Origin of the sequence: Streptomyces sp. NPDC088254, from assembly GCF_044740925.1 — a bacterium.
GTDB lineage: Bacteria > Actinomycetota > Actinomycetes > Streptomycetales > Streptomycetaceae > Streptomyces.
The window spans coordinates 56,793-167,237 of record NZ_JBIURQ010000003.1 but is presented as its reverse complement, the minus strand read 5'-3'; the positions used below and the strand labels follow the sequence as shown (position 1 = coordinate 167,237).

Below are 110,445 nucleotides of genomic sequence, written 5' to 3'. Positions count from 1 at the left end.
CAGCCTGGCGGCGTTCCTCGCCGTCGCCTCCCTGACGGCGGGCTACCTGGTGCTCAACCGCACGGACAACACCGCGCCGACCGCGTCCTCGGGGGAACAGCAGAGGAACGCGACGACCTCCAAGGAGCCGGAATGGGACGGCAAGACCAAGATCCTGGGGGACGGCTCCACCTCGTACACCGGCCCGCAGAAGGGCGGCCTGAAGGCCGAGCCCCTCAAACCCGGTGAGAAACCGCCCCAGTTCGTCGTCTTCTCCTGGGACGGCGCCCTGGCCGGCGACGACGAGCTCTTCCAGCACTACCGGGAGCTCGCCAAGGAGTACGACGCCCACATGACCTTCTTCCTCACCGGCATCTACCTGTTGCCCAAGAGCAAGAAGGACCTCTACAGCCCGCCGCAGCACCCCAAGGGCTCGGCCGCGATCAGCTTCCCCACCGACGACCACATCCGCACCACGATCGAGCAGCTCGGCAAGGCGTGGGAGGAGGGGAACGAGATCGGCACCCACTTCAACGGCCACTTCTGCGGTGCGAAGGGCGGCGACGACTGGAGCGTCGCGGAATGGCGCAGCGAGATAGACCAGTTCTACGCCTTCGCCGAGAAGTGGAAGACCAACACCGGCTACACCGACATGAAGCCGCTGCCCTTCGACTTCCGGAAGGCCGTCGTCGGCGGCCGCGCCCCCTGCCTGGAGGGCCAGGCCAACCTGCTGAAGGCCGCGAAGAGTTACGGCTGGCGCTACGACGCGAGCTCCAAGGGCGACTTCCAGATCTGGCCGGCGAAGAAGAACGGCGTCTGGGACTTCCCGCTGCAGATGCTCCCCTACGAGGGCGGCAAGTACCAGGGCCTGTCCATGGACTTCAACTTCCTCTACAACCAGTCCGACGGCCAGACCCAGGGCGACCCGGCGAAGTACCCCGAGTGGGAGAAGGAGACCGCCGACACCTACATGGCGGGCTTCAACCGCGTCTACTACGGCAGCCGCGCCCCGCTGTTCATCGGCAACCACTTCGAGGAGTGGAACGGCGGCATCTACATGAAGGCCGTCGACGACACCGTCAAGAAGGTGTGCACCAAGAAGGACGTCAAGTGCGTGTCCTTCAAGGAGTTGGCCGACTGGATGGACGTGCAGAAGCCGGCGACTCTGGAGCGGCTGCGCACCCTCGACCCGGCGCAGAGTCCCAACTGGTCCTCGGTCGTCCAGTAGGCCGTCCGGTGACGCCACGGCCGCGCACTGACACGTGTCGCGGCCGCCCCCATGACAGTCGTATAACTCCCTGGCCCAAGTGCCCTTACCCCTCTTCACAACAGCCACACATGGCGTGCGAAGATTCCGGTCCCGGCATCCCTCCCGCCGGGGCAGAGGGGAAACACCAGTGAAGTCAAGGAAATTGAGCCGTACGCGGCGCAGAGCCGCGATACTCGGAGCTGCCGCCACCTCGGTCGTCGCCGGCGTGGCGCTGCTGCCCAACTGGAGCGCCGGCGCCGCGGTCGTCGACGACCCGACGGTGGACGCGAAGACGAAGGCCACCTTCCAGCGGCTGGCGGACGCGGTCTTCACCGACCGGACCGAGGCCCTGGTCGACGGCAAGAAGGGTGACCGCAAGAAGCCGCTGACCGACGGTTTCTCCGGGAAGGTCAAGCTGTCCTCCGGTCTGGCCCGCACCGAGGACTCCGCGCTGTCCTCGCTCGACCACCGCAAGGACACGCTCGCCAAGCTCGGCGAGAAGTACAGCAGCGGCAGCACGACGGTCACCCTGAACGCCACCAACGTCAAGGGCCGCACGGCCAAGGTCGCGGTCACCGAGACCACCACGCTGACGTACGCGAAGGTCCGCGGCGGCGAGCCGCAGGCCACCGGCTTCCAGGCCCGTCACGAGCTGACGTTCTCCGCCGACAAGCACGGCAACTGGCAGCTCACCGGTATCCGTGACACCGACGAGGGCGTCGCGGTGAACCAGACGGACCGGCCCGCCGTCGCCCCCCGCGTCGGCACCACCGGCAGCACCACGCCGGCGGCGCCCAAGGCGTCCACCACGTACCCGGGCCCGGCCAACCCGAAGAACTTCAGCGCCAGCGGCCTGAACTACAACGCGATGGCCGCGTACGCCAAGCAGTACTGGTCGAACTACAACCCCGCCTACCCCAACTTCAACGGCCACGGCGCGGGCGGCGACTGCACCAACTTCGTCAGCCAGTCGCTGAAGGCGGGCGGCTGGAAGCACGTCCCCGGCTACGTGTACGACTACACCAAGTGGTTCGGCAACAACGAGATCCAGTCGGACTCGTTCGTCGGCGTCAACGAGTGGTCCTGGTTCGCCCAGAACTCCAAGCGGACCACCAGCCTCGCCAACGTCTACCAGCTGGACGTCGGCGACGTGCTCCAGATGGACTTCGACCGTGACGGCTCGAAGGACCACACCATGATCGTCACCTCGAAGAGCCGTGGTGTGCCGTACCTGACGTACCACTCCACCAACACCTACAGCCGGTCGCTGCAGAGCATCCTCGCGTCGTACCCGACCGCGAACTACTACGCGTACCGCACCTGATCGGGGCCCGCGCCTGACCGGCCGTCGTGCCCGTCAGGCCGGGAACTCCTCCCGGCGTTCGCGGTTGCGGTCCCGCTCCTCCGCGAGGTCGGGATGGCGCGCCCGGTAGTAGGGGTTGTCGTGCGGCAGGGCCGATCCGACCCTGCCGTACATCCCGAAGACCAGCAGCAGGATCCCGATCACAAAACTGAGCAGGCAGTTCTGGATCTGGAACGCCAGGAAGTTGTAGTCCGTCTCCAGCAGCCCCATGTTCAGGAAGCCGCTGAGGACGAACAGCACCCCCAGGGTCATGTTCAGCGTGGACGCGAAGTTCCCGCCGATCACCATCCCCACCATCAGCAGCAGTCCGACGGCGACCGACAGCCAGCTGAGCGCGCCGTTGGTGTTCAGCGACCAGACGGTGTCCCCGCCGGTGTCGAAGAAGCCGATCCGGTGCAGGATGCCGAAGATCCCGAACGTGAGCAGCCCGGCGCCCATGAGCCCGGCGCCGACCCGGTAGACCGTGTTCAGCCGGTGGTCGACGGGCAGATGATCGTCCAGCCGGATACGCCGCCGATGCTCCGAACGCACCGTGTGTGTGGCCATCGCCGCCTCCCTGTCTCGCTCGCCGGGCCGGCGGACCCTGGTACGCACCTGGAGAGCGTGCCTGAGTGCGCCGCGTGCCCGAGTGCGCACCCGGAGCGCGTGACTGGAGCGCGCGCCGAAGTGCGCACCTCCCAATATCCGCCCGCCGCGCCGGGGCGGCAACGGCAGCCCGCGTGTCCCCGGCACCGGCTCAGTGGGCCGACGCCGCGCCTCGCTCGCCCCGGATGTGGGCCACCACGTCCGCGACCGTGCGGCGGACCGCCTCCGTCTCGGTGAGGAAGTGCCAGTAGTCGGGGTGGTGGCCGTCCAGCACGGTGATCGCCCGTTCCAGACGGGCCACGGACTCGTCCAGCGGCCGGGCGTGCCGCGGATCGGGCGTGTTGCGGCCGGCCATGGCGAGCCGCTGGGCGTCGCGGATCGCGAACCGGGTCCGCTCTATCTCCTGACGCGGGTCCTTCTGCACGGCGTCGAGTCGGGCCAGACGGTCCCCGGCGGCCGAGACGGCCTCGTCGGTGACGTTCAGCAGCGCCCGCGCCGTCGACAGCAGCGCGGTGGCGTCCGGCCACCGCTGCGCCTCCCGCGCTGCCCGCGCCTCCGCGAGCCTCGCCTCTGCCTGCCGTACGTGCTCCACGGCCTGCTCCGGGACGTGCTGGAGATCCTGCCAGCAGGGCGCGGTGAACCGCCGTCGCAGTTCGCTCAGCACCGGCTCCACCTGCCCGGCGCGGGTCGTCAGCGCCTGCGCGCGGGTCCGCAGCGACACCAGACGGTGGTCGATCTCGGCTGCCTGCTCCGGCAGCCGCTCGGCCTGCGCCCGCACGGCCTCCGCCTCCCGGGAGACCCGCTCGGCCCGCTCCAGGGTCTGCGGCACGCCGTGCTGCCCGGCGCCCTGGTTGAGCCGGGTCAGCTCGGGCCCCAGCGCCGCCAGCCGGGCCGCCAGGTCGTCGGCGCGCAGCCCCGAGCCCCGGGCGGCGTCCAGCGCGTTCGACGCGGCCAGCAGGGCCTGCCGGGCCCGCTCCACGGCGGGCGCGACCCGGGCCAGCTGCGTCTCGGCCTTGCCCAGCAGCGGCCCCAGCCCGTCCGCGAACCGGTCCAGCTCTCCCTTGACCCGCTCCAACTCCTCCTTGGCGCGGGCCAGTTCACCCCGCGCGCGGGCGGCGGCCGAGGCTTCGAGGTCGTCGCGGTCCAGGTCATGAGCGTCGACGGCCTGGATGTACTGGTGGCTGGCCTCGTCGACGCGCCGGCCGATCGCCTCGAAGTCGGCGACGGCACGCCGGGCCGCCGGGGAGTCGTCGACGGCGGTGATGGTCTCGATCGAGATCCGCAGGTCCCGCTGGGCGGTGTCGAGTTCGTAGAACGCGGCGGCCGCGGCGTCCTTCGCGGCCTGCGCCTCGGCCCGCTGCCCCTCCGCGCGCCCGCCGAACCAGCGCCGGGTGCCGCCGCCCGCGAACGCGGCGGGCAGCGCGAGCGCGGCGACGAGCGGCAGCGCGGCGAGGACGAGCGCGTCCCGCAGCCCGGCCGCGCGGCGGCCGGGGGTGCTGGTCGGTGTGCGGCTGGGCCGGCGTGCGCGCGGCTCCGACGGCGAGTGCGGCTGCGCTGGTGTCGCCGTCACGATCCCTCTCCCCGTGGTGTGATCCGCCCGTGCCCGGTGTCATTCTCCCACCGCTTGAGGACGAACACACGAGCCGATCAGTTCGCCTTCCGCACGCGGATGTCGCTTCCGCGCGACGGGATACGGGTTTGCGGGGCAGTGCATGCGGCCATGTAGTCTGTCCACTCGTCCTGGGTGCGTAGCTCAGGGGTAGAGCGCCTGCCTTACAAGCAGGATGTCGGCGGTTCGAAACCGTCCGCGCCCACCAGGTGAGAAGCGAGAGGGCCCCCGGAGAGTTCCGGGGGCCCTCTCGTGTGTCCGGGTGCGTGCGCTACGCCTCCTGTGCGTCCTGCGTGCCGCCGTCGGACGCGTCCTCGGCCGGCGGGGGCGGCGGTGCGTGCTTGAGGCGCGTGCGGGCCTCCACGACGTCCCCGGTGGCGACCTCGGTCCAGAAGCGGTGGCAGGTGACGAACACGGCGAGTTCGTGCTCCCGCTGCCGGAGCTTCTCGACCTCGGCCTGTTCGTCCGCCGACCAGCCGGGGGAGGCGGGGCGCTCCACCTTGCGCCAGCCGCCGTCGTCGCTGAAACCGTCCAACGGCTCGACCGACCAGGGGAGCCGCTTCAGCAGGGCCGACAGCTCGGCCCGCACCTGATGCAGCTCCTCCTGGCCGGCGCGCAGATCGCTGGGGAAGTCAAAGGAACTCGCCACACGGCAATGGTACGCCTGTTCGAATTTAGGTGGCGAGCTCAGTCGAGGGGGTCGTGTGTTCGAAGGAACGGGTGGGACTGTCAGTGCCGTCACTTACGGTGACGTCATGGAGAGCATCGGTGTGGGCGAGGGCGTGGACGAGGGCACGGGCGCGGAGCGGGTACGGCTGGTCCCCTGGGCGGAGGGCGACTTCTGGCTGCTGCGGCGGACCAACAGTCCCGAGATGACGGCCCACCTGGGCGGACCGGAGCCGGAGGACGCACTCGCACAGCGGCACCGGCGGTACGTCGGGCTGGAGGCGGGGTGCATGTACCGGGTCGTGTCGGCGGGCAGCGAGGAGACCGTCGGCTCGATCGGCTACTGGGAGCGCGAGTGGAGGGGCGGGACGGTCTGGGAGACGGGGTGGGCCGTCCTGCCGGAGTTCCAGGGCAGAGGCCTCGCGGTGAGCGCGGCGCGGGCCCTGACCGGGGTCGTGCGCGCCCGCCGTCCGGCCGGCGGCCACGCAGCCCTGCACGCCTTCCCCGACGTCCGGCACGCCGCCTCCGACGCGGTGTGCCGCAAGGCGGGGTTCACGTTGCTCGGGCAGGCCGACTTCGAGTACCCGAAGGGCAACTGGATCACGTCGAACGACTGGTGCGTCGACCTCGACGGCGACGCGCCGACCGGAGCGGGGGGACACTGAGACCATGTGCCGAAGCATCAAGACGCTGCGTCCGCCCGCGCTGCCCGAGGAGGCCACGGACGACGAGATCAGGGCCGCCGCCCTGCAGTACGTGCGCAAGGTGTCGGGCTTCCGGGCGCCGGCCGCGCACAACCGTGAGGTGTTCGACGAAGCGGTGGACACGATCGCGGCAGCGACCGCGAAGCTGCTGGCCGACCTGGAGATCAGGGGCTCGGCCGCGAGGGGAGCGTAGTCACGCCCTCGTCTCCGCACCGGGGGCGCTGGTCCCGGCCCCTCCGGGCGGCGGAAGCCCCCACACCGGGGCGCCGTGTCGGGCAGGTCGGGCGGTGGCCGGCCCTTCCGGCGGCGGCGGTCCCGCGTCGGAGCGCCGTGTCGTCGGGCCGGCTGGCGGCCGCTTCCTCCAGCGGCGGCACCCGCAGGCCGGGGCGTCGCGTCGGTAGGCCGGCTGGCGGCCGGTTCCTGCGGCGGCGGCAGTCCTGCGTCGTGTCGGTCAGGTCGGCGGCGGCCGGTTTTTCCGGCGGCGGCAGCCCACACCCGGGTCGCCGCGTCGGTCAGGTTGGCTGGCGGCCGGTTCCTACGGGTGGCGGCAGCCCCGCGTCGTGTCGGTCAGGCCGGTTGGCGGCGCATGACGTATGCCGCTCCCGCTCCCGCTCCGAACAGTGCCAGCACCGACACCGCCGTGGCCAGCCATGCCGTTCCCAGCCACTGGGTGCCGTAGTACCCGAGCGCCGCGCTGTACGCCGCCCAGGACAGACCCGCCAGCGCCGACCACGGGACGAAGTCACGCGGGCGCCGGTGCGCGGCGCCCGCGACGAAGGAGACGACCGAGCGGCCGGCCGGCGCGAACCGGGCCAGCACGAACAGCGCCCCGCCGCCCCGCGCGAGCGCCCCGCCGAGACGCGCCTGCGCCGTGGTGAGCCGCCGGGAGCGGGAGATGGCGCGGTCCAGACGCGCGCCCCCGCGCCAGGCCAGCCGGTACGCGGCCAGGTCCCCCAGCACGGACGCGGTCGCCGCGGACAGGATCAGGGCCAGGATGTCCGGGACCTGATGCGGCAGCCGTCCGGTCGCCGCCCCCGAGCCCGCGGCGGCAGCCGTCGCCGCGGCGATGACGAGCACCCCGCTCGGCAGCACCGGCAGGAACACGTCGAGCAGCACCGACAGTGCCACCAGCACATAGATCCACGGGGCGCCGATCAACGCCCACGCCCCCACACTTTCGAACACCCCGAACTCCCCGGTCTCCCCCGTAGCGGCCGGCCTCGCCGCGGTGTCGCGGGGGAGCGGCAGGTGCGGCCATGACAGCCATACAGCGTACGCCGATGATGTGACAGAAGGGTCACAGGGTGCGCGTGTGTTCGGCAACGCACAGAGCCGCGAGCCGCCTCAACGACCGTGCGCCGAGCGGCAGAAGGGCCCCGCCGGGGGGTGACAGAAAGCGCCCTCCCCCGTGAACGGAGAGGGCGCCCCGGGTACGCGCCGCGTGGGTAGGGCCGCGACGGGCCGGTCGTCGGCGTCCGGCCGTGACGGGTCAGGCGGAGACGGCCGCCTCGCGCGCCGCCGGCTCCTGCGCCCGCTCCCGCGTCGTGCGACGGCTGAGCAGCCGGTCCAGCCCGAACGCGCCGGAGCCGGTGAAGACCAGCAGCAGGAAGGCCCAGCAGAACATCGCGGACGCCTCGCCGCCGTTCTCCATCGGCCACAGCGCCTCCGGCTGGTGGACCTTGAAGTACGCGTACGCCATGGAACCCGAGGCGATGAACGCGGCGGCGCGGGTGCCCAGGCCGAGCATCACGAGGGTGCCGCCGACCAGTTGGATGACGGCCGCGTACCAGCCGGGCCAGGTGCCGGCGCTGACGGTCCCTCCGTCGGTGCCGACGGCCCCGCCGAGGACGCCGAAGAGCGAGGCGGCGCCGTGGCAGGCGAAGAGCAGGCCTACGACGATGCGGAACAGGCCGAGCGCGTACGGCTGTGCGCTGTCGAGACGAGCGGACATGAGGGGGGTACTCCTTCGGTTTCGGTCAAGACGACCGGTCCTGGGGACGGACCGGCCGGTGGGGGCGGCGGTACCGAACGAGTGACCCACGGTAGGCGGATTCCGGCGATGCTTGCAAGTTCAACATTTGGCCACCGCTTGGATTCCCCTTGGCGCTTTCCTGGTGACAGCGCAGCACGTAGAGCGCTTTCTGTGCTCAGGTGCGCTACCGAGAGCGTGACCGAATCCACACCTACCGCGACCGAATGCGACTAGCTGAGACCGAATTTGCCTCTCGGGCGACCGAATGTGCACCCGTGGCGACCGGATCCCCGCCGCCGGCCCCCTCAGGACCCGCTCAGCCGTGACTCCATGACCGTCTCCAGGCCGGGCCGCCCGCCGTTCCGCGCCGGCCTCACCTGCTCCAGCCGCAACCGGGCCGAACGACCGTGCAGCGTCAGTGTCATGAGCTGGTTGCCGAACCACGGCCCGCCCTTCTTGCGCCAGCTGACGGGCGGTCGGGCGCAGTGCCCGTGCCGGCGGAACCGGCGTCCCAGCGCCCGCGCCACCGCGCTCCACCCGAAGCGGAAACCCACCCGCATCGACAGCGGGACGGAGTTGTGGACGGGCGAGCACGTCAGTTGCAACACCCGCGCGTCCGGCGAGCCGTCCCGCCACCGGGTCTCGGCCATGTACGCGTGGTGCACGTCCCCGGAGAGCACGAGCACCGTCGCCGGGGCCTGCGGGCCGGTGCCGACCTCCGCGAACAGGCCGGTCAGTTCGGCGAACGACGACGGGAACGCCGCCCAGTGCTCCAGGTCCGCCTTGCGCCGCAGCCACTCCCCGAACCGTGCCCAGCGGGCGCCCCGTTCGCCCCGGCACAGGGCCGAGCTCCAGCCCTCGACGTCGTGCACCAGATGAGGCAGCAGCCAGGGCAGGGAGGTGCCGACGAGGAGGTGGTCGTAGGAGCCGGGCTCGTCCAGCACCTGGGCGCGCAGCCACTCGGCCTCGCCCGGGTCGAGCATCGAGCGCTTGCTCTCCTCCAGCACGCGCGCCGCCCGCGAGTCCACCATCACCAGCCGCACCCGGCCGAAGTCCCGCCGGTAACTCCAGCGCGCGGAAGCCGGGTCGGCGTCGGCGCGGCAGGCGAAGTCGCGCAGCGCGTCGGTGCCGTCGGGCGTGGCGCACACGGCCGCGTAGAGCGGGTCGGCGGCCAGCTCGGCGGGGGAGAGGTTGCCCAGGTGCTGGTACACCCAGTACGACATCAGCCCGCTCAGCAGCCGCTCGCGCCACCAGTGGGTGGCCCGCATGTCGGTCAGCCAGGCGGCGGAGGTGTTCCAGTCGTCGATGACGTCGTGATCGTCGAAGATCATGCAACTGGGCACGGTGGACAGCAGCCAGCGGATCTCGGGGTCCTGCCAGGACTCGTAGTAGAGGTGGGTGTACTCCTCGTAGTCCGCGACCCCCGTCCCCGGCGGTTCGTCGGTGTCGCGGCGGGCGGCCAGCCAGCGTTGCGTCGCGTCGGAGGTCTCGTCGGCGTACACCTGGTCGCCGAGCAGCAGCAGGACGTCGGGCCGCTCGCCCTCCGGGTCGGCGGCGATGCGCGCGGCGAGGCTGTCCAGAGCGTCGGGGCCCACGGGGTCGTGCGCGTCGGCGGCGGGCGCCGCCCACCGGCAGGAGCCGAACGCCACGCGCACGTCGTCGCCGCCGGCCGGGGCGCAGATGACCGAGGGCGGAAACGACGAGGGTGCGTCCGGCGCAGGCCACACGCGTGTGCCGTCGAGGAACACTTCGTACGGCGTGCTGGTCCCCGGGGAGAGGCCGGTCACCGGAATCAGGGCGTAGTGGTGTCCCGCCACCTGGAAGGTGCGGGCGGTGCCGCCGGAGCCGTCCGCGCAGCGCACTTCGGCGGCGCACGGACGGCTCGCCTCGACCCATACGGTCGCGGACGTGCTGTCGGCGTATCTCAGCAGGGGTCCCAGCCGCAGTCCGGCCATGTGATCGCCTCCTCCGTCGCCCCGTACGGTACGGAACGACGGGGCGTGGTGGGGAGATCCCGGCGGCGAACCGTGTGCGGTCGTAGGATCAGCAGCTCACCAGCTGGTTCGTGAGCGCGCTCTTCTCGGCGGAGTCGACCGACAGGCCGTAGTAGTACTTCACCTGCACCCAGGCGCGGACGTAGGTGCAGCGGTAGGACGAGACCGACGGCATCCACTCGGCCGGGTCCTGGTCGCCCTTGGCCTGGTTGACGTTGTCGGTGACGGCGATGAGCTGCGGTCGCGTCAGGTCGTTGGCGAAGTTCTGGCGCTTGGCGCTGGTCCAGCCGTCGGCGCCGGAGTCCCAGGCCTCGGCGAGCGGCACGACGTGGTCGATGTCCAGGTCGGCGGCGGCGGTCCAGGTGGCTCCGTCGTAGGGGGAGTACCAGCTGCCGCCGGTGGCGGTGCAGGCGGAGTTGACGACCACGTTGGACCCGTCGCGCTTGAGGACGGTCTCGCGGGTGTTGCAGGAGCCGCTGATGGTGATCCAGTGGTTGAACAGGTCACGGTCGTAGCCGGTGCGGTCCTCGGCGGCCACCGTGAGCGAGGCGAGGTACGTGCGGGCGGTGGCGGCGCTGACCGGGGTGGGGAGGGCGGCGGAGGCGGTCGGGCCGTTGAACAGTGCGACGGAGGCTGCCAGTCCGGTGAGCGCCGCGAGTATGCTGAGCCGTTGACGCGCGTAGACAGAGGGCCTGGGGGACATGCGAACTCCCTTGAGGGGTGAGGGCGTTGCGGTGCGAGCGGGGGAATGCTCGCGGGGCCGCGTTGCGGGGAGGTGTGCGTGCGGTGAGAAGTTAATGACGTGCGCATGACACGACAAGACGTTCGGTGTGAAGCTTTTCGGCGGCGTGCGGGGATGTGGCGAGCGTCACCGGCGGGCAAGGTCGGTGCAGGTGTCACGTACCATGGACGGCGCAGAAGGGGAGTAGCTCTTCGCCGGACCGTCGACATACTGCTCGGCCCGTCCTCGTGACGGATGCCGGGCCGGCGCCCGGAGGCCGATCCGCACCCGTGTGGATCCGCCAGCGAGACCTTCGGCAAGCAGTGCACGCCCGTGCCGTCCGGCGCGGGCGCCATGTGCGCTGCCGTGCCGAGGCGTCTCCGCAGGGCTGACAGGCCCCCGCGCTCTCGGTGGGGCAGCCCGACCGATTGAGGAACCTTGATCAGCGTTACCGTGACGGCGCTCGTCTTCGGCGTCGTCTTCCTCGCCGAACTGCCCGACAAGACCGCCCTCGCCGGCCTCGTCCTGGGCACCCGCTACCGCGCCTCCTACGTCTTCGCCGGCGTCGCCGCCGCCTTCGCCGTGCACGTCGCGCTCGCCGTCGCGGCGGGCAGCGTGCTGACGCTGCTGCCGCAGCAGATCGTGCACGCGCTGACCGGTGTGCTCTTCCTCGGCGGCGCGGCCGTGCTGCTGAGGAAGAAGGACGACGACGAGGACGAGGTCCGCACGCCCGAGAACCAGTCCTTCTGGAAGGTCTTCGGCGCGGGCTTCATGCTGATCCTCGTCGCCGAGTTCGGCGATCTGACCCAGATCATGACGGCGAACCTCGCCGCCCGCTACGACGATCCGCTCTCCGTCGGGCTCGGCGCGGTGCTGGCGCTGTGGGCCGTGGCCGGGCTCGGCATCGTCGGCGGTAAGGCCCTCATGAAGCGGGTGCCGCTGCGGCTGATCACGCGGATCGCGGCGGCGCTGATGCTGGCCCTGGGGGCGTGGAGCCTGTGGGAGGCGATCGCCGGCTGAGGCGGGCGGCCGGCGCCGCGTGACGGGGGGGCGGGCGAGGCGGGGCGTCGGGTGGGACGGGACGCCGGGTAAGACGGTGCGTCGGGTGGGACGGTGCGTCGGGTGGGACGGGACGCCGGGTGAGACTGTGCGGCTCAAGGGTGGCGTGTACCCCCGAATGTTTTGTACCGTGAGAAAACAAAGTGGCTCCCGCCCGTTTTCCCTGACCGGCGGGCGGGGCCGCCTTGTTCTTCTCCACGCGTCCCCTGCTCCCCGTCCGCGTACGCCGTCCGCCCCCCCCGCGCGTTCCGTCTGCCGGGCCCGCGCCCGACCGTGCTGGAGTCGCCGATGCCGGCCCCCGTGTCCGCCCCCACCGTCCTGACCGCCCGCGCCCTCCTGCTCGACATGGACGGCACCCTGGTGAACTCCGACGCCGTCGTGGAGCGGATCTGGCGGCGCTGGGCCGCCGAACACGGGCTCGACGGCGACGAGGTCATGCGGGTCGTCCACGGCCGCCAGGGCCACGCCTCGATGGCCCTGCTGCTGCCCGACCGCCCGAGGGAGCTCAACCTCGAGGACAACGCGCGGATGCTGGCCGAGGAGACCGCCGACATGGACGGCGTCGTCCCGGTCCCCGGAGCTCCCGAGTTCGTCGCCTCCCTCCGCGGCGTCCCGCACGCCCTGGTCACCTCGGCCGACGCCCCCCTGTCCACGGCGAGGATGGCGGCGGCGGGACTGGACCTGCCGCGGGTGCGCGTCACCGCGGAGTCGGTGGGCGCCTCCAAGCCGGACCCCGAGGGCTTCCTCAAGGGCGCGGCGGAGCTGGGCGTCGCCCCCGAGGAGTGCGTGGTGTTCGAGGACTCCGGCGCGGGCATCGCCGCCGGGCGGGCGGCCGGGATGCGCGTCGTGGGCGTCGGAGCACGCGCGGCGGCGCACGAACCGGACGTCGTCGTGCCCGATCTGCGGCGGGTACGCGTGGAGGCCGTCGCCGGGGGCGTACGCCTGCACGTGGGCTGAGGAGCCCCCGCGGGCGCGGGTCAGCGCCCTGCCGCGTCGGAAGCGCCGGCGGAGACGTCGGAGGCGCCGTGGGGGGTGTCGTCGGAGGCGTCGGCCGTCGGGACGCCGGCCCTTCAAGGCTCGTGCGTCTCCGACTCCAGGCGGGCCCGGGTCAGCTGCCCGTACACGCCGAGTTCCTCGCCCTGGATCCCCCGGGACCGCTGGTAGGTGCGCAGCGCCTCCTCCACCTGGCGGGTGAAGACACCGTCGGGCTTGTCGTCGTAGAGGGACAACTGGCTCAGACGGAGCTCGAGTTCCGTGACCTCGTCCCCCCGGTCGCCCGGCCGCAGGACGCTCGCCCCGGGGCTGGCCGCGCCCGCGTCGGCGGCCCCGTTCCCGGGCTTGACGGGCGGCGCGGTCGTGCTCGGGCCGGCCGACGGACTCGGGGAGGCCGACGGGGATGCCGACGGCGAGGCGCTCGACGGCGACGCGGACGGGGACGGTGACGGGCTCCCGCTCGCGGAAGGCGACGGGGAGGCGCTGGGGGAGTCCGACGGTGACCCGGGCGGGCTCGCCGACGGCGACGCGGAGGCGCCCGCGCTGGGCGAGGTCTCCGGCACGGCCGCCCGGACGTCCTCCGGGGCGCCGTCGCGGGTGGGCTTCTCGTAGGTGAACAGTCCGCCGGCGAACCCCACCGCGGCGACGACGGCCACGGCCCCGGCAGCCGCCGCGATCAGCAGGGGGCGACGGCGCCGGCCGCGCGGCTCCCCGTCGTCGCCGTACGCGTCCGTCGTGTCCGGGCCGTCGCCGGTGCTTAAGGAGCCCGGGCCGGACACGGCGGGGAGCGCCGTCGTGCGCGCGTCCGCACCGGCCGGGCTCACGGCGCGCAGCGGCATGGTGGCGTCGGACGCCGCCGGGGGGACGGCCGGCAGCGGCATGGTCAGGTCGCTCGCGGAGACCCCGTCCGCGGGCGGGGCGTCCGCCGTGCCGGGAGCACCGCCCTCGCCGTCCAGTTCCACGTAGGGCCGGATGCGGAGCGGATCGAAGTCCCCCGCCGCGGCCGCCTCCGCCTCACGCGTGTCGCGCAGGGCCTCGGCCGCGCGCCGCGCGCAGGCGCAGGACGGGGTGTTGTCCGCCGCGCGGAGCGCCCCGCACTCGGGGCACGGAAGCCTGTGCTGTCCCGGTCGTCCCTGCCACGCCGTCGGCTCGTTCACCTGTTCGCCCCTCCCCGTACGAACTCCAGAGACTACCCAGAACCTCCACACGACCGCCCACCAGACACACGTGCGACCCCGGCCGGCCTCGACACGACCGGCGGTCGGGCGCGGAACCAACGGGACTCGAGAGGCCATAACGGGCCACACCGATCACGATGGAGGTGTTCGCGACAGCCCCGGGAGGCATTCATGGCCCTGGACGCACATGCCAGGACGGGGGATCCGCGCCAGGAGCACGTTCCCGGCGGCGTCCTCGTCTCGATCGGCGCCCTGCTGCTCGGCATGCTGCTCGCCGCCCTCGACCAGACGATCGTGTCGACCGCGCTGCCCACCATCGTCAGCGACCTCGGCGGCATGGAGCACCTGTCCTGGGTGGTCACGGCGTACCTGCTGGCGTCGACCGCCGCGACGCCGCTGTGGGGCAAACTCGGCGACCAGTACGGGCGCAAGAAGCTGTTCCAGATCGCGATCGTCATCTTCCTGGTGGGCTCGGCACTGTGCGGCATGGCCCAGGACATGGCCCAGCTCATCGCCTTCAGGGCCGTGCAGGGCCTCGGCGGCGGCGGGCTGATGGTGCTGTCGATGGCGATCGTCGGCGACATCGTCGCGCCCCGTGACCGCGGCCGCTACCAGGGATTGTTCGGCGCGGTCTTCGGCGCCACCAGCGTCCTCGGACCCCTCCTCGGCGGTCTGTTCACCGAACACCTCAGCTGGCGCTGGGTCTTCTACGTCAACCTGCCCGTCGGCGTCGTCGCCCTCGCCGTCATCGCGGCCGTCCTGCGCATCCCGCGCAAGGCGACCCAGCACGTCATCGACTACCTGGGCACCTTCCTCATCGCCGCCGTCGCCACCTGCCTGGTCCTCGTGGCCTCCCTCGGCGGCACCACCTGGGCCTGGGGCTCGCCGCAGATCGTCGGACTCGCCGTGCTGGGCGTCCTGCTCCTCGTCGCGTTCGTGGCCGTGGAGCGCCGCGCCGCCGAACCCGTCCTCCCCCTCAAGCTGTTCCGCCTCCGCACCTTCACCCTGTCCGCGGTCATCAGCTTCATCGTCGGCTTCGCCATGTTCGGCGCGATGACCTACCTGCCGACGTTCCTCCAGGTCGTCCAGGGCGTCTCGCCCACCCTGTCCGGCGTGCACATGCTGCCCATGGTGGTCGGCATGCTCCTGTCGTCCACCGTCTCCGGCCAGATCGTCAGCCGCACCGGCCGCTGGAAGGTGTTCCCGGTCGCCGGCACCGCCGTCACGACCATCGGCCTGCTGCTCCTGCACCGGCTGGACGAGGGCAGCTCCACGGCGGAGATGAGCACCGTGTTCTTCGTCTTCGGCCTCGGGCTCGGCCTGGTGATGCAGGTCCTCGTCCTCATCGTGCAGAACGCCGTCTCCTACGAGGATCTCGGCGTCGCCACCTCCGGCGCGACTTTCTTCCGCTCCATCGGCGCCTCCTTCGGCGTGGCCGTCTTCGGCACGGTGTTCGCCGGCCGCCTCGGCGACGAACTCGCCGACGCCTTCCGGGGCGTCACCCTCCCGCCCGGCGTCTCCGCCGACGCGCTGGAGGCCGACCCGCGGGGCATCGCCGCGCTGCCGGCCGCGCTGCGCCCGCCGGTCCTGCACGCGTACGCGTCCTCCATCACCGACGTCTTCCTGTACGCGGCGCCCGTCGCCCTCGTCGGCTTCGTCCTCGCCTGTTTCCTCAAGGAGGAACCGCTGCGCGGCTCGGTCACCGCGCCGGACGTGACGGAGACCCTCGCCAGCAACCCCGTCGAACGCTCCTCCTACGACGAGGTCTGCCGCGCCCTGTCCCTGCTCGGCACCCGGGAGGGCCGCCGCGAGATCTACCGCACGATCACCGCCCGGGCCGGCTACGACCTCCTCCCGGTCGCCAGCTGGATGCTGCTGCGCATCCGCCGGTACGGCAGCGTCGAACCGTCCCGGCTCGCCGAGCGCAGCACCGTCCCGCTCCCCGTGATCCTGGACGGCACCCGGCAGATCGAGGAACGCGGGCTGGCCCGGCGCGAGGGCCTCGACATGGTCCTCACCGACGAGGGGTGGACGGTGGCCCGCCGGCTGGCCGGGGCCCGCGAGGAGTCCCTCGCCGAACTGCTCGGCGACTGGTGGGGCCCGGACCGTCCCACCGACCTGACCCGCCTGGTCAAGGAGCTGGGCGGCGAACTGTGCGGCTCGGACCGCGAACAGCCGCACGACGAGCGGCCGGTGACACGGCCGGCGTAGGTGTCCGGCGCCTCAGCTCAGGTTCTTCGTGAACCAGTGGTCGGCGTACCGGTCGTCGTTGTGCGGCTCGGTCTCCGCGTACCCGAGCCGCGCGTACAGGGCGCGGGCCTCGACCAGGTCGCCACGGGTGTCCAGGATCATCCGGGTCGCCCCAAGCGCGCGGGCGCTCTCCTCGGCGGCGGCGACCAGCAGCGCCGCGCCGCCCCTGCCCCGGGCCCCGGGCAGCAGGAACACCCGCGTCAGCTCGGCCGTCGCCGCGTCCAGCAGCCGTACGCCCGCGCTCCCGGCCGGCGCGCCCTCGTACCACGCGACCAGCAACAGACCCCGCGGCGGCGCCAGTCGATCCCCTTTCCCGGCGGCGATCTCCCGCTCCAGCTCGGCCGGGTCGGTCCTGCGCCCCTCGTGCAGCAGGTACCAGCGGTCGCTGACCTCCGTGTAGTACTCCCGCCACAACGCGGCGGCGACGGGGGAGTCCACGGGTTCCGGGGCGATGGTCCAGGCGGTCGCGACGCTCATGCCGGTCATTGTCGTGGGCGTCGCGCGGCTTTGCCTGCCGTTTGTACGACGTCTTCCGGGCAACCCGGAATCGTGAACCGGCCCGCGGGGCCGACCACATCGGAAGGCAACCATGTCCACAGGCGTGATCATCGCTCTGATCGTGATCGTGGCGGCCGTCATCGCCGTCGCGGCCGTCCTGGCCGTGCGGTCCCGAGGGCCGCACGGGGGACGCAGCCTGAAGCATCGCTTCGGGCCCGAGTACGACCGTGCCGTGGCCCGGCACGGCGGAAACGTCAAGGCCGCCGAGCGGGAGCTCGGCACACTCGTGGAGCGGCACGGCGGACTGCAGGAGCGTCCGCTGGAGCCCGCCGAGCGCGAGCGGTTCGAGGCCCGCTGGACGGCGGCGCAGGAGCGCTTCGTCGACTCGCCCCGTGAGGCGGTCGCCGAGGCCGACCGGCTGGTCGCGGAGGTGGCGGGCGCCCGGGGCTTCCCGGACGGCGCGCAGTACGACGAGCAGGTCGCCGCGCTCTCCGTGCACCACCCGCGCCACGTCAACGGCTATCGGCACGTGCACCACGTGGCGCGCTTCCACACCGACGGCGGCGCGCGCAACGGCCAGGCCCCCGGCACCGAGGACCTGCGGTCCGCCATGGTCGAGGCCCGCGCCCTCTTCGACGAGCTGGTGAAGGAGGGCCGGCACGGGGCCGGCCGTCACCGGTCGCCGGCCGCGGTGACGCAGGGCCGCGAGACCCACGCGCGGGACGAGCACCGCTCCGGCCTCCACCTGCCGCGAGGCTTCCACCGGCACCAGACGAAGGAGAGCTGAGAGGAATGCCCGACGTGACTTCGAGCGGCGAGGACCGCGACCGGACGACGACCCCGGAGCAGACCGGACGGACCCGGGTGAACCCGGTGACGCCCGTCAGCCCCGTGGACCCCGTCCACAAGGACACGACGGTCCCCGGCGCGGGCGGGGACGACCCGACGACCGGCCGGGAGGCGAGGGATGCACGGGACACCTTCCCGGGCGGGACCCCCGGCGTGACCGGCACTGAGGGGCGCACCGGCGCGGGTGCGGCCGACACGACGACCGGCCGGGAGGCGAGGGATGCACGGGACACCCTTCCGGGCGGGACCCCCGGCGTGACCGGCACCGGCACCGGTACTGGCTCTGAGGAGCGCACCGGCGCGGACGCCGACACGACCCGCACGGACACGCCGCACACGCCGTCGGCGCAGCCCCACTCCGCTGCCGACCGCTCGCACGGCCCGCAGGGCTCCCCGCTGCTGCCGCACGAGGAGTGCGACGAGCTCGCCTCCCGGCTGCACCACGCGGTCGCCGGGTTCGTGGACCGGCCGCGTGACGCCGTCGAGGAGGCCGACCACGTCCTGGAGGAACTGGCCGCCCGCTTCACCGAAGCCGTCAACGACCGCCGCCGCACCCTGCGCGGCTCCTGGCAGCTCGCCGAGGGCGGCGGCGCCCAGGGCGGAAGGAAGGGCGACACCGCCGCGACGGCCGTCGACACCGAGCAGCTCCGCCTGGCCCTGAGGGACTACCGCGAACTGACGGAGCGGCTCCTGCACGTGTGAGTGTTCGCGCCCACAGACGCGTGTCGTGCACGACGCGTCAGCTGTTCTCCGAAGCCGCCTCCCGGCGCTCCCGCCATTGACGTACGACCGCTTCGACGTCGTACGGCTGCATCCCGAGCGGGGGGCCGGGCGGCGGCTTGAACATCATGTCGCGGAGTTTGACGTTGACGTCCGTGATGATCTTCCGGACGAGGCGTTCCGAAGGGGCCGCGTACGCCGCCGCGAGGGCGTCCTCCGCCTCCTTGCGCAGCGCGAGCGCCGGCGGAAGCACCGAGAGCCCCTCGCGCGCCATCTTGCGCTTGATCCACCACAGCTCGTCGTACGCCGTGTCGGCACCGGACTCCAACGGCTTTCCAGCGCCCGGGAGTTGATCGAACTCGCCCCGGAGTTGCGCGTCCCGGATCTGCTTGTCGATCCAGGAGTCGAACGGAACACCGGGTGGCTTTCGCTCGGTCATGCGTCCATTGTGCCGGACGCGGCGGGGCCGGGCGATTTAGTATGCGGCCGCTGTGCAAGGTCACTTGCACGCCACTGTCGGACACAGTCACGAGGAGCGCACGTGCTCGAACTCACCATGGCCACCGTCTCGGGGACGGAAGAGGGTGCCACGGCCGGCATGCTCATGGCCGACGCGCCCAGCGAGCCGGGGGCGGTGCTGCGGGTGGGCCGGGACAAGTCCGTCTGCCGCCTCGTGACCCCCGAGGACTGGCTCTTCGTCTCCCGGGTCCACCTGGAGTTCCTGTGCGGGCCGGAGGGCGTCTGGCAGGTCAGCTGGCTGCGCGGCTCCCAGCCGGACCCGTCCTCCGAGGTCCGGCTGGTCGTCGGCGAGTACGCCCAGACCATCCCCTACGGCGGCACGGTGCAGCTGCCGCGGGGCGGCGTCGGCGAGATCGTCGTCGTCGACCGCACCGGCCCGCGCAGCGTCAACGTCGGTTTCTTCCACGAGGCGTAGCCCCGCGGGGAGCCCGGCGGGGCTACGCCAGTACGCGGGCCAGCGCGAACCCGTCGTAGCCCTTCGCCCCCACCGTCTGGACCGCGGTGCCGCTCAACCGCGGGTGCGAGCCGATGAGTTCGATGGCGGCGCGGGTCCCGCGCACGTCGTCCGCGTCGCTGGCCGCGTCGACGACCCGGCCGCCGCGCACCACGTTGTCCAGGACGATGAGACTGCCCGCCCGGGTCAACTTCAGCGCCCATTCGAGGTAGTGGGGGTTGTTGACCTTGTCCGCGTCGATGAAGACCAGGTCGAACGGGGGCGGGTTCTCGTCGGCGAGCAGCGGCAGTGACTCCAGGGCCGGGCCGACCCGCACCTCGACCTGCTTGTCGAGGCCCGCGCGGGCGATGTTGCGGGCGGCGACCTCGGCGTGCTTCGGGTTGTACTCCAGGGTGATCAGCCGGCCGTCGGCCGGGAGCGCGCGGGCCAGCCAGATCGTGCTGTACCCGCCGAGGGTGCCGATCTCCAGGATCGCGCGGGCCCCCTGGATCTCGGCGAGCAGCTGGAGCAGTTTGCCCTGCGCGGCCGTGACGCTGATCGGCGGCAGCTCGGCGGCGTCGCTGTCGCGCAGGGCCGCGGAGGTGACCTCGTCGTCCGGGGAGAGGTGGTCGGTGAAGTAGGCGTCGACGGCGTCCCAAACCTGCGACTCGCTCATGCGCTGCTCTGCCTCTCGTGTGAACTCGGCACGTGACATCTACTTAGGAACCCTAACGACCCCGTCAACGCCCCGCCCCCGTTTCTCTCCCCGGCGTGGCGCTGGCGCCGCCGGGGGGCTAGATCCGCTGGATGATCGTCCCCGTGGCCAGGCCGCCGCCCGCGCACATGGTGATGAGGGCGAACTCCTTGTCCGTGCGTTCCAGTTCGTGGAGGGCCGTGGTGATCAGGCGGGCGCCCGTCGCTCCGACCGGGTGACCGAGGGCTATCGCGCCGCCGTTGACGTTGACCTTCGACAGGTCCTGGTCGAAGACCTTCGTCCAGGACAGCACCACGGACGCGAAGGCCTCGTTGATCTCGACGAGGTCCATGTCCTTCAGGGACATGCCCGCCTTGCCGAGCACCGCCCGTGTCGCGTCGATGGGGCCGTCCAGGTGGAAGTGGGGGTCCGCACCGACCAGGGCCTGGGCCACGATCCGCGCCCTGGGCTTCAGTTTCAGGGCGCGGGCCATCCGTTTGGACGCCCACATGATCGCCGCCGCGCCGTCGGAGATCTGGGAGGAGTTGCCGGCCGTGTGCACCGCCGTCGGCATGATCGGCTTCAGCCGGGCCAGGGCCTCCGGGGAGGTGTCGCGCAGGCCCTCGTCGTGGTCGACCAGGCGCCACATGCCCTGGCCGGCGGCCTGCTCCTCCTCCGTCGTGGGGACCTGGACCGCGAAGGTCTCCCGCTTGAAGCGCTCCTCCGACCAGGCGTCGGCGGCTCGCGTCTGGCTGAGCAGGCCCAGCGCGTCGACGTCGTCGCGGCTGAGTCCCCGGTGTCGGGCGATGCGTTCCGCCGCCTCGAACTGGTTCGGCAGGTCGACGTTCCACTCGTCGGGGAACGGCTTGCCCGGGCCGTGCTTCGACCCCGAGCCGAGCGGCACGCGCGACATCGCCTCCACCCCGCAGGAGATCCCCACGTCGATGACGCCCGCCGCGATCATGTTGGCGGTCATGTGCGACGCCTGCTGCGAGGAGCCGCACTGGCAGTCGACCGTGGTCGCCGCCGTCTCGTAGGGGAGGCCCATCGTCAGCCAGGCCGTGCGGGCGGGGTTCATGGACTGCTCGCCGGCGTGGGTGACGGTGCCGCCGACGATCTGCTCCACGGCGTCGGCGGGGATGCCGGTGCGGCCGAGGAGTTCGCGGTAGGTCTCGCCGAGGAGGTAGGCGGGGTGAAGATTGGCGAGCGCGCCGCCGCGCTTGCCGATGGGGGTGCGGACGGCTTCCACGATCACGGGTTCGGCAGCCATGGGTGCGGATCCTCCCGGAACTAGTACGTGTTCTAGTTCTGCTCTGTGCAGTCTGCGGACGTGACGTACGTCACCGCAAGGGTCTTGCAAGCTTCAGAGCCCTGAACTACCGTCGCCGCACCCTGTTTCTGATGGACCGTCAGGTGACTGGTCCGACGGCTGGAGCTGCCCATGCACTGTCCAGCGCTTCCCGACGGGTTCGACTTCACCGACCCCGACCTGCTGCAACACCACGTCCCCCTGCCCGAGTTGGCCGAACTGCGGCGGGCCGAACCGGTCCGCTGGATCCCCCAGTCGGGAAACGTGGCCGGGTTCCAGGACGAGGGTTACTGGGCGGTGACCCGTCACGCCGACGTCCGGTACGTCTCCACTCACCCCGAGCTGTTCTCGTCCACCGTCAACACCGCCATCATCCGTTTCAACGAGCACATCCGGCGCGAGTCCATCGACGCGCAGCGGCTGATCCTGCTGAACATGGACCCCCCCGAGCACACCAGGGTGCGGCAGATCGTGCAACGCGGGTTCACGCCACGGTCGATCCGCGCGCTGGAGCAGCGGCTGCGGGACCGGGCGGCCGGCATCGTCGCCGCCGCCCGCGAACTCGACGGCCCCTTCGACTTCGTCACCTCCGTCGCCTGCGAACTGCCCCTCCAGGCCATCGCGGAGCTGATCGGCATCCCCCAGGGAGACCGGACCAAGATCTTCGACTGGTCCAACAAGATGATCGCCTACGACGACCCCGAGTACGCGATCACCGAGGAGGTCGGCGCGCAGTCCGCCGCCGAGCTCATCTCGTACGCCATGACGATGGCCGCCGACCGGAAGCAGTGCCCGGCGCACGACATCGTCAGCACCCTCGTGGCCGCCGAGGACCAGGGCAACCTCAACTCCGACGAGTTCGGCTTCTTCGTGCTGATGCTCGCCGTCGCCGGCAACGAGACCACCCGCAACGCCATCACCCACGGCATGCACGCCTTCCTCACGCACCCCGAGCAGTGGGAGCTCTACAAGCGGGATCGGCCCTCCACCGCCGCCGAGGAGATCGTCCGCTGGGCCACGCCCGTGTTCGCCTTCCAGCGCACCGCCACCCAGGACACCGAACTCGGCGGGCGGACGATCAGGAAGGGCGAGCGGGTCGGACTCTTCTACGCCTCCGCCAACCATGACCCCGAGGTGTTCGACCGGCCCGACGCGTTCGACGTCACCCGCGACCCCAACCCCCACCTGGGATTCGGCGGCGGCGGGCCGCACTTCTGCCTCGGCAAGTCGCTGGCGGTGCTGGAGATCGACCTGATCTTCAACGCCATCGCCGACGCCATGCCGGGCCTGCGGCTGGTCGGCGACCCACGGCGGCTGCGGTCCGCCTGGATCAACGGGGTGAAGGAGTTGCGGGTCGCCGTCGAGTGAGGGGCGTATACGGCGACGTATACTCGCCCCATGGCAGATGCGATGATCCGAGTGCCCGCCGAAGTCCGGGACCGCCTGGCGGTGATAGCGGAGTCGCGGGGGACGTCGATCCGGTCCCTGGTGCAGGACTTCGCGGAGTCCACGCTGACCGAGGAGGAGCGGCGTGAGCGGGCGGAGCGGGCCCGTGCGTATCTGGCGGAGCACTTCGGGGTCGAGGTGACCGACGAAGAGAGCGCCGCGATGGGGCGCAGGCTTCGCGAGGCCTTCGCGCGGCAGCAGGGTGACGCCGCGTGATCCTTCATCACCTGATCCTGGACGCGCCGACGCTGCTGGCGTTGTCCGGCAACCGGCAGGTGTCCGCGCTGGTCCACCGGGCCCACTTCGAGACCGAGTCGCGCTTGTGGGCGCCGACGCTGTCGGTCCTGGAGGCCGATCGCGAGCATCTCGGAATCGCCGAGCACGTCGGCCAGGTGGAGGTCCTGCACACCGTCGACCTCGACTACGCGGCGGCGCTCGCGGTGGCCCGGATGCATCGCGACGGAGTGCCTCTCGGGATCGCGGCGGCGATCCACGCCGCCCGTCATCTGCCTGAGTGGGGCGCGGACGCGCTCGTCGCCACCGTGGATCCGAAGGCGTACGAAGGGCGCGGCGTGCCGGTGCTCGACCTCAACCGCTGAGGCGGTTCAAGCGCGTGAAGGCGACGGCGCGCCCGGCTTCGACTGGTCCCACAAGATGATCGCCTACGACGACCCCGAGTTGCGGGTCAGCCTGGGGTGACGCCCTCAAGGGCTCGGCTCAGTCCCTGCCCGACGCCGTCACCGCGAGCGCGGCCGACGCCAGGGACGCCAGCAGCAGCGGGATGCCCATGCCGTGGTGGAGCACCAGCCACGCGCCCAGCACCGCTCCCGCGAACAGCGCGGACACCGCCGCCGTGCGACGCCGGGTACGGGCGCCGCTGCCGCCGGCGACGTGGGACTCGGCGGCCAGGCCCGTCAGGGTCATCGTCACGACGGTCGTCGTGGTGAGCGCCGGCACGTTCAGCTCGCGCACGGTCGCGTTGCGCAGGCCCATCGCGAAGGCGGTCGTCGCGATGAGCGTGTACGTCGTGGCGGTCGCCCCCTCCGGCGCGGTGAACGCCACGGCCGACGCGGCGCCGAGGAGGACCGCCTCGACGCCCAGCGTCCAGCGCGCGAAGGCGCGGCGGGAGCCGTCTCCCGGGCGCCGGGCGACGCGGCCCCCGCTCACCGCGCCCAGCAGGAAGCAGGCCAGCGAGGTCGCCGAGTGGTGGACCGAGAAGCCGGGGGCGCCGGCGGCGGCGAAGCCGAGGATGACGACGTTGCCCGTCATGTTCGCGGTGAAGACGCGCCCGAGGCCGAGGTAGCTCACCGCGTCGATCAGACCGCTCACCCCGGTGAGCGCCAGCAGCACGACGACCAGGCGCAGGCCGCGATCTTCGGGGCCCTTGTCCGTGGCGGACCGGGGCTGCTCGGTGGTCATCGGTCCAGTGGACCACGGGCGGGTGAGGGCGGGGCGGGAGCGCGCTGCGGAGCCGGCCGGGAAACGCGGAAGGCGGCGGCCCCGGGGGATCAGGGGGCCGCCGCCGGTCAGGGTGCCGCGCGGGGGCGTGCGGGGGGGTGGCGCTTGAGCCGGTCCGTCAGTGCGGCTGTGCCGCAGGCGCGGGACCGGGGCGCGTGCGGCGGTGCCGTGTGCCCAGCGTCCGTTCGTGCGGCGGGCTGCCGCGGCGCCGGGGCGGGGCCGACGCTTGCGCCCGGTCCGCTCGGCGGGTGCCGTCGGTCCGTTCGGGTGGCTCAGTACCAGCCGTTGGCCTGCCAGAAGGACCAGGCGCCGACCGGGCTGCCGTAGCGGGAGTTCATGTAGTCCAGACCCCACTTGATCTGGGTCTCGGCGTTGGTCTTCCAGTCGGAGCCGGCCGTGGCCATCTTGGAGCCGGGGAGGGCCTGGACGAGGCCGTAGGCGCCGGAGGAGGAGTTGGTGGCGTCGACGTCCCAGTTGCTCTCGTGCTCGACGATCTTGCTGAACGCGTCGAACTGTGCGGCGTCCGGGATCATCTTGTGCGCGATCGCCTGGGCCTCGGCGGCGGAGGGCGCGGCGGGGGCCGCCTGGGCCGGCGCCGCGGTCAGGGCCATGCCGGCGGTGGCGGCGGCCACGGCGACGGCGGTGAGGGTCTTCTTCGGGGAGGCGAGGCGGCGGATGACGGAGACGGACACGGAGAACCTTTTCCTTCGGGGACTGACGGCGTCGCGGCCGGCGGCGGACCGTGGGTGAGCGGCGTCCGGCACACGTCGGCGCCGGAGCCTGTGGGGCTCGTCGGCGCCGTGCGACGTCATCCAGAGAAACAGGCCCGGAAGGCGCCCGCAATGACCCCTTTTACTAGTTGTGGCCGCATGTGGGTGCTCCGTCGCCGTCACGGTGAGCCGGTCCCTGTGCAGGTCAGCGGCGGTCTCGGCGTGTGCATGGCATCCGATATGTCCGACTAAAGAGGATCGTAGGTGATCCGCGTCATGTGGGCCGGTTCACCGGCCGACGGTCCTCGAATGTGACCGCGGTCTCGAACGCGGCCCGCCGGGTGGCCCTCCGCAGCGCCCTGAGCACCGCCGGGCCGAGCGTCACGGTCAGCACGACGGTGACGACCGCGCGGCCGAGGTCCCAGCCGACGGACGTCGCCAGGCAGTACGCGGCGAAGGAGGCCAGGTTCTCCGCGACGGAGGCCTCCGGTTCGAACGCGATGGTCGTGGTGCCCGCGCCCAGGAAGGGCCAGCCCTGCATGTTCATCGCCGTGCCGTAGGCGAAGGCCGCCAGGAAGCCGTAGCCGGCGAGCATCGCGAGCTCCCCGCGGCCGCGCAGCCGGTCTGGGCCCGGGAGCAGGCCCGCGCCCATCGTGAACCAGCCCATCGCCAGCATCTGGAACGGCATCCAGGGCCCGACCCCGCCCGTGAGCAGCGCGGACGCGAACATCGTCACCGATCCCAGGACGAAGCCGAAGCCCGGCCCGAGGACCCGGCCGCTCAGCACCATCAGGAAGAACATCGGCTCGATGCCCGCCGTGCCCGCGCCGATGGGACGCAGCGCGGCGCCCGTCGCCGCCAGCACCCCCAGCATCGCGACGGCCTTCGCGCCCAGCCCCGACTCCGAGATCGTCGCCGCGACCACCGCGACCAGCAGCGCCAGCAGCCCCGCGAACAGCCACGGAGCGTCCTGGGCGTGGGCGTTCACCGTGGAGTGCGGCGGGGCCAGGAAGGGCCAGGCGAACGCGACGACGCCGACGGCGCTGACGAGCACCAGCGCCAGAAGGGAACGCGGGCCCAGCCGGACCGCGCGGGCCTGCCGGGTCACCTCAGCGCCTCCCGCACCTGCGCCACCGTGAGCCACGGCTGCGGGGCCAGCACCTTCGTCACCTGCGGGGCGAAGGACGGCGAGGAGACCACCACCTCCGCCGTCGGACCGTCCGCGATCACCTCGCCCTCCGCCAGCAGCACCACCCGGTGCGCCAGCTCGGCGGCGAGCTCCACGTCGTGCGTGGCCAGCACGATCGCGTGACCGGCCGCCGCCGACTCCTTCAGTACGGCGACCAGGCGGGCTTTGGCCGCGTAGTCCAGGCCCCGGGTCGGCTCGTCCAGGAGGAGCAGGGGCGGGCGGGCGGTGAGGACGACCGCGAGGGCGAGAGTGAGGCGCTGCCCCTCGGACAGGTCGCGGGGGTGGGTGTCGTCCGCGATGCCCGGCAGCAACCCGGAGACCAGGGCGCGGCAGGTGCCGGGGGCGGCCTGCGCGTCCCGGTCGGCGGCCGCGCACTCGGCGGCGACCGTCTCGGCGTAGAGGAGGTCGCGCGGCTCCTGCGGGACCAGGCCGACGCGGCGCACCAGGTCGCGGGGCGCGGTGCGGTGCGGGACCGCGCCGCCGGCCCGCACCGTCCCGGCGGACGGCTCGACCAGGCCGACGAGGGCGCTGAGCAACGTGGACTTCCCGGCGCCGTTGCGGCCCATGAGAGCGATGGTCTCGCCGGGGGCGATGGCGAGATCCACGTGCCGGAGCGCCTGCACCCGGCCGCGGCGGACGGCGAGGCCCGCGACCTCGGCGGGCGCGCCCGCGGGCGAGGGAGCGTCGGCGGGCCGGCGCCGGCGCCACCACGGCGGCGTCGAAGGGGCCCGGGGCGCGGGCGGCGCGGGGGTTGTCCTGGTCGCCGTGCCGTCGGGTTCCCGGTCCGCGAGGCGTTCGCGCAGGCCGCAGGCGCGGCGGCGGGCGTCGCGGACCGTCAGGGGGAGCGGGGACCAGTCGGCCAGCCGGCCGAGACCCACCACCGGCGGGAACACCGGGGACACGGCCATGATCTCCGCCGGCGGGCCCAGGACGGGGGCCGCGCCGGGGGCGGGCAGCAGGGCGACCTGGTCGGCGTACTGCAGGACGCGCTCCAGACGGTGTTCCGCCAGCAGCACCGTCGTACCGAGGTCGTGGACGAGGCGCAGGAGGACGGCGAGGACCTCCTCGGCGGCTGCCGGGTCGAGCGCGGAGGTCGGCTCGTCCAGGACGAGGACGCTCGGGTGCGGGGTGAGGACCGAGCCGATCGCGACCCGCTGCCGCTGACCGCCGGAGAGGGTCGCCAGGGGGCGGTCGCGCAGGGCGGCCAGACCGAGCAGGTCGAGGGTCTCCTCGACACGGCGGCGCATCACGGCCGGTGGCAGGCCCAACGACTCCATGCCGTAGGCGAGTTCCTCCTCCACGGTGTCGGTCACGAAGTGGGCGAGCGGATCCTGGCCCACCGTCCCGACCACGTCGGACAGTTCACGCGGCTTGTGGGTGCGGGTGTCGCGGCCGGCGACCGTGACCCGGCCGCTCAGGGTGCCGCCGGTGAAGTGCGGGACCAGACCGCTCACCGTGCCCAGCAGCGTCGACTTGCCGACCCCCGAAGGGCCCGCGAGCAGCACGAGTTCACCCTCGGGGACAGTGAAGTCGACGCCGCTCAGGGCCGGTTCGGGGACGCCTTCGTACGTCACGGAGACGTTCTCGAAGCGGATCACGACGGTTGCTCCTGGCGTGGTGCGGGGGCGAGGAAGGCGGGGAGGAGGCCGACGAGGATCGCCGCAGCAGGCCACAGCGGCAGGGTGGGCGCGGTCAGCGGCACCACGCCCGGACGCAGACCCGCCGGGTCCACGGCGGCGGCCGCGAAGAGGAGCGCGGCGACGGCGATCCCGGACCCGGCGACCAGACACGCGCGCGGGGTCCAGCGGTCGGGGCGGTAGCGCGTGCGGGGGGAACGGCGGCCGCCGAGGCGGAGCCCGGCCAGGGCGGCGACGAGACCGGCGAGCAGGAGAGGGAGGCCGTACACCCCGCCGACGGCCGTCAGCAGACCGTACGTCCCCGCGCACACGCCGAGCAGGCCGCCCAGGGTGAGAGCGGTGGTCGTTCGGCGGACGGCGGCGGGAACCTCGGCGGTACGGCCGTAGCCGCGGGCGTCCATCGCGGCGGCGAGGGCGACGGAACGCTCCAGCGCGCCCTCGAGGACCGGCAGCGCCACCTGCAGCAGCCCGCGCAGCCCGCTGTCCGGCCGGCCGCGCAACCGGCGTGCCGCGCGCAGGCGTTGGACGTCGGCGATGAGATACGGGGCGAAGGTCAGCGCCACGACGGCGGCCACCCCCGCCTCGTACAGCGCGCCGGGCAGGGACTTCAGCAGGCGGGACGGGGCGGCGAGGACGTTCGCCGCGCCCACGCAGACCAGGAGGGCGGCCAGGCGCAGACCGTCGTACAGGGCGAAGAGCACACCCTCCGCGGTCACCTTGCCGCCGAGGCGGATGCCCTGCGCCCAGTCGGGGAGCGGGACTTCGGGCAGCGTGACGATCACGTGCGTGCCCGGCACGGGGGAGCCGAGGGCGACGACGAAGAGGAGCCGGACGAGGAGGACGGCGAGGGCCAGGTGCAGGAAGGCGGAGTAGCCGCGGGCCCAGGGGGTGTGGGGGCGGCAGGTGAGGACGACGTAGGCGGAGGTGGTGAGCAGGAGGGCGAGGAGGAGCGGGTTGGTGGTGCGGGTGGCCGCGGTGCCGAGGGCCAGGGCCCACAACCACCAGGCGCCCGGGTGAAGTCGGCCGGGAGCGCGCTCCCGGTCGGTGGGCTGCGGGGCCGGAGGCCGTTCGGCCCGGCGCAGCGGGGCGTCGCCGCTACGCATGCCCGCGCCGCCGGGACTGCCACACCGCCGCGGCCGCCAGGACGGCTATGAGGGCGCCCCCCGCGTACAGGCCCAGGGAGGGGCCCTCGTCCTCCTCGGGCTTTCCGGCGGGGGTGGGGCCGGTGCTCCGGGCGGTCACCTGCTCCCCGCAGCCGGTCTTCGGGTAGCCGCTGATCGCGCAGAGGAGGGCGTTGGCGTCGTAGCGCAGGGGCTTGGCGACCGCGGCCAGCGCTTCCGCCGTCGAGGCGTCCTCCGGGACGCGGGCGCAGGCCGTCCGGGGGCGCGGCGGGGTTTCCCCGGAGGGGGCGTCCGCCACCGTGCCGAAGTCGATGACCAGTGCCACCCGCTTGCCGCCGTCGCGCGGGGGCGTCGTGGCGCAGATCGCCGTGAAGGACGCCGTACCGCGCGGCCTGGAGGCGTCCGCCGAGTCCGCGCTGACGGCGAAGCGGAAGCCCTGGACGTCGCCGTCGGAGGGGCGGGCGGTGGAGGGGCCCTGGGTGGCGTAGGTCCAGCGGTCGCCGGTGCGCTCCCAGAAGGACCAGTAGCGGTAACCCGCCGCCTGGGCCTGCCCGGGACCGGCCAGGGTCCACAGCAGCGCGGCCAGCGCGAGGGCGGCGCAGCGCCGTATCACGGCCGCTGCTTCCGGCGGCCGCTGATCAGGAAGCCGATGCCGATGCCGGCGACGAGGAAGACGCCGACGGTCCACCACACGCCGTAGCCGTCGTCGGAGTCCTCGCCCTTCGCGTCGTCGGTCTTGTCGCCCGGCTCGTCCGTCGCCGTCTTCCCGTTGTTCCCGGCCGGCTGCGGCGTCGGGCCCGTCGCGTTCAGGGCGGCGACCAGGTCCGTGCCGCCGAAGGCGCGCGGGTCGCTGCCCGTGGCGTGGGCGGCGAAGATCAGCTGGGCGTAGGCGGCGGGGCCGCTCTGCTTCGCCCAGGCGGCGGAGTTCTTCTCGAGCCAGGCGAGAGGCTTCTCCGCCCGCTCCGCGCCTCCCTGGGCGGCGAGGGCGACGACCGCGTCGGCGGTGTTGCCGTAGTCCGGCTGGTTCTCGGCGCCGGGGAGCACGGACATCAGGTGGTTGTCCTTGGCGACGGACTTCGCCAGGTACGCCGCCCCGCTCGCGGCGGCCTGCTGCGGGGTCGCGCGGCCCGTCCCGGCGCACACGGCGTCCGTCTCGCGGCCGGCCCCGGGGGCCATGCCCAGGCCGAGCGCGCCGAGGACGCCGGCGGCCGTCGCGTCCGCGTTGGCGGTCAGCTTGCCCTGCTTGTCGGGCTGGTAGGCGAAGGCGCCGCCCGCGTCGCAGGGGAGCGCCAGCTTCAGCAGGGCGTCGTAGGGGGAGTGGCCGCCCTTGGCGACCCCGGCGGGCTTCTCGCCGGCCGCCGTCAGCGCGCCGATGACGACGGAGGTGGAGTTGGCGTCGCTCGCGCCGCCGGGGGCGTAGCCCCAGCCGCCGTCGGTGTTCTGCACCGACTTCAGCCAGCCGACGGCCTTGTCCACCGCCGCGTCGTGCCCGCCGAGCGCGGCGAGGGCCTGGACGGCGGCGGCCGTGCTGTTGCTGTCGACCATCAGCTTGGCGTCGCACGGCTTGGCGGGGTCGGCGCGGAACGCGGCGAAGGCGCCGGTGGCGCACTGCTGGCCGGTGAGCCAGTCCACGGCCCGGTCCGCGGGCCGCACGCCCACGGTGTCCTGGGCGAGCAGCGCGAGCGACTGCCGCCAGACGCCGTCGTAGGTCGGGTCGGCGTCTCCGTACAGGCCGGACGGGATCACCGGCGTCGGGGACGGGGAGGGGGACGCGGCCATGGCGGGCGTGGCGGCGCAGGTCAGTGCGGTTGCGGCGGCCAGGACCGCGGCGCTGCGGCGGACGTTCATGGTCGGCGGGTTGCCTCTCCCTGTGGGGAGCCGGGCAGCGCGGGACATCCCGGCGGCTCGGCTCCGTGAACCTCGACGGTGCCGCACGCCGGCGGGACGCCGACGCACGCGAGCCTCACTTGCCCGTCCGAGGCGATCCGGCTCACCGGCCCCCTGAGCGCGGGGCGGTTCACGGTTGCGGGGTCAGCGCCGGATTTGCACCGGCTTTCCCCCGTACGGGTGTGATGACGACGCGGCTACTGTACTCGCCCGTAAAGAATGCTCTGCGGGGCGGCTGCCGGACCGGCGTTCTCGGGCCCTCGGCAGCCACCGGGCGGGGGCTCACACCGCCGCGTACGTCACCGGGTCGCTGCCCGTGACGGGTTCCGCGCGGCCCTGTTTCACCAGGCGTCGCAGGTGGGCCTCGGCTTCCGAGACCGCGATGTTGCGCGACCCGTAGGGGATCTGCTCCCAGGGCCGGTTCCACTCCATGCGTTCGGCGAGCTGCCAGGGGGTGAGGGGTTCGGCGAGGAGGGTCAGGAGACCGGTGAGGCGGTCCTCGTGGTGGGCCAGCAGCTCCCTCACGCGGGACGGCGCGTCGGTGAAGGCGTGCTGGTGGGCGGGGAGGATCTCGGCGGGGGCGAGGCGGCCGACGCGTTCCAGGGAGTCGAGGTAGTCGCCGAGGGGGTCGGTGACCGTGGCGTCGTCGGGGTCCTCGTACAGGCCGATGTGCGGGGTGATCTCGGGGAGCAGGTGGTCGCCGGAGAACAGCCGCCCCTTCCCCGGGAGCCGGGCGGGGTGCTCCTCCTCCAGATGGAGGCAGACATGGCCGGGGGTGTGGCCCGGGGTCCAGATCGCGCGCAGGCGGCGACCGGGCAGGTCGAGGAGCTCGCCGGGGACGATCTCCCGGTCGGGCAGGGCGGGACTCAGGCCGGGCAGGGTGCGGCGGGAGGACGTGCGCAGGGGCGCCACATGCTCCTGAGGGGCTCCCGCGGCCTCCAGTTTGTCCGCCATGTAGGTGAACCAGCGCTCCGGGCGCGTGGAGCGGGTGCGGCGCACGATCGAGGCGTCGGCCGCGTGCATCGCCACCCACGCGCCGGACGCTTCCCGCACCCGCCCGGACAGACCGTGGTGGTCGGGGTGGTGGTGGGTGACGACGACCCCGTACAACTCGCCGACGGAGGTGCCGCAGGCGGCCAGCCCGGCGGTGAGGGCGTCCCACGAGGCGGGGTCGTCCCAGCCGGTGTCGACCAGCACCGGACCCCGGTCGGTGTCGACGACGTACACGAGGGTGTGGCCCAAGGGGTTGTCAGGGATGGGCACTTGGAGGGAGCGGACACCCCCGCCGTGATCCCACGTCGACGGCGCCCCCGGATTCCGACCGCCCTGGCTGCTGCGCATCGCACCCTCCGTCCCACGGCCACGGCCCACTATAACTAGAACCGGTTCCAATGGGTGCCCAAGTCGACCGACGTGGTCCTGGGTCGGTGCGCGATCCGGGCTGATGTGCGTGTGGGCCGGGCGCGGCGGCGGTCTCAGAGCTTGGTCATCTTGGTGTACGGGCTCAGAATGCGCCGCTGCTCGGAGCCGAAGTCCACGAGGGCTGCGATGCCGTCCTCGAGGCCGATCACCCGGCCGAGGCCGTGTACGTCGTGGGTGACCTGATCGCCCACGACGAAGTGCTTGGGGGTCGGGATGACCGGGGCCCTGAAGGGGCTGGTGGGCAGGTGACGCTTCGGTGCCGCAGACTTTGTCATGGTTCAGTATGGGCCCGCGCGGCCGCCGCCCGCTGTGGTCTGCGGCACAGATTCGCATCAGGGTGGTCACGGTCCGTCCTCGGCGGGCCCGCGCCCATGATCGTCGGGAAGGCGCTGCTCAGCCCCGTGGACTCCTTCAACCGGAGCTGGTATCAGTTTCTGAAACACCGTCAGAAACGAAGGCAGTCGCCATGGCCGAGTTCCTGGAACACCGACAGCTGTTCATCGGCGGGGAGTTGACCGACCCGCTCGGCGAGGACGTCATCGAGGTGATCTCCCCGCACACGGAGGAGGCCATCGGGCGTGTCCCGCACGCCTCGCGGGCGGACGTGGACCGGGCGGTCGCGGTGGCGCGGCGGGCCTTCGACGAGGGCCCCTGGCCCCGGATGTCCCTCGACGAACGGATCGCGGTCGTCTCCCGCATCAAGGACGGCATCGCCGCCCGCCACGACGAGATCGCCCGCGTGATCTCCTCCGAGAACGGCTCCCCGTACTCCTGGAGCGTGCTCGCCCAGGCGCTCGGCGCGATGATGGTGTGGGACGCGGCGATCACCGTCGCGCGGGACTTCCCCCACGAGGAGCGGCGCGACGGCGTGCTGGGGAAGATCCTCGTGCGCCGGGAGCCGGTGGGCGTCGTCGCCGCCGTCGTCCCCTGGAACGTCCCGCAGTTCGTGGCCGCCGCCAAGCTCGCGCCCGCGCTGCTCGCCGGCTGCACGGCGGTGCTCAAGCCGTCCCCCGAGTCGCCGCTCGACGCCTATCTGCTGGCCGAGATCACCCGGGAGGCGGGCCTGCCGGAGGGCGTGCTGTCGATCCTCCCCGCCGACCGCGAGGTGAGCGAGTACCTCGTCGGGCACCCCGGCGTGGACAAGGTCTCCTTCACCGGGTCGGTGGCGGCAGGCCGGCGTGTGATGGAGGTCGCCGCCCGCAACCTCACCCGCGTCACCCTGGAACTCGGCGGCAAGTCGGCGGCGGTCGTCCTGCCCGACGCGGACCTGGCCACCGCCGTTCCGGGAATCGTCTCCGCGGCCTGGATGAACAACGGCCAGGCCTGTGTCGCCCAGACCCGCATCCTCCTGCCGCGCTCCCGCTACGACGAGTTCGCGGACGCCTTCGCCGCGGCCGCGAGCGCCCTCGTCGTCGGCGACCCTCTCGACCCGGCGACCCAGGTCGGCCCGCTGGTCGCGCGCCGCCAGCAGCAGCGCAACCTCGACTACATCCGCATCGGCCAGGAGGAGGGCGCGAAGGTCCTCACGGGCGGCGGCCGGCCGCCCGGCCTCAACCGCGGCTGGTACGTCGAGCCCACCCTCTTCGGCGACGTCGACAACACGATGCGCATCGCCCGCGAGGAGATCTTCGGCCCGGTCATCTGCCTCCTCCCCTACGGCGACGAGTCCGAGGCCCTGAAGATCGCCAACGACTCCGACTACGGGCTCAGCGGCAGCGTGTGGACGGCCGACGTCGAGCACGGCATCGAGGTCGCGCGCCGGGTCCGTACCGGCACCTACTCGGTGAACACCTTCAGCCTGGACATGCTCGGCCCGTTCGGCGGCTACAAGAACTCCGGGCTGGGGCGGGAGTTCGGGCCCGAGGGGTACGGCGAGTACTTGGAGCACAAGATGATCCACCTGCCGGCCGGCTGGGAGGGCTGAGGCGATGGGCGCACCCGCCGCGCGAGCGGATTCGGGCGTGGGCGCGGGCGACCGCTGGCACGTCGAGGTCGACCGCTCCCTGTGCATCGGCTCCGCCCAGTGCCTCCACCACGCCCCGGGCGGCTTCCGGCTGGACACCGCCCGGCAGTCCCATCCGGTCGACCCGGACCCGGACGCGAACGAACGGGTGCTGGAGGCGGCGGAGAACTGCCCGGTGGAGGCCATCGCGATCACACTGCGGGAGAGCGGGGAGGCGGTGTTCCCGCCCGAAGAGTGAGAAGAAGGGTAAAAAGTCCCTTTCGTGGGGTTTCATTCTCGCTCGGGCGTTATATCCTGTTATTGGCCTACGGGGCGAGTGAGGGAGTCCGACCGGAGTAGCCGACTGCGGCGCGACGCCGAGGCTTTCGCCGAGGCATCCGCTGTGGCCGACATCGACGGTAGGGCTGAGAGGCCGAACGGCAGCAGTCGGGCCGAACGGCGACCCCCAGCACCTGATCCGGACCATACCGGCGAAGGGAACCCGTCTCGTAGGTTTCTCGCGTGCCCGCCCGCGTCCTCGCGCAGACAGGCCCTAGGAGGCCCCGTTCTCCGCGGCCGGGCCCATGACCTCGGGCAGGTCGATGAGCCGGCACACCGTCTCGATGTCGATCCGCACCTGGGCGATGGAGGCCCGGCCCGAGAGCCAGGTGATGAGTGCCGAGTGCCAGGTGTGCTCGATGACGCGGACGGCGGAGAGCTGTTCGGGGGTGGGGCGGTCGAGGCCCATCGCGTCGAGGATGATCGCCGTGGTCTGGCGGGAGACCTGGTCGACCTCGGGGGAGACGCTGCGGTCGGCGAAGGTCAGGGCGCGGACCATCGCATCGGCCAGATGGGGCTCCCGCTGGAGCGCGCGGAAGGCGCGCATCAGGGTCTCCGCGACCCGCTGCGCCGGGGTGTCGCCCCCCGGGGGCTTCTTGCGCAGGGTGCCGTGCATGCGTTCCAGCTGGTCCTGCATGGTGGCGACCAGCAGATGCACCTTGGAGGGGAAGTAGCGGTACAGGGTGCCCAGGGCGACCTGGGAGGACTCCGCGACCTCCCGCATCTGCACCGCGTCGAACCCGCCCCGGCTGGCCAGCTGTGCGCTCGCGTGCAGGATGCGCCGGCGGCGGGCCTCCTGCCGCTCCGTCAGCGGCGGGGAGGGGGGCTCACCCGGGCGAGCGGAGCCGTGGGGGGAGGAGTGGCGCTGGGTGCTGGCTTCCGCTGGCATGGTGCTGGTCCCGTTCCGTGACAGTCGGTGAAGGCTGTGATCACACAGCAGAACCAGGGCCTCCGGTCGTGGCGTGAATCACCTGATCCACTGCCCCCAGTGTCCTTACCTGCCGGTAGATTCAGAGCCTCCCGAACGATCAAGTCTGAAACTTGTTCTAGATTAGCGTCCCGTCGTAGTCTCGCGGGACAGTGCAGGCAGAAGGGGGCCCCGGAGTGACCGCTGAGGCCAGTCAGGCGGGGCCCGCACCGGCCCTCGCCGCGGACGGCGGGCGACCGCTCGACATCGCGCTCCTCACCTACAAGGGAAACCCGTTCTGCGGCGGCCAGGGCGTCTACGTCCGCCACCTCTCGCGCGAACTGGTCCGCCTCGGCCACCGTGTCGAGGTCATCGGCTCCCAGCCCTACCCGGTGCTCGACGCCCTCGACGTCCTCGGCGAGGAGCACGCCGGCCGGCTCTCCCTGACCGAGCTGCCCAGCCTCGACCTCTACCGCCAGCCGGACCCCTTCCGCACCCCCGGACGCGACGAGTACCGCGACTGGATCGACGCGCTGGAGGTCGCCACCATGTGGACCGGCGGCTTCCCCGAGCCGCTGACCTTCTCGCTGCGTGCCCGCCGCCATCTGCGCGCCCGGCGCGGCGAGTTCGACGTCGTGCACGACAACCAGACTCTCGGCTACGGGCTGTTGGGCGACGTCGGCGCACCGCTCGTCACCACGATCCACCACCCCATCACCGTCGACCGGCAGTTGGAGCTCGACGCCGCCGAGGGCCTGCAGCGGCGTCTGTCCGTGCGCCGCTGGTACGCGTTCACCCGGATGCAGAAGCGCGTCGCGCGCAGGCTGCCGTCCGTGCTCACCGTCTCCGGCACCTCACGCCAGGAGATAGCCGACCACCTCGGCGTCCGCGGCGAGCGCATCCACGTCGTCCACATCGGCGCCGACACCGACCTGTTCTCCCCCGACCCGTCCGTGCCCGTCGTCCCCGGCCGGATCGTGACCACCTCCAGCGCGGACGTGCCGCTCAAGGGCCTGGTCTTCCTCGTCGAGGCGCTGGCCAAGGTCCGCGCCGAGCACCCGGACGCCCACCTCGTCGTGGTCGGCAAGCGCCCCGAGGAGGGGCCCGTCGCCCAGGCCGTCGAGCGCTACGGCCTCGAAGGCGCCGTCGAGTTCGTCAAGGGCATCTCCGACGCCGAACTCGTCGACCTGGTCCGCTCTGCCGAGGTCGCCTGCGTGCCGTCCCTGTACGAGGGGTTCTCCCTGCCGGCGGCCGAGGCCATGGCGACCGGCACGCCGCTCGTCGCCACCACCGGCGGAGCGATCCCCGAGGTCGCCGGGCGCGACGGGGAGACCTGCCTGGCGGTCGCGCCGGGCGACTCCGAAGCGCTGGCCGCCGCCCTCAGCCGGCTCCTCGGCGACGCCGCACTGCGGGCCCGCCTCGGCGCGGCCGGCCGCACGCGCGTGCTGGAACGGTTCACCTGGGCGCGGGCCGCCGAGGGGACGGTGGCCCGCTACCGCGAGGCCGTGGAGCGCGCCGCGGGCGGGCGTCCAGCGCGCTCCGCCGCCCCCGACCCGACGGCGGCGGTCCGCGCGGCCGGCGCGGGCCGCGCCACCGCCGCCGAAGCTGTTGACGTTGTATCCGATCGCGAAAGCAGGGCCACGTGCTGACCGTCGACTTCTCCCGGTTCCCGCTCGCCCCGGGCGACCGAGTCCTGGACCTCGGCTGCGGGGCGGGCCGGCACGCCTTCGAGTGCTACCGGCGCGGCGCGCAGGTCGTGGCGCTGGACCAGAACGCCGAGGAGATCCGCGAGGTCGCCAAGTGGTTCGCGGCGATGAAGGAGGCCGGCGAGGCCCCCGAGGGCGCCACCGCCACCGCCATGGAGGGCGACGCGCTCGCGCTGCCCTTCCCCGACGAGTCCTTCGACGTCGTCATCATCTCCGAGGTGATGGAGCACATCCCCGACGACAAGGGCGTGCTCGCCGAGATGGTCCGGGTCCTCAAGCCCGGCGGCCGCATCGCGATCACCGTCCCGCGCTACGGGCCCGAGAAGGTCTGCTGGACGTTGTCCGACGCCTACCACGAGGTCGAGGGCGGCCACATCCGCATCTACAAGGCGGACGAGCTGCTCGCCAAGATCCGCGAGGCGGGACTGAAGCCGTACGGCACCCACCACGCGCACGCGCTGCACTCTCCGTACTGGTGGCTCAAGTGCGCGTTCGGCGTCGACAACGACAAGGCGCTGCCGGTGCGCGCATACCACCAGCTGCTGGTCTGGGACATCATGAAGAAGCCGCTGGCCACCCGGGTCGCCGAGCAGGCACTGAACCCGCTCATCGGCAAGAGCTTCGTGGCATACGCGACCAAGCCCCACCTCCCGGTGGTGGACGCGCAGTGACCACTCCCCGGACGGAACACCTCGTCCTGCCCGGGGTCCTGACCGCCGGGCAGGCCGCCGCGACCGTCCGCGGCATCCTCGCCGAGCAGCGTCAGGACGGTGCGATCCCGTGGTTCCGGGGCCACCACCTCGACCCCTGGGACCACACCGAGGCCGCCATGGCCCTCGACGCGGCCGGCGAGCACGAGGCGGCCGAGCGGGCCTACGACTGGCTCGCCCGGCACCAGAACGAGGACGGCTCCTGGTACGCCGCCTACGCCGACGGCGACTTCGCCGACGTCACCGACCGGGGCCGGGAGAGCAACTTCGTCGCCTACATAGCCGTCGGCGTGTGGCACCACTACCTGTCCACCGGCGACGACACGTTCCTGGACCGCATGTGGCCGGCCGTATACGCAGCCGTCGAGTGGGTGCTGGATCTCCAGCAGCCGGGCGGGCAGATCGGCTGGCGGCGCGACGACGACGGCACGGCGACCGCGGACGCGCTGCTGACCGGGTCGTCCTCCGTGCACCACGCGCTTCGGTGCGCGCTCGCCATCGCCGAGCAGCGTGAAGAGCCGCAGCCCGACTGGGAGTTGGCGGCCGGTGCGCTGCGGCACGCCATCCGGCGGCATCCGGAACGGTTCCTGGACAAGGGCCGCTACTCCATGGACTGGTACTACCCGGTGCTCGGCGGGGCGTTGACCGGTGCAGAGGCCAAGTCCCGTATCGAGGCGGACTGGGAGCGGTTCGTCGTGCCCGGCCTCGGTGTGCGCTGCGTCGTGCCCAACCCGTGGGTGACGGGCGGTGAGTCGGCCGAACTCGCCCTCGCGCTGTGGGCGATGGGCGAGTCCGACCGGGCCCTGGAGATCCTCCAGTCGATCCAGCACCTGCGGGACGCGGAGTCGGGCCTGTACTGGACGGGGTTCGTCTTCGAGGACAGGGCCGTCTGGCCCGAGGAGTTGACCACCTGGACGGCGGGTTCGCTGCTGCTGGCCGTCGCCGCCCTGGGCGGCCACGAGGCCACCTGCGCGGTGTTCGGCGGAGAGCGACTGCCGACGGGCCTGGACCCCGACTGCTGCGGCTAGGGCGTGTTTCGAACACGCCTAGGCCCTCAGTGGCGCTGGACCCGGTTGGCTATGGCGTGGCCCACGAACAGGTACACGACCGCTGCCAGGCCGTAGCCCGCCACCACCCGCGCCCAGGCCTCGTCGAAGGTGAACAGGTCGTGGGACCAGCCGGCCAGCCAGCGGGCCACGTCGTGCACGAACTGCACGAACTCGTTGCCCTGGTTGGCGCCCAGCAGGTACATGAGAATCCACAGGCCCAGGATGAGGGCCATCACGTCGGCCACGACGGCGATGACCGTGCCGGCCTGGTTCGAGCCGTTGCGATATCTGGGAGACATGTACTTCGGTTTGCCGCCCGCCTCCCCGTGAAACCAGGCGCCTACGAGTTGAGTTCGGCCAGCACTCCCAGGGTGTGCGGGTCCGGGGCCACCACCAGCAGGTCCGTCACCGGGCCCTTGCGCCACAACTCCAGCCGCTCGGCGATCCGTTCGCGCGGGCCGACCAGGGAGACCTCGTCGGCGAACGCGTCGGGGACGGCCAGGACGGCCTCCTCGCGCCGCCCCGCCAGGAACAGCTCCTGGACGCGCCGGGCCTCCTCCTCGTAGCCCATACGGGCCATCAGATCGGCGTGGAAGTTGCGCGTGGCGTGGCCCATGCCGCCGATGTAGAAACCGAGCATCGCCTTCACGGGGAGCAGCCCCTCGGCGACGTCGTCGCAGACCAGAGCCCGGGCCAGGGGCGCGACCAGGAAGCCCTCCGGCAGCTCCGCCACCGCCGGCCCGTACGCCTCGGGACGGTTCGGCGACCAGTACAGCGGCAGCCAGCCGTCGGCGATACGGATGGTCTGGCCCACGTTCTTGGGGCCCTCCGCGCCCAGCAGCACGGGCAGGTCGGCGCGCAGCGGATGGGTGATCGGCTTCAGCGGCTTGCCCAGCCCGGTCGCGTCCGGGCCCCGGTAAGGGTGGGAGTGGAACCGGCCGGCCGTCTCCACGGGCCCCCGCCGGGCGAGGACCTGCCGTACGACGTCGACGTACTCGCGGGTCGCGGTGAGCGGCGAACTCGGGAACGGGCGGCCGTACCAGCCCTCGACGACCTGCGGGCCCGACAGGCCGAGCCCCAGCATCATCCGCCCCCCGGAGAGGTGGTCCAGGGTGACCGCGTGCATCGCGGTCGTGGTCGGTGAACGGGCCGCCATCTGCGCGACGGCCGTACCCAGTCTGATCCTTGACGTGCGGGCCGCGATCCAGGTGAGCGGGGTGAAGGCGTCCGAGCCCCACGACTCCGCCGTCCACACGGAGTCGTAGCCGAGCCGCTCCGCCTCCAGAGCCAGTTCCACATGCCCCGGAGAGGGGCCGCGCCCCCAGTAGCCGAGCGCCAGGCCGAGCCGCATCACTGCCTCCTGACGATACGTCAGACGACGGGTGGGAGGCGACTGTACGGCAACGGCCCCCCGCCCGGAAGGGCGAGGGGCCGTGTGTCGCGGTGCGCGGGGGCCGTCCGCGGTCAGCCGCGCTGGATCCCCGAGGTGTCGCGGAGCACGCCGCGGCGGCCGTCCTGGGTCTGCGCGATCAGGCCCTGCGCGCCCTGCTCGACGGCCAAGTACCAGGTGCCCGGAGCCAGTTCGGCGATCGGCGTCGGAGCGCCGTCCTCCGCGAACAGCGGACGCGGCACCGGCACGGCGAACCAGAACGGCGAGAAGTCGGCGGCCGGGGGCTGCGCCGGACCCTGCTGGCCGCCGAACGCCGGCTGCCCCGGCTGCTGGCCCTGCTGCGGCGGCTGACCGCCGAACGACGACTGCTGCGCGCCCGGGTAGCCGTAACCGGCGGGCGGCTGCGCACCGTAGGGCTGCGGGGCCACCGGCTTCGGCGCGGGGATCAACGCGCCCTGGAGAGCGGGGACCAGGGGGGTGGCGACGGCCGCGCCGGCCAGAATGAGCGTAGCGACGAGCGCAAGGATCAGGCCTGCACCGGCGCTGGGGCCGTCCGAGGTGCCGCCGCCGACGTTGTTCACGGCACCGGCCGGGTCAAAGATGTTGCCGAGGGCACTCCATGCGGCGAAAACGGCGAACGCGACGCCGAACTGGCCGACTTCGAGTCCGGCAATCTTGCTCGGCTGTGGCAGCGCTCGGGAGGCGACGACGAGTGCGGCAGCCACGAGGCCCGCCAGTACTACCCCCATCAGGACTGGACCGCTCGACCATAGGCTGGGCATGTCGTAGCCGTTGGGAAGCCCGTCGGACGAGTAGATGTCGAGGAACGACGAGATGAACAGCAGCACCGCTGCGCCGATCACCACGCCGTCGCCTCTAGTGAGGGAGCGGATATTCACTTCAGGTCCTTCGTCAGTCGTCTCGTCGTCGATACTGGCTCGGTAGAGGGACGACATTATCGTCCGCACGATCAGGCTGTCCGCCGGGATCAGCGCGCCGATCACTACCCGCGCAGGAAACTCACGATTCCGTCAGAGATCCCCTGCGCCGCTTTCTGCCGCCAGGCGCCGCTGGTCAGCAGTGCCGCGTCCTTGGTATCGCGCATGTTGCCGCACTCGATGAACACCTTGGGAACCGTTGACAGATTGAGACCGCCCAGGTCCTTGCGCGTGACGATGCCGCTGCCGTCGCCGACGTAGTTGGAGGGCGCGGTGCCCGTGGCCCGGCCGAATCCGGCGGAGACCAGCCGCCCCAGTTCGCGCGAAGGGCCCACGACGGCACGGGTGTCGGCGCCGCCCGCGTGTACCTCGCCCGGGAGGATCACGTGGTAGCCGCGGTTGCCGCTCCCGGAGCCGTCGGCGTGGATGGAGACGACCGCGTCGGCGTGCGCCGCGTTCCCGATCCGGGCCCGCTCGTCCACACACGGCCCGTACGGCCGGTCCGCGTCCTGCGTCAGCTTCACGGTGGCGCCGCGCTGTTGCAGCAGGGCGCGCAGCCGGTGCGCCACGTCCAGCGTGAACGCGGCTTCGCTGTAACCGGAGTCGGTGGAGGTGCCGGTGGTGTCGCACTCCTTGCGGTTGGTGCCGATGTCCACCTGGCGGTTGATCTCCGCGGTGTGCCGGTGGTTGGCTGGATTGTGTCCGGGGTCGATCACGACGACCTTGCCCTTGAGGGTCGTTGCGGCGGAGTCAGGTCCGGGCTTGGCGCCGGCGCCGATCCCGCCGTTCGCGGAAGTCCCGCCGGACGGGGTGGTCCACCCGCTAGGCGCCGCGCTCTTCACCCGGTCGGGCCCGCCGTCGGGCGGTCCGCCCAGGGCCGCGTAAGCCCCCCATGCCAGCAGCGCCCCGGGCACGACCACGGCGAGCGCCACGGCCGACGCCCGGCGCATGCGGGAGCGGCGGGGGTGCGGGGAATCGAAGTCAGGGCCTGCGTAAGACACGCCTGCCACCCTAACGGGCACCCGGGGCCGCCCCCGGGGAAGCCGCGGGACGCGAGGCCGGGACACGGGGCGAGGGTCAAGAGAAGGTCAAAGATTCGTTAGTGTGGCGAAGCATCGGAATAGTTGCTCACGCATACGGGGTTCAGGCTGCACGTATCCCGCGATCCTCATCCGCGCATCCCGTAGCCCACCTCAGGCCGGAGGCCCCGCTTCATGACGCACACACCGACCGACCCACCCCGCCGCGCGGCGAGCGGCGCCCTCGTGCCGGTCCTCGCCTTCGCGGGCATCGTGGTCGCGGTGATGCAGACCCTGCTCGTCCCGGTCATCAAGGACCTGCCGCAACTGCTCGACACCGAACCCAGCGACGCCACCTGGGTGCTCACCTCCACGCTCCTGTCCGGCGCCGTCGCCACGCCGATCATGGGCCGCCTCGGCGACCTGTACGGCAAGCGGCGCATGCTCGTCGCCAGCCTCGCCGTGATGGTCGCGGGCGCGCTGGTCAGCGCGGTCACCAGCGAGCTGATGACGATGATCGCCGGCCGCACCCTCCAGGGCTTCGCGATGGGTGCGATCCCGCTCGGTATCGGCCTGATGCGCGACATGCTGCCCCGCGAGCGGCTCGGCTCCGCCATGGCCCTGATGAGCTCCTCCATCGGCGTCGGCGGCGGCCTCGCGCTGCCCGCCGCCGCCCTGGTCGCCCAGCACGCCGACTGGCACACCCTGTTCTACGGCGCGGCGGGCCTCGGCGCCCTCGCCATCGCCCTCACCCTGATCGTCGTCCCCGAGTCCCCGGCCCGCGCCGCCGGCTCCTTCGACCTGCCCGGCGCGCTCGGCCTCTCCGCCGGTCTCGTGCTGTTCCTGCTGCCGATCACCAAGGGCAGCGACTGGGGCTGGACCTCCGGCACCACGCTCGGCCTGTTCGCCGCCGCCGCCGTCGTCCTCGTCCTGTGGGGCGTGATGGAACTGCGCCTCGCCGCCCCGCTGGTGGACCTGCGCACCACCGCCCGGCCCGCCGTGCTCTTCACCAACCTCGCCTCGATCATGGTCGGCGTCAGCTTCTACGTCGTCTCCCTCGTCCTGCCGCAGCTGCTCCAGCTGCCGAAGAGCACCGGTTACGGCCTCGGCCAGTCGATGGTCGTCGCCGGCCTGCTGGTCGCCCCGCTCGGCCTGACGATGATGTTCACCGCGCCCGTCTACGCCCGTCTGTCCGCCAAGTACGGGCCCAAGGTCACGCTGATCATCGGCATGCTGATCATCGCGATCGGCTACGGCGCCGGCCTCGGCCTGATGAGCGCCGCCTGGCAGAGCCTCGTCATCGCGGTCGTCCTCGGCGCCGGCATCGGCCTCGCCTACTCCTCGTTGCCCGCGCTGATCGTCGGCGCGGTCCCCGCCTCCGAGACCGGCGCGGCCAACGGCCTCAACACGCTCATGCGGTCCATCGGCACCTCCGTGTCCAGCGCCGTCGTCGGCATGGTGCTCGCCGACACCGCGAACACCGTGAACGGCGTCGCGATCCCCACCCTGCACGGCTTCCGCGTCTCCTTCCTGATCGCCACCGCGGCCGTCGCCGTCGGTCTGCTCCTCGCCCTCTTCCTGCCCGGCCGCACCCCGGCCGCCGCCGAGCCGCGACTGCGCGCCAGCAGCGAGGAGGACACCAACCTGGTGCGCGCCGAGGAGGCCCTGCGGGGCTTCCACGGCCGGGTCCTGGACGCCGGCGGCGCACCGGTCTCCGGCGCCCGGGTCACGCTCATCGACCCGCGCGGCCGCCGCGCCGGCTCGGCCCTGTCCGGCGACGACGGCGGCTACGTCCTCGCCGTCCCGGCCCAGGGCGCGTACGTCCTCGCCGCGAAGGCCTCCGGCCACGGGCCCCTCGCCTCCGCGGTGACGCACGGGGGCGACGAGCGGGCCGTGGGCCTGGATCTGTCGCTGCCCGGCGAGACGGTGACTGCTTAGCGCCGAACGAGCTGCCTCGCCCGGGCGCTCGGCGGGTGCGGGCTCGTTGTGGCTGGTCGCGCGGTTTCCCGCGCCCCTGCGGCGCGCTTCCCACGGCACCCCCGGTCCGAACGCCGGCCGGGGGTGCGGCAGCATGGGGCGGCACACGTACGCACGACCGAAGAGGAGCCCCATGACCGCGGCGCCCGAGCCCGAGATCCTGGCCGCGTTCGAGGCCGCGAAGGGCTTCATGCCCGTGGACGAGGGGCTGGCGCTGTACGCGGCGGCCGTGGACGCGGGCGCGCTCGGACTGCCGCTGCTCGAAGTCGGCACCTACTGCGGGCGCTCCACGATCCTCCTCGCCGACGCCGCCCGCCGGGCCGGCGTCCCCGCGCTCACCGTCGACCACCACCGCGGCAGCGAGGAGCAGCAGCCCGGCTGGGAGTACCACGACCCAGGCACCGTCGACCCCGAACTGGGCCTGATGGACACCCTGCCCGCCTTCCGCCGCACCCTGCACCGGGCCGGCCTGGAGGAGCACGTGGTGGCGCTGGTCGGACGCTCACCGCAGATCGCCGCGTTCTGGAACTCGCCCCTGGGCCTCGTCTTCGTCGACGGCGGCCACACCGACGAGCACGCGAACGCCGACTACGACGGCTGGGCCCCGCACGTCGCCGAGGGCGGCCTCCTCGTGATCCACGACGTCTTCCCGCACCCGGAGGACGAGTTCACCGGCCAGGCCCCCTACCGCGTCTATCTGCGCGCCCTGGAGTCAGGGGCCTTCACGGAGATCTCCGGCACGGGCTCGCTGCGCGTGCTGCGGCGCACGGGCGCGGGGATCTGAACGAACACGGGAACGGCCCCCACATCCCGGTGGTACGAGGGTGTGGGGGCCGTTTCGCGCTCATCTGCGCGGTGTCGTCCTACTCGCCGGCGCCACGCCTGCGCTTGATCCAGACGAGTGCCGCGCCGGCGGCCAGGAGAGCCGCGGCGACCCCGGCGATCGTCAGGACCTGGGTGCCGGTGTCGGCCAGGCTGCCGTCCGTGTCGCCTCCGCCGGTTCCTCCGGTGGGCAGGGGGGTGTGGCCGCCGTTGCCGGACGGGGCCGGAGCCGGGGTGTGGGAGGGGGCCGGCGATCCGGTGGGCTGGTCGGTCGGCTTGGCCGTGGGCTTGCCGGTCGGGCTGGGCGACGGGCCGGGGCCGGGCTTGCCGCCGCCGGCCTGACCGCTGTTGTCGCCGCCCATCACCGTGACGCCGGTCGCCTGATAGTCGAGGGCCTCATGACGCGAACCCTTGGTGACGGAGGGCAGGTTGGGCTTCTCGGCCTGGAAGCGGGCCTTGCTGACCTTCTCCTGGGGCTGCTGGGTCAGGTCGACGCCGCCGACCGTGTAGACCCAGATCTCGCCCCCGACGGGGATCTCGTACTTGAAGTCGCCCTCGGTGAAGGACCGCTTCATCTCCTTCCAGACGGTCATCTTGTCCCAGGCGGCGTTCTTGCCGCGCAGCGGCCAGCGCTTCACCTGGTTGCGGTCGATGATGCCGGCGAAGGAGCCGCCGAACGCCTTCTTGTCCCGGGCGACGGTCTGGCGGACGTACTCGGCGGCGATCCGGGCCTTGTAGACGCGCCGTAGGTCGGCGTACTTGGCGTCCTCGTTGACCTGCTTCTGGACCACCGGAAGGATCGTCCGCCCGTAGACGTCCATGTTGTGGGCGGTCTGCTCCTTGGTCAGGGTGCAGGGCATCCCGCCACCGGGGCCGGGGGTGTTGTACTCCTGTGCGACGCTCTTCACCTCGAGCGGGGCGCTGAGGATGTAGGCGCCGTCGTCCTCGATGCGGACCTCGGCCTTCTTCGGGACGATCCAGTTGCGGGTGGAGCCCATGCAGGGCTTGCCGTCGACCTTCGTGATCTGGTCCCAGAACCGTTTCCCGGCATCGGTCTTCGGGTCCTCGGCGCGACCGAAGTCCCGCTTCATCTCCATGTCGGCCTCGAGCAGGATCCGGCCGGCGTCGGTCTTGTCGAACGGCGCCTTCATGATCGTGTTCGGGTCGTCCGGGTTGAGGTTGACCCAGAAGTGGTCGGGCGTGAGAGCGAGCCAGGTGAAGAAGGCGTCCGAGATGAGCTGCGCCTTCTCCTCGCCTCCGTAGCCGGGTGCGGTCTCCTCGTCGGTGTTCTTCGCGCTGAAGGAGTAGGAGAGGTTCCCGGTCTTCGTCTGCCCGATGTAGGAGATGTCGAGGGTGGAGAAGTCGACGCCGCCGGGCCCACGCAGACTGTTGCCGGGCTGCTGGATCAGGCCCCGGGCCCGTTCGATCTGACGGCGGGCGTCCTCGGGAGTGGGTGCGGACCGGCGGGCCATGTCGCCGCCGGAGCCGAAGGAGGGCCGGTTCGGGTCCGGCGTCATCAGCTGGTTGCTGTTGGGGGTGTACTTGCCGACGGTGAACCGCGGGTTCGGTGTGGCGGCGTGCCGGTAGTGCTGCACGCCGGCGGCCCGGTACTTCTCGATCGTCTTCGCGTCGGGCTCCTGCCCGTTGATGTAGACGACCCTCCAGCCCCGGCGGACGAGCTCGGCGTCGATCTTCAACTGCCGGGCGTCGTAGCCGATCCCGGACTTGATCTCGTAGACGGTCCGGGTGCGCTGGTTGACCGCGTCGAAGACGCGGCCGTCCTTCATCACGTCCTTGCCGAGGGTCCGCTCGAGGTCCTTGTACAGGTTCGGGTTGAGGTCGCGGAGGTTCTTCTGGCAGATCCAGTCCACGCCGCCGAGGTCGAAGTACTTCACCACCTCGGACTCGAAGGCGTTGCCGCGCTTGTTGTTGCCTTCGTTGCGGGAGTAGACGTTCTTCAGCCACTCGTTGAAGGTGCCCTCGTAGGGCTTGGCGCCGGCCTGGTTCTGCCGCCAGGTCGTGACGGCGTTCTCGGGCGTCCCCCAGGCGTACTTCTTCGGGTCGTTCCCGGCCGGCAGGTCGATCAGACCCGGGTCGGTGAGCGCCTCGAAGCCCTTGGCGAGGTGGTCGTAGCCGTAGAAGCGGTCCTCGGCGTTCGGCGTCTTCCACTGGTTCGCACCGGCCGGTCTGTAGCCGGGCAGCTTGTATGTCGGCGGCGGCGTCGCGCCCGTGCCGTACTTGTCCATGCACCGGCCCAGCATCGGCTTCGGCGGTGCGGCGTCGGCGCTGTCGCGGACGCCGGGCAGCGGACCGGCGACCAGCACGGTCGCACCGATCGCGACGATCGCCGCCCGCATCCTGAACCAGCCGCGTACGCGTATCGCAGAATGCATGTGTCTGTCCCTCGTGGGGGCGGATCTGAATCCCTGTGCGCAGGGCGAGGGTAGGCAACCGGGCGGTGCACGGCCCCCGTTGATGCCACCGCCTGCCCGGCACCCTAGCGGCTGACGACCCGTCGAACACAGCAGTTGCACAGGCAAGCCGTGCAACGAACACGCATCAGTGAGGCCCACTCGGCCCCGCCGCAGGCCCTAGGCTTGCCGGCCATGACCGCCGACGCGCACCCGCCCGCTCACGAGCAGCTCCTCGAACGGTGGCTGGACGATCTGCAGGTGCTGGCCGCACGGCTCCAACAGGTCCATCTTCCGGGCGACTTCCCCTTCGACTACACGCCCGCCTCGCTGACCGAGCTCGAACACGAACTGCTCGACGAGGACCCCGACGACGGCTTCCGCCGGGCCGCGACGGCCTACCTGGGGGAAGTGCTGATGGACGTCTGCGGCGGCCGGTGGGACGTCGACCCCGACACGGGAGGCGAGGACGGCGAACCGTTCGTACGCCCCGACCCCGCGCTCGGCCTGCCCCCGCTCTCCGTCGGCGTCCTCATCGACGCCGCTCTCGCCGAACGCTCCGGCGAGGTGTTCACCCGCGAGCGGGAACGACTCGCCGACGCCGTGTCCGGCCTGCGCCGCACCGCCCCCGGCTGGGAGCCGGTCAAGGAGCGCTCCCCCCTGGACCCGATCGGCCCCCAGCCCGTGGACGACTGGCTCCGGCGTTGGCTCGCCGACCGGCAGGCCGCCCACCCCGACTGGGTGCGGCAGCTGACCGGGGCCGGGGAGACGAGGAAGTGGGACTTCTCCCCGGCCGGCCTGGACGCCCTGGAACGACAGGTGCGCGGCCGGTACCGCACCCTCGCCGACTTCGACGCGGACCGGGAGGGGCCGTTCCTCCAGGGCGCCGTCTGGTACCTGGGACAGGTCATCTGCCTGCACCACGACAGCACTTGGGTGCACTGGGCGATCGAGCCCGACGCCCCGCGCGGCAGCCACCACCACGCGGACAACCCATGGTCCGGCATCCCCTTCACCCACCAGCCCCACAGGCGCCAGGCCCACCCCTGCGACCCCCTCGACATGCTGCGCGGCCTCGTCCGCTACGGCACCGCTCAGCGCCTGGCGGCTCTCGTCGCCGAGATCTAGAACAGGCGGAAGAACCCATACCATCTGACGCACCGTCAGGAGTCTTCACAAGTGCAGGGGCCTCGGCTATACAGAGGACGCCGCACTGGAACGCGTTCCAGAACGGGCGGGTTCCGCGGCCCCATGACGACCTCGGTGCGGCCGACGGTGCGGACGGCCGTATCGGGGTCTTACGCCGCCCGGTCAGGAGCCCCATGCCCATCGACGCAGCCAAGGCCCTCGCCGCCGAACCCCGGTCCGGCGAGATCTCCTGGGACCGCAAGGACGTCCTGCTCTACCACCTCGGCATCGGCGCGGGCGTCCCCGCCACCGACCCCGACGAGCTGCGCTACACCCTGGAGTCCAGGCTGCACGTCCTGCCGAGCTTCGCCACCGTCGCCGGCTCCGGCGCGCCCGGCGTGATCAGCTCACTCTCCCTGCCCGGCATCGACGTCGACCTCGCCCGCGTCCTGCACGGCGGCCAGACCCTCACCCTGCACCGGCCGCTGCCCGCCGAGGGGACCGCGACCGCCACCGGCCGGATCGCCGCCGTGTACGACAAGGGCAAGGCCGCCGTCCTCGTCATGCGCACCGAAGTCGCCGACGGAGACGGCCCGTTGTGGACCAACGACGCTCAGATCTTCGTCCGCGGCGAGGGCGGATGGGGCGGCGACCGCGGACCCTCCGCCCGGCTGGACCCGCCCGCCGGCCCGCCCGACAGGACCGTGGAGCGGCGGGTGCGCGAGGACCAGGCCCTGCTGTACCGCCTCTCCGGGGACTGGAACCCCCTGCACGCCGACCCCGAGTTCGCGAAACTCGCCGGCTTCGAGCGGCCCATCCTGCACGGGCTGTGCACCTACGGGATCACCCTCAAGGCGGTCGTCGACACCCTGCTCGACGGGGACGTGACCCGGGTCCGGACGTACACCACGCGCTTCGCCGGGGTCGTCCACCCCGGGGAGACCCTGAGGGTGCGGATGTGGCGGGTCGCCGCCTCACCGGGCGGCGCCGTACGGGTCGCCGTGAGCGCCGTCGAACGGGACGACGCGCCCGTCCTCGCCGACACCGTCGTAGAACACCTCTGAACCCGTCGGGGGAAGGCCTCCGCGGCCGCCGGCCCTGCCCCGGACCCCGTATGTCACCCGTCCACAACGAAGCCGTCGAGGGGAGCCGCGCCATGCGCGCAGCGGTACTGCACGAGATCGGCCAGGACAAGCTGGAGGTCCTCGACGACGTCGAGGCGGTGGGCTTCGGCCCCGGCAGGGTGAGGATCCGGGTGCGCGCCACCGGGCTGTGTCACTCCGACCTGTCCGCGATGAGCGGGGTGCTGCCGCAGCCCGCGCCGTTCGTGCCCGGCCACGAGGGCGCGGGCGAGATCCTGGAGGTCGGCGAGGGCGTCACCCGGGTGAAGCCCGGCGACCGGGTGGTGGTGTGCTGGCTGCCGGCCTGTGGCGCCTGTCCCGCTTGCAAGCGGGGCCAGACCGAACTGTGCCTGGCCGGGTTCATGAACGCGGGCACACCCAACTTCCGCCGCGCCGACGGCGGTTCGGACGTCTTCGGCTTCGCGGGCACCGGCACCTTCGCCGAGGAGGTCGTGGTCGACGCCGGCTGCGCCGTCCCCATCCCCGGCGACGTGCCCTTCGACATCGCCGCGCTCATCGGGTGCGGGGTGACCACCGGACTCGGCGCGGCGCTCAACACCGCCGACGTGGAAGCCGGTTCGTCCGTCGCCGTCATCGGCTGCGGAGGCGTGGGGGTGTCCGCGATCCAGGGCGCCCGGCTCAAGGGCGCCGCCGAGATCGTCGCCGTCGACCCGGTCGCCGCCCGCCGCGAGGCGGCGCTCAAGTTCGGTGCCACCCGCGCCGTTTCGCCCGAGCAACTCGGCGACGCCAAGCAACAGATCACCGGCGGCGAGGGTTTCGACTACGTCTTCGAGGTCGTCGGCCGCTCCGCCACCGCCCGCACCGCCTACGAGACCACCCGGCGCGGCGGCACCCTCGTCGTGGTCGGCGCCGGCGCCATGGACGACTTTCTCCAACTCAACATGTTCGAGCTGTTCTTCGACGAGAAGCGCATCCTGCCCTCGATGTACGGCGGCGGCGACGTGCTGCGCGCCTACGAGCGGACCGTCGCCCTGTGGCGGGCCGGCCGGATCGACCTCGAAGGGCTGATCACGCACCGCGTACCCCTCGCGGAGATCAACGAGGCGCTCGACCAGATGCGCACCGGGGCCGCCCTGCGCACCTGCATCGAGATCTGAGAGCGGGCGGGTCATGTCTCTTCCGCTCGAAGGGCTCTCGGCGATCGTCACCGGCGCCGGACGCGGCCTCGGCCGGGCCGAGGCGCTCGAACTGGCCCGGCTGGGCGCGGCCGTCGTCGTCAACGACTACGGCAGGCCCGGCCGCGACGGCTCCGGCGAGGCGTCGGCCGGCCCCGCCGAGGAGGTCGCGGCGCAGATCCGCGCAGCCGGCGGGACGGCGCTCGCCCACGCCGGGGACGTCTCCGACTTTCGCGTCGCCCGCGAACTGGTCGAGGCCGCGATCGACGCCTACGGCAAGCTGGACGTCGTCGTCAACAACGCGGGCATCCTGCGCGACCGCATGGTCTTCTCCATGACGGAGGAGGAGTGGGACTCGGTGATCCGGGTCCATCTCAAAGGGCACTTCAACACCACCCGCTTCGCCGCCGCCCACTGGCGCGCACGGTCCAAGGCGGCCGACGGGCCCATCTACGGGCGGATCGTGAACACCTCGTCGGAGGCGTTCCTCGCGGGCTCCGCCGGACAGCCCAACTACGCGGCGGCGAAAGGCGGGATCGTCGGGCTGACGACGTCCACCGCCCTCGCCCTCGCCAAGTACGGCGTCACCGCCAACGTCATCTGCCCGCGCGCCCGCACCCGGATGACCGAGGACGTCTTCGCCGGCCTCCGCCGCCCCGAGGAAGGGCTCGACCCGCTCGCCCCCGAGCATGTCGCCCCGCTCGTCGGCTACTTGGCCTCGCCCGCTGCGGGCGGGATCAACGGGCAGCTGCTCGTCGTGCACGGCGGGATGGTCGCCGTCGTCGAACGGCCCCGAGTACGCGCGAAGTTCGACAGCAAACAGGAGACGTTCAGCTACGAGGAGCTGGACGCGGTGCTCGGCGCGCACTACGCGGAGCAGGCGGACGGCGAGACCTTCGCGGCGGCGGAGGTGCTGGGGCTGCGCCGGGGGCAGGAGTAGCCAGGCTCGTGCCCCGGCCGGTGGACTCGGGGGACATACGCAGGGGCCCCGCCCGTCTCGGTGACGGTCGGGGCCCCTCGGTGTGCCTCAGGCAGCCGTGTCGGCCTTCGACTCGGCCGGCTTGCGGTGCCGGCCGCGCGGAGAGGTCCCGCCCTCGTGGGACGAGACCTGACCCCGGTGCCGGCCGTGACCGGCGGACCAGGAGGCGTCTGCGGACAGCGGCTGATCCTGCGGCTGCCGCGGCTGCGTGGTGCTTGCGTCGCTCATCGGAAGAGTTCACCCCGTCAAAACATGATCCTTCTTACAGCCGGGCGAGTGTATCCGGAGCCCGGCGGGGTGAATCCAGCCGACCACGCCACCGCTGCTAGTTCGTTACAAGGCGGTCCAACGGGGCCTGTTGGAGCGGCACCGGGCGGGGGACGGCGGGCTCGGTGGGGGTGAAACATGACGAGGGCGCGGGAGCTGAGGAGAGTGCGGAGAGCGTCGGCGTGAAGGCCGCCGCCGGCGGAGCCTGGTGCGGGGCCTCCTGGGCCGGCGGGGTCAGCAGCGCCACCCCGCAGGGTTCCGCCGCCGTCGCGTACGGCAGGCGCAGCACGCCGTCCTCCGTCCACAGCCCGGCGCCCGCCAGCCATCCGTCCGGCGCGGCGAGCCGGTGCAGCCGACGGTCCTCGGGACGCCACACCCCGACCCAGCTGCCGTACGGCCCGTCGACGTGCAGCGCGACCGCGCAGCTCTCCGGGCTCAGGACCTGGCCCGGCTGGATCGCGAACGGCGTCACCCGGAAGTCGGGCAGCCGCAGCGACTCCGGGAAGCGCACCGGCAGCGCGCTGCCCAGCACCCCCCAGCCCAGGCGGGCCACGCCGGGGGAGGCCGCGTCCGAGCTGACGAGCAACAGCCCGCTGTCGGGGGCCGCGAGCAGGACGCGGTCGTCGCTGTCGGGCGCGATCTGCAGCAGCGGCGACACCTCGCCGCCGCGCGCCAGGTCCACCACGATCGCCTTCGTACGGCCGTCGGCCCTCCGGTCCAGCGCCAGCATGCGGCCGGTGCGGTCCAGCCAGACGCCACCCGTGCAGCGGCCGTCGATCTCGGCGACCCGCTCCGGGCCGAACGCCCCGCCCGCCACCAGCCACAGCGCCGTCGTGCGCCGGCCCACGGCGAGGGCGTACGCGCGCCCGCCGCAGGGCGCCGGCGGCAGCAGGCGCAGGCCGCCGCCGTCCGGGCACTCCACCGCGCCCAGCGGCAGCTCGCCCGTGCCGGGGCCGGTCGGATACAGCAGGGAGAAGACGTGCCGTCCCTGGAACCGGCGGTGGATGAGGACCCGCCCGTCGGCGAGCGGCTGCACCCGCGTGCCGGGCTCCTCCGGCTGGTTGCCCGGCAGCGGCACGGCGTACGGCTCGGGGCCGTCCAGCGTCCAGCGCTCCGGGAACCAGCACGCGGGGTCGCCGCCTGGGGCACGGGTCAGGCGCGCCGCGTAGGCGCCGTCCGCCGTGATCACGCAGTCCGCGTGCGGCGGGGGGTCGTCGTCGTCCTCGGTCTCGGCGGCGGGTTCGATGGCACAGACCGTCATTGTTCGGTCACCTCCGGCGACGAAGCTAGTTTTCGTACGCGGGGGTGGGGGATCGGCGGACGGGGGCTTCGCTCGTAAGAGTGGCGCAGAACCGATTCGCCTCCGGCGGTTGAACGGCGTGTGCGTGCGGGGGTCGCGGTCTTTCGCCCACCCACGCACCCACCCGACTCGGTCGGTCAAGAGGCCCCCCACGGGGCTGCGCCCCGGACCCCGCCGAGCCGGCCCCCCGTGTCGAAGCAGCCCCCGCGCAACCGTGCGGTACGGGCGTCCGAACGGCCAGGTAGCCTTTTCCCGTGCCGCTGCCTCGTCTGTCCGATGTGATCGCCGCCCTCGAGAACCTGTGGCCCGCCGAGCGGGCCGAGTCCTGGGACGCGGTCGGAACCGTCGTGGGGGAGCCGGGGCAGGAGGTCGGCCGGGTCCTCTTCGCCGTCGACCCCGTCCAGGACGTCGTCGACGAGGCCGTGAGGCTGGGCGCAGACCTGTTGGTCACCCACCACCCGCTCTACCTGCGCGGCACCACCACCGTCGCGGCCTCCACCTTCAAGGGCCGTGTCGTGCACACCCTCATCAAGAACGACATCGCCCTGCACGTCGCCCACACCAACGCCGACACCGCCGACCCCGGCGTCAGCGACGCCCTCGCCGGCGCGCTCGACCTGCGCGTCGTACGGCCCCTCGTCCCCGACCCCGCCGACCCCGACGGGCGGCGCGGCCTCGGCCGGATCTGCGAGCTCGACCACCCGCTCACCGTCCGCGAACTCGCCGCCCGCGCCGCCGAACGGCTGCCCGCCACCGCGCAGGGCATCCGCGTGGCCGGCGACCCGGACGCCGTCGTACGCACCGTCGCCGTCAGCGGAGGCTCCGGCGACAGCCTCTTCGACCACGTCCGCGCCGCCGGCGTCGACGCCTTCCTCACCGCGGACCTGCGCCACCACCCGACGTCCGAGGCCCGCGCCCACAGTCCTCTCGCGCTGCTCGACGCGGCGCACTGGGCCACCGAATGGCCCTGGTGCGAGCTGGCCGCCGCCCAGCTCGACGAGATCTCCGACCGCAACGGATGGGGCCTCAGGGTCCACGTCTCCCGCACGGTCACCGACCCCTGGACCGCCCACGCGGCGTCCACCGCCACCGAATCCCTGGGAGCCCCCAACTGAACGCCGCGCCCGCCGACCAGATCCGACTCCTCGACGTCCAGTCCCTCGACGTCCGCCTCCAGCAGCTCGCCCACCGGCGCAAGTCGCTGCCCGAGCACGCCGAGATCGAGTCGCTGACCAAGGACCTCACGCAGCTGCGCGACCTCCTGGTGGCCGCGCAGACCGAGGAGAGCGACACCGCCCGCGAGCAGACCAAGGCCGAGCAGGACGTCGACCAGGTGCGCCAGCGCGCCGCCCGCGACCAGCAGCGGCTGGACTCCGGCGCCGTCACCTCCCCCAAGGACCTGGAGAACCTCCAGAAGGAGATCGTCTCCCTCGCCAAGCGCCAGGGCGACCTGGAGGATGTCGTCCTGGAGGTCATGGAGCGCCGCGAGGCCGCGCAGGAGCGCGTCGCCGAACTGACCGAGCGGGTCGGCTCCGTGCAGGCGAAGATCGACGACGCGAACAGTCGCCGCGACGCCGCCTGCCAGGAGATCGACGGCGAGGCCGCCACCGTCACCAAGGACCGCGAGGTCATCGCCGGCTCGGTCCCCGCCGACCTGCTCAAGCTCTACGACAAGCTGCGCGGCCAGCAGGGCGGCATCGGCGCGGCCAAGCTGTACCAGCGCACCTGCCAGGGCTGCCGCCAGGAGCTGTCGATCACGGACGTCAACGAGATCCGCAAGGCCGCCTCCGACACCGTCGTACGGTGCGAGAACTGCGGCCGCATCCTGGTGCGGACCTCCGAGTCCGGCCTGTAGCCGTGGGCGCGCGGGAGTTCGTCGTCGAGGCGGACGGCGGTTCGCGGGGCAACCCGGGGCCCGCCGGCTACGGCAGCGTGGTCGTCGACGCGGCGACGGGGGAGACCCTTGTCGAACGGGCCGAGTACATCGGTGTCGCCACCAACAACGTGGCCGAGTACCGGGGCCTGCTGGCCGGACTGCGCGCCGCCCGCGAACTCGACCCGGACGCGGTGGTCCGGGTGCGGATGGACTCCAAGCTCGTCGTCGAGCAGATGTCGGGCCGCTGGAAGATCAAGCACCCCGACATGAAGCCGCTGGCGACGGAGGCGGCCCGGGTGTTCCCGCCCGGCCAGGTCACCTACGAGTGGATCCCGCGCGAGCACAACAAACACGCGGACCGTCTGGCCAACGAGGCGATGGACGCGGGGAAGCGGGGGGAGCGGTGGGAGGGCGGGCCTCCGCACCCCGGCTCAGCTCGGGCCGACGCCCGGGCGGCCCGAGCCGTGGCGACCCCGGCGAACCCCGACGTTGCCGCGTCGGCCGAGCCCGAGACTGCCGCCCCGGCGGAGCCCGAGGTCGCCGACCTCGACACTGCTGACGGCACCTCCCATGGGGCCGACATCGGCGGATCCGCCGGGGCAGGTGTCGGTGCTTCCGGCACTGGCTCCGCCGGTGGTTCTGCCAGTGGCTCCGCCGGTGCCTCCACTGCGGCCGACGCCGGCAGCCCCGCGGCTGCGGCGGCCCCGGCCGGTAGCGGCGGTCCCGCCGTGTCCGCCCCGGTGGGTACTGATGCTTCCGTCGGCTCGGCTGCGGCCGACGCCGGCAGTCCCGCGGCCCCGGCCGGTACTGATGCTTCCGTCGGGGTTTCCGCCGCGTCCGCCCCGGCCGGTACCGATGCTTCCGTCGGAGTCTCGCCCCCGGCCGGAACGGGCGCCGCCGCCACGACCAGCCCCGTCCTCGCCGCCGCCCCGACCACGCCCGGCACGGGCGCCGCCCCTCCCACCTCCTCCACCCCGCAGCCCTCCGTCGGCTGGGGTTCCGCTCCTGATCTCGGGGCTCCGGCCACCCTCGTTCTGCTGCGGCACGGCGAGACCCCGCTCACCCCGCAGAAGCGGTTCTCCGGGAGCGGCGGCAGCGATCCCTCGCTCTCCGCGGTGGGCCGCGAGCAGGCCGAGCGGGTCGCCGCGGCCCTCGCCCGGCGCGGGACGATCCAGCACATCGTCGCCTCCCCGCTGGCCCGGACCAGGGAGACCGCCGACGCGGTCGCGGCCCGCCTCGGCCTGAAAGTCACCGTCGAGTACGGCCTGCGCGAGACCGACTTCGGCGCGTGGGAGGGGCTGACCTTCGGCGAGGTCCGCGAGCGCCACCCCGAGGACCTCACCAGGTGGCTCGCCGACCCCGAGGCCGAACCCACCGGCGGCGGCGAGAGCTTCGCGGCCACCGCCACCCGGATCGCGGCCACCCGCGACAAGCTTGTCGCGGCCTACGCGGGCCGCACGGTCCTGCTGGTGACCCACGTGACACCGATCAAGACGTTCGTACGGCTAGCCCTGGGCGCCCCGCCCGAGTCACTGTTCCGCATGGAACTGTCGGCGGCCTCCCTCTCGGCGGTGGCGTACTACGCCGACGGCAACGCCAGCGTCCGACTGCTCAACGACACGTCCCACCTGCGCACGTAGGGAAGACGGCGGGCCCGCCTCAGTGGACCTCCTCCACCAGGACGTCCAACGTCCACGCCGCCCCCGCCCGCGCCTTCTCCTCCACCGTGTAGCCGAGGTCACGCAGCGCCACCACCAGCTCGGCCGGGTTCTCGGGCGCCGACCCCGTCGTCAGCAGGCTGCGGACGATCCGCCCCTTGGTCGCCTTGTTGAAGTGGCTGACGACCTTCCGGGTCGGCGCGTGCAGCACCCGCACGCTCGCCGTCCGCGCCGCGACCTCGCCCTTCGGCTTCCACGCCGCCGCGTAGGCCGCCGACCGCAGGTCCAGCACGAGCCCGTCCCCGGCCGCCTCCGGCAGCACGGCCGCCATCGGCGTACGCCAGTACGCGCCCAGCGCCCCGAGCCCCGGCAGCTTCACGCCCATCGAGCAGCGGTACGAGGGAATGCGATCCGTCACCCGCACCGCCCCCCACAGCCCCGAGAACACCAGCAGCGACCTGGCCGCCCGCCGCTTCGCGGCCGAGTCCAGCGAGGCCAGGTCCAGGGCGTCGTAGAGAACGCCCGTGTAGATCTCCCCGGCCGGACGGGCACCCGCCGTACGCAGCTCGACGTTCTTCGCGACCTCGCCGCGCAGTCCCTCGCTCAGTCCGAGCACCTCGCGCGCCTTCTCCTCGTCCCCGGCGCACAGCTCGACCAGCTCGGTCAGGACGGCCTCACGCGCGTCGGCGAGCCCCTGCAGCGACAGAGCCTCCGGCTTCAGCGGCGCGCCACGACCGGAGGCGGCCTTACCTTCGGACGGGGGCAGCAGGACGAGCACGAGCGTTTCTCCTTCGTTCAGGCTCCACGGCCAGGTCCAGCCAGCCTCCACGGCCGAGCCTCCGAGCCAGCGTACGGGGTCCCCCCCAGCCGCCTCATCCCCTCCCGGACGTCCCGCACGAGCGCCCGCGGATCGTCCGCGTGCAGGCGCACCACGCTCACCTCCCGCCGGCGCCCGAAGAAGCCGACGTGGGAAACCGGCTCGGTCAGCTCCAGCGTGACCGAGGTCATCGAGCCCACCGGCAGGTTCAGCTCGCGCGAGGAGCCCCCGGCGGGCTCGTGCGTGGTGCGCGACTCGTGCCGTACGGCAGCGACCCGCTCCAGCGGGACCGTCAGATCGACGTGGACGGACTGACGTACGCGCAGCCGGTCGCCGTGCAGGACGTGCGGGCGCACCCGCCAGGCCGCGTACAGGCCGATGACGACGAACACCGTGTACAGGTCGAGGACCAGCACCACCGTGTGCACGGTGGGCCACGCGCGCAGCAGCAACGACATGGCGACCGTCTCGACCCCGCACACGCACGCGAGCGCCGCCGTCACCGCGCCCTGTCCCCGCGCGTACCCGAACGCCCGGCCGTCCCCGACCCCGTGCACCCTCCGGGCCGCCCAGAGCCACAGACTCACCAGCAGCCGCAGCTCGTGCCGCACGAGCGCGGGCACCGCCGCCCTCAAGGCCGGCCGTCCCGCGCGAGCAGGCGCAGTGTCCGGCGGATCGCCTCCGCCTGGGCAGGGGCGAAGTCGGCGTACAGGGCACGCAGGAAGGCGTGGTCCTGGTCGACGTCCGCGGTCTGCGGGAGCAGCTCCCTCGGGGTGCATTCGGCGAGCCGGCGGGCGGCAGCCTCCACGCGGGGGTCGTCGGGATCGGCGTCGGCGAGCGCGTCGAGCAGCGCGTACGCCTCGTGGGCACGGGCCACCGCCTCCGGCGACGCCAGCACCGCGCCCACCGCCGCCATCAGCCGCTCCCGCTCCTCGGGAGCCGCGGCCGTATCGATCAGCGCGAGCACCTCTCGGTCCCGGGCGGCCATGGGGGAATCGGAGGCGGGTATCCCGGCGAACAGCCCGGCCAGCTCGGGCGAGACCGGTCCCTCGGGGGGCAGCTCCTCCGCCTCGAGCAAGGCCCGCAGCCGCTCCCGCCGTCGACGCAGGGCCGACTCCTGCCGGGCCAGGTCCTCGTCCAGCTCGGTGAGCACCTCAACGAGGTCCTTGCCCGCGTCGTCCGCGAGTACGTCCCGCACCTCGGCGAGCCCCAGCCCCAGCTCGGTCAGCCGCCGGATCCGGGCGAGGGTCACGGCGTGCCGGAGGGTGTAGTCCCGGTACCCGTTGGCACGCCGGTCGGGCTCGGGCAGCAGCCCCAGATGGTGGTAGTGCCGGACAGTCCGCGTGGTGACGCCGACGGCCTCGGCGAGTTCTCCGATCCGCATGCCACCAGTACAGACGTTGACGTCGCGGCAGGGTCAAGGCCGCTCTCCCGGTCACGGGGGCGATCCTGTGCCACGATCGACGCTGCCCTTCGGCAAGCCGCTCGCCCTCCCCGAGCCCTTCGCCTTCGGCCTGGACACGTCCGACTTCCTCTGAGAGCCCGGTACCATGGTCGACACGGCAGACGAGCCGGGCGGACGGCCGCGTGAGGTCCCCTAGAGGGCTTCCCGAGGAACGTCCGGGCTCCACAGGGCAGGGTGGTGGCTAACGGCCACCCGGGGTGACCCGCGGGACAGTGCCACAGAAAACAGACCGCCCGGCGCTCAGGCGCCGGGTAAGGGTGAAACGGTGGTGTAAGAGACCACCAGTGCCCAGGGTGACCTGGGCAGCTAGGTAAACCCCACCCGGAGCAAGGTCAAAAGGAGCGCCGTAAAAAGCGCTCTGCGCGGACGTTCGAGGGCTGCCCGCCCGAGTCCGCGGGTAGACCGCACGAGGCCGACGGCAACGTCGGCCCTAGATGGATGGCCGTCTCCCCGGCCGCCGCGAGGCAGTCGGGTGACAGAACCCGGCGTACAGCCCGACTCGTCTGCCGCCACCTGCGGCTTTGCCTTGGAAAGGGCCTCTGACCTGCGTCGGAGGCCCTTTCCGGTCTTTCGGGGGCTTGCAGTTGCGCGTCACCGCCGGTGGCGAGCACGCAGGCCGTGAGGAGGTCGCCCATCGTCTCGCGGCCTAGCGGTGCGACGCAGTTGTATGCGCCGCCCCGCTCGGCCGCGCTCCGGTCGAGTGCGAAGGTGGCAACGTCGCGTACGTCGATCGGCTGGATGGGCCTGTCCGGGGCGCCCGGAGCGAGCATTCGACCGCCGCGCGCAGCTCGGTTTGAGCCACCACGGCAGTCGGCCGACGTACTCGCCCGGCCCGAGAATGACACCCGGCCGAAGGATGACCGCACCGGGTCCACAAGTACGTCGTCCAGGACATCGTCCAGACCGACCGCACCGGCGGCGGTGACGATCTAGTCACCCACTACGCCTACCAGGGAGCGGCCGGCTGGCGTCACGCCGAACCCGACGGCATCACCGATCCGAAGTACCTGACCTGGAGCCAGTGGCAGGGTTACGGCAAGGTGACCGTCACCAGCGGCAACGGGCAGACCAACGCCACTCGCATCGACTACACCTACCTGCAGGGTCTCGACGGCGACAAGCTGCCCGACGGCACCACCCGCACCGAAACCGTCACGGACGGCCCCCTGCCCGTACCTGACCCCACCCCAGGCAGGCCACCGGCCCAAGATCCCGCCAGTACCTGCGAAGATCGGCGCACGCACGTTCGGAGATCGGCTCCGTGGGGTGAAGCCCGGTGTCAGCGCGGGTCAGCCCCCGTATGCTGGCCTCGGTAGTCATATCCCGTCCCGTGGAGGTCCCGATGAGCACCCCCGACGCGGAGTACTCCGGCTATCCACCGCTTCGGCCCCGCGTTTCGGTCGAGGAGCTGCTGGCCGCGAAGAACACCCAGCCGATCCGGTCCCTGGACGACCTCGCCGCCGACACCTTCGAGTCGGACGAGGAACTGGAGGAGTTCTTGGCCTTCACGTACGCCGAGCGCCACCGCGACGTCGCCTGAGCCGCCGCCGTGCAACCCGTCATCCTCGACACCGACGTCGCCTCGCTGTCCCACAAGCGCAAGCTCACCGGCCCGCTCTCCACTAGGCTGATCGGCCGCAAGCCGCTGATCACCTTCGTGACCTTCGGCGAACTGACCAAGTGGACCGAGATCCGCCACTGGGGCACCCGCAGCCGCCAGGAACTCGCCGACTGGCTCTCCGGCATCCCGATCCTGCCCGGCGACGAAGCCGTCGCTGCAACCTGGGGCCGCCTGTCAGCCGCGGGCATTCAGCGCGGACGCCCACGCCCGATCAACGACATGTGGATCGCGGCCTGTGCCCTCACCTACGACCTGCCGCCCTCGTCCGCCCACCTCGCCCCAATCGCAAGAGGCGGCGGGCGAGTTGATGTCCCCTGCGCCACCGTCGTTGAACGCGACTTACGTGAAGAGGGCCGTGCCGGTTGGGTGTTGTTGTGACGCAATGCCTTGGCCGCACAGCCTTGTCCCAGCTGCCCGACGGCTACGACACCATCACCGGTGAGCGCGGCCTGCGCCTGTCCGGAGGCCGGCGCCAACGCCTCGCCATCGCCCGCGCCCTGCTCGCCGACGCCCCTCTGCCCATCCTCGACGAGGCCACCTCCAGCGTGTCTCCGATGCCGGGGCCGGGGAAGGACGCCGAGTGCGTCCTTCCCCGGCCGGTGGGGCGTGCGGTCAGGACGAGGAGAGTTCCTCGCGGACCGTGCGGGCGGCGGTGACCAGGTGTTCCAGCGAGACGCGGGTCTCGGGCCAGCCGCGGGTCTTCAGGCCGCAGTCGGGGTTGACCCACAGCCGCTCGGCGGGAATGGCCTTGAGCCCGGTGCGCAGCAGCCCGGCGGCCTCCTCCGTGCTCGGGACACGCGGCGAGTGGATGTCGTACACGCCCGGTCCCGCCTCGCGCGGGTAGCCGTGGGCGGCGAGTTCGCGGGCGACCTGCATGTGGGAGCGGGCGGCTTCCAGGCTGATGACGTCGGCGTCGAGGTCGTCGATGGCCTGGACGATGTCGCCGAACTCGGCGTAGCACATGTGGGTGTGGATCTGTGTGGCCGGCCGTACGCCGCTCGTGGTGAGCCGGAACGCCTCGGTCGCCCAGGCCAGGTAGGCAGGGCGGTCGGTGGCCCGCAGGGGGAGCGTCTCGCGCAGGGCGGGTTCGTCGACCTGGATGACCGAAGTCCCGGCCGCTTCAAGGTCGTCGACCTCGTCGCGCAGCGCGAGGGCGACCTGACGGGCGGTGTCGCCGAGGGGCTGGTCGTCGCGGACGAAGGACCAGGCGAGCATCGTGACCGGGCCGGTGAGCATGCCCTTGACCGGTCGTGAGGTGAGGGACTGGGCGTACGTCGTCCAGCGGACCGTCATCGGCTCGGGGCGGGAGATGTCGCCGGCCAGGATCGGCGGGCGGACGTAACGGGTGCCGTAGGACTGGACCCAGCCGTGCTGCGTGGCGAGGTAGCCGGTGAGCTGCTCGGCGAAGTACTGAACCATGTCGTTGCGTTCGGGCTCGCCGTGCACCAGGACGTCCAGGCCGGTCTTCTCCTGGAAGGAGATGACCTCGCCGATCTCCGCCTTGATGCGCTCCTCGTAGCCCGCCGTGTCGATCCGGCCCGCCCTCAAGTCCGCGCGGGCGGCACGCAGTTCACCGGTCTGCGGGAAGGAGCCGATGGTCGTTGTCGGCAGCAGCGGCAGTCCGAGGTGCGCGCGCTGCGCGGTGGCTCGTTCGGGGTAGGGCTGGGAGCGGCGGGCGTCGGCGTCCGTGACTGCGGCGGTCCGGGCCCGTACGGCGGGGTCGTGCGTGATCGGCGAGGTCGCGCGGGAGGCCAGATCGGCCCGGTTGGCGGCGAGTTCGCCGGCGATCGCGCCTGTGCCCTGCGCGAGGCCCGTGGCGAGGGTGACGATCTCGCTCGTCTTCTGGCGGGCGAAGGCGAGCCAGCGAAGGATCTGCGGGTCGATGTCGCGTTCCGCGGCGGCGTCGATCGGGACGTGGAGCAGGGAGCAGGAGGCGGCCACGTCGACCCGGTCGGCCAGCCCGAGCAGGGTGCCGAGGGTGGACAGGGACTTGGTGAGGTCGTTGACCCAGATGTTGCGGCCGTTGACCACGCCTGCGACCAGCCGCTTGCCCGGCAGTCCGCCCACGGAGGCGAGATCGCCGAGATTGGCGGAGGCGCCCTCGGTGAAGTCCAGGGCCAGCCCCTCCACCGGAGCCTTCGCCAGCACCGGCAGGGCGTCGCCGAGCCGGTCGAAGTAGGAGGCGACCAGCAGCTTGGGCCGGTCGGTGAGGGCGCCGAGATCGCGGTAGGCGCGGGTGGCGGCGTTCAGCTCGGCCGGGGTGCGGTCCTGGACGAGCGCGGGCTCGTCCAGCTGCACCCACTCGGCACCGGCCGCGCGCAGGTCGGCGAGGACTTCGGCGTAGACCGGGAGCAGGCGGTCGAGGAGCGTGAGCGGCTCGAAGTCGGCGGGGACGCCGGGGGCGGGCTTGGCCAGCAGGAGATAGGTGACCGGACCGACCACGACGGGCCTGGCCGTGAGGCCCAGAGCGAGGGCTTCCTTCAGCTCGGCGACCTGCTTGGTCGTGTCGGCAATGAAGACGGTGTCCGGGCCGAGTTCGGGGACCAGGTAGTGGTAGTTGGTGTCGAACCACTTGGTCATCTCCAGCGGTGCGACGTCCTGGGTGCCGCGGGCCATGGCGAAGTAGCCGTCGAGGGCGTCGGCGTCGACGGCGGCCCGGTGGCGGGTGGGGATCGCACCCACCATGACGCTGGTGTCCAGGACGTGGTCGTAGTACGAGAAGTCGCCGGTCGGGACCTCGTGGATGCCGGCGTCGGCGAGCTGCCGCCAGTTGCTGCGGCGCAGCTCGGCGGCGGTGTCCTGGAGCGCGTTGGCGGTGACGCGGCCCTTCCAGTAGCCCTCGATCGCCTTCTTCAGTTCCCGGCTCTGTCCCTGGCGGGGGTAGCCGTACACGGTGGCCCGGGCTGCCGCGGCTGCGGACTTGGTGGTCACGGAGATCTCCTTCGCGAGACGAATCCCTGAGATCCCGGCGACGGGACGCGAGCGCGAAGGGGTGACGGAACCGGGCGGAGGCGACCTTGCGCTGCACAGCGCGGTCGTGCGCTCGGTATGTACGCCGACCCGCCCACGAGGTCACCGGGATGTCCGCGTACGAGTGGTTCGCACACGGGCAGTGGCAGGTCTTCGGACTTGCGGGCACGCCCTCCTGGTCCGGAGGACACCTACTGGCCGTCGCTTCCCAGACCCTGTACCTCGGATCCAGTGCGTATGACGGCGGTCGTTCCCGCTCACCGCTGCGGGGCAGTCCCGGATTCCCACCGGGTTCCCTCTTGCGACGCATCCCGCCTGGCGGACGGGGCGAACCAGCTGCACCAGTCAGCGTAAGGGGCTGGCTACGCGTCCGGAGGGCCGTGTCCATCATTCGAATGGTGAGCTGGTGCACGCGGGTGACGGGTGTGAAACGGGCCGAGGGCGGGAAACGTCGCGCACGCGTCTCCCACCCCTTCCCCCGCCCCGCGCCGCGCGGCACCCTCACCCCGCGGCGGCGGTCGCGGGCCCCTCAGCCCGCGTCGTACCAGGCCCTCAGTCCTGGTCGTAGATGCGGAACCCCCGGCCGGTCTTACGGCCGAGGAGACCGGCCTCCACCATTCGCTGGAGCAGCGGCGGCGGGGCGTAGAGCGGCTCGCGGAACTCGTCGTAGAGGGACTGGGCGATCGAGGCGACGGTGTCCAGGCCGATCAGGTCCGCGAGCCGGAGCGGGCCCATGGGGTGGGCGCAGCCCAGTTCCACTGGAAGCGGTAGCCCAGCGCCCCGAGAACACCAGCACCTTTGTTCCCTACCCCGTGACCGAGCGCACGATCTGACCGTACGACGGGCTTGATAGCCTCGACGGGCCAGTCGAGCCACACCCGAGGCCAGGGAATCCGGTGCGAATCCGGAACTGACGCGCAGCGGTGAGGGGGACGGGCGGGGCACGCACGCCACTGGGAGACCGGGAAGGCGCCCCGGCCGGACGAACCCGAGTCCGAAGACCTGCTGGCACCTCCGCGCCCCGGCGCGGGGGACACCCGTAGGCCAGGCTCCGCGAACGAGCCCCGACCCCCGAGGCATGCCCGTGCTCCGCACCCCCGCCCTCCTCCGTACCCCGGCCCTGCTTCTCACCTCCGCCCTGCTGCTCACCGCCTGCGGCTCCGCCGACGGCGACGACGCGAAGACCGAGAAGGCCGCGGCCACCGGCTACCCGGTCACCATCGACAACTGCGGGAACAAGGTCACCATGAAGTCGGCCCCGAAGCGGGCCGTCTCACTCAACCAGGGCACCACCGAGATCCTGCTCTCCCTGGGCCTGGCCGACCGCATGGCGGGCACGGCGACCTGGACCGACCCGGTGATGAAGGGCCTGGAGAAGGCCAACGCCACCGTGCCGCGCCTCGCCGACAACAACCCCTCCTTCGAGAAGGTCCTGGACGCCGAACCCGACTTCGTCACCGCCTCCTTCGTCTCCACCCTCGGCAAGGGCGGCGTCGCCACCCGCGAGCAGTTCGAGAAGCTGGGCGTGCCGACCTACGTCTCGCCGTCCGACTGCGCGGCGGGCAAGGACAACGACAGCGGCGGCGACGGATCGCGCTCCACACCCCTCACGCTCGACGCCGTGTACGGGGAGATACGCGACCTGGCACGGGCGTTCGGCGTCGAAAAGCGCGGCGAAGAGCTCGTCGCCTCGCTGAAGAAGAGGGTGAGCACAGCCGCTGCCGGACTGCACGCCTCAGACGTCTCCCTCATGTACTGGTTCGCCAACTCCCAGTCGCCCTACCTCGCCGGCTGCTGCGGTGCGCCCGGCGCCATCACCCGTGCCGTGGGCGCGAAGAACGCCTTCGCCGACACCCACGACGAATGGCCCCAGATCAACTGGGAGACCGTCGCCGACCGCGACCCGGACGTCATCGTCATCGGGGACCTGACCCGCAAGCAGCAGACCGCCGAAACCGCCAAGGCGAAGATCCGCTTCCTGGAGACGAACCCTGCCACCCGCAACCTCACCGCCGTGAAGAAGAAGCGGTACGTCCTGCTCAGCGGGCAGGCGATGAACCCATCCATTCGCACGATCGAGGGAATCGAGAAGGTCGCCGCCGGGCTGCGTGACTTCGGGCTCGCCAAGTGACTTTGCGCACAGCGCTGTTGACCGGCGGCGGACTGACCGCGCTGATCGCCTCGCTCGCTGTGGCCGTGACGATCGGCCCCGCCGACATCTCCACGGGGGACGTCTGGGCGTCCGTCGCGGCCCATCTCGGACTCGGCGAGAGCGAGTTGGCGCCGCTGCGGGACGGCATCGTGTGGAACCTGCGGATGCCGCGGACCCTGCTGGCCGCCGTGTGCGGGGCCGGACTCGCCGTGTGCGGCGCGGTCATGCAGTCGCTGCTGCGCAACCCGCTCGCCGACCCCTTCGTGCTCGGTGTCTCCTCCGGCGCCTCCACCGGCGCTGTCGCCGTGGTCGTGCTGGGCGTGGGCGGGGGAGCGGTGTCCCTGTCGGCGGGCGCCTTCCTCGGCGCGCTGCTCTCCTTCGCCCTCGTGCTGCTGCTCAGCCAGACCCTCGGAGCCAGCACCGACCGGGTCGTCCTGTCCGGCGTCGCGGCCATGCAGCTGTTCTCCGCGCTGACCTCGTTCACCGTGCTGACCTCCGCCGACGCCGAAACCACCCGGGGCGTGCTGTTCTGGCTCCTCGGCTCGCTCACCGGCGCCGACTGGGGACAGGTGCTGCTCTGCACCGCCGTCCTGGCTGCGGTGCTCGTCGTCTGCCTCGGGTACGCCCGTACGCTCGACGCGTTCTCCTTCGGGGACGATGCCGCCGCCGGACTCGGGGTCCGGGTCGCCCGTACCCGCCTGGTCCTGCTCTGCGCGACCGCCCTGCTCACCGCCGCCCTGGTCAGCTGCGCCGGCGCGATCGGCTTCGTCGGCCTGGTCCTGCCGCACGCCACCCGGGCCCTCACCGGATCCGGGCACGCCCGCCTGCTGCCGGTCACCGCGCTGACCGGCGCTGTCTTCCTGGTGTGGGTGGACACCCTGGCCCGTACCGTCCTCGACCCGCAGGAGGTCCCGGTGGGCGTGGTGACGTCCCTCATCGGCGTACCGGCGTTCGTGGCCGTGCTCTACCGAGGACGGAGAAGGACATGAGCAGCCTGCACGCGGACGACGTCGTACGGCGCCTGGGCGACAAGGTCGTCGTCGACGGCGTCACGCTCGCCCTGCACCCCGGCGAGACCGTCGGCCTGCTCGGCCCCAACGGCTCAGGAAAATCAACGTTGTTGAGGCTGCTGGCCGGGGTCCTCGCCCCTACCTCCGGAGTCGTGACCCTGGACGGGCGCCCGCTCGCCGAGGTCGGCCGCCGTGCCACCGCCCGCCGTGTCGCCACGGTCGAGCAGCACGCCGACACCCAGACCGAGCTGACCGTCCGGGACGTCGGCGCCCTCGGCCGCATCCCGTACCGCCGCGCCTGGACGCCCCCGACCACGGCCGACGCGGAAGCCGTCACCGAGGCCCTCGCGCGCACCGGACTGGCCGACCGCTCCGGTCAGTCCTGGCACACTCTCTCCGGCGGCGAACGCCAGCGCACCCAGATCGCCCGCGCTCTCGCCCAGCAACCCCGCGAACTCCTCCTCGACGAGCCCACCAACCACCTCGACATCCAGCACCAGCTCGACCTCCTGGAACTGATCGCCGGCCTGCCGGTCACCACGGTGATCGCCCTGCACGACCTCAACCTCGCCGCCATGTACTGCGACCGCCTGCTCGTCCTGCGCGACGGCCGCGCCGTCACGCAGGGCACCCCGGCCGAGGTTCTCACCCCCGCCCTCATCGAGCAGGTCTACGGCGTCCGTGCCCAGGTGACCCACGACCCCGGCCACCCCGTGATCCGCTTCCTGCGCCCAGCCGTCCGGGACGGATCTCCCCTGGAGAGGAGTGCGACGAGCGATGCCTCGACAACGCCCTGAAGCAGTCGGAACGGAGCGCACAGCCGCCGAACCGGCACCGTGCCGCGTCGTCGTCTGCCGGGACTGCTGCTGCGGAACCTCGAAAGTCACCGGCGTGGACCACGACCGGCAACTCGCGCGCCTGGCCGAGGAGATACCCGTACGCGTCGGAATTCAGCGAACAGCGGGACGGAAAACGCGGACCAGGCGCACCACCCTGGCAGTCGGCGGCTCGTCGTTGGAGAGGCGCCCGGGGATCGAAACCTGCTGGCCCTCGACAGCGACCGAGAACGAGGCATGCGGCTGGAGCCGAGAATCAGGCATCACCGCCAGAACTGCCTCGGCATCGCTTGCAAGCTCGGCTGGGAACGCCGTGATCAACGGATTGCTGCGGTCGGACAGCGGCTGCACGAGCCGAGCACAGGCGGATGCCTCGTCCAGGTAGCTGGCATTAATGGCCCCACCCCCGCCCAACCCGGCGAAGGTATGCGGTCACAGCCCGGCTGGAGCCACCAGCGCAACCATAATGGCCGTCAGGAGGAAGAGCGCCACTCCTCCATGAAGAGCCATGGCGGCAGTCGTCTTGATCTTGACGGCCGTGCTCCATGGTCTGCGATGCCGAAACGCCGCCGAGCATGACGTCCACAGCCCCGGCAACGCGACGATGAGAGCCCCGAGGGCCCCGGGGGCCGCCAGCCAGGCCGCATCGCTCTGGGCTCCTAGCAGCCATGCGAGCAGGCAGGCTGCCTGGGCGATGAGTAGCCGGCGGGCGCGTGATAGCCGACCGCGGGGGACGGCGGTCGGCGGGGGCTGAGGCGGTCGCGGAGGCACGTAGGGGGCCTGTCGCGTCCGGGCCGTGGGGGCGGGCTGGTGCAGCGCCGCGCGCATCGATTCCGCGTCCGGGTAGCGGTGGGCGGGCTCTTTCGCCAGGGCGCGGGCCAGTACGGCCTCCACCGCCGGGTCTGCCGTGATGCCCAGGGAGGCAAGGGTGGGCGGCGGAGCGGTGAGGTGCAGGTATCCGATCGCATAGCCGGAGTCCGCCTCGAAGGGGAGCCGCCCGGCAAGCATCTGGAACAGCATCACACCGACCGAGTAGAGATCGGACCGGCCGTCGATGTCTGAGCGGCCCAGCACCTGCTCGGGCGACATGAAGTGCGGGGTGCCGATCAGCAGGCCGGTTCGCGTGATGGCGGTCCCGGCCCCCTCGACGGCCCGCGCGATGCCGAAGTCCGCCACCTTTGCCGTCCCGTCCGTCGCCAGCAGCACGTTCCCCGGCTTGATGTCACGGTGGACCAGCCCGTGCGCGTGGGCCACGGCGAGCCCGGCCAGCACTTGCGATGCGAGATGCAGAGCCTGCGCCACCGGCAGGGGACGCCCTGCGCGCAGCAGATCGTCGAGGCTGCGGCCGTCGACGAGCTCCATCACGATGTACGGGACGGGCTCGTCCCCCATGTCGTGGACCGCCACCACATGCGGATGGCTGATGGCTGCCATGGCCTGCGCCTCACGCCGGAACCGGGCCGGATACCCGTCGTCGAACGACAGGCCGGTCCGCATCGTCTTGAGGGCGACCATCCGGGCCAACTTCGTGTCGTAGGCCCGGAAGACGTCGGCCATGCCGCCACTGCCGAGCTTCGCCTCGATCCGGTAGCGGCCACTGGGCAGCACTGCTCCGAGTCCTAATGTGTCCCCCACAGAGGCCGAGCATGGCACAAGTCACGTACGCCCCGGCGAAGTCGGGCATTTTTCCCCGGCGGGGCCCATTGATGCGATAAGGGACTGCCCAGTGTTGTGACCGCATCGATTCCGCGCTCCAACCGCCAATCCGGTCCACCTATGCGGTCACAGCACTGGCGCGGGCAGGAGGACGGGCGGGCTTGTCCATGCGATGGTCGCCAGAGGCGCGAAGCTCGGGGGTGAGGGCGTCCGGGGAGCCGCGCAGCACGGCGTGGCCCGCACAGGTGGCCGCGACAACGCGCTGTTCGGCCTGGCGGTCGGCCCATCTGGGGGAGGTCGACTCCCGTCATCGGCACATGCCGGCCGATGGCTGCCGGGCCCGGAGACCGGGTGGGGAACCAGCGGGTGAATGAGGTTGTGCAGCGCATGAGTTCGATCACCGATGCCTCGTGGGTGGCCGGTGGGGGACAAGGGCGGGCGGGGCCGGGTGCGGGGTGGGGCAACCGCCCGTCCCTGTCGGTCGGATCAGCGCTGGCCGGCCTTGCTGCCGTGGTTCGCCTTCTTCTTGCGGCGGGCCTTCTTCTTGCGGGCGCGCTTCGACACTCGGGTCAACTCCCTTTGGGTGGAAAGAGGTTCAGGCGGTGCGACCGACCAGGAGGTCGGCGAGTCTGATGAGGCGCCTCACCGTGCGGTCCTCCGTGGCGGCCGGGGCCGGGTCTACGCGCTCGGTGCGGTCGTAGTAGGCGCCGTTGACGATCTCGACCGCCGGGTCGCACAGCCGGACCACATGCGCGGCGCCCTCGGCGGGAGTGACGCCCTCGTGGGCGTACAGCGGGAGCAGCGCGGTGTCGCAGACGCCCGGGTGCACGGAGACCGCGGTGACGCGAGGGTCCGCCGCGAACACCGTCAGGGCCAGCTGGGACTGGGCATACGCGGCGAGGCGCGAGTAGCGGCGGGCGCGGTTCGGGTCGGACCACTGGATGGAGGCGGTGCGGTGCAGGGAGGAGGACACATTGACGACCCGGCCGCCCGGTTCGCTGGTCAGCGCGGGCTCCAGCAGGCAGGTGAGCAGGTAGTGGGCGAGGAAGTTGACCTGGAAGGCGATCTCGTTGCCGTCGGCGGTGACGGTGTGCCGCTCGGGTGCGGCCATGCCCGCGTTGTTGACGAGGACGTCCAGATGAGGGTGCTCGGCGACTACCTGGTGGGCGAGGGCCTCGACCTCGTCGAGATGCGCGAAGTCTGCGGCGTACGTGCACAGTTGGTTCGCGTCGATGCCGGCGGTGGTGATGAGGCTGTCGGCGGCGGCTCGGGCGTCCTCGGCGGTACGACCGTGCAGCAGCACGGTGGCACCGCGCTCGGCGAGTTGCCGTGCGGTCTCGTGGCCGATGCCGGCCGTGGCACCGGTGACCAGGGCCGTGCGGGACGGAAGAGTGGTGTCGGACATGATCCAATCCGGGGTTGACGGCACGCGACGCAGGCCCCGGTGCGGGGCGGTGGGCGTGCGGTACACAACGGGGCGGGGCGCCGGACGGGAGTCACGGCGCCCGGGGGATGCGGAACGCGTCAGTGGGACACGGACGCGGGCATTTCCGCACAGCGCGGCGCACGACTGGACGGCCGAGCGGGACTCGGCGGTCGGTCGAAGAGAAGCCAGACGCTGTTCACGTCATCCATGGAAGCCGTACCGCAGAGCGGGGGCAAGCCCGACTCTCGTTCTCTTACACCCTTCTGACGTGCGCATATGCGTCCTTGACGGCCGGGGAGCCAGTACCGTGGGCGAGGCTCAGCCAAGGCCGGGCACCCCGGAGACCAACAGGTCGATCAGCTTGATGCCGACGAAGGGCAGCACCAGTCCTCCGAGGCCGTACACGAGCAGGTTGCGGCGCAGGAGGTCGTGCGCCGACGCGGGCGCGTAGCGGACACCGCGCAGGGCGAGCGGGATCAGAGCCACGATGATCAGGGCGTTGAAGATGATCGCCGAGGTGATCGCGGAGGTCGGGCTGTGCAGGCTCATCACGTTGAGCGCCCCCAGACCGGGGTAGGCGCTCGCGAACATGGCCGGGATGATCGCGAAGTACTTGGCGACGTCGTTGGTGATGGAAAAAGTGGTCAACGCGCCCCGGGTGATGAGGAGTTGCTTGCCGATCTCGACGATCTCGATCAGCTTGGTCGGGTTGGAGTCGAGGTCGACCATGTTGCCGGCCTCCTTGGCGGCCGACGTACCGGTGTTCATCGCCACGCCGACGTCCGCCTGCGCCAGCGCGGGCGCGTCGTTGGTGCCGTCACCGGTCATCGCCACCAGCTTCCCGCCCTCCTGCTCGCGCCTGATCAGCGCGAGTTTGTCCTCGGGGGTCGCCTCGGCCAAGTAGTCGTCCACGCCCGCCTCCTCGGCGATCGCGCGGGCGGTGAGCGGGTTGTCACCGGTGATCATCACCGTCCGGATGCCCATGCGGCGCAGTTCCGCGAAGCGCTCGCGGATGCCGTCCTTGACCACGTCCTTGAGGTGGACCAGGCCGAGGACACGTGGGCCGTTCCAGTCGTGCACGGCCACCAGCAGCGGCGTTCCGCCGGAGGCGGCCACCGAGTCCGCGAAGTACCGTGCCTCGGAAGGGACTTCGCCGCCGTACATCTCGACCCACTCGATCACCTGCTGGGCGGCTCCCTTGCGGACGGCGCACACCGCGCCGTTGCTCCAGCGCAGATCGACGCCGCTCATCCGGGTCTGTGCGCTGAAGGCGACCCAGCGGGCGTTCGCCAACTCACCCTCGGCGGGCTCGCGCAGCCCGTGCCTGTTCTTCGCGAGGACCACGATCGAACGGCCCTCGGGTGTCTCGTCAGCCAGCGACGAGAGCTGGGCTGCGTCCGCGAGCTGCCGTTCGTCGACGCCGGGCAGCGGCACGAAGGTGGCGGCCTCGCGGTTGCCCAGGGTGATGGTGCCGGTCTTGTCGAGAAGCAGGGTGCCCACGTCGCCCGCCGCCTCGACGGCCCGGCCGGACATGGCCAGGACGTTCCGCTGGACCAGGCGGTCCATGCCCGCGATGCCGATCGCGGAGAGCAGGGCGCCGATCGTGGTCGGGATCAGCGTGACCAGCAGAGCCACCAGCACGGTCGTCGACTGGGCGGCGTCCGCGTACGAGGCCATCGGCTGCAGGGTGACCACGACCAGGACGAAGATGATCGTGAGCGACGTCAGCAGGATGTTCAGGGCGATCTCGTTCGGCGTCTTCTGCCGGGACGCGCCCTCGACCAGGGCGATCATCCGGTCCAGGAAGCTGTGGCCGGGGCGGGCGCCGACCCGCACGACGATCCGGTCGGACAGGACCGTCGTACCGCCCGTGACGCCGCTGCGGTCGCCGCCCGACTCGCGGATGACCGGGGCCGACTCTCCGGTGACGGCGGACTCGTCGATCGCCGCCACCCCGTCGATGACATCGCCGTCAGCCGGGATCATCTCGCCCGCCTCGACCAGCACGACGTCGAGCGGTCTCAGGTCGGTGGCGGCGACGGCCTCCGAGCGGGCGGTGCGCAGATCGGTGCCCCAACGCCAGTCCAGCAGGCGCAGCGCCACCGTGTCCGTGCGGGCCCTGCGCAGCGACTCGGCCTGGGCCTTGCCGCGGCCTTCGGCGACGGCCTCGGCGAGGTTGGCGAAGATCACCGTCAGCCACAGCCAGACGCTGATGACCCAGGTGAAGACCGCCGGGTGGACCAGAGCCGACAGCGTGGTCAAGACCGCTCCTGCGGAGACGACGAGCAGCACCGGTTTGCGCACCAGGACCCCGGGGTGCAGTTTGCGCAGCGCTTCGGGGAAGGACCGGACGAGCTGGGCGGGCTCGAAGATCCCGCTCGGAGCACGCCGTCGGGCACTCGGTCTTGCTTGGGGCCGCGTTGGGCGCTGGGGGCGGGACGGTGGGGCCTGCTCGCGAGCGGCGGGAGACATGGGGACCTTCGGGTCTCGTCGATGACATGACAGTGGCCGCAGGAGCCGTGCGGGGCCGGGGCTCCGGCCCCGCACGGCGGACGCGCACGGACGTCGGCGGTGGGACGACGACAGAACGCCACGTGCGCCGGTGCGTGCCCCTCGACACGCACCGTGCCGCCTCGACCCGGTTCCGGACGATCGGTCCGGAACGTGAGGCCACTGACGCCACTGGCCTCTTCGGCGGCCGACAGGGAATCTAGCCGCGACCGAGGCTCGAACCACCGTGCTCGGCAAGGAATTTGCGGCTTCCATACGGGTCCACCGTGGAAGGCGTCAAACCTCCGTCAGAGAACCTGAGATGACGTCAGGAGGGTGTCGAGTGCCTGAGCAGCTCGCGCAGCGCCCGTCGCGCCCACGCGTACCTCGGCGCGTACATGGACGCCCTGGGCAGGTTGATCGCCATTGGCGAGAGCACTTCGCGGCGTCGGTGCGGTCCGGCCGTTCGGCCCTCGCCGATCTGCTCCCCTGCGCTGCGGCCTGCTGCCGGCGGCGGGCGCGCTGACCGTCCTGGGATACGGCCACCGCTCGCCGGGTTCTGCTGATCCCGGGACGGTTCGCTGCGCTGTCAACGTCGCGTCAAGGTCCTCGGGCGCGGCACCAGAGATGTGTCAAAACAGTGCCGGGCAGTCGGGAGAAGCGCTTCGGTGAGGGAAAACAGGCCGGAGCGGCACGGGACAGGTCCGGCCCGGAGCCCGAGGAGCTGAGTATCGATGAGCATCGAGAATGTCGTGGGCCTGATCGTCGCGGGCAGCCTGGTCGGGTACCTCGTCCTGGCCGTGAAGTTCCCGGAAAGGTTCTGAGACGCCCCGGGCGTCGCCTGCATAGGCGGGGTCACCGCCGCCGTGGTCGCCTCGGTCCCGGCGTCCCTGCTGCTCAATTACTGGTTCGTGCCGCCCACAGGACACTTCACGCTGGGCGACACCGACAACTTCCTGGCGCTCGTCGTCTTCGCGATCGTCGCCGCCACCGTCGCGGCCGTCGTCGACCGCTCGCTGAGACTGTCCCGGCGCTCGGCGCGGGCCGCCGCCGAAGCGGAGACGATGTCGTCGTTGGCAGGGACGATCGTGCGCGGCGGCGCGACGATCCCGGCGCTGCTGGAGCGCACGCGCGAGACGTTCGGCATGGAGCCGGCGGAACTTGTCGAGCAGCCGCCCGGACCCGGCACGTACGACGGGGCCACCGTGCCCGTCGGCTCCCGCTCCTACCTACTGCTGCGCGGTCGTGCACTCCCCTCCTCCGAGCGGCGGGTGCTGGCCGCCTTCGCCGCGCATGTCGGGTCGGCGGTGGAGCGGGCCCGGCTGGCCGAAGCCGCCGCCGAGACAGAGCCGGTCAAGGGGGATCCCCGAGATCCTGGCCGATCCGCCGCTTTTGGAGCGGGTCATCGCCAACCTGGTCGCCAACGCGGCCCGGCACACCCCGCCGGGGACGAAGGCGCTGGTGAGCGCCGGCGCCCTGGCCGACCGGGGCGAGGTGCGGGTCGTCGACCGGGGGCCCGGCCTGTCGGCCGAAGACCGGGAGCGGATCTTCGAACCCTTCCAGCGACTGGGCGACACGGACAACACCACCGGCCTCGGCCTCGGTCTCGCCCTCTCGCGGGGCCTGGCCGAGGCCATGGACGGAACACTCACGCCGGAGGACACTCCCGGCGGAGGACTGACCATGGTCCATTCCCTGCCGGCCGCTGTCGACGAGCAGATGACCCAGGCTCGTGGTACGCAGAGCACACAAGGCGCCGTATGAGCGCGGGAGGCGAGGAGACATGACCAGGTTTCCCCTGCGGGACAGGATGGCGGCGGTTGCCGCGCTGCTGGGGCCGTTCCTGGTGGCCCTCGCCCTCGTGCCGTTCCGCACCGACTTGTCGAACACCAACGCGGCCCTGATCCTGGTCGTGGTGGTCGTCGCCGTCGCGGCCGTCGGCAACCGGATCGCGGGCGCGGTCGCGGCGCTGTCGGCTGCGGTGTGGTTCGACTTCTTCCTCACCCGTCCGTACCAGCGCTTCACCATGACCGACAGGGACGACATCGAGACCGCCGTGCTGCTCCTGGTCGTCGGCCTGATCGTCTCCCAGCTGGCCGCTCACGCCCGGCGGCTGCAGGTGGTGACGGTGACCGACGCCGACCACCTCCGGCGTATCCATGAGACGGCCGACCTGGCCCGGACCACCAGCTCGGCCGACGCGGTGGTCGAGCACGTGCGGCGTCAGCTGGTCGAGCTGCTGGATCTGCGTACCTGCCGTTTCGAGTACGGCACGCTCATGGGGCGGCCGCCGAGGCTGGAGCAGGACGGCGCGGTGGCGGTCGGCCGCCGGCGCTGGGACGTCGACGCCGCCGGCTGGCCCGAGGGCGAGATCGAGCTGCGTTCGTACGGCAACGGTCACTACTTCGGACGGTTCATGATGACCCCCGGACCGGGCAGCGTTCCCCCGCTCAAGGCCCGGCTGGTCGCGGTGACGCTTGCCGACCAGGCGGGCGCCGCCCTGGACACGGCCGGCCTGACGAACGGACACACCTCGGCCTGACCAATGGACACGGACACACCTGGCCCTGGGGCCCGGTGCGGCCGCATACGCGACCCCGGCCAAGCCAAGAGCTGCGCCGACTGTGTCGATGTGCGTCTCCGTCGCGGGGCGGCGATGTACCGGCGTTCGGCTGCGGCGCCGTTGCGGCCGGTCGCGCCCGCGCGGCGGTGGCCGCACATCGGACACAGCCCCGCCCCCCTTCAGGGCGCTGCCGAACCGCGCTGGGTTTTCCCCCGACCCGTTTCAGGCGGCAGGCCGCTCGCCGGTCGCGGTCGTCATCCCGGAGACCTTGAACACGGCCAACGCGGTTTCGCGGTCGATGCGGTCCGACAACGTGCGCAACGCGGCCAGGGGAGGGGCGTGGCGATTCCCGCCGGCCGATGTCCGGGCGTCCGTGTGGAGACGGTGCCACAGGGCGGGGTTGGCGATCAGCACCTGGATGTCGCATTCGGCCTGCCCGCCCAGGGCGTCCCGCAGCAGCAGGCGCTGACAGGCGTGACCGGTGACGCGGGCGGCGACGAGGCGGTCGGTACGCACCCGGCGGGTGCCCCTGAGGGTCCGTACGGCCAGCCATCCCTCGCCCACGGTGATGCGGGGAGGCATCATGACGAGGAACAGCAGCAGGGCGAGCCCGCTCCACAGCACGGCACGCGCCGCGGTGAACGTACCGGCCGCCGCGTCCACCGGGACGAGCAGCCCGAGGAGGGAACCGGCACACAGGAGTGCGGTGCGCAGGTCCGCAGCCCACTCGCAGTCGACGATCTCGCCCCCGTGTGGTGCGAGGCGCCCCGCGGCGCCGTCGACCCCGGGGCCGGACGGGCCGGTGCCGTGCCTTTCCCTGTCTCCCTGAGCGCGATGTCCCATGGCGGGGACGATATGCGGGAGATGCCGACCGGCCCCGCTTCTTGACGGGCCGCTGACGGGTTGGCGACCGATCCCTGACGCCTTGGCGCGGGTTTCGAGGCCGGCTGGGAAGACCGGCCGGTGCCGCCCAGTCCATGATCACCCGAACGGCGGGCGCGGCGCGGCGTAAGAGGTGCGTCAATGCCGTCGGAGTCGCCGTAAGAGGGCCGTTAAGAACGCTTGAATCCGGCCGAGTGGCGGGTTTCCTGTACTGGTCCGATCCCTTTCCGAATCTCATCCAGGAGCTTGCGATGGCCGATGTGGCCTTCGTCGTCGCCACGATCGCGGTGTTCGCGCTGGTGGCTCTCGTCGCCAAGGGGGTGGCGAAGCTGTGACTGCCGAGAACATCGTCGGCCTGGTCGTGGCCGTCGCCCTGCTGGGCTACCTCGTGCTCGCCCTCGTCTTCCCGGAGAGGTTCTGAGCCGCCGCCATGAGTTCCGTACTTGCTGACGTGCTCGTGGTGACCGCGCTGATCGGCGCGCTCGCCCTGGTGCACCGTCCCCTCGGCGACTACATGGCCGCCGTCTTCCAGTCCAAGAGGCACCTGCGGGTCGAAAAGTGGATCTACCGGTCCGTGGGCGCCAACCCGGATGCCGAGATGCGCTGGCCCGCCTACCTGCGCGGGGTGCTGGTCTTCTCCGCGGTGAGTGTTCTCTTCCTGTTCCTGATGCAGCGGGTGCAGGACAAGCTGCCGCTGTCGCTGGGCTTCGAGCCGATCACCCCGGACCAGGCGTTCAACACGGCCGCCTCCTTCGTGTCGAACACGAACTGGCAGTCGTACTCGGGCGAGGTGGCGATGAGCCATGTCACCCAGACGATGGGCCTGGCCGTGCAGAACTTCGTCTCCGCGGCCGTCGGTATCGCCGTCGCGGTGGCCCTGGTGCGTGGTTTCGCCCGCTCCCGGACAGGCGACCTGGGCAACTTCTGGGCAGACCTGGTGCGCTGCGTCATCCGCATCCTGGTCCCGATCTCGGTGGTCGCGGCCGTGATCCTCATCGCCTGCGGCGCCATCCAGAACTTCGGCGACATCCACAGCATCACCACGCTGACCGGCGACAAGCAGGCCATCAGCCCCGGCGCCGTGGCCTCCCAGGAGGCCATCAAGGACCTGGGCACGAACGGCGGCGGCTTCTTCAACGCCAACTCGTCGCACCCGTTCGAGAACCCCAACGGCTTCACCAACTGGCTGGAGATCTTCCTGCTGCTGGTGATCCCGTTCTCGCTGCCGCGCACCTTCGGCAAGATGGTCGGCTCGGTCAAGCAGGGCTACGCGATCGTCGGCGCCATGGCCACCATCTGGTTCCTCGGCGTCATCGCGGTGACCTGGCTGGAGTACGCCCACCCGGGCACCGCCTCCCAACTGGCGGGCGGCGCGATGGAGGGCAAGGAGCAGCGCTTCGGCGAGGGGAACTCCTCGCTGTTCGCGGTCTCCACGACCATGACCTCGACCGGGTCGGTCAACTCCTTCCACGACTCCTTCAGCGGCCTGTCCGGCGGGGTGCTGCTGCTCGGCATGATGCTGGGCGAGATCGCGCCCGGTGGTACCGGCTCCGGGCTCTACGGAATGCTGATCATGGCGATCATCGCCGTGTTCATCGCCGGTCTGATGGTCGGCCGTACGCCCGAGTACCTGGGCAAGAAGATCGGCTCCCGTGAGATCAAGCTGGCCGCCTGCTACATCCTGATCACCCCGGCGCTGGTGCTGATCGGCACGGCGCTGGCGATGGCGCTGGGCAAGGGCGAGTCGTCGATGACGAACATCGGCGCGCACGGCTTCTCCGAGGTGCTCTACGCCTACACGTCCGCCTCCAACAACAACGGCTCCGCCTTCGCCGGCTTCGCCGCCAACACCGAGTACCACAACACGATGCTCGGCCTGTGCATGCTGCTGGGCCGCTTCCTGCCGATGGTGTTCGTGCTGGCGCTCGCCGGATCGCTCGCTGAGCAGAAGCCGGTACCGGCCACGGCGGGCACGCTGCGCACCGAGAAGCCGCTGTTCACCGGTCTGCTGGTCGGCGCGATCCTGATCATCACCGGTCTGACGTTCTTCCCGGCCCTCGCGCTGGGCCCGCTGGCCGAAGGGTTGGCGTGATGGCCATCAACACGCAGAAAACCGACGTACAGAAACAGGACTCCATGTCCACACCCACCCTCGCGCCCCACCCGGACGCGCCCACCGGGCACAAGCCCGCCGAGGGCCGCGTGGGCGCAGGCCTCTTCGACCCGAAGCAGCTGGTCAAGTCGCTGCCGGACGCCTTCCGCAAGCTCGACCCGCGGGTGATGATCAAGTCTCCCGTGATGTTCGTGGTCCTCGTCGGCTCGGTCCTCACGACGATCTTCTCGTTCAAGGACCCGGGCGACTGGTTCGGCTGGGTGATCAGCGCCTGGCTGTGGCTGACGGTGATCTTCGCCAACCTGGCGGAGGCCGTCGCCGAGGGCCGTGGCAAGGCCCAGGCCGACACGCTGCGCAAGGCCAAGACCGACACGGTCGCGCGCCGGCTCGTGGGCGACCGCGAGGAGCAGGTGCCCGGCACCGAGCTGCGGATCGGCGACCTGGTCGTCTGCGAGGCCGGCGACATCATCCCCGGCGACGGGGACGTCGTCGAAGGTGTCGCCTCCGTCGACGAGTCGGCGATCACCGGTGAGTCGGCGCCGGTCATCCGCGAGTCCGGCGGTGACAGGAGCGCTGTCACCGGCGGCACGAAGGTGCTCTCCGACCGCATCGTCATCAAGATCACGACGAAGCCCGGCGAGACCTTCATCGACCGGATGATCAACCTGGTCGAGGGCGCGGCACGGCAGAAGACGCCGAACGAGATCGCGCTGAACATCCTGCTCGCGTCGCTGACGATCGTCTTCCTGCTCGCCGTGGCGACTCTGCCGCCGTTCGCGGACTACGCGGGCAGCCATCTGACGATGGTCGTGCTGGTCGCCCTGCTGGTCTGCCTCATCCCGACGACGATCGGCGCGCTTCTCTCCGCGATCGGCATCGCCGGCATGGACCGCCTGGTCCAGCGCAACGTGCTGGCCATGTCGGGCCGTGCGGTCGAGGCCGCCGGTGACGTCTCCACGCTGCTGCTCGACAAGACCGGCACGATCACGCTCGGCAACCGCCAGGCATCCGAGTTCGTGCCGGTGCGCGGGACGACGGAGGCCGAGGTCGCCGACGCTGCCCAGCTCTCCTCGCTGGCCGACGAGACGCCCGAGGGCCGCTCGGTCGTCGTCCTGGCGAAGGAGGAGTACGGGCTGCGCGAGCGCCACCAGGGCGAGCTGGCGCATGCCACGTGGATCGAGTTCACCGCCCAGACCCGCATGTCGGGTGTGGACGTGGACGGGCGGAAGGTCCGCAAGGGCGCCACGGCGTCCGTCATCGCCTGGGTGCGGGAGGAGGGCGGCACCGTCGCCGAGGACGCGGACACGATCGCCAACCGGATCTCCGGGGCGGGCGGAACCCCGCTGCTGGTCGCGGTCCACGACGACAAGGGTGCCCGGGTCCTGGGTGTCATCCACCTCAAGGACGTCGTCAAGGACGGCATGCGGGAGCGGTTCGAGGAACTGCGCCGCATGGGCATCAAGACCGTCATGATCACGGGTGACAACCCGCTGACCGCCAAGGCGATCGCCGAGGAGGCGGGCGTCGACGACTTCCTCGCGGAGGCCACTCCCGAGGACAAGATGGCGCTGATCAAGCGGGAGCAGGCCGGCGGCAAGCTGGTCGCGATGACCGGTGACGGCACCAACGACGCGCCCGCGCTCGCCCAGGCGGACGTCGGTGTGGCCATGAACACCGGTACGTCGGCCGCCAAGGAGGCCGGCAACATGGTCGACCTCGACTCCAACCCGACCAAGCTGATCGAGATCGTCGAGATCGGCAAGCAGTTGCTGATCACGCGCGGTGCGCTGACCACGTTCTCCATCGCCAACGACGTCGCGAAGTACTTCGCGATCATCCCGGCGCTGTTCGCCGCCGTCTACCCGGGACTGGACAAGCTCAACGTCATGGGCCTGTCCTCGCCGGACTCCGCCATCCTGTCGGCCGTCATCTTCAACGCGCTGATCATCATCGCGCTGGTCCCGCTCTCCCTGAAGGGCGTGCAGTACCGGCCCGTCAGCGCCGACAAGATGCTGCGCCGCAATCTCACGATCTACGGCCTCGGCGGCCTGATCGCCCCGTTCATCGGCATCAAGATCATCGACCTGCTCATCTCGCTCATCCCCGGGATCGGGTGAAGGACATGAACACCTCTCTCGCAAGCTCCGCGCGCATGGCGTGGGCCGCCCTGCGCATGCTCCTCGTCCTCACCGTGGTGACCGGCATCGCCTACCCCCTGCTGGTCACCGGCATCGGCCAGGCCCTGTTCAACGACAAGGCCAACGGCTCGATGGTCGAGGTCGACGGCAAGGAGGTCGGCTCCAGTCTGATCGGCCAGAGCTGGAACCAGCCCGGCACCGACAAGCCGGACCCGAAGTGGTTCCAGGGCCGCCCCTCCAACAGTGGCTACGACCCGCTGACCACCGGCTCCAGCCAGCTGGGTGCCGGCGACCCGACGCTCGTCAAGAACGTCAAGGCCGCCAAACAGCAGGTAGCCGAGTTCAACGGCGTACCCGAGTCCGAGGTGCCCAAGGACGCGGTGACCGGCTCGTCCTCCGCGATCGACCCGCACATCTCCCCCGAGTACGCGGACCTCCAGGTCAAGCGGGTGGCCGGGAACAACGGCCTGACCGCGGCACAGGTGCAGAAGCTGGTCGACGAGCACACCGACGGCCGCACACTCGGCTTCATGGGCGAGCCGCACGTCAACGTCCTGGAACTGAACATCGCGCTCCAGGAACTCGCGGCGAAGAGCTGATGGGTTTACCCGAACCGCACGGGAGCCGACGGCCCGACACCTTCCGGGGCCGTCGGCTCCCACCGCCATCCAGCCCCCGGTGGGCTGTCCCGCCCCGCGCATGACAGGAAAGGCGCACACCGATGACCCGGGTGCTGGTCGTGGAGGACGACCCCCAGCTCGTACGCGCGCTCGTCATCAACATGCAGGCCCGCCACTACGGCGTCGACGCGGCCCCGGACGGCGCCACGGCCCTGCGCCTGGCGGCTGCCCGCCAGCCCGACGTGGTCGTCCTCGACCTGGGCCTGCCCGACATGGACGGCGTCGACGTCATCAAGGCCCTGCGCGGCTGGACCAGGGTCCCGATACTGGTGCTGTCCGCACGGCGGGCGTCCGACGAGAAGGTCGCCGCACTGGACGCGGGCGCCGACGACTACATCACCAAGCCGTTCAGCATGGACGAGCTGCTCGCCCGCCTGCGCGCCGCCGTACGCCGTACCGAAGCCGTGCCGATCGAACCCGAGATGACGTTGGTCACGACGGACGAGTTCACCATCGACCTGGCCGCCAAGAAGGTCCATCGCGGCGGACAGGACGTCCGCCTCACCCCGACCGAGTGGCACCTGCTGGAGATCCTGGTGACCAACCCCGGACGGCTCATCACACAGAAACACCTTCTCCAGGAGGTCTGGGGAGTGTCGCAGAGCAACAAGACCAACTACCTGCGGGTGTACATGGCCCAGCTGCGACGCAAACTGGAGGCCGACCCGTCCCACCCCCGGTACCTCATCACCGAACCCGGCATGGGCTACCGCTTCGAGGCGTAAGACCGATCCCCGGCCGGCCCACCGCCCGGACGAGACGAGAGCAGAGACGAGACGATGGCACGCGGCAAGCTTCGGATCTACCTGGGTGCGGCACCGGGCGTCGGCAAGACGTACGCGATGCTGTCGGAAGCGCACCGGCGGGTGGAACGCGGCACCGACTGCGTGGTCGCGTTCGTCGAGCATCACGGTCGGCCGCGCACGGAGGTGATGCTGCACGGCCTGGAGGAGATGCCGCGCAAGGAGCTGGAGCACCGCGGCAGCGTCTTCACGGAGATGGACGTCGACGCGGTCCTGGCCCGTCGCCCGCAGGTCGCCCTGGTCGACGAGCTCGCCCACACCAACATCCCGGGCTCTCGCAACACCAAACGCTGGCAGGACGTGGAGGAACTGCTCGCGGCCGGCATCGACGTCATATCCACAGTGAACATCCAGCACCTGGAGTCGCTCGGTGACGTCGTCGAGTCCATCACCGGCATCCGGCAGCAGGAGACCGTGCCGGACGAGGTGGTGCGCCGGGCGGACCAGATCGAGCTGGTCGACATGTCCCCGCAGGCGCTGCGCCGGCGCATGGCCCACGGCAACATCTACAAGCCCGACAAGGTCGATGCCGCCCTGTCGAACTACTTCCGGCCGGGAAACCTCACCGCGCTGCGGGAGCTGGCGCTGCTGTGGGTGGCCGACCGGGTCGACGAGTACCTGCAGCAGTACCGTATCGAACACCAGGTCTCCAAGATCTGGGGCTCGCGCGAGCGGATCGTGGTGGGCCTGACCGGCGGCCCGGAGGGGCGGACGCTGATCCGGCGGGCCGCGCGGCTGGCGGAGAAGGGCGCCGGCGGCGAGGTCCTGGCGGTCTACATCGCCCGCAGCGACGGACTGACCTCGGCCTCCCCGAAGGAACTGGCCGTCCAGCGCACCCTCGTGGAGGACCTCGGCGGCACCTTCCACCACGTCGTCGGCGACGACGTCCCCGTCGCGCTGCTGGAGTTCGCGCGCGCCGTCAACGCCACCCAGATCGTCCTCGGCGTCTCCCGCCGCAAGAGCTGGCAGTACATCTTCGGGCCCGGCGTCGGCGCCACCGTCGCCCGCGACTCGGGGCCCGACCTGGACGTCCACCTGATCACCCACGACGAGGCCGGCAAGGGGCGCGGGCTGCCGGTCGCCAGGGGCGCACGGCTCGGTCGGCAGCGGATCGTCTGGGGCTGGCTGATCGGTGTGGCGGGCCCCGTGCTCCTCACAGTGCTGCTCAGCCATGTCGTGCCCGATGTGGGCCTGGCCAACGACATGCTGCTGTTCCTGACGCTGACGGTGGCGGCGGCGCTGCTGGGTGGCCTGCTCCCCGCCCTCGCCTCCGCCGCGGTGGGGTCGCTGCTGCTCAACTGGTTCTTCACGGAGCCGGTCCACACGCTGACGATCGCCGACCCGAAGAACATCGTCGCCATCGCTGTCTTCGTCGGCGTGGCCGTGTCGGTGGCGTCAGTGGTGGACCTGGCCGCGCGCCGCACCGAGCAGGCGGCCCGTCTGCGTGCCGAGTCGGAGATCCTCTCCTTCCTCGCCGGCAGCGTGCTGCGTGGCGAGACCGGCCTGGAGGAACTGCTCGAGCGGGTGCGCGAGACCTTCGGCATGCGGTCGGTCGGCCTGCTGGAGCGGGAGAACGACACAGCACCGTGGACCTGCGCGGGCCAGGTCGGTGACACCCCCGTCGTGGAGCGGCCCGAGGACGCCGACGTGGACGTGCCGGTGGGCGACCACATGGCACTGGCCCTGTCCGGCCGGGTGCTGCCCGCCTCGGACCGACGGGTACTGTCCGCGTTCGCCGCCCAGGCCGCCGTCGTCCTGGACCGCCAGCGACTGCAGTCCGAGGCCGACCAGGCCAGGGAACTGGCCGAGGGCAACCGCATCCGCACCGCCCTGCTCGCCGCGGTCAGCCACGACCTGCGCACCCCGCTCGCCGGCATCAAGGCATCGGTGTCCAGCCTGCGTTCGGACGACGTCGAATGGTCCGAAGAGGACCGGGCCGATCTCCTGGAGGCGATCGAGGAGGGTGCGGACCGGCTGGACCACCTGGTCGGCAACCTGCTGGACATGTCCCGCCTGCAGACCGGCACCCTCGCCCCGCTCATCCGCGAGATCGACCTGGACGAGGTCGTCCCGCTGGCCCTGGGCGGAATCCCGGAACCCGACGAGACGGTCGACCTGGACATCCCCGAGACCCTGCCCATGGTGGCCACCGACAAGGGTCTGCTGGAGCGGGTCGTCGCCAACATCGTGGAGAACGCGGTCAAGTACAGCCCCGAGGACGAGCCGGTCCTGGTGGCGGCCAGCGCCATCGCCGACCGGGTCGAACTCCGCGTCGTGGACCGCGGACCGGGCGTCCCCGACGAGGCCAAGGACCGCATCTTCGCGCCCTTCCAGCGCTACGGGGACGCCCCGCGCGGCAACGGCGTGGGTCTCGGCCTCGCGGTCGCCCGCGGATTCGCCGAGGCCATGGGCGGCACCCTCACCGCCGAGGACACCCCCGGCGGCGGCCTCACGATGGTCCTCACCATCCGCGCAGGAGGATCGGGCACCGAACTTCGGCAGCCGGCACCGGCAGGGACCACGCGGCCGGAAGACCCCGCACAAACCGAAAGGCAGGCTTCATGACCCGGGTGCTCGTTGTCGACGACGAGCCACAGATCGTGCGTGCCCTTGTGATCAACCTCAGGGCGCGCAAGTACGAGGTCGACGCGGCGTTCGACGGGGCCACCGCGCTCCAGCTGGCCGCCGCCCGCCATCCCGACGTGGTGGTCCTCGATCTGGGCCTGCCGGACATGGACGGTGTCGAGGTGATCAGGGGTCTGCGGGGCTGGACCCGTGTGCCGATCCTCGTGCTGTCCGCCCGGCACACCTCTGATGAGAAGGTCGAGGCGCTCGACGCGGGCGCCGACGATTACGTCACCAAGCCCTTCGGCATGGACGAACTGCTCGCCCGGCTGCGGGCAGCCGTACGCCGGGCGGAGCCCACCGGGGGCGGCGGCGACGTGCTGGTGGAGACCGACGAATTCACCGTCGACCTGGCCGCCAAGAAGGTCAACCGCGGCGGCGAGGACGTACGGCTCACGCCGACCGAGTGGCACCTGCTGGAGGTGCTCGTGCGCAACACCGGCCGCCTGGTCAGCCAGAAGCAGCTGCTGCAGGAGGTCTGGGGGCCGTCGTACGTGACGGAGACGAACTACCTTCGGGTGTACATGGCCCAGCTGCGCAGGAAGCTGGAGGCGGACCCGTCACATCCGAAGCACTTCATCACGGAGCCGGGGATGGGTTATCGCTTCGAGGGGTGAGGTGCGAGGCTCCGGGGGAAACGTGCTGCGCGGCGAGACGGACCGGCGGAGTCGCCGGAACGGCTGCATGCGACCTTCGGGATGAGGGCGGCGGCCCTGTTGGCGGCGGCGGACATGGATCCGTGGACATGCGACATGCACGGGCGGATCGGCCTCGGGCGGCCGATCGATCGGCCGCCCGAGGCGCAGATGCCGTCACGCCGGTCGGTGACCACATGGCGCCGGCGCTGACCGACCGAGCGCTGCCCACCGACGACAGCCAGGTCCTTGCCACGTTCACCGCTCAGGCCGTCGTGGCCCCTGATTCGGACATGACGCCGCCGTTCTCTGGTGCTTCTGAGCGTGTGCTCACGGCGCGTCTCACTGGTCCAGCTCCGCGAACGTCTCCACGGCCCCGGTCCTGCCGGTGACGATGATGACGTCGCCCGGGTGGACCACCGTCTCGGCGGTGGCGTGTGTGAAGTCGGCGCCGGGGCGTTTGATGCCGACGACGGTCACGCCGTACGTGCTGCGCACCCGGCTCTCGCCGAGAGGCACTCCGCCGACGACCTTCGGGGCGAGGGTCTTGATGAGGGCGTAGTCGCTGTCGAAGGCGATGAAGTCCAGCATCCGGCCCGTGACCAGATGGGCCACGCGCTCGCCCATGTCGTGCTCGGGCAGGACGACATGGTGGGCGCCGATACGTTCCAGGATCTGGCCGTGCTGGCGGGTGGTGGCTCGGGCCCAGATGTGGGGGACGGCCGCGTCGACGAGGTTGGAGGTGGTCAGGATGCTGGCTTCCAGGTCGGTGCCGATGCCGACCACCACGCGGGAGAACTCCCCGACGCCGAGCTGCGCCAGAGCGGCGGGGTCGGTGCAGTCCGCGGCGGCGGCGTGGGTCAGCTCGTCGCCGACCTTCTGGACGAGGCCGGGGTCGGCGTCGATGCCGAGCACGTCCCAGCCACGCCGGATCAGTTCTCCTGCCACGGACTGGCCGAAGCGCCCGAGTCCGATGACGGCGACCCGGGAGTCGCGGCGCGTGCGGCGGTCGGCGGCGGAGCGCCGGGGCCGGCGCGTACGCAGGAAGTTGAGACGGTCAGCCAATGACGGGTCGCTCCTCGGGCAGGGTGTAGCGGCGGTCGCGCTGCCGCAGAGCGAGCGCGCTGGCGAGTGTGATCGGGCCGACGCGTCCGATGAACATCAGGACGACGATGGTCAGTTGGCCCGCTGCGGGAAGGTCCGCGGTGATGCCGGTGCTCAGGCCGACCGTGCCGAAGGCGGAGACGGCCTCGAACAGGACCGCCTCGGTCGGCAACTCGGTGACGGCGAGCAGGACCAGCGTGCCGAGTATGACGAGGCCCACGCCCAGCAGTGCCACGGTGAGTGCCTGGCGCAGGGTGGCACCGGAGATCCGGCGGCTCATGATGTCCGCGTCGGTGTGCCCGCGGATCTCGGCCAGGATCGCGGCGGCCAGCACCGCGAACGTGGTGACCTTGATGCCGCCCGCGGTGCCCGCGCTGCCGCCGCCGATGAACATCAGCACGCAGATGCCCAGCAGGGTCGCCGGTTCCATGGCACCGGTGTCCACGGTGTTGAAACCCGCGGTACGGGCACTGGCGGCGGTGAAGAACCCGTTCAGCACCTTGTCGCCCCAGCTCATGGGACCGAGGGTCGCTGCGTTGCTCCACTCCAGGCAGCAGGCCGTTGCCGTGCCGGCGGCGAGCAGGAGGGCGGAGGTGACGAGCGTGAGCCGGGTGTGCAGGGACCAGTGGCGTCCGGTGCCGCCCCCCTGTGCCTTGCGGCTGCGCAGCAGTTCCAGCAGCACGGGGAAGCCGAGGGCGCCGAGCACGCAGGCGAGGGCGATCGGCAGCAGGATCCAGGGATCGTGCGCATAGCCGACGAGGTTGTCGTCGCGCAGGGCGAATCCGGCGTTGTTGAAGGCGGAGATCCCATAGAAGATCCCGTGGTGGACGGCGTCCGCGACCGTCAGGCCGTGGCCGAAGCGGAAACGGAGCGCGAGCACGGCGGCCGTGGCGAGCTCGACGGCCAGCGTGGTACCGGCGATTCCCAGCAGCACCCGGCGAATGCCACCGACACCCAGACCGCTGGTCTCCGTCTCCGCCTGTGTGGTGATCTGCGTCCGCAGCCGCAGCCGGCCGGAGACGAGCAGGGCCAGCAGCGACGCGAGCGTCATGATGCCGAATCCGCCGATCTGGATCAGCGCCAGGACCACGCCTTCGCCGAACGGGGACCAGTGGTTGCCGGTCCCCACGATGGACAGGCCGCCGCTGAGTGCACCCGCGGCGGTGAACAGAGCGGTCAGCGTGCTCGTGTCCCGGCCGGGAGCGGTGGCGGCAGGCAGTGTCAGCAGGGCTGTCCCCAGCACGATGGCGAGCGCGAAGCCCGACACGACGCCGCGGGTGGGGTGGACGGCCAGCCGTGACCACCGGGCCCGAGTCGCACCCACGGCCACCAGCCACCTCCGATGTCCCGACGCCACACTTCGGCAGTGGCCTGATCGCATTGCGCGGCCTGAAAGCGGCCGTCCTCGCCCAGCATCCCCGTCCGAACCGGCGTACGGAACGCGGCCCGGCGTTAAGAAGGCGTCGGAATCCACCGACGGGCAGGTCACAGCGTCGGATCACTGCGCTGCATCGTGCGTTCCGGCGGGGCGCGTACGGCGGTGCAGGAGCCGACCGTGCGCGGCTTCGGAATGGGTGACGACTAGGACGTCGATCTCATCACCGGAGCCCTCGATGATGGTCTCGCCCACGCCTCGGGAGAACAGCTCCTTCAGGCGGCTGCGCCGGGTGGCGCCGATGACGATCTGGGTGGCGTTGACCTCCCGGGCGAAGTCCAGAACGCCCTGAGCCGTGTCCTCCCCGGTCACGGTACGGAAGCTGCCACCAAGCTCTTCCACCAGCGCACGTTGGTGATCCAGGAGGCCGGGGGAGCCGGTGACGAGCCCGTCACCCCGTACCACGTGGACGGCGAGGAACTCCCCGCCCGCCCCGCGCGAGGCGATCCGTTTGCCACGCCGGATGAGAGTGTCGCCCTCGGGCCCGCCCGACAGCGCGACCAGCACACGTTCCCGGGTGCTCCACGGCTGCTGGATGCCGTGGCCCTCGCGGTAGCGCAGCAGGGCTTCCTCGACCCGGTCGGCGGCCCACAGCATGGCCAGCTCGCGCAGAGCGGTGAGATTCCCCAGGCGGAAGTAGTGCGACAGCGCCGCGTCGATCTTCTCCGGCGGGTAGATGTTGCCGTGCGCCATTCGACGGCGCAGCGCCTCGCCGGACATGTCCACCAGTTCGATCTGGTCGGCCTGCCGCACCACGTCGTCGGGAACAGTCTCCCGCTGCTTGACCCCGGTGATCTGCTCGACGACGTCGTTGAGTGATTCCAGGTGCTGGATGTTGACGGTGGAGATGACGTCGATGCCCCCTTCCAGCAGCTCCTCGATGTCCTGCCAGCGCTTCTCGTTGCGGCAGCCGGGGACGTTCGTATGGGCGAGCTCGTCGACCAGCGCGACCTGAGGCCGGCGGGCGAGGACGGCGTCGAGATCCATCTCGCTGAAGGAGGTGTCCCGGTAGGGCATGACCTTTCGGGGCACGGTCTCCAACCCCTCGGCCATCTGCCGGGTCAGCGGCCTGCCGTAGTCCTCCACGAACCCGATGACCACGTCCGTGCCCCGCTTCGCGCGGCGCTGCCCTTCGCCGAGCATGTCGTACGTCTTGCCCACCCCGGGAGCCGCCCCGAGATAGACCCGCAGCTTGCCCCGTGGCATGCGTCCCTCCTTCCGGACGACCCGCCCCCTGCGTGACGCGCAGCGCCTTGGACGTCGCTTCGACGGCGAGCGGAGCACCGGTCTCCACCATGCTCGCTCCTGCAGCCGGCCGATGCGATTGAACCCGCAATGCGTGAGGGTGCAGCGACGGCGAAGATGCCGATCACCATCCGGTACGCCTGATCAACTCCAGTACCCGCACCGCACCAGAGCCCTGCACGACCCGCTCTCGGCGACGGCGATGACTGCTCGGCAGCACGCAGGTCTGTCGGAACCACGGCGACCCGCATGACTCGTCAGACGGTCTGGGACAGGGCGGACTGGTGTCCGGACTTACCCACAGGTTGGCCTACTTCATGTGGCTGTCAAGCGTCGTGACGACCGTGTCCGGAGCACCGGGCCGCCGTTCCGGCGGTAGCGCCGCCCACCTGACCTCGGACCGCGGACGCACCGCGAGCCGCTCCTCGGCTGCCGGGAAGGCGTGCGTCACCTGCCGCTACAGGGCGGTGTGCGCCACGGTCAGGTGCGCGAAGGGCCAGTGGCCGGTCCGGGCCCGGCCGGAAGGATGCGAGGCCCCCGGTCGGAAGGCCCGTGCCCCGCGCAGCATCGACGAGGCCCTCCGCCGTGCCCGCGTCTTCAAGGGCGAATACACCGCCGCCGACCTGGAGGCCGCCCGGCACAACCTCGCCCGCCACCTGCACGAGCTGCGTTGGGTGCAGTTCTTCACCACCGCCGCATTCTCCGGCGCCGAAGTTCACCAACTCCCCGGCCAAGTCGGAGGTGTCGCGGCCCTCTGACAGGGCCAGGGCCTTCGGCCGGTGTGTGCTCGCCGTGAGCCCGTGAGCCCGTGAGCCCGTGAGCCCGTGAGCCCGTGAGCCCGTGAGCCCGTGCACGTCCGCTTACATGGCACCGGCATTCACGTGACGAGGTCTCAACGGAGCTGAACGTACAAGGCCCTTGTAACACGTAGCTACTGTAGATTTTCTGCCATGAAGCAGCGTAAGGATGTCGAGAACTCCGAGTCGCGTTTCTTCTCGGTGCTGTTGGCGGCGGCGAAGCTTCCGGGTGTGCGTATCGACAGGGGGGTGTACCTCCGAAGTGCGTTGGCGCGCCACTGTTCTGAGGAAGACATCCGGCGCGCGACAGAGGAGACCCCCGCGGCGGCGGGCATCACTGTCGAGGTCCTCGACAAGGTCGCCAACGACTCCATCCGCTACGAGACCGCCAAGGTCAGCGCTCTCTCGGCCGCCGCCGGGATCCCCGGCATCCTCGCCCTTCCCGCCACGGTGCCGGCCGACACGGCCCAGTACTTCGGCCACATGCTGCGTATCGCACAGAAGCTCGCCTATCTCTACAGCTGGCCCGATCTCTTCTCCGGCGACGGCGATGACGTCGATGATGCGACCAAGGCGGTGCTCACGCTGTTCTTCGGCGTGATGTTCGGCACCCAGTCGGCGAACGCCGCGGTTGGGAAAGTCGCGGGGATGATGGCGGAGCAGGTCGCCAAGCAGCTGCCCAGGAAGGCGCTCACCCATGGGGTCGTCTACCCCATGGTGAAGAGAGTCGCGGGCTACCTCGGTGTCAGGATGACGACGCAGTCCTTCGCGACGACCGTCTCGAAGGCCATCCCCCTCGTAGGGGCCGCTGTTTCAGGCACCCTCACTTTTGCGACCTACCTTCCGATGGCCAAGAGGCTCAAGAAGCACCTCGCCGGCCTGCCTCTCGCGGATCCGTCGCAGCGAGTGGCGGACGAGGAGGTCGTGGACGGTGAAGTCATCGAAGATCACGAGTCCTTCGATGCGGCACGCGCCGAACAGCTCGGTGCAGAGCATGTCGTCGTCAAGGTGGAGGGCCCTCAGTCCTGACGCCGCAAGAGCCCGCTGATAACCGGACCCGCGGCGGGGTCAGCGTGACGATCTCCCGGTCGGGCAAGGGATCGCGGCACCCTTACTCCCCGGCGTACTTCTGACGGCGCAGCGCGAGTTGGATGACCTGGCGGTACGGCGACGACTGTGCACGCCGTCCGGGCGAGTCGCCGCCCGCCCGCCTGGTCAGGGCAGCGGCCGCCGCAGTGAGCGCCGCGCCACCCGGGTCAGGTGGTGGGTGAACACGTCCTGGGCCTCCGGGGTCAGGGTTCGCAGGGCCACCAGGGCCGTGATCGCGACGTCGCACAGTTCCGCCTGGACGTGCTCCCAGGTGTGGGTGGTGCCCTTGCGCGGGTTCTGGCCCGTCGCGCCGATCACCGCCTGCGCCGTCTCGCCCACCTCCTCCGACAGCTTCAGGATGCGCAGCAGCAAGGTCTCGTGGCCCCGCCCGGCGGGCCGGCCCGAGTCCAGCCACGTGTGCAGGGCGTCCACGGTGGTCCAGAGGTCGTCGGCCTCGGTGGGGGTCTCGGCGGCGCTGTCGGTCATGGGGGCCAGCCTGCCCCACCGAGAGGCTCAATTGGGCCTCACTCCTCGAACAGCGGCTCCTGCTCGCCCTCCTTGCGCTGCCGCAGCCGCTTGTTGCGCAGGCCCACGATCACCGACGTGGCCGCCGCCGTCACGCCGAGCGCCACCGGCACCATCCAGTTCCGGTTGGCCGTGTGACCGAGGAGGTGGTCCAGGGAGAGGCGACCGGGGCCGGTGACCGCGAGGGACGTGCCGGTCAGGGCGAGGGTGGCGGCGTACTCGTAGCCGCCGCTCTGCGCGAAGAAGCCGTTGGGGACGTGCACCGCGGAGGCGCCCACCATCGCGCCGGCCGCCGCCGCGCCCGCCGCCGGGGTGGCCAGGCCCAGCGCCAGCAGCGCGCCGCCGCCCGCCTCCGCCAGGCCCGCCGCCGCCGCGCTCGCCTTGCCGGGCGCGTAGCCGACGGACTCCATGAACTGGCCCGTACCCTCCAGGCCGTGGCCGCCGAACCAGCCGAACAGCTTCTGCGTGCCGTGCGCGATCAGCACTCCGCCGGTGCCCAGCCGCAGCAGCAACAGGCCCAGATCACGTCGGTCGTATGCGGTCATGTTGACTCCCGGCTTCAGCCGCTTTCAGTGCGGACGGACATGGGTGGTCCCCCTCCGGTTGTCCACCGTCGCACCCCTCACACCCGTCCGGCCCGTCCTGGACGCCGTTCGGGTGGCGGGGTGCGGGGGGCGATGTGAGGGTGACCGGTATGACGATCCAGACCGCGAAACTCCGCGACCCCGCCGTACGGGCCTTCGTCAGCGCCGTCAACTCCCATGACCGGGAGGCCTTCCTGCGCCTCCTCACCCCGGACGCGACCATGGCCGACGACGGCTCCGACCGCGACCTCGCCGAGTGGGTCGACCGCGAGATCTTCTCCCCCCACGGCCACCTGCGGGTCGACAACGAGTCCAACGGCGGCCGGGCGATCCTCGCCCACTACAGCAACGACACCTGGGGCGAGATGCGCACCGAGTGGCGCTTCGTCGTCGAGGAGGACGGGCGGATCTCGCGCTTCGAGACCGGCCAGGCCTGAGGGGTCCTTGCACTATGAACGGCCCGGAAGGCACCGCGTCGTACGGCAGCCGTTCCACGGTGCGGTGTGTTCCTCGCAGCCCGCGCGAGACCCACCCCCAACCCGCGCCGTGGAACGGCTGCCGTCCTCCCCCTTCGGATGTGGTCGACGGGAGTCCGACACTCCGAGTGTGAAGTTTCTGTGGAGAGTGGGACGAGCATAAGCCCCCGACCGGTCACTATGGTACGGAAGTTGACATTCCGTTTGTGCAGATCGGTTCGGTCGTCAGCCGAGGGGCGGCCAGGGGTCGCCCCAGTCGGCGTCCCGGGCCGCCTTGTACAGGTCGCCGTGCCGCTTCGTCACCGTCGTGCGGTCCAGCCGCTCCCCGCTCTCGCACAGGTCCAGGAGCACCTGGCCCTTGCGGATCTGCGGCCGCCGGACCACCCGGGCGGGGGCCGGCGCCACGGGGAAGCGGGCGGCGGCGACGTAGCTGAACTTCTCGTCCTCGTACGGCAGTGAGCCGCCCTTGACCTGGCGGTGCAGCGAGGAGCGGCTGACCCGGGCCGAGAAGTGGCACCAGTCCGTGCCGGGGGCGATCGGGCAGGCGGCGCTGTGCGGGCAGGGCGCGGCGATCCGGAAACCGGCGGCGATCAGACGGTCGCGGGCCTCGATGACGCGGGCGTAGCCGTCCGGGGTGCCCGGCTCGACGATCACCACGGCCCGGGCGGCGGCCGCGGCGGCGTCGACGAGGGCGGCGCGGCCGGGGGCGGGCAGCTCGTTGAGCACGTAGGAGACGGTGACCAGGTCGACGGGGTCGAGGGTGAGTGACGCGTCGATGCGGGCGCGCTGCCAGCGGGTCTCGCGCAGGTCGGGATGGGCCGCGGCGATCTCCCGGCCGAGGGCAAGGGCGGGTTCGGCCCAGTCGAGGACGGTGACCGGGCGGGAGCCGGGCCAGGTGGCGGCCGCCGCCCAGGTCGCGGCCCCGGTGCCGCCACCGACGTCGGTGTGGTCGGCGGGGGCCCACTCGGGCACGGTGTCCGCGAACGCCTCCAGCGCGGAGCGGACCGCCTCGTACGTCGCGGGCATGCGGTACGCGGCGTAGGCGGCCACGTCGGCGCGGTCGCGCAGGATGGGGGCGTCGGTGGGGGTGGCGCCGCCGCGGTAGCTGGCGATGAGGCGGTCCACGGCCTGGGCGGCCTGCTTGGGCGGCAACCCGTCGAGCAGGGTGGCGAGACTGCCGCGCAGGGCTTCCGTGGGGGTAACGGGGGCGTTCACCCGGAGATTCTAAAGGGGCGCACACCTGCTGAGCCCGCTCAGCCGAAGGGCCTCCGCGCACACCTGCTGAGCCCGCCCAGCCGAAGGGCCTCCGCGCACACCTCCTGAGCCCGCCCAGCCGAACGCCCCCCCCCCGCGGCCCGCCGTCCCGGCACACTCCCCTCACCGCACCGCCCGCCGCAGCCGGGTCCCCGCCCTCGCCCGGGGCGCGCTGTCCGGCGGGCGGCGGCGCGGGTGCACCGTGTTCGCCAGGAGGATCAGGAAGGTGTCCGTCGCCCGGTCCAGGACCAGGGACGTGCCCGTGAAGCCGGTGTGGCCCGCTGCGCCGCGGCCCGCCAGCTCGCCCATGAACCAGGGCTGGTCCACCGCGAAGCCCAGCCCCGGCGGGGCCAGGAGCAGGTCGACGAAGTCGGGGCCGAGGATGCGCGCGGGCCCGTAGGAACCGCCCGACAGCAGGGTGCGGCAGAACACCGCCAGGTCGTCGGCGGTGGAGAAGAGGCCGGCGTGGCCGGCGACCCCGCCGAGGGCCCAGGCGTTCTCGTCGTGCACCTCGCCCCGCAGCATGCCCCGGTCCGCCTTGGCCCAGGGGCGGCGCTGGTCCTCGGTCGCCGCCGCGCCGGGACACGGGCCGAAGCGGGTGGACGTCATCCCCAGCGGGCGGGTGATCCCGTCGCGGACGAGGACGTCGAGGGAGCGGCCGGTGAGGCGCTCCAGGAGCTGCTGGAGGAGCAGCAGGTTCACATCGGAGTAGACATGGCGGCCGGGCTCGGTGGCCGGGGCCTCGGACCGCAGCCGCTCCAGGCGTTCGGCGTCGTCCGCGCAGTCGTACAGCGGCAGCTCGGGACGCAGCCCGGAGGTGTGAGTGAGGAGCTGGCGGACGGTGAGGCCGTGCGCGGCGGCCGCGTGGAAGTCGGGCAGGTAGGCGCCCACCCGGGCGTCGATGCCCAGCGTGCCGCGCTCGATCTGCTGCACCGCGGCGACCGACGTGAACAGCTTGGTGAGGGAGGCCAGGTCGAAGGGGGTGTCGATGCTCATGGGGGCGCGGGCCGCGGGCGGCGCTTCCACACCGGCGTCGGCCTCGGGGTCGTAGGCCGTGTACCGGACCGCCCAGCCGGCCGCCTCCCGGACGGCGATCACCGGACCGCGCCCGGCGACCACGACCGCGCCGGCCGCCCAGGGGCGGTCGCCGGCTGTGAGGGCCCGGACCTCGCGGGCGAGCCGGCGTGTCTCCTCGCGGTCGAGCCCGGCCCGTTCCGGGGTGTCGACCCGCAGTCTCGCTGTGCTCAGCTGTCCTCCCCGGGCCGTGAGGCCGCCCCCGCGGGGCCGCTGTCCTCGGCCGCCGGGTCCGCCCAAGGGCGGCACAGCCCGACGAAGCAGGCCGCCGCCGCCAGCGCGGCCGTCAGCTGGACGACGGCCATCGGGACGGCGGTGTCCTCGCCCGCGACGCCGACCAGCGGCGAGGCGATCGCGCCGATGAGGAACGACGACGTGCCGAGCAGCGCGGCGGCGGAGCCCGCGGAGTGCCGCACCCGCATCAGCGCCATCGTCTGGGCGTTGGGCAGTGTGACGCCCATCGCCGACATCAGCACGAACAGGGCCGCCGCCACCGGCGTCAGCCCCACCTCGCCGAACACGCCCGCCGACATCAGCAGCAGCGCCGTCGCCGCCAGCACGACGACCGTCAGGCCGACGGCCAGGACACGGTCCAGGCGGACCCGGCCCACCAGCACCTTGCCGTTGAGCTGCCCGACCGCCACCAGCCCGACCGAGTTCACGCCGAACAGCAGGCTGAACGTCTGCGGGGAGGCGCCGTGGATCTCCTGGATCACGAACGGCGACGCCGAGATGTACGCGAACAGCGCGGCGAACGCGAAGCCGCCGGTGAGGAGGTACCCCGCGAAGCGCCGGTCGGTGAGCAGGCCGCGCATCGCGCGCAGGGCCTCGCCGACGCCGCCCGAATGGCGCTCCGCCGGCGCCAGCGTCTCCGGGAGCCTCACCGCGACCAGCGCCGCCAGCCCGGCCCCGACGGCGGCCAGGACCACGAACACGCCCCGCCAGTCCGTCACCCGCAGGACCTGCCCGCCGATCAGCGGCGCCACCACGGGGGCGACGCCCGAGACCAGCATCAGGGTGGAGAAGAAGCGGGCCATCGCCACCCCGTCGTACAGGTCGCGCACCACCGCCCGCGCGATCACTATCCCGGCGGCCCCCGCCAGCCCCTGCACCAGCCGGAAGGCGACCAGCGCCTCGACGGTGGGCGCCAGCGCGCACAGGACCGTCGCCACGACGTACACGGCGAGGCCCGCGAGCAGTGGACGGCGGCGGCCCCAGCGGTCGCTCATCGGACCGACCACCAGCTGCCCGAACGCCATACCGGCCAGACAGGCGGTCAGGGTGAGCTGCACGGTCGCCGCCGGCGCGTGCAGGGAGCGGGTGACCTCCGGGAGCGAGGGGAGGTACATGTCCATCGCCAGCGGGGGAGTGGCGGTCAGCCCGCCGAGGACCAGCGTCACGAGCAGCCCGGTCCGGCGGCGCGCGCCCGACGCCCCTTCCGCGGCCCCCCGGCCCGCTTCGGCGAGCCCCGCCGCCGTGTCCCGTCCGCCGCCGTCCTTCGGCCCGCGCCGCGCCGCGTCCGGCGCCGGCGCCCCGCCCTCGGGCATGTGACCCCTCCCTCTCCGACATCCGAGCCACCTATGCTCTCAGCTCGGACGGACTGCTGGGACGGCACACGAGGGCGGGCGGGATGACGAGGGACACAGTGCGTTGGGGGATCCTCGCGACCGGCGGCATCGCCGCCGCGTTCACGGCGGACCTGATCGACCTGCCGGACGCGGAGGTCGTCGCGGTCGCCTCCCGCACCGAGACCGCCGCGAAGGCCTTCGCCGAACGCTTCGGCATACCCCGCGCCTACGGCGACTGGGCCGCGCTCGCGGACGACGAGGACGTCGACGTCGTCTACGTCGCCACCCCGCACGCCGCGCACCGGACCGCCGCCGGGCTCTGCCTGGAGGCCGGCCGCGGGGTGCTGTGCGAGAAGCCGTTCACGCTGAACGTGCGCGAGGCCGGGGAACTCGTCGACCTCGCCCGCGACCGCGGACGCTTCCTCATGGAAGCCATGTGGATGTACTGCAACCCGCTGATCCGCCGGCTGAAGGCGCTGGTCGAGGACGGCGCGATCGGCGAGGTGCGCACCGTCCAGGCCGACTTCGGGCTCGAAGGGCCCTTCCCGCCCTCGCACCGGCTGCGCGACCCCGCCCAGGGCGGCGGCGCCCTGCTCGACCTCGGCGTCTACCCGGTCTCCTTCGCCCACCTGCTGCTCGGCGAACCCGACGGCGTCGCCGCGCAGGCCGTCGTCTCCGCCGAGGGCGTCGACCTCCAGACCGCGGCCGCCCTGTCCTGGGACTCCGGCGCGCTGGCCGCCCTGCACTGCTCCGTCGTCGGCGGTACGGGCACCTCCGCCTCCGTGACCGGCTCGCGCGGCCGGATCGACATCCCGAACGGCTTCTTCCACCCCGACCACTTCGTCCTGCACCGCGCCGGCCGCGACCCCGAGAAGTTCGCCGCCGACCCGGCCGACGGGCCCCGCTCGACCATGCGGCACGAGGCCCTCGAAGTCATGCGCGCCGTGCGCGCCGGCGAGACGGAGTCCCCGCTCGTCCCGCTGGACGGCACCCTCGCCGTGATGCGCACCCTGGACGCCGTACGGGACCGGATCGGGGTCCGCTACCCGGGCGAGAGCTGACCGAGACGTCCCGTCTCACCACCTTGGTACGGTCGCCCCATGGTCACCCAGTCCAAAAAGCCGGCCCCCGACACCGCCCGGCGCAGCGAGCGGTCCCGCCGCGCGATCTACGACGCGGCACTCGGCCTCGTCGCGGAGGCCGGCTACCCGAAGACCACCGTCGAGGGCATCGCCGCCCGGGCCGGCGTCGGCAAGCAGACGATCTACCGCTGGTGGGGGTCGAAGGCCGACGTCCTGCTGGAGGCGTTCCTCGACCTGTCCGAGCAGGCCGCCGCGGACGCCGGACAGGTGTCCTACGCCATCCCGGACACCGGCGATCTCGCCGCCGACCTGAAGCTGGTGCTGCGCCTCACCGTCGACCAGATGGCCGACCCCCGGTTCGACGCCCCCTCCCGCGCCCTGGCCGCCGAGGGCCTCGTCAACGAGCAGCTCGGCCGCGAGTTCGTCGCCAAGCTGCTCGAACCGCAGCTCCAGCTGTACGTCACCCGCCTGCGCTCCGCGCAGCACGCCGGTCAGGTCCGCGCCGACGTCGACCCGCGCATCGCCCTGGAGCTGTTCGTCTCCCCGCTCGCCCAGCGCTGGCTCCAGCACACGGGGCCCATCACCCACGAGTACACGGACACCCTGGTCGACTACGCCCTGTTCGGCCTCGCCCCGCGCTGAGGTCCTCGCCCCATCCGCCCCGCTCGTCCCACCTGCCCCGATTCGGCGCTCCCGACCCCCGATGCGCAGGAAGATGCGACCATGAGGCATGCTGTCCGCACCACGGCGAGGCAAGGGGATAGATGAGCGCGGAGTTCGGTGGCCGAAGCGGCCGGCAGGGCAAACTCTCCCAGTGGCTGCGCGGACGCCGCCCCAAGGAAGCCGCCGACGAGGGCGGCCGTGAGGCCCTGCTGCTCGCCGCCGCCGGAGCGGGACTGCCCCTCGCGCCCGCCGCCCACCCGGTCTCCGGCTACCGCTGCTCCTGCGACCGGGTCGGCTGTCCCACCCCCGGCCGGCACCCCGTCTCCTTCGCCTGGCAGACGCAGGCGACCACCGACCGCGCCCAGATCGAGCGCTGGGCCGACCACCAGCCGCAGGCCAACTTCATCACCGCGACCGGTATGACGCACGACGTGCTGGACGTGCCCCTGGAAGCCGGCCGCGAGGCCCTCGACCGGCTGCTCGGCTCCGGCGTCGAGGTCGGCCCGGTCGCCGTCGACGACGGCCGCATGCTCTTCTTCACCCTCACCCGCGGCACACCCGAGGACGAGGACGAGTGGTGGCCGTGCGCGCTGGACTGTCACCCCGAGACCATGGACGAACACCCCGGCCTGCGCTGGCACTGCCGCGGTTCCTACGTCCTCGTCCCGCCCGCCCGGCTCCCGGGCGACGACGGCCAGTCCGTCCGCTGGCTGCGAGGCCCCGAACACCCCCTCCCGGACCCCCTGACCCTCCTGGAGCCCCTGACGGACGCGTGCGCGAGGCACGTGGGCGAGGAAACGGACCAGACGACGGCAGCCTGGCCCCGGCGGCACTGACTCACCCAGGACGCGGGGCTGTGACCATGCCCCACTGACCTGCCTACCCGCACCGGACGACGAGACCTACTCGCCCTTCGCCGCCGTCAGCCCCTCGAGCCGGCTCAGCAACGACACAGGCGAACCCCCGGCGGAGCCACCCCGCACCACGGCCGCCTCGTTCGCCACGAACTCCATGGTCAGCGCCCGCGACACCTCTCCCGTCGTCAGCGCTCGCACGTTCTGGTTGGGCGCCGGCACCGACGTCCCCGCCGCAGCCGTCTGCTTCACGTAGTGGTGCGTGGCGAAGAACACCAGCGCCCCGCCGTCCGCCGTGCGCAGCGCCAGCGGCGCGAAGTCCCCGCCGGTGAGCGGCTCGTCGATGTACTGCGTGACCAGGCCCGGCCTGATCGAGTTCTTCGCCCGCGCGGAGCGCAGCTCGCTCGTGTACGGGCCGTCGGCGAACGAGGTCCCGCCGGCGCGCAGGTACGCCGTGTAGTCCTTGCTCAACTCGCCTGGAACGCGCGAGAGTTGACGCGAGCCGGCCGGCACGGCCTGCGCCCAGCCGTCCTTGTCCTTCGCGAACGCGGGCAGCGCGCCCGGCGCCACCAGCGTCAGGTACGCCGCCTCCCACGGGTCCGACATCGCGTCCCGGGTGAACACCAGCACCCAGCGCGCGTCGCCGCCCTTGTTGGCCTTGGCGTCGGCGACGAACCAGCGCGGCCAGCCCGCCTTCTTGACGATCGTGTACTTGACGTCCGTCAGCTTCAGCGGGGTGTGCCGCGGGTTGCCGCCCGGGTTGTTGACCCGGCCCGCCTTCAGCCGCGCGGCGTCGATCGCGCCGAGCGCGCCCGTGGTGTGACCGGCGTCGAGAGAACCGTCGTACGCCGCGTCGGCCTTGTTGTACGCGGTCGTGAACTCCTGGAGCGCCTCGGCCGCTTCGGCCCGGGTCGCGGCGGGGAGCACCTCGCGCTCCCCGTGGACCACCACGCAGCCGCTCGCCGTCAGCGCGACGACGGTGAGCGTGGCCGCGACGGTCGCGTTCCGGTCACGCCCGAGGAGCCGTGGACGGCCGGTCGTCAGGCTGCGTTCCCTGGTCATCAGGTGACTTCACCTTCCCCTTCCCGGAGGCGAACCCTACCGGGGCGAGGAACAGGGCGAGCGTCGGGACCAGGTAGAGCAGCCACACCGTGACCTGGAGGACCGTCGGATCGGGCTGGAAGTTGAACACGCCCTTCAGCAGCGTCCCGTACCAGCTGTCCGGCGGGATCGTGCCGCTGACGTCGAAGGCCTTGTCCGTCAGGCCCGGCAGCCAGTCGGCCTCCTGGAGGTCGTGGAAGCCGTACGCCAGCACGCCCGCCGCGACGACGACCAGCATGCCGCCCGTCCAGGTGAAGAACTTCGCCAGGTTGATCCGCAGCGCGCCCCGGTAGAACAGCCAGCCGAGCGCGACGGCCGTCGCGATGCCGAGGAGCACGCCGATCAGCGGGCGCGGGGTGCCGTCGCCGGCCGCGTGCACCGACGCCCACACGAACAGGGCGGTCTCCAGGCCCTCCCGGCCGACGGCGAGGAACGCGGTGGCGACCAGCGCGCCCGTGCCCATGGCGAGGGCCGCGTCCAGCTTGCCGTGCAGTTCGGCCTTCAGATGCCGGGCGGTGCGCCGCATCCAGAACACCATCCACGTCACCAGGCCGACCGCGATGACCGACAGGGAGCCGCCGAGCGCCTCCTGCGCCTCGAACGTCAGCTCCTGGGAGCCGAATTCGAGCGCGGAGCCGAAGCCCAGCGCGAGCAGCACCGCGACGGCGATGCCTGCCCACACCGGCTTCAGCGCGTCCCGGCGGCCGGTCTTGACCAGGTAGGCGATGAGGATGCAGACGACGAGAGAGGCCTCCAGGCCCTCGCGCAGTCCGATCAGGTAGTTGGAGAACACCGGCTACGCACCCTTCCCGCTGTCGTCGAACAGGGCCCGGCCCCACCAGTCGTCCGCGTCCCGGACGCCGGGCGGGACGGCGAAGACCGCCGAACCCACGTGCTGGATGTACTCGTTGAGCGCGTCGGTCGCCAGGTTGCGCTGGACGGGGATGAACCCCTTGCGCACGTCCCGCTGGTAGGCGAGGAAGAACAGGCCCGCGTCGAGGCGGCCGAGGCCGTCGGAGCCGTCGGTGAAGGAGTAGCCGCGGCGCAGGATCGTCGCCCCGCTGTTGGAGTCGGGGTGTGCGAGCCGCACGTGCGCGTCCGGCTTCATCGCCTTCAGGAACGGTTCGTCCCGCTCCTTGGCCTTGCCGACGGGCGCGCCCTCGCCCTTGTCCCGGCCGAAGATGTCCTCCTGCTCCTGCAGCGAGGTGCGGTCCCACGTCTCGATGTGCATACGGATCCGGCGGGCGACCAGATACGAACCGCCCTTCATCCACGCGGAGTCGGCGTCGACGTCCTTGTCCCCGACCCAGACGAACTTCTCCAGCCGGTCCGTCTCGGTGCCGGCGATGTTGCGGGTGCCGTCCTTGAAGCCCATCAGGTTGCGCGGGGTCTGCGCGTCGGGCGTCGTGGAGGAGGTCTTGCCGAAGCCGAGCTGCGACCAGCGGATGACGACCTTGCCCATGCCGATCCGGGCCAGGTTGCGGATCGCGTGCACCGCGACCTGCGGATCGTCCGCGCAGGCCTGTACGCACAGGTCGCCGCCGCTGCGGGCGGCGTCCAGGTTGTCGCCGGCGAACTGCGGCAGGTCCACCAGCGCCTCGGGCCGCCGCGAGGCCAGGCCGAAGCGGGAGAACAGGGACGGCCCGAAGCCGACGGTCAGCGTCAGCCGGGACGGCTTGAGGCCGAGCGCCTCCCCGGTGTCGTCCGGCGGCGCCTCGGGCAGCCCGCCGTACGCGCCCTCCCCGACGGCCTTCCCGGCCGTCATCAGCCGGGCCGCCTCGGTCCAGTCCTTCAGCAGCTGGACGAACGCGGCGCGGTCGTCGGTCTTCACGTCGAACGCGGCGAAGTGCAACCGGTCCTGCACCGGGGTGGCGATGCCCGCCTGGTGCGGGCCGTGGAAGGCGACGGCCGCGCCCGCCGAGGCGGCCGGCTGGGCGTCGTCGCCGGTGCGGGCCATCGCGGCCGCGCCGCCGGCCGCGGCGGCCCCGATCGCGAGGCCCGCGCCGCCCCAACCGATCAGCGTGCGCCGGGTGGGTGAAGGGGGAGTGGCGCCGGCGGCGCCCTCGGTGCCCTTGGCGGCCTCGGTGTCCTTGGGGTCTGTCATGACCGTCGCCCTCCGCTCACTTCGCCGTGGCGGCGGCGAGCTTCGACAGCGGCTCCGCGAGTGAGTTCACGCCGTCCGACAGCTCCTTGCGCCCCGCCGCGTCGACCTTGTCGTACGAGGTGAAGTCGTACGCGTTCTTGTCCGCGCGGTACTTGTCCAGCAGCGCGTTCAGCGCGGCGAACTGCTTGTCCAGCTCGGTGACCAGCGCCGCGTCGTTCTCCCGCACCACCGGCTTGAGCAGCTCGTACGACTGCTGCGCGCCCTCCACGTTGGCCTTGAAGTCGACCAGGTCGGTGTGCGAGTAGCGCTCCTCCTCGCCGGTGACCTTGCCGGTGGCGACCTCGTCGAGCAGTTCCTTCGCGCCGTTGGCCATGGAGGTCGGGGTGATCTCCGCCTTGCCGACCCGCTCCTGCCAGTCCTTCAGGTCGGTGACCAGCTGACCGGCGAGCGCCTTCTCCTCGGCGCCGATCTTCTTGTCCTGCCAGAGAGCCTTCTCCAGCCGGTGCCAGCCGGTCCACTTCTGGCCGGCCTCCAGGCCGTCCGCGCGGACGTCGACCTTCGGGTCGATGTCACCGAAGGACTCCGCGACCGGCTCGGTGCGCTCCCAGCCGATCCGGGAGGTCGCGTACGCCTTCTTCGCCGCCTCGACGTCCCCGGCCTTGACCGCGGCGGCGAACGCCTCCGCCTTCGGCAGCGTCTCGTCGGCCTGCTGCTGCGCGTAGGCGCGGTAGGAGGCCACGGCCTTGTCCAGACGCGGGTCGCGCTTGGCCGCCGCGCCCTCTCCGGTGACCTTGAGGGCCTGGCGGATGCCGTCGCCCTTCATGCCCGGCTTGCAGGCGATCTCGTAGTCGCCGGCCTTCACCTCGGCGGTGACGCGCTGCTTGGTGCCGGGGCCGATGTTCTCGCGCTCGGTCACCACCCGGTCGTCGGGGAAGAGGACGTAGACCTCGGTGACCTTGGAGCCCTTGTTCTCGATGGCCAGCTCGACGTGACCGGCGGCGATCTCCTTGGTGGAGGTCTCGCACCTGTCGTCGGTGGCGGTCACGCTGATCACACGGTCGCCGTCGGCGGAGTCGCTCTTCTGTGTGCAGCCCACGGCGGTCAGGGCCACCGCGGCGGCGGTGGCGGTGACGACGGAGAGTCTGACGGCGTGCATGAAGGCTCCCGGGGTGGCCGAAGACAGCGTGACGGCACTCAGTGCATAGTGAGGCTCGCCTAACTTAGCTCCCCCTTACCTACCCAGTACCCGTCCGTGCCGTGATTCAGCTCTCATAGACGCTGTAAGAGCACGATACGATCACGAAGGGGCAAAGCGGACGTCATGGGAAGGTCAAGGAAGATTGAAAGGTCGGCGAGCGGCCGTGCGCCTCCGTCGGCGGCTTTCTCGCTCGTGGTCACGGCGTCCGCGATGTTTCAATGCCCGCGTGACTGATTACGACGTGCTCCGCGTCTTCTGCGCGCCCAACGGCGGATACGGCAACGAACTGGGCGTCGTCCGCGACGGCTCCCGGGTGCCCGAGCGGAGCGACCGGCAGGACATCGCGGCCAAACTCGGCTTCAGCGAGACCGTGTTCGTGGACGATCCCGAGCGCGGGGTCGTCGACATCTACACCCCCACCCTGCGCCTGCCCTTCGCCGGCCACCCCTGCGTCGGCACCGCCTGGCTCCTCGACGTGCCCGAACTCGTCACCCCCGCCGGCACGGTGGGCGTCCGCCTGGACGGGGAGTTCAGCTGGATCGAGGCCCGCGCGGAGTGGGCCCCGCCGCGCACCCTGCGCCAGTACGCCACCGCCGCCGAGGTGGACGACCTGCCGGTGCCGCCCCCCGGCGAGTGGATCTACGCCTGGGCATGGGAGGACGAGCCGGCCGGGCGGATCCGCGCCCGCGGCTTCCCCGGCCGTGACGACGGCATCGAGGAGGACGAGGCGACGGGCGCGGCGGCGCTGCTCCTCACCGACCGCCTGGGCCGCGCGCTGAACATCACCCAGGGCGCCGGTTCCCAGATCCTCACCGCCCCGCAGCCGTTCGGCTGGGTGGAGATCGGCGGCCGGGTGCTGCTGGAGCGCTGAACGGTACGCGGGGTGCGGGCGTCCGGCGTGTTCTGCGGGGCCGTACGGGTGGTGGCGCGTGTGCGCGGGGTGACGAGCGGTTACCTCTGGGCGTGACCCCACCGCCTCCGTGAGAGGAGCACCATGCGTATCCGCTCTGCCCTGGCCGCCGCCGCCCTCGGGATCGCCCTGGCCGCCACCGGTGCGACGAGCGCCGTCGCCGACGAGCAGCCGCACCACGACGGCCCCAAGCACCACTACGCCGCGGACGAGGTGTGCAGCCCCTACATCGGCTTCGTCGACACCGCCGCCAGCGACATCTTCTGGGCCGGCGCGCACTGCGACAGCACCCGCTGACCCGACGCCGCCACGGCACTGGCACCGGGCCTCCTCCCGCCGCGGACGGAGGCCCGGTCAGGCCGACAGCGGGAACTCCTCGCCCAGCTCCCGGAACACCGCCGTGTTCAGCGCGAACGCCTTCTTGCACTCCGCCACGACCCGCTGTTTCTCCAGGTCGTCGGCGCGCACCGCGTCCAGCAGTTCCCGGTACCCCCGCTTGAACGCGGCCGGGTTGCCTATCTCCTCGAAGACGTAGAAGCGGACGCCGTCGCCCTTTCTCTCGAAGCCCCAGGCCTTCTCGGCACGGTCGCGGATGATCTGCCCGCCGGAGAGGTCGCCGAGGTAGCGGGTGTAGTGGTGGGCCACATACCCGGCCGGCCAGCGCTCGGCGCACTCCCGCACCCGCTCCGCGTACGCCCGGGTCGCCGGTAGTGCGGACATCCCGGCCCGCCAGCCAGGGCCCCGCAGATGTGCGAGGTCACGCTCCAGCGCGCCGCGCCGGAACAGCTCCGGCCGGATGAACGGACCGGCCACCGCATCCGACGCCAGCCGCCCGGCCTCCGCCTCCAACGCCTCATACACGAACCACAGTTGCTCGGTGTACCGCGTGTACGCGTCGACGCCGAGGCGGCCGCCGAGCAGGTCGCTCATGAACGGGGAGGTCTCCGCCTCCACGTGCTGCTCGTGGGACGCGGCGCGGATGACGTTCGAGAAGGAGTCCATGGCCCGGATCTTCTGTGGTTAGGTTCACCTAAGTCAACGGGGTGCCGACCCTCTGTCGGCAAGTTTACCGACAACCCGTCGGCAAGACCTGTCGGCAGGCGAGCACCCGGTGCGGCGAAAAGCCCGCCCTCGCGAGGAGAACGGGCTTGTGAGCGGAAGTTCCTACGGCAGCGTGAGGATGTCCGCGCCCGACTCCGTCACCACCAGGGTGTGCTCGAACTGCGCGGTCCGCTTGCGGTCCTTCGTCACGACCGTCCAGCCGTCGTCCCACATGTCGTACTCGTGGGTGCCCAGCGTCAGCATCGGCTCGATGGTGAACGTCATCCCGGGGCGCATCACGGTCGTCGCGTGCGGGCTGTCGTAGTGCGGGATCACCAGCCCGGAGTGGAAGGACGAGTTGATGCCGTGACCGGTGAAGTCCCGCACCACCCCGTACCCGAACCGCTTCGCGTACGACTCGATGACCCGCCCGATCACGTTGATCTGCCGGCCCGGCCGGACCGCCTTGATCGCCCGGGCGAGCGACTCCCTGGTCCGCTCCACCAGCAGCCGGCTCTCCTCGTCGACGTCCCCGACCAGGTAGGTCGCGTTGTTGTCGCCGTGCACCCCGCCGATGTAAGCCGTCACGTCCAGGTTGACGATGTCGCCGTCCCGCAGCACCGTCGAGTCCGGGATGCCGTGGCAGATCACCTCGTTGACCGACGTGCACAGCGACTTGGGGAAGCCGCGGTAGCCGAGGGTGGAGGGGTAGGCCCCGTGGTCGCACATGTACTCGTGCGCCACCCTGTCCAGCTCGTCGGTCGTCACTCCCGGCGCGATCAGCTTCGCCGCCTCCGCCATCGCCCGCGCGGCGATCCGGCCGGCGACGCGCATCGCCTCGATCGTCTCGGGGGTCTGCACCTCCGGCCCGGTGTAGGGAGTGGGCGCCGGTTTGCCGACGTACTCGGGACGGCGGATGTTTCCGGGCACGGAACGGACGGGGGACAGCTCCCCGGGCACGAGCAGCGACTGGCTGGACATGTCGGCGAGTCTAACGAGCCGCCGTGGGGGAACATGACGGTGGCGAGAGGAGCTGGTCATGCCCCTGTTCAAGAAGCGCACCGCCGGCAAGCCCGGCGAGTGGTTCTACTGTCTGGAGCACAAGAAGGTCGAGGAGGGCCCGGACTGCCCGGGCAAGGACCGTTTCGGGCCGTACGCCACGCGCGGCGAGGCGGAACACGCGATGGAGACCGCCCGCGAGCGCAACCTCCAGTGGGAGAACGACCCCAAGTGGCACGACGCCCCCACGGGCCGCACCACGGACGAGGACTGACGGCGGGGGCCCGGCCGCAAGGCCTGCCGGGTCCCCCGGTCAGCTCCCCACCGCGGGCACCGAGCCCTCCCGGCTCCCGCGCCGCTGCTCGCGCAGCCGGACCGCGTGCTCGTTCGTCCGGGCGTCGTAGCGCATCAGGCCCGGCAGGCACAGGGCCAGCAGGCCCACCGCGCCCACGCAGAGCAGCCCGCCCGACCACACGGACGCCCGCACTCCGAGCAGGCCGGCGAACCCGCCCGCGCGGACCTGCCCGAGCTGCGGACCCACCGAGTACGACAGCAGCTCGATCCCGGCGAGCCGGCCGCGCAGCCCGTCCGGGATCGTCTGGTTCCACATGGCGGCCCGGAAGACGCCGCTCACCATGTCGCAGGCCCCCGCGACGACCAGGCACAGCAGCACCAGCCACACGTTCCGGGTGAGCCCGGCCCCGGCGATCGCCACGCCCCACAGCGCGGCCGAGAGCGCGACCATCCGGCCGTGCCGGTGGATCCGCGAGGTCCAGCCGCTGGTCAGGCTCACCAGCAGCGCTCCCGCCGGCACACTCGCGTACATCAGCCCGAGCGCCCACTCGGCGTCCAGCTCGTCCGCGAGGAACGGCAGCAGCGCGAGCGGCATCGCCAGGAACATCGCGGCCAGGTCGACGGCGTACGTGCCGAGCAGCTCCTTGCGGTTCCAGGCGTACCGCGCGCCCTCCGCGATCGCCCGCAGCGAGGGTCTGGCCGCCTCGTGGGCGGCGGGGGAGGCGGCGATCCCCACCGTCAGGGCCACCGAGACGGCGAACGTCGCGAAGTCCGCCGCGTACGCCCATCCGAGCCCCGCGTAGGCCACGACCACGCCCGCCACGGCCGGTCCGGCCACCCCGCCGACCGTCCAGCGCAGCGCGTTCAGCGAGGCCGCCGCGGGCAGGTGCTCGTGTGCCACGATCCTCGGCCACAGCGAGTCCAGCGCCGGCCGCTGCACCGACACCAGCGCCGAGGACAGCGCCGCCACGACGTACAGCGGCCACACGGCGGGCGTCGGCAGGAGCACGTTCAGCAGCAGCACCGCCGACAGCAGGCCCTGGCCGGCCTCCGTCCACAGGATCAGCTTCCGCTTGTCCCAGGCGTCCGCGAGCGCACCGCCGTACAGCCCGAACACCACGAGCGGCACCAGCTCCACGGCCCCGATCGCGCCGACCGCCGCGGCGGACCCCGTCAGCTCCTTCAGCTGCACGGGCAGCGCGACGAAGGTGAGGAAGCTGCCGAAGTTCGACACCAGCCCGGCCGCCCACAGCCGCCGGAAGTCACGCGAGGCCCGCCACGGGGCGAGATCCGGAAGCAGCGCCCGCAGACCGGAGGGCGGAGCGCCGGCGGCGGGGGGAGGGGCGGTGGTGGGGGAGTCGTCGGTCACGAGGGGCCATGGTCGGCACGAGACCGTCCCGGGGCAACCGCTTTTCCCGCTCACCACAGGGGCGGCGGCGGGGCCGTCAGGTGTTCCGCCAGCTGGGACAGGCGGTCGCGGAAGCGGCGGCGGGGGCGCTTCGGCGGCGAGGACTCGCCGGCCGCCGCGCTCACCAGGTGCTGCACGGTGTCCAGGTCCAGCTCCGAGCCGTCCGGCACCGTCAGCGCCTCGTGCGCCAGCGCCGTCAGCTCACGCCCGCCCGGACCGAGGGCGAGGACCGTCACCCCGGCCCGACGGGCGTCGGACACCCGCTCCAGCAGCGGCGCGTCCCCCTCCGGCGCCGCCACCAGCAGCGTCTCGCCCCGCCGTGCCGCCTCGATCCGGCCGAGGCCCACCGCGAGATGCGCGGGATCCGAGGGACGCGCGCCGTGGCGCACCAGTGTGGGCGCCAGCTCCGGCGTCCCCGACCACGCCGCCTCGTCCACCAGATGCGCGGCCAGATGCCACGGCTCGTGCTCCGCGGTGCCCACGAGCAGCAGCCCGCCCCCGTGGGCGAGCACCGACCCCCGCAGCACCGCGCCGAACCTGCGGGTGGCCCCCAGCCACTCCGTCCCGGCGAGCACCTCACGCAGCAGCGCGACCCGTACGGCGTCCATGCGCCGGCATCCTGCCGCACCCGGCCCGGCCCTGCGCGGGATTCGCCCGGGATTCCCCCGACCCGGGGAACCCGCCCGCCGCCACCCCGCCCCACGGGGCCGCCCCGGCGCACGTAAAGTCGGCCCATGACCTCTAGCGACAGCGCACAGAACGCCCCCGCGAAGGCCCCCGTCAAGGACCCGTGGGACCTCCCCGACGTCTCCGGGCTCGTGGTCGGCGTGCTCGGCGGGACCGGACCGCAGGGCAAGGGCCTCGCCTACCGGCTCGCCAAGGCCGGCCAGAAGGTGATCATCGGCTCACGTGCCGCGGACCGCGCGCAGGCCGCCGCGGAGGAGCTCGGCCACGGCGTCGAGGGCGCCGACAACGCCGAGACCGCCCGCCGCAGCGACATCGTGATCGTCGCCGTGCCGTGGGACGGCCACGGCAAGACCCTGGAGTCCCTGCGCGGGGAACTCGCGGGCAAGCTCGTCGTGGACTGCGTCAACCCGCTCGGCTTCGACAAGAAGGGCGCCTACGCGCTGAAGCCCGAGGAGGGCAGCGCCGCCGAGCAGGCCGCCGCCCTGCTGCCCGACTCCCGCGTCGCCGCCGCCTTCCACCACTTGTCGGCCGTCCTCCTCCAGGACCCCGCGATCGACGATATCGACACCGACGTGATGGTGCTGGGCGAGGAGCGCGCCGACGTGGAGATCGTGCAGGCGCTGGCCGGCCGTATCCCCGGCATGCGCGGCGTCTTCGCCGGCCGGCTGCGCAACGCCCACCAGGTGGAGGCGCTCGTCGCCAACCTGATCTCCGTCAACCGCCGCTACAAGGCGCACGCCGGGCTCCGGGTCACCGACGTGTGAGACGCGGGAGCGATGGGGGACACTGGTCGGCGTAGGACCGGTGTCCCCTCGGTATCCCTGGCAGCCCTGGTAGGAGAACAGCCCCCATGCCCCGCCTCGCTCTCTACTCCCTCGCCGTCTGCGTCCTCGCGGTCGCCGCGGCCGTGGTCTCCTTCGTCCAGGGCAGCTGGCTGGGCGTCGTATGGGTGCTGCTGGCCGGCCTCACGTCCAACATGACCTGGTACTACGTCCGGCGCGAGCGGATCCGCCGGTCCGTCAGGGGCTGACCGAGCAGATGTCCGGCGTGCTCTCCCAGAAGCGGTAGAGAGTCTGACCGCAGTACGTCTCGACGTCCCCGATGCCGAGGCCGCGCAGCGCCGCGTCGACCACGTCGAAGAACGCGGAGTTCACCGCCGGCAGCCACAGCAGCGCGAACACG

General features: G+C 72.0%; 108 protein-coding genes, 1 tRNA gene, 1 other RNA gene, 4 pseudogenes and 3 riboswitches (2 of these 117 running past the window's edge). Of the genes and pseudogenes, 58 read left to right on the top strand and 56 right to left on the bottom strand.

Annotated elements, in window-relative coordinates; translation table 11 throughout:
• On the top strand, nt 1-1,207 hold the 3' portion of the coding sequence (locus ACIOC0_RS11335; RefSeq protein WP_402154654.1) for a hypothetical protein. Its footprint begins 71 nt before the window's first position; the window shows 1,207 of its 1,278 coding nt (coding positions 72-1,278); the start codon falls outside the window, past its left edge; the stop codon is at nt 1,205-1,207.
• Nucleotides 1,208-1,391: 184 nt separating this feature from the next.
• Nucleotides 1,392-2,552 carry an amidase domain-containing protein gene (locus ACIOC0_RS11330; protein WP_402154653.1) on the top strand — a complete coding sequence of 387 codons (1,161 nt, stop codon included), beginning with the start codon at nt 1,392-1,394 and terminating at the stop codon, nt 2,550-2,552.
• Nucleotides 2,553-2,585: 33 nt separating this feature from the next.
• Here ACIOC0_RS11330 and ACIOC0_RS11325 read toward each other — a convergent pair whose 3' ends face one another.
• A complete protein-coding gene (locus tag ACIOC0_RS11325; RefSeq protein WP_402154651.1) occupies nt 2,586-3,137 on the bottom strand; it encodes a DUF4383 domain-containing protein in 552 nt (183 codons plus the stop codon).
• Between the two features lie 190 nt (nt 3,138-3,327).
• Entirely contained in the window at nt 3,328-4,746 is a 1,419-nt protein-coding gene (locus ACIOC0_RS11320; protein WP_402154649.1) for a hypothetical protein, read from the bottom strand.
• Nucleotides 4,747-4,918: 172 nt separating this feature from the next.
• Here ACIOC0_RS11320 and ACIOC0_RS11315 point away from each other — a divergent pair.
• Nucleotides 4,919-4,993 (top strand) — tRNA-Val (locus ACIOC0_RS11315).
• A gap of 63 nt (nt 4,994-5,056) precedes the next feature.
• On the opposite strand, the gene ACIOC0_RS11310 is transcribed toward ACIOC0_RS11315, so the two are convergent.
• Entirely contained in the window at nt 5,057-5,434 is a 378-nt protein-coding gene (locus ACIOC0_RS11310; protein WP_402154647.1) for a hypothetical protein, read from the bottom strand.
• Between the two features lie 106 nt (nt 5,435-5,540).
• Here ACIOC0_RS11310 and ACIOC0_RS11305 point away from each other — a divergent pair, with 106 nt between their 5' ends.
• Together ACIOC0_RS11305 and ACIOC0_RS11300 are read left to right on the top strand one after the other, a co-directional pair.
• The gene (locus ACIOC0_RS11305) at nt 5,541-6,116 is read left to right on the top strand and encodes a GNAT family N-acetyltransferase (RefSeq protein WP_402154645.1); all 576 of its coding nucleotides are present in this window, start codon (nt 5,541-5,543) and stop codon (nt 6,114-6,116) included.
• A 4-nt stretch (nt 6,117-6,120) separates the two neighbouring features.
• Nucleotides 6,121-6,348: a DUF2277 domain-containing protein gene (locus tag ACIOC0_RS11300; protein WP_402154644.1), complete on the top strand. Its 228-nt coding sequence runs from the start codon at nt 6,121-6,123 to the stop codon at nt 6,346-6,348.
• 374 nt (nt 6,349-6,722) lie between these two features.
• Here ACIOC0_RS11300 and ACIOC0_RS11295 read toward each other — a convergent pair whose 3' ends face one another.
• The 4 genes from ACIOC0_RS11295 to ACIOC0_RS11280 all read right to left on the bottom strand — a co-directional run bounded on the left by ACIOC0_RS11295 (nt 6,723) and on the right by ACIOC0_RS11280 (nt 10,824).
• A complete protein-coding gene (locus ACIOC0_RS11295) occupies nt 6,723-7,340 on the bottom strand; it encodes a DedA family protein (protein WP_130436992.1) in 618 nt (205 codons plus the stop codon).
• A gap of 304 nt (nt 7,341-7,644) precedes the next feature.
• Complete coding sequence (locus tag ACIOC0_RS11290; protein WP_402154641.1) at nt 7,645-8,106, bottom strand: DoxX family protein; 462 nt, start codon at nt 8,104-8,106, stop codon at nt 7,645-7,647.
• A gap of 326 nt (nt 8,107-8,432) precedes the next feature.
• Nucleotides 8,433-10,082: an alkaline phosphatase D family protein gene (locus ACIOC0_RS11285; RefSeq protein WP_402154639.1), complete on the bottom strand. Its 1,650-nt coding sequence runs from the start codon at nt 10,080-10,082 to the stop codon at nt 8,433-8,435.
• 88 nt (nt 10,083-10,170) lie between these two features.
• Complete coding sequence (locus ACIOC0_RS11280; RefSeq protein ID WP_402154637.1) at nt 10,171-10,824, bottom strand: HNH endonuclease family protein; 654 nt, start codon at nt 10,822-10,824, stop codon at nt 10,171-10,173.
• Between the two features lie 456 nt (nt 10,825-11,280).
• Here ACIOC0_RS11280 and ACIOC0_RS11275 point away from each other — a divergent pair, with 456 nt between their 5' ends.
• Nucleotides 11,281-11,862 carry a TMEM165/GDT1 family protein gene (locus ACIOC0_RS11275; RefSeq protein ID WP_130436996.1) on the top strand — a complete coding sequence of 194 codons (582 nt, stop codon included), beginning with the start codon at nt 11,281-11,283 and terminating at the stop codon, nt 11,860-11,862.
• Nucleotides 11,863-12,189: 327 nt separating this feature from the next.
• Nucleotides 12,190-12,858: an HAD-IA family hydrolase gene (locus tag ACIOC0_RS11270; RefSeq protein WP_402154635.1), complete on the top strand. Its 669-nt coding sequence runs from the start codon at nt 12,190-12,192 to the stop codon at nt 12,856-12,858.
• 113 nt (nt 12,859-12,971) lie between these two features.
• On the opposite strand, the gene ACIOC0_RS11265 is transcribed toward ACIOC0_RS11270, so the two are convergent.
• On the bottom strand, nt 12,972-14,051 hold the full coding sequence (locus ACIOC0_RS11265; protein WP_402154633.1) for a peptidoglycan-binding protein: 1,080 nt from the start codon (nt 14,049-14,051) through the stop codon (nt 12,972-12,974).
• 192 nt (nt 14,052-14,243) lie between these two features.
• Here ACIOC0_RS11265 and ACIOC0_RS11260 point away from each other — a divergent pair, with 192 nt between their 5' ends.
• Nucleotides 14,244-16,283, top strand: coding sequence for a DHA2 family efflux MFS transporter permease subunit (locus ACIOC0_RS11260; protein ID WP_402154631.1), 2,040 nt, complete (start codon nt 14,244-14,246; stop codon nt 16,281-16,283).
• Between the two features lie 12 nt (nt 16,284-16,295).
• Here the strand turns inward: ACIOC0_RS11260 and ACIOC0_RS11255 are convergent, their stop codons facing one another.
• The gene (locus ACIOC0_RS11255; RefSeq protein ID WP_402154629.1) at nt 16,296-16,799 is read right to left on the bottom strand and encodes a GNAT family N-acetyltransferase; all 504 of its coding nucleotides are present in this window, start codon (nt 16,797-16,799) and stop codon (nt 16,296-16,298) included.
• A 112-nt stretch (nt 16,800-16,911) separates the two neighbouring features.
• Between ACIOC0_RS11255 and ACIOC0_RS11250 the strand changes: the two genes are divergently transcribed.
• Together ACIOC0_RS11250 and ACIOC0_RS11245 are read left to right on the top strand one after the other, a co-directional pair.
• Complete coding sequence (locus ACIOC0_RS11250) at nt 16,912-17,607, top strand: hypothetical protein (RefSeq protein WP_402154628.1); 696 nt, start codon at nt 16,912-16,914, stop codon at nt 17,605-17,607.
• Nucleotides 17,608-17,612: 5 nt separating this feature from the next.
• Nucleotides 17,613-18,371 (top strand): hypothetical protein, encoded by a 759-nt coding sequence (locus tag ACIOC0_RS11245; protein ID WP_402154627.1) that lies wholly within the window; start codon nt 17,613-17,615, stop codon nt 18,369-18,371.
• 37 nt (nt 18,372-18,408) lie between these two features.
• Here ACIOC0_RS11245 and ACIOC0_RS11240 read toward each other — a convergent pair whose 3' ends face one another.
• Complete coding sequence (locus ACIOC0_RS11240) at nt 18,409-18,828, bottom strand: DUF1992 domain-containing protein (protein WP_130437002.1); 420 nt, start codon at nt 18,826-18,828, stop codon at nt 18,409-18,411.
• A 102-nt stretch (nt 18,829-18,930) separates the two neighbouring features.
• Here ACIOC0_RS11240 and ACIOC0_RS11235 point away from each other — a divergent pair, with 102 nt between their 5' ends.
• Entirely contained in the window at nt 18,931-19,323 is a 393-nt protein-coding gene (locus ACIOC0_RS11235) for a hypothetical protein (RefSeq protein ID WP_130437003.1), read from the top strand.
• Between the two features lie 22 nt (nt 19,324-19,345).
• On the opposite strand, the gene ACIOC0_RS11230 is transcribed toward ACIOC0_RS11235, so the two are convergent.
• Nucleotides 19,346-20,017 carry an O-methyltransferase gene (locus ACIOC0_RS11230; protein ID WP_352252416.1) on the bottom strand — a complete coding sequence of 224 codons (672 nt, stop codon included), beginning with the start codon at nt 20,015-20,017 and terminating at the stop codon, nt 19,346-19,348.
• Nucleotides 20,018-20,135: 118 nt separating this feature from the next.
• Nucleotides 20,136-21,305 carry a steroid 3-ketoacyl-CoA thiolase gene (locus ACIOC0_RS11225; protein WP_130437005.1) on the bottom strand — a complete coding sequence of 390 codons (1,170 nt, stop codon included), beginning with the start codon at nt 21,303-21,305 and terminating at the stop codon, nt 20,136-20,138.
• A 171-nt stretch (nt 21,306-21,476) separates the two neighbouring features.
• On the opposite strand from ACIOC0_RS11225, the gene ACIOC0_RS11220 reads away from it, so the two are divergent.
• The 3 genes from ACIOC0_RS11220 to ACIOC0_RS11210 are packed head-to-tail and all read left to right on the top strand — an operon-like array spanning nt 21,477 to nt 23,389.
• Entirely contained in the window at nt 21,477-22,712 is a 1,236-nt protein-coding gene (locus tag ACIOC0_RS11220) for a cytochrome P450 (protein WP_402154624.1), read from the top strand.
• Nucleotides 22,713-22,742: 30 nt separating this feature from the next.
• Nucleotides 22,743-23,006, top strand: a complete 264-nt coding sequence (locus tag ACIOC0_RS11215; RefSeq protein ID WP_130437007.1) for a hypothetical protein — start codon at nt 22,743-22,745, stop codon at nt 23,004-23,006.
• Complete coding sequence (locus ACIOC0_RS11210) at nt 23,003-23,389, top strand: hypothetical protein (RefSeq protein ID WP_402154622.1); 387 nt, start codon at nt 23,003-23,005, stop codon at nt 23,387-23,389. Before ACIOC0_RS11215 ends, ACIOC0_RS11210 begins: the two co-directional genes overlap by 4 nt.
• 118 nt (nt 23,390-23,507) lie before the next feature.
• Here ACIOC0_RS11210 and ACIOC0_RS11205 read toward each other — a convergent pair whose 3' ends face one another.
• The 9 genes from ACIOC0_RS11205 to ACIOC0_RS11165 form a co-directional block, all read right to left on the bottom strand.
• Nucleotides 23,508-24,209: a YoaK family protein gene (locus tag ACIOC0_RS11205; RefSeq protein WP_402154620.1), complete on the bottom strand. Its 702-nt coding sequence runs from the start codon at nt 24,207-24,209 to the stop codon at nt 23,508-23,510.
• A 311-nt stretch (nt 24,210-24,520) separates the two neighbouring features.
• A complete protein-coding gene (locus ACIOC0_RS11200) occupies nt 24,521-24,940 on the bottom strand; it encodes a transglycosylase SLT domain-containing protein (protein WP_402154618.1) in 420 nt (139 codons plus the stop codon).
• A 292-nt stretch (nt 24,941-25,232) separates the two neighbouring features.
• Nucleotides 25,233-26,102, bottom strand: coding sequence for an ECF transporter S component (locus ACIOC0_RS11195; RefSeq protein ID WP_402154616.1), 870 nt, complete (start codon nt 26,100-26,102; stop codon nt 25,233-25,235).
• Nucleotides 26,063-27,745 (bottom strand): ABC transporter ATP-binding protein, encoded by a 1,683-nt coding sequence (locus ACIOC0_RS11190; protein ID WP_402154614.1) that lies wholly within the window; start codon nt 27,743-27,745, stop codon nt 26,063-26,065. The genes ACIOC0_RS11195 and ACIOC0_RS11190 overlap by 40 nt, the downstream gene beginning before the upstream one ends.
• A complete protein-coding gene (locus ACIOC0_RS11185) occupies nt 27,742-28,887 on the bottom strand; it encodes a CbiQ family ECF transporter T component (RefSeq protein WP_402154612.1) in 1,146 nt (381 codons plus the stop codon). Before ACIOC0_RS11185 ends, ACIOC0_RS11190 begins: the two co-directional genes overlap by 4 nt.
• Nucleotides 28,880-29,518, bottom strand: coding sequence for an SCO2322 family protein (locus ACIOC0_RS11180; protein ID WP_402154610.1), 639 nt, complete (start codon nt 29,516-29,518; stop codon nt 28,880-28,882). The genes ACIOC0_RS11185 and ACIOC0_RS11180 overlap by 8 nt, the downstream gene beginning before the upstream one ends.
• Nucleotides 29,515-30,753 (bottom strand): prenyltransferase/squalene oxidase repeat-containing protein, encoded by a 1,239-nt coding sequence (locus tag ACIOC0_RS11175; protein WP_402154608.1) that lies wholly within the window; start codon nt 30,751-30,753, stop codon nt 29,515-29,517. The genes ACIOC0_RS11180 and ACIOC0_RS11175 overlap by 4 nt, the downstream gene beginning before the upstream one ends.
• 136 nt (nt 30,754-30,889) lie before the next feature.
• Nucleotides 30,890-30,958, bottom strand: a riboswitch (cobalamin riboswitch).
• Between the two features lie 116 nt (nt 30,959-31,074).
• Entirely contained in the window at nt 31,075-32,133 is a 1,059-nt protein-coding gene (locus ACIOC0_RS11170; RefSeq protein WP_402154606.1) for an MBL fold metallo-hydrolase, read from the bottom strand.
• A gap of 134 nt (nt 32,134-32,267) precedes the next feature.
• Nucleotides 32,268-32,489, bottom strand: coding sequence for a hypothetical protein (locus ACIOC0_RS11165; protein ID WP_402154604.1), 222 nt, complete (start codon nt 32,487-32,489; stop codon nt 32,268-32,270).
• Between the two features lie 191 nt (nt 32,490-32,680).
• On the opposite strand from ACIOC0_RS11165, the gene ACIOC0_RS11160 reads away from it, so the two are divergent.
• Both ACIOC0_RS11160 and ACIOC0_RS11155 read left to right on the top strand, forming a co-directional pair.
• Nucleotides 32,681-34,138, top strand: coding sequence for an aldehyde dehydrogenase (locus ACIOC0_RS11160; RefSeq protein WP_402154602.1), 1,458 nt, complete (start codon nt 32,681-32,683; stop codon nt 34,136-34,138).
• Nucleotides 34,139-34,142: 4 nt separating this feature from the next.
• Nucleotides 34,143-34,415, top strand: coding sequence for a ferredoxin (locus tag ACIOC0_RS11155; RefSeq protein WP_130437019.1), 273 nt, complete (start codon nt 34,143-34,145; stop codon nt 34,413-34,415).
• A gap of 294 nt (nt 34,416-34,709) precedes the next feature.
• Here the strand turns inward: ACIOC0_RS11155 and ACIOC0_RS11150 are convergent, their stop codons facing one another.
• Nucleotides 34,710-35,384: a TetR family transcriptional regulator gene (locus ACIOC0_RS11150; RefSeq protein WP_402154600.1), complete on the bottom strand. Its 675-nt coding sequence runs from the start codon at nt 35,382-35,384 to the stop codon at nt 34,710-34,712.
• Nucleotides 35,385-35,599: 215 nt separating this feature from the next.
• On the opposite strand from ACIOC0_RS11150, the gene ACIOC0_RS11145 reads away from it, so the two are divergent.
• The 3 genes from ACIOC0_RS11145 to ACIOC0_RS11135 are packed head-to-tail and all read left to right on the top strand — an operon-like array spanning nt 35,600 to nt 38,846.
• On the top strand, nt 35,600-37,051 hold the full coding sequence (locus tag ACIOC0_RS11145) for a glycosyltransferase family 4 protein (RefSeq protein ID WP_402154598.1): 1,452 nt from the start codon (nt 35,600-35,602) through the stop codon (nt 37,049-37,051).
• Nucleotides 37,045-37,779 (top strand): class I SAM-dependent methyltransferase, encoded by a 735-nt coding sequence (locus ACIOC0_RS11140; RefSeq protein ID WP_402154596.1) that lies wholly within the window; start codon nt 37,045-37,047, stop codon nt 37,777-37,779. Before ACIOC0_RS11145 ends, ACIOC0_RS11140 begins: the two co-directional genes overlap by 7 nt.
• Nucleotides 37,776-38,846: a prenyltransferase gene (locus tag ACIOC0_RS11135; RefSeq protein WP_402154594.1), complete on the top strand. Its 1,071-nt coding sequence runs from the start codon at nt 37,776-37,778 to the stop codon at nt 38,844-38,846. The genes ACIOC0_RS11140 and ACIOC0_RS11135 overlap by 4 nt, the downstream gene beginning before the upstream one ends.
• 26 nt (nt 38,847-38,872) lie before the next feature.
• Here the strand turns inward: ACIOC0_RS11135 and ACIOC0_RS11130 are convergent, their stop codons facing one another.
• The 4 genes from ACIOC0_RS11130 to ACIOC0_RS11115 all read right to left on the bottom strand — a co-directional run bounded on the left by ACIOC0_RS11130 (nt 38,873) and on the right by ACIOC0_RS11115 (nt 42,196).
• Complete coding sequence (locus tag ACIOC0_RS11130) at nt 38,873-39,166, bottom strand: hypothetical protein (protein ID WP_130437023.1); 294 nt, start codon at nt 39,164-39,166, stop codon at nt 38,873-38,875.
• Between the two features lie 41 nt (nt 39,167-39,207).
• The gene (locus ACIOC0_RS11125; RefSeq protein ID WP_402154592.1) at nt 39,208-40,218 is read right to left on the bottom strand and encodes an LLM class F420-dependent oxidoreductase; all 1,011 of its coding nucleotides are present in this window, start codon (nt 40,216-40,218) and stop codon (nt 39,208-39,210) included.
• Between the two features lie 113 nt (nt 40,219-40,331).
• Nucleotides 40,332-41,156: a DUF5336 domain-containing protein gene (locus ACIOC0_RS11120; protein WP_402155075.1), complete on the bottom strand. Its 825-nt coding sequence runs from the start codon at nt 41,154-41,156 to the stop codon at nt 40,332-40,334.
• Nucleotides 41,157-41,260: 104 nt separating this feature from the next.
• Nucleotides 41,261-42,196 carry an N-acetylmuramoyl-L-alanine amidase gene (locus ACIOC0_RS11115; RefSeq protein ID WP_402154590.1) on the bottom strand — a complete coding sequence of 312 codons (936 nt, stop codon included), beginning with the start codon at nt 42,194-42,196 and terminating at the stop codon, nt 41,261-41,263.
• Nucleotides 42,197-42,409: 213 nt separating this feature from the next.
• Between ACIOC0_RS11115 and ACIOC0_RS11110 the strand changes: the two genes are divergently transcribed.
• Both ACIOC0_RS11110 and ACIOC0_RS11105 read left to right on the top strand, forming a co-directional pair.
• Nucleotides 42,410-44,152: an MFS transporter gene (locus ACIOC0_RS11110; protein WP_402154588.1), complete on the top strand. Its 1,743-nt coding sequence runs from the start codon at nt 42,410-42,412 to the stop codon at nt 44,150-44,152.
• A gap of 172 nt (nt 44,153-44,324) precedes the next feature.
• The gene (locus tag ACIOC0_RS11105; RefSeq protein ID WP_402154587.1) at nt 44,325-44,975 is read left to right on the top strand and encodes a class I SAM-dependent methyltransferase; all 651 of its coding nucleotides are present in this window, start codon (nt 44,325-44,327) and stop codon (nt 44,973-44,975) included.
• Between the two features lie 79 nt (nt 44,976-45,054).
• Here ACIOC0_RS11105 and ACIOC0_RS11100 read toward each other — a convergent pair whose 3' ends face one another.
• Nucleotides 45,055-47,406 carry an LPXTG cell wall anchor domain-containing protein gene (locus tag ACIOC0_RS11100; RefSeq protein WP_402154585.1) on the bottom strand — a complete coding sequence of 784 codons (2,352 nt, stop codon included), beginning with the start codon at nt 47,404-47,406 and terminating at the stop codon, nt 45,055-45,057.
• A 213-nt stretch (nt 47,407-47,619) separates the two neighbouring features.
• On the opposite strand from ACIOC0_RS11100, the gene ACIOC0_RS11095 reads away from it, so the two are divergent.
• From ACIOC0_RS11095 to ACIOC0_RS11080, 4 genes are all read left to right on the top strand, one after another.
• Nucleotides 47,620-48,552, top strand: a complete 933-nt coding sequence (locus ACIOC0_RS11095) for a hypothetical protein (RefSeq protein WP_402154583.1) — start codon at nt 47,620-47,622, stop codon at nt 48,550-48,552.
• A gap of 194 nt (nt 48,553-48,746) precedes the next feature.
• Nucleotides 48,747-49,616, top strand: coding sequence for a MaoC/PaaZ C-terminal domain-containing protein (locus ACIOC0_RS11090; RefSeq protein ID WP_402154581.1), 870 nt, complete (start codon nt 48,747-48,749; stop codon nt 49,614-49,616).
• Between the two features lie 92 nt (nt 49,617-49,708).
• The gene (locus ACIOC0_RS11085) at nt 49,709-50,791 is read left to right on the top strand and encodes a Zn-dependent alcohol dehydrogenase (RefSeq protein ID WP_402154579.1); all 1,083 of its coding nucleotides are present in this window, start codon (nt 49,709-49,711) and stop codon (nt 50,789-50,791) included.
• Between the two features lie 13 nt (nt 50,792-50,804).
• The gene (locus ACIOC0_RS11080) at nt 50,805-51,749 is read left to right on the top strand and encodes a 3-oxoacyl-ACP reductase (RefSeq protein WP_402154577.1); all 945 of its coding nucleotides are present in this window, start codon (nt 50,805-50,807) and stop codon (nt 51,747-51,749) included.
• Nucleotides 51,750-51,836: 87 nt separating this feature from the next.
• Here ACIOC0_RS11080 and ACIOC0_RS11075 read toward each other — a convergent pair whose 3' ends face one another.
• Complete coding sequence (locus ACIOC0_RS11075) at nt 51,837-52,016, bottom strand: hypothetical protein (protein ID WP_402154575.1); 180 nt, start codon at nt 52,014-52,016, stop codon at nt 51,837-51,839.
• A 97-nt stretch (nt 52,017-52,113) separates the two neighbouring features.
• Nucleotides 52,114-53,316: a hypothetical protein gene (locus tag ACIOC0_RS11070; RefSeq protein ID WP_402154573.1), complete on the bottom strand. Its 1,203-nt coding sequence runs from the start codon at nt 53,314-53,316 to the stop codon at nt 52,114-52,116.
• Nucleotides 53,317-53,615: 299 nt separating this feature from the next.
• Here ACIOC0_RS11070 and ACIOC0_RS11065 point away from each other — a divergent pair, with 299 nt between their 5' ends.
• Genes ACIOC0_RS11065 through ACIOC0_RS11055 form a run of 3 tightly spaced genes read left to right on the top strand, consistent with a single transcriptional unit; the run spans nt 53,616 to nt 56,871 of the window.
• Complete coding sequence (locus tag ACIOC0_RS11065; protein WP_351334619.1) at nt 53,616-54,470, top strand: Nif3-like dinuclear metal center hexameric protein; 855 nt, start codon at nt 53,616-53,618, stop codon at nt 54,468-54,470.
• Complete coding sequence (locus ACIOC0_RS11060) at nt 54,467-55,210, top strand: zinc ribbon domain-containing protein (protein WP_402155074.1); 744 nt, start codon at nt 54,467-54,469, stop codon at nt 55,208-55,210. The genes ACIOC0_RS11065 and ACIOC0_RS11060 overlap by 4 nt, the downstream gene beginning before the upstream one ends.
• A 2-nt stretch (nt 55,211-55,212) precedes the next feature.
• On the top strand, nt 55,213-56,871 hold the full coding sequence (locus ACIOC0_RS11055; protein ID WP_402154571.1) for a bifunctional RNase H/acid phosphatase: 1,659 nt from the start codon (nt 55,213-55,215) through the stop codon (nt 56,869-56,871).
• A gap of 19 nt (nt 56,872-56,890) precedes the next feature.
• Here ACIOC0_RS11055 and yaaA read toward each other — a convergent pair whose 3' ends face one another.
• Genes yaaA through ACIOC0_RS11040 form a run of 3 tightly spaced genes read right to left on the bottom strand, consistent with a single transcriptional unit; the run spans nt 56,891 to nt 59,090 of the window.
• A complete protein-coding gene (yaaA, locus tag ACIOC0_RS11050; protein ID WP_402154569.1) occupies nt 56,891-57,667 on the bottom strand; it encodes a peroxide stress protein YaaA in 777 nt (258 codons plus the stop codon).
• A 17-nt stretch (nt 57,668-57,684) separates the two neighbouring features.
• Nucleotides 57,685-58,341, bottom strand: a complete 657-nt coding sequence (locus ACIOC0_RS11045) for a hypothetical protein (protein ID WP_402154567.1) — start codon at nt 58,339-58,341, stop codon at nt 57,685-57,687.
• Entirely contained in the window at nt 58,338-59,090 is a 753-nt protein-coding gene (locus ACIOC0_RS11040; RefSeq protein ID WP_402154565.1) for a MerR family transcriptional regulator, read from the bottom strand. The genes ACIOC0_RS11045 and ACIOC0_RS11040 overlap by 4 nt, the downstream gene beginning before the upstream one ends.
• Before the next feature lie 183 nt (nt 59,091-59,273).
• Between ACIOC0_RS11040 and rnpB the strand changes: the two genes are divergently transcribed.
• The 4 genes and pseudogenes from rnpB to ACIOC0_RS11020 form a co-directional block, all read left to right on the top strand.
• An RNA gene (gene rnpB / locus ACIOC0_RS11035) (RNase P RNA component class A) lies at nt 59,274-59,677 on the top strand.
• Nucleotides 59,678-60,513: 836 nt separating this feature from the next.
• Nucleotides 60,514-60,711: a hypothetical protein gene (locus tag ACIOC0_RS11030; RefSeq protein ID WP_155057999.1), complete on the top strand. Its 198-nt coding sequence runs from the start codon at nt 60,514-60,516 to the stop codon at nt 60,709-60,711.
• Between the two features lie 9 nt (nt 60,712-60,720).
• On the top strand, nt 60,721-61,170 hold the full coding sequence (locus tag ACIOC0_RS11025) for a type II toxin-antitoxin system VapC family toxin (protein ID WP_402154563.1): 450 nt from the start codon (nt 60,721-60,723) through the stop codon (nt 61,168-61,170).
• A 23-nt stretch (nt 61,171-61,193) separates the two neighbouring features.
• Nucleotides 61,194-61,340: pseudogene (locus ACIOC0_RS11020) on the top strand (ATP-binding cassette domain-containing protein); the annotation flags it as partial.
• A gap of 64 nt (nt 61,341-61,404) precedes the next feature.
• Here ACIOC0_RS11020 and metE read toward each other — a convergent pair.
• The gene (gene metE, locus ACIOC0_RS11015; protein ID WP_402154561.1) at nt 61,405-63,723 is read right to left on the bottom strand and encodes a 5-methyltetrahydropteroyltriglutamate--homocysteine S-methyltransferase; all 2,319 of its coding nucleotides are present in this window, start codon (nt 63,721-63,723) and stop codon (nt 61,405-61,407) included.
• Nucleotides 63,724-63,888: 165 nt separating this feature from the next.
• Nucleotides 63,889-64,114, bottom strand: a riboswitch (cobalamin riboswitch).
• A 200-nt stretch (nt 64,115-64,314) separates the two neighbouring features.
• Nucleotides 64,315-64,521 (bottom strand): annotated as a pseudogene (locus ACIOC0_RS11010) (3-hydroxyacyl-CoA dehydrogenase family protein); the annotation flags it as partial.
• Between the two features lie 88 nt (nt 64,522-64,609).
• Nucleotides 64,610-64,787, top strand: a riboswitch (cobalamin riboswitch).
• A 53-nt stretch (nt 64,788-64,840) separates the two neighbouring features.
• Between ACIOC0_RS11010 and ACIOC0_RS11005 the strand changes: the two are divergent.
• From ACIOC0_RS11005 to ACIOC0_RS10990, 4 genes and pseudogenes are all read left to right on the top strand, one after another.
• Nucleotides 64,841-65,893, top strand: a complete 1,053-nt coding sequence (locus tag ACIOC0_RS11005; RefSeq protein ID WP_402154559.1) for an ABC transporter substrate-binding protein — start codon at nt 64,841-64,843, stop codon at nt 65,891-65,893.
• A complete protein-coding gene (locus ACIOC0_RS11000) occupies nt 65,890-66,903 on the top strand; it encodes a FecCD family ABC transporter permease (RefSeq protein WP_402154557.1) in 1,014 nt (337 codons plus the stop codon). The genes ACIOC0_RS11005 and ACIOC0_RS11000 overlap by 4 nt, the downstream gene beginning before the upstream one ends.
• Nucleotides 66,900-67,721 carry an ABC transporter ATP-binding protein gene (locus tag ACIOC0_RS10995; RefSeq protein ID WP_402154555.1) on the top strand — a complete coding sequence of 274 codons (822 nt, stop codon included), beginning with the start codon at nt 66,900-66,902 and terminating at the stop codon, nt 67,719-67,721. Before ACIOC0_RS11000 ends, ACIOC0_RS10995 begins: the two co-directional genes overlap by 4 nt.
• Nucleotides 67,702-67,869, top strand: a pseudogene (locus tag ACIOC0_RS10990) ((2Fe-2S) ferredoxin domain-containing protein); the annotation flags it as partial. The gene ACIOC0_RS10995 and the pseudogene ACIOC0_RS10990, both read left to right, overlap by 20 nt.
• A 5-nt stretch (nt 67,870-67,874) precedes the next feature.
• Here ACIOC0_RS10990 and ACIOC0_RS10985 read toward each other — a convergent pair.
• The 4 genes from ACIOC0_RS10985 to kdpB (ACIOC0_RS10970) all read right to left on the bottom strand — a co-directional run bounded on the left by ACIOC0_RS10985 (nt 67,875) and on the right by kdpB (ACIOC0_RS10970) (nt 73,314).
• Entirely contained in the window at nt 67,875-68,111 is a 237-nt protein-coding gene (locus tag ACIOC0_RS10985) for a hypothetical protein (protein ID WP_402155087.1), read from the bottom strand.
• An 81-nt stretch (nt 68,112-68,192) separates the two neighbouring features.
• Complete coding sequence (locus tag ACIOC0_RS10980; RefSeq protein ID WP_402154553.1) at nt 68,193-69,368, bottom strand: protein kinase; 1,176 nt, start codon at nt 69,366-69,368, stop codon at nt 68,193-68,195.
• Between the two features lie 643 nt (nt 69,369-70,011).
• On the bottom strand, nt 70,012-70,821 hold the full coding sequence (locus ACIOC0_RS10975) for an SDR family NAD(P)-dependent oxidoreductase (RefSeq protein WP_402154551.1): 810 nt from the start codon (nt 70,819-70,821) through the stop codon (nt 70,012-70,014).
• Between the two features lie 339 nt (nt 70,822-71,160).
• Entirely contained in the window at nt 71,161-73,314 is a 2,154-nt protein-coding gene (kdpB, locus tag ACIOC0_RS10970) for a potassium-transporting ATPase subunit KdpB (RefSeq protein WP_402154550.1), read from the bottom strand.
• Nucleotides 73,315-74,066: 752 nt separating this feature from the next.
• Here kdpB (ACIOC0_RS10970) and ACIOC0_RS10965 point away from each other — a divergent pair.
• The 3 genes and pseudogenes from ACIOC0_RS10965 (at nt 74,067) to ACIOC0_RS10955 (ending at nt 75,874) form a co-directional block, all read left to right on the top strand.
• Entirely contained in the window at nt 74,067-74,156 is a 90-nt protein-coding gene (locus ACIOC0_RS10965; protein ID WP_402154548.1) for a K(+)-transporting ATPase subunit F, read from the top strand.
• 9 nt (nt 74,157-74,165) lie between these two features.
• Nucleotides 74,166-75,096: pseudogene (locus ACIOC0_RS10960) on the top strand (ATP-binding protein); the annotation flags it as partial.
• 19 nt (nt 75,097-75,115) lie between these two features.
• On the top strand, nt 75,116-75,874 hold the full coding sequence (locus ACIOC0_RS10955) for a DUF4118 domain-containing protein (RefSeq protein ID WP_402154546.1): 759 nt from the start codon (nt 75,116-75,118) through the stop codon (nt 75,872-75,874).
• Nucleotides 75,875-76,117: 243 nt separating this feature from the next.
• Here ACIOC0_RS10955 and ACIOC0_RS10950 read toward each other — a convergent pair whose 3' ends face one another.
• Nucleotides 76,118-76,738 carry a hypothetical protein gene (locus ACIOC0_RS10950; protein WP_402154544.1) on the bottom strand — a complete coding sequence of 207 codons (621 nt, stop codon included), beginning with the start codon at nt 76,736-76,738 and terminating at the stop codon, nt 76,118-76,120.
• A 233-nt stretch (nt 76,739-76,971) separates the two neighbouring features.
• Here ACIOC0_RS10950 and ACIOC0_RS10945 point away from each other — a divergent pair, with 233 nt between their 5' ends.
• The 8 genes from ACIOC0_RS10945 to ACIOC0_RS10910 all read left to right on the top strand — a co-directional run bounded on the left by ACIOC0_RS10945 (nt 76,972) and on the right by ACIOC0_RS10910 (nt 85,753).
• Nucleotides 76,972-77,112: a hypothetical protein gene (locus ACIOC0_RS10945; protein ID WP_402154542.1), complete on the top strand. Its 141-nt coding sequence runs from the start codon at nt 76,972-76,974 to the stop codon at nt 77,110-77,112.
• Nucleotides 77,109-77,198 (top strand): K(+)-transporting ATPase subunit F, encoded by a 90-nt coding sequence (kdpF, locus tag ACIOC0_RS10940; RefSeq protein ID WP_033264828.1) that lies wholly within the window; start codon nt 77,109-77,111, stop codon nt 77,196-77,198. Before ACIOC0_RS10945 ends, kdpF begins: the two co-directional genes overlap by 4 nt.
• A 9-nt stretch (nt 77,199-77,207) precedes the next feature.
• Entirely contained in the window at nt 77,208-78,869 is a 1,662-nt protein-coding gene (kdpA, locus tag ACIOC0_RS10935; protein ID WP_402154539.1) for a potassium-transporting ATPase subunit KdpA, read from the top strand.
• Complete coding sequence (kdpB, locus tag ACIOC0_RS10930) at nt 78,869-81,007, top strand: potassium-transporting ATPase subunit KdpB (protein WP_402154537.1); 2,139 nt, start codon at nt 78,869-78,871, stop codon at nt 81,005-81,007. Before kdpA ends, kdpB (ACIOC0_RS10930) begins: the two co-directional genes overlap by 1 nt.
• Before the next feature lie 5 nt (nt 81,008-81,012).
• The gene (kdpC, locus tag ACIOC0_RS10925) at nt 81,013-81,627 is read left to right on the top strand and encodes a potassium-transporting ATPase subunit KdpC (protein WP_402154535.1); all 615 of its coding nucleotides are present in this window, start codon (nt 81,013-81,015) and stop codon (nt 81,625-81,627) included.
• A gap of 122 nt (nt 81,628-81,749) precedes the next feature.
• A complete protein-coding gene (locus ACIOC0_RS10920; RefSeq protein ID WP_402154533.1) occupies nt 81,750-82,433 on the top strand; it encodes a response regulator in 684 nt (227 codons plus the stop codon).
• Nucleotides 82,434-82,487: 54 nt separating this feature from the next.
• Nucleotides 82,488-85,076, top strand: a complete 2,589-nt coding sequence (locus ACIOC0_RS10915) for a DUF4118 domain-containing protein (protein WP_402154531.1) — start codon at nt 82,488-82,490, stop codon at nt 85,074-85,076.
• On the top strand, nt 85,073-85,753 hold the full coding sequence (locus tag ACIOC0_RS10910) for a response regulator (protein ID WP_402154529.1): 681 nt from the start codon (nt 85,073-85,075) through the stop codon (nt 85,751-85,753). Before ACIOC0_RS10915 ends, ACIOC0_RS10910 begins: the two co-directional genes overlap by 4 nt.
• Nucleotides 85,754-86,113: 360 nt before the next feature.
• Here ACIOC0_RS10910 and ACIOC0_RS10905 read toward each other — a convergent pair whose 3' ends face one another.
• From ACIOC0_RS10905 to ACIOC0_RS10895, 3 genes are all read right to left on the bottom strand, one after another.
• On the bottom strand, nt 86,114-86,836 hold the full coding sequence (locus tag ACIOC0_RS10905) for a potassium channel family protein (protein WP_402154527.1): 723 nt from the start codon (nt 86,834-86,836) through the stop codon (nt 86,114-86,116).
• Nucleotides 86,829-88,199, bottom strand: coding sequence for a TrkH family potassium uptake protein (locus tag ACIOC0_RS10900; protein ID WP_402154525.1), 1,371 nt, complete (start codon nt 88,197-88,199; stop codon nt 86,829-86,831). Before ACIOC0_RS10900 ends, ACIOC0_RS10905 begins: the two co-directional genes overlap by 8 nt.
• A 174-nt stretch (nt 88,200-88,373) precedes the next feature.
• Nucleotides 88,374-89,516, bottom strand: a complete 1,143-nt coding sequence (locus tag ACIOC0_RS10895) for a universal stress protein (RefSeq protein ID WP_402154523.1) — start codon at nt 89,514-89,516, stop codon at nt 88,374-88,376.
• 383 nt (nt 89,517-89,899) lie between these two features.
• Here ACIOC0_RS10895 and ACIOC0_RS10890 point away from each other — a divergent pair, with 383 nt between their 5' ends.
• Together ACIOC0_RS10890 and ACIOC0_RS10885 are read left to right on the top strand one after the other, a co-directional pair.
• Nucleotides 89,900-90,313, top strand: coding sequence for a hypothetical protein (locus ACIOC0_RS10890; protein WP_402154521.1), 414 nt, complete (start codon nt 89,900-89,902; stop codon nt 90,311-90,313).
• A gap of 192 nt (nt 90,314-90,505) precedes the next feature.
• Nucleotides 90,506-91,381, top strand: a complete 876-nt coding sequence (locus ACIOC0_RS10885) for a hypothetical protein (RefSeq protein WP_402154520.1) — start codon at nt 90,506-90,508, stop codon at nt 91,379-91,381.
• A gap of 186 nt (nt 91,382-91,567) precedes the next feature.
• On the opposite strand, the gene ACIOC0_RS10880 is transcribed toward ACIOC0_RS10885, so the two are convergent.
• Together ACIOC0_RS10880 and ACIOC0_RS10875 are read right to left on the bottom strand one after the other, a co-directional pair.
• On the bottom strand, nt 91,568-91,927 hold the full coding sequence (locus tag ACIOC0_RS10880) for a MazG-like family protein (RefSeq protein ID WP_402154518.1): 360 nt from the start codon (nt 91,925-91,927) through the stop codon (nt 91,568-91,570).
• Nucleotides 91,928-91,965: 38 nt separating this feature from the next.
• Entirely contained in the window at nt 91,966-92,511 is a 546-nt protein-coding gene (locus tag ACIOC0_RS10875) for a DoxX family protein (protein WP_402154516.1), read from the bottom strand.
• A gap of 149 nt (nt 92,512-92,660) precedes the next feature.
• Between ACIOC0_RS10875 and ACIOC0_RS10870 the strand changes: the two genes are divergently transcribed.
• Nucleotides 92,661-92,987: a nuclear transport factor 2 family protein gene (locus ACIOC0_RS10870; RefSeq protein WP_402154514.1), complete on the top strand. Its 327-nt coding sequence runs from the start codon at nt 92,661-92,663 to the stop codon at nt 92,985-92,987.
• Between the two features lie 264 nt (nt 92,988-93,251).
• Here ACIOC0_RS10870 and ACIOC0_RS10865 read toward each other — a convergent pair whose 3' ends face one another.
• From ACIOC0_RS10865 to ACIOC0_RS10855, 3 genes are all read right to left on the bottom strand, one after another.
• The gene (locus ACIOC0_RS10865) at nt 93,252-94,241 is read right to left on the bottom strand and encodes a small ribosomal subunit Rsm22 family protein (RefSeq protein WP_402154512.1); all 990 of its coding nucleotides are present in this window, start codon (nt 94,239-94,241) and stop codon (nt 93,252-93,254) included.
• A gap of 162 nt (nt 94,242-94,403) precedes the next feature.
• A complete protein-coding gene (locus tag ACIOC0_RS10860; RefSeq protein WP_402154511.1) occupies nt 94,404-95,594 on the bottom strand; it encodes a serine hydrolase domain-containing protein in 1,191 nt (396 codons plus the stop codon).
• Nucleotides 95,525-96,901, bottom strand: coding sequence for a multidrug effflux MFS transporter (locus ACIOC0_RS10855; protein WP_402154509.1), 1,377 nt, complete (start codon nt 96,899-96,901; stop codon nt 95,525-95,527). Before ACIOC0_RS10855 ends, ACIOC0_RS10860 begins: the two co-directional genes overlap by 70 nt.
• Nucleotides 96,902-96,984: 83 nt before the next feature.
• On the opposite strand from ACIOC0_RS10855, the gene ACIOC0_RS10850 reads away from it, so the two are divergent.
• The 3 genes from ACIOC0_RS10850 (at nt 96,985) to ACIOC0_RS10840 (ending at nt 99,503) form a co-directional block, all read left to right on the top strand.
• Nucleotides 96,985-97,983, top strand: coding sequence for a Gfo/Idh/MocA family oxidoreductase (locus ACIOC0_RS10850; protein WP_351097969.1), 999 nt, complete (start codon nt 96,985-96,987; stop codon nt 97,981-97,983).
• A 39-nt stretch (nt 97,984-98,022) separates the two neighbouring features.
• The gene (locus ACIOC0_RS10845) at nt 98,023-98,646 is read left to right on the top strand and encodes a TetR/AcrR family transcriptional regulator (protein ID WP_402154507.1); all 624 of its coding nucleotides are present in this window, start codon (nt 98,023-98,025) and stop codon (nt 98,644-98,646) included.
• Between the two features lie 122 nt (nt 98,647-98,768).
• Nucleotides 98,769-99,503 (top strand): bifunctional DNA primase/polymerase, encoded by a 735-nt coding sequence (locus ACIOC0_RS10840; protein WP_402154505.1) that lies wholly within the window; start codon nt 98,769-98,771, stop codon nt 99,501-99,503.
• Nucleotides 99,504-99,569: 66 nt separating this feature from the next.
• On the opposite strand, the gene ACIOC0_RS10835 is transcribed toward ACIOC0_RS10840, so the two are convergent.
• Genes ACIOC0_RS10835 through efeO form a run of 4 tightly spaced genes read right to left on the bottom strand, consistent with a single transcriptional unit; the run spans nt 99,570 to nt 103,882 of the window.
• Entirely contained in the window at nt 99,570-100,583 is a 1,014-nt protein-coding gene (locus ACIOC0_RS10835) for a hypothetical protein (RefSeq protein ID WP_402154503.1), read from the bottom strand.
• Nucleotides 100,531-101,415: an iron uptake transporter permease EfeU gene (gene efeU / locus ACIOC0_RS10830; RefSeq protein ID WP_402154501.1), complete on the bottom strand. Its 885-nt coding sequence runs from the start codon at nt 101,413-101,415 to the stop codon at nt 100,531-100,533. Before efeU ends, ACIOC0_RS10835 begins: the two co-directional genes overlap by 53 nt.
• 3 nt (nt 101,416-101,418) lie before the next feature.
• Complete coding sequence (efeB, locus tag ACIOC0_RS10825) at nt 101,419-102,726, bottom strand: iron uptake transporter deferrochelatase/peroxidase subunit (RefSeq protein WP_402154499.1); 1,308 nt, start codon at nt 102,724-102,726, stop codon at nt 101,419-101,421.
• A gap of 16 nt (nt 102,727-102,742) precedes the next feature.
• The gene (gene efeO, locus ACIOC0_RS10820) at nt 102,743-103,882 is read right to left on the bottom strand and encodes an iron uptake system protein EfeO (RefSeq protein WP_402154497.1); all 1,140 of its coding nucleotides are present in this window, start codon (nt 103,880-103,882) and stop codon (nt 102,743-102,745) included.
• A 268-nt stretch (nt 103,883-104,150) separates the two neighbouring features.
• On the opposite strand from efeO, the gene ACIOC0_RS10815 reads away from it, so the two are divergent.
• Nucleotides 104,151-104,795 carry a PhzF family phenazine biosynthesis protein gene (locus ACIOC0_RS10815; protein ID WP_402154495.1) on the top strand — a complete coding sequence of 215 codons (645 nt, stop codon included), beginning with the start codon at nt 104,151-104,153 and terminating at the stop codon, nt 104,793-104,795.
• Between the two features lie 123 nt (nt 104,796-104,918).
• On the top strand, nt 104,919-105,131 hold the full coding sequence (locus ACIOC0_RS10810; RefSeq protein ID WP_402154493.1) for a hypothetical protein: 213 nt from the start codon (nt 104,919-104,921) through the stop codon (nt 105,129-105,131).
• Between the two features lie 57 nt (nt 105,132-105,188).
• Here the strand turns inward: ACIOC0_RS10810 and ACIOC0_RS10805 are convergent, their stop codons facing one another.
• Both ACIOC0_RS10805 and map read right to left on the bottom strand, forming a co-directional pair.
• A complete protein-coding gene (locus ACIOC0_RS10805; RefSeq protein WP_402154491.1) occupies nt 105,189-105,836 on the bottom strand; it encodes a heme oxygenase (biliverdin-producing) in 648 nt (215 codons plus the stop codon).
• A 162-nt stretch (nt 105,837-105,998) separates the two neighbouring features.
• Entirely contained in the window at nt 105,999-106,856 is an 858-nt protein-coding gene (gene map / locus ACIOC0_RS10800; protein WP_351097980.1) for a type I methionyl aminopeptidase, read from the bottom strand.
• Between the two features lie 58 nt (nt 106,857-106,914).
• Between map and ACIOC0_RS10795 the strand changes: the two genes are divergently transcribed.
• Nucleotides 106,915-107,148: a hypothetical protein gene (locus tag ACIOC0_RS10795; protein ID WP_402154489.1), complete on the top strand. Its 234-nt coding sequence runs from the start codon at nt 106,915-106,917 to the stop codon at nt 107,146-107,148.
• A 39-nt stretch (nt 107,149-107,187) separates the two neighbouring features.
• Here ACIOC0_RS10795 and ACIOC0_RS10790 read toward each other — a convergent pair whose 3' ends face one another.
• The gene (locus ACIOC0_RS10790) at nt 107,188-108,537 is read right to left on the bottom strand and encodes an MFS transporter (RefSeq protein ID WP_402154487.1); all 1,350 of its coding nucleotides are present in this window, start codon (nt 108,535-108,537) and stop codon (nt 107,188-107,190) included.
• A gap of 50 nt (nt 108,538-108,587) precedes the next feature.
• A complete protein-coding gene (locus ACIOC0_RS10785) occupies nt 108,588-109,184 on the bottom strand; it encodes a hypothetical protein (RefSeq protein ID WP_402154485.1) in 597 nt (198 codons plus the stop codon).
• Nucleotides 109,185-109,310: 126 nt separating this feature from the next.
• Between ACIOC0_RS10785 and npdG the strand changes: the two genes are divergently transcribed.
• Both npdG and ACIOC0_RS10775 read left to right on the top strand, forming a co-directional pair.
• On the top strand, nt 109,311-110,027 hold the full coding sequence (gene npdG, locus ACIOC0_RS10780) for an NADPH-dependent F420 reductase (RefSeq protein WP_402154483.1): 717 nt from the start codon (nt 109,311-109,313) through the stop codon (nt 110,025-110,027).
• Between the two features lie 86 nt (nt 110,028-110,113).
• Nucleotides 110,114-110,293, top strand: coding sequence for a hypothetical protein (locus ACIOC0_RS10775; RefSeq protein WP_351097984.1), 180 nt, complete (start codon nt 110,114-110,116; stop codon nt 110,291-110,293).
• Here ACIOC0_RS10775 and ACIOC0_RS10770 read toward each other — a convergent pair.
• A protein-coding gene (locus ACIOC0_RS10770) for a site-2 protease family protein (RefSeq protein ID WP_356679054.1) crosses the window boundary here: on the bottom strand, nt 110,283-110,445 show its end. It continues 638 nt past the right edge of the window; only the last 163 of its 801 coding nucleotides appear in the window; its start codon lies beyond the right edge, outside the window — the gene reads right to left on this strand; the stop codon is at nt 110,283-110,285. The genes ACIOC0_RS10775 and ACIOC0_RS10770 overlap by 11 nt on opposite strands.

Coding starts and splice junctions, on each gene's coding strand:
- ACIOC0_RS11325 (WP_402154651.1), bottom strand. CDS start 3,137: ATGGCCACACACACGGTGCGTTCGGAGCATCGGCGGCGTATCCGGCTG.
- ACIOC0_RS11305 (WP_402154645.1), top strand. CDS start 5,541: ATGGAGAGCATCGGTGTGGGCGAGGGCGTGGACGAGGGCACGGGCGCG.
- ACIOC0_RS11300 (WP_402154644.1), top strand. CDS start 6,121: ATGTGCCGAAGCATCAAGACGCTGCGTCCGCCCGCGCTGCCCGAGGAG.
- ACIOC0_RS11290 (WP_402154641.1), bottom strand. CDS start 8,106: ATGTCCGCTCGTCTCGACAGCGCACAGCCGTACGCGCTCGGCCTGTTC.
- ACIOC0_RS11285 (WP_402154639.1), bottom strand. CDS start 10,082: ATGGCCGGACTGCGGCTGGGACCCCTGCTGAGATACGCCGACAGCACG.
- ACIOC0_RS11280 (WP_402154637.1), bottom strand. CDS start 10,824: ATGTCCCCCAGGCCCTCTGTCTACGCGCGTCAACGGCTCAGCATACTC.
- ACIOC0_RS11270 (WP_402154635.1), top strand. CDS start 12,190: ATGCCGGCCCCCGTGTCCGCCCCCACCGTCCTGACCGCCCGCGCCCTC.
- ACIOC0_RS11260 (WP_402154631.1), top strand. CDS start 14,244: ATGGCCCTGGACGCACATGCCAGGACGGGGGATCCGCGCCAGGAGCAC.
- ACIOC0_RS11255 (WP_402154629.1), bottom strand. CDS start 16,799: ATGAGCGTCGCGACCGCCTGGACCATCGCCCCGGAACCCGTGGACTCC.
- ACIOC0_RS11250 (WP_402154628.1), top strand. CDS start 16,912: ATGTCCACAGGCGTGATCATCGCTCTGATCGTGATCGTGGCGGCCGTC.
- ACIOC0_RS11245 (WP_402154627.1), top strand. CDS start 17,613: ATGCCCGACGTGACTTCGAGCGGCGAGGACCGCGACCGGACGACGACC.
- ACIOC0_RS11240 (WP_130437002.1), bottom strand. CDS start 18,828: ATGACCGAGCGAAAGCCACCCGGTGTTCCGTTCGACTCCTGGATCGAC.
- ACIOC0_RS11230 (WP_352252416.1), bottom strand. CDS start 20,017: ATGAGCGAGTCGCAGGTTTGGGACGCCGTCGACGCCTACTTCACCGAC.
- ACIOC0_RS11225 (WP_130437005.1), bottom strand. CDS start 21,305: ATGGCTGCCGAACCCGTGATCGTGGAAGCCGTCCGCACCCCCATCGGC.
- ACIOC0_RS11220 (WP_402154624.1), top strand. CDS start 21,477: ATGCACTGTCCAGCGCTTCCCGACGGGTTCGACTTCACCGACCCCGAC.
- ACIOC0_RS11215 (WP_130437007.1), top strand. CDS start 22,743: ATGGCAGATGCGATGATCCGAGTGCCCGCCGAAGTCCGGGACCGCCTG.
- ACIOC0_RS11205 (WP_402154620.1), bottom strand. CDS start 24,209: ATGACCACCGAGCAGCCCCGGTCCGCCACGGACAAGGGCCCCGAAGAT.
- ACIOC0_RS11185 (WP_402154612.1), bottom strand. CDS start 28,887: ATGCGTAGCGGCGACGCCCCGCTGCGCCGGGCCGAACGGCCTCCGGCC.
- ACIOC0_RS11175 (WP_402154608.1), bottom strand. CDS start 30,753: ATGAACGTCCGCCGCAGCGCCGCGGTCCTGGCCGCCGCAACCGCACTG.
- ACIOC0_RS11170 (WP_402154606.1), bottom strand. CDS start 32,133: ATGCGCAGCAGCCAGGGCGGTCGGAATCCGGGGGCGCCGTCGACGTGG.
- ACIOC0_RS11165 (WP_402154604.1), bottom strand. CDS start 32,489: ATGACAAAGTCTGCGGCACCGAAGCGTCACCTGCCCACCAGCCCCTTC.
- ACIOC0_RS11160 (WP_402154602.1), top strand. CDS start 32,681: ATGGCCGAGTTCCTGGAACACCGACAGCTGTTCATCGGCGGGGAGTTG.
- ACIOC0_RS11155 (WP_130437019.1), top strand. CDS start 34,143: ATGGGCGCACCCGCCGCGCGAGCGGATTCGGGCGTGGGCGCGGGCGAC.
- ACIOC0_RS11150 (WP_402154600.1), bottom strand. CDS start 35,384: ATGCCAGCGGAAGCCAGCACCCAGCGCCACTCCTCCCCCCACGGCTCC.
- ACIOC0_RS11130 (WP_130437023.1), bottom strand. CDS start 39,166: ATGTCTCCCAGATATCGCAACGGCTCGAACCAGGCCGGCACGGTCATC.
- ACIOC0_RS11125 (WP_402154592.1), bottom strand. CDS start 40,218: ATGCGGCTCGGCCTGGCGCTCGGCTACTGGGGGCGCGGCCCCTCTCCG.
- ACIOC0_RS11110 (WP_402154588.1), top strand. CDS start 42,410: ATGACGCACACACCGACCGACCCACCCCGCCGCGCGGCGAGCGGCGCC.
- ACIOC0_RS11105 (WP_402154587.1), top strand. CDS start 44,325: ATGACCGCGGCGCCCGAGCCCGAGATCCTGGCCGCGTTCGAGGCCGCG.
- ACIOC0_RS11100 (WP_402154585.1), bottom strand. CDS start 47,406: ATGCATTCTGCGATACGCGTACGCGGCTGGTTCAGGATGCGGGCGGCG.
- ACIOC0_RS11095 (WP_402154583.1), top strand. CDS start 47,620: ATGACCGCCGACGCGCACCCGCCCGCTCACGAGCAGCTCCTCGAACGG.
- ACIOC0_RS11090 (WP_402154581.1), top strand. CDS start 48,747: ATGCCCATCGACGCAGCCAAGGCCCTCGCCGCCGAACCCCGGTCCGGC.
- ACIOC0_RS11085 (WP_402154579.1), top strand. CDS start 49,709: ATGCGCGCAGCGGTACTGCACGAGATCGGCCAGGACAAGCTGGAGGTC.
- ACIOC0_RS11080 (WP_402154577.1), top strand. CDS start 50,805: ATGTCTCTTCCGCTCGAAGGGCTCTCGGCGATCGTCACCGGCGCCGGA.
- ACIOC0_RS11075 (WP_402154575.1), bottom strand. CDS start 52,016: ATGAGCGACGCAAGCACCACGCAGCCGCGGCAGCCGCAGGATCAGCCG.
- ACIOC0_RS11070 (WP_402154573.1), bottom strand. CDS start 53,316: ATGACGGTCTGTGCCATCGAACCCGCCGCCGAGACCGAGGACGACGAC.
- ACIOC0_RS11040 (WP_402154565.1), bottom strand. CDS start 59,090: ATGCGGATCGGAGAACTCGCCGAGGCCGTCGGCGTCACCACGCGGACT.
- ACIOC0_RS11030 (WP_155057999.1), top strand. CDS start 60,514: ATGAGCACCCCCGACGCGGAGTACTCCGGCTATCCACCGCTTCGGCCC.
- ACIOC0_RS11005 (WP_402154559.1), top strand. CDS start 64,841: ATGCCCGTGCTCCGCACCCCCGCCCTCCTCCGTACCCCGGCCCTGCTT.
- ACIOC0_RS10995 (WP_402154555.1), top strand. CDS start 66,900: ATGAGCAGCCTGCACGCGGACGACGTCGTACGGCGCCTGGGCGACAAG.
- ACIOC0_RS10975 (WP_402154551.1), bottom strand. CDS start 70,821: ATGTCCGACACCACTCTTCCGTCCCGCACGGCCCTGGTCACCGGTGCC.
- kdpB (WP_402154550.1), bottom strand. CDS start 73,314: ATGTCTCCCGCCGCTCGCGAGCAGGCCCCACCGTCCCGCCCCCAGCGC.
- ACIOC0_RS10965 (WP_402154548.1), top strand. CDS start 74,067: ATGAGCATCGAGAATGTCGTGGGCCTGATCGTCGCGGGCAGCCTGGTC.
- ACIOC0_RS10955 (WP_402154546.1), top strand. CDS start 75,116: ATGACCAGGTTTCCCCTGCGGGACAGGATGGCGGCGGTTGCCGCGCTG.
- ACIOC0_RS10950 (WP_402154544.1), bottom strand. CDS start 76,738: ATGGGACATCGCGCTCAGGGAGACAGGGAAAGGCACGGCACCGGCCCG.
- kdpA (WP_402154539.1), top strand. CDS start 77,208: ATGAGTTCCGTACTTGCTGACGTGCTCGTGGTGACCGCGCTGATCGGC.
- kdpB (WP_402154537.1), top strand. CDS start 78,869: ATGGCCATCAACACGCAGAAAACCGACGTACAGAAACAGGACTCCATG.
- kdpC (WP_402154535.1), top strand. CDS start 81,013: ATGAACACCTCTCTCGCAAGCTCCGCGCGCATGGCGTGGGCCGCCCTG.
- ACIOC0_RS10920 (WP_402154533.1), top strand. CDS start 81,750: ATGACCCGGGTGCTGGTCGTGGAGGACGACCCCCAGCTCGTACGCGCG.
- ACIOC0_RS10915 (WP_402154531.1), top strand. CDS start 82,488: ATGGCACGCGGCAAGCTTCGGATCTACCTGGGTGCGGCACCGGGCGTC.
- ACIOC0_RS10910 (WP_402154529.1), top strand. CDS start 85,073: ATGACCCGGGTGCTCGTTGTCGACGACGAGCCACAGATCGTGCGTGCC.
- ACIOC0_RS10895 (WP_402154523.1), bottom strand. CDS start 89,516: ATGCCACGGGGCAAGCTGCGGGTCTATCTCGGGGCGGCTCCCGGGGTG.
- ACIOC0_RS10885 (WP_402154520.1), top strand. CDS start 90,506: ATGAAGCAGCGTAAGGATGTCGAGAACTCCGAGTCGCGTTTCTTCTCG.
- ACIOC0_RS10880 (WP_402154518.1), bottom strand. CDS start 91,927: ATGACCGACAGCGCCGCCGAGACCCCCACCGAGGCCGACGACCTCTGG.
- ACIOC0_RS10875 (WP_402154516.1), bottom strand. CDS start 92,511: ATGACCGCATACGACCGACGTGATCTGGGCCTGTTGCTGCTGCGGCTG.
- ACIOC0_RS10870 (WP_402154514.1), top strand. CDS start 92,661: ATGACGATCCAGACCGCGAAACTCCGCGACCCCGCCGTACGGGCCTTC.
- ACIOC0_RS10855 (WP_402154509.1), bottom strand. CDS start 96,901: ATGCCCGAGGGCGGGGCGCCGGCGCCGGACGCGGCGCGGCGCGGGCCG.
- ACIOC0_RS10850 (WP_351097969.1), top strand. CDS start 96,985: ATGACGAGGGACACAGTGCGTTGGGGGATCCTCGCGACCGGCGGCATC.
- ACIOC0_RS10845 (WP_402154507.1), top strand. CDS start 98,023: ATGGTCACCCAGTCCAAAAAGCCGGCCCCCGACACCGCCCGGCGCAGC.
- ACIOC0_RS10840 (WP_402154505.1), top strand. CDS start 98,769: ATGAGCGCGGAGTTCGGTGGCCGAAGCGGCCGGCAGGGCAAACTCTCC.
- ACIOC0_RS10835 (WP_402154503.1), bottom strand. CDS start 100,583: ATGACCAGGGAACGCAGCCTGACGACCGGCCGTCCACGGCTCCTCGGG.
- efeB (WP_402154499.1), bottom strand. CDS start 102,726: ATGACAGACCCCAAGGACACCGAGGCCGCCAAGGGCACCGAGGGCGCC.
- efeO (WP_402154497.1), bottom strand. CDS start 103,882: ATGCACGCCGTCAGACTCTCCGTCGTCACCGCCACCGCCGCCGCGGTG.
- ACIOC0_RS10810 (WP_402154493.1), top strand. CDS start 104,919: ATGCGTATCCGCTCTGCCCTGGCCGCCGCCGCCCTCGGGATCGCCCTG.
- ACIOC0_RS10805 (WP_402154491.1), bottom strand. CDS start 105,836: ATGGACTCCTTCTCGAACGTCATCCGCGCCGCGTCCCACGAGCAGCAC.
- map (WP_351097980.1), bottom strand. CDS start 106,856: ATGTCCAGCCAGTCGCTGCTCGTGCCCGGGGAGCTGTCCCCCGTCCGT.
- ACIOC0_RS10795 (WP_402154489.1), top strand. CDS start 106,915: ATGCCCCTGTTCAAGAAGCGCACCGCCGGCAAGCCCGGCGAGTGGTTC.
- ACIOC0_RS10785 (WP_402154485.1), bottom strand. CDS start 109,184: ATGGACGCCGTACGGGTCGCGCTGCTGCGTGAGGTGCTCGCCGGGACG.
- npdG (WP_402154483.1), top strand. CDS start 109,311: ATGACCTCTAGCGACAGCGCACAGAACGCCCCCGCGAAGGCCCCCGTC.
- ACIOC0_RS10775 (WP_351097984.1), top strand. CDS start 110,114: ATGCCCCGCCTCGCTCTCTACTCCCTCGCCGTCTGCGTCCTCGCGGTC.